General features: G+C 62.1%; 108 protein-coding genes, 1 tRNA gene and 2 pseudogenes (2 of these 111 cut by a window edge). 51 read left to right on the top strand and 60 right to left on the bottom strand.

Features of this window, described 5'->3' with window-relative positions; all coding sequences use genetic code 11:
- On the top strand, window positions 1-191 hold the end of the coding sequence (locus GQA94_RS19350; RefSeq protein ID WP_158189531.1) for a substrate-binding periplasmic protein. Its footprint begins 574 nt before the window's first position; only the last 191 of its 765 coding nucleotides appear in the window; the start codon falls outside the window, past its left edge; it ends in the stop codon at window positions 189-191.
- 74 nt (window positions 192-265) lie between these two features.
- Window positions 266-805: a hypothetical protein gene (locus GQA94_RS19355; RefSeq protein ID WP_158189532.1), complete on the top strand. Its 540-nt coding sequence runs from the start codon at window positions 266-268 to the stop codon at window positions 803-805.
- A gap of 6 nt (window positions 806-811) precedes the next feature.
- On the opposite strand, the gene GQA94_RS19360 is transcribed toward GQA94_RS19355, so the two are convergent.
- Complete coding sequence (locus tag GQA94_RS19360; RefSeq protein WP_158189533.1) at window positions 812-1,003, bottom strand: hypothetical protein; 192 nt, start codon at window positions 1,001-1,003, stop codon at window positions 812-814.
- 191 nt (window positions 1,004-1,194) lie between these two features.
- Here GQA94_RS19360 and GQA94_RS19365 point away from each other — a divergent pair, with 191 nt between their 5' ends.
- Window positions 1,195-2,070 (top strand): DUF6279 family lipoprotein, encoded by an 876-nt coding sequence (locus GQA94_RS19365; RefSeq protein WP_158189534.1) that lies wholly within the window; start codon window positions 1,195-1,197, stop codon window positions 2,068-2,070.
- A gap of 52 nt (window positions 2,071-2,122) precedes the next feature.
- Here the strand turns inward: GQA94_RS19365 and GQA94_RS19370 are convergent, their stop codons facing one another.
- The 4 genes from GQA94_RS19370 to GQA94_RS19385 form a co-directional block, all read right to left on the bottom strand.
- Entirely contained in the window at window positions 2,123-3,094 is a 972-nt protein-coding gene (locus GQA94_RS19370; protein ID WP_158189535.1) for an SDR family oxidoreductase, read from the bottom strand.
- An 84-nt stretch (window positions 3,095-3,178) separates the two neighbouring features.
- Window positions 3,179-4,003 (bottom strand): aldo/keto reductase, encoded by an 825-nt coding sequence (locus tag GQA94_RS19375; protein WP_158189536.1) that lies wholly within the window; start codon window positions 4,001-4,003, stop codon window positions 3,179-3,181.
- Complete coding sequence (locus tag GQA94_RS19380) at window positions 4,003-4,467, bottom strand: VOC family protein (RefSeq protein WP_158189537.1); 465 nt, start codon at window positions 4,465-4,467, stop codon at window positions 4,003-4,005. Before GQA94_RS19380 ends, GQA94_RS19375 begins: the two co-directional genes overlap by 1 nt.
- Window positions 4,468-4,557: 90 nt before the next feature.
- The gene (locus GQA94_RS19385) at window positions 4,558-5,193 is read right to left on the bottom strand and encodes a LysE family translocator (protein ID WP_158189538.1); all 636 of its coding nucleotides are present in this window, start codon (window positions 5,191-5,193) and stop codon (window positions 4,558-4,560) included.
- Between the two features lie 231 nt (window positions 5,194-5,424).
- On the opposite strand from GQA94_RS19385, the gene GQA94_RS19390 reads away from it, so the two are divergent.
- From GQA94_RS19390 to GQA94_RS19415, 6 genes are all read left to right on the top strand, one after another.
- Window positions 5,425-6,075: a helix-turn-helix transcriptional regulator gene (locus GQA94_RS19390; protein ID WP_158189539.1), complete on the top strand. Its 651-nt coding sequence runs from the start codon at window positions 5,425-5,427 to the stop codon at window positions 6,073-6,075.
- Window positions 6,072-6,455, top strand: coding sequence for a curli production assembly/transport protein CsgE (gene csgE, locus GQA94_RS19395; RefSeq protein ID WP_158189540.1), 384 nt, complete (start codon window positions 6,072-6,074; stop codon window positions 6,453-6,455). The genes GQA94_RS19390 and csgE overlap by 4 nt, the downstream gene beginning before the upstream one ends.
- Window positions 6,452-6,874: a curli assembly protein CsgF gene (locus GQA94_RS19400; RefSeq protein ID WP_158189541.1), complete on the top strand. Its 423-nt coding sequence runs from the start codon at window positions 6,452-6,454 to the stop codon at window positions 6,872-6,874. The genes csgE and GQA94_RS19400 overlap by 4 nt, the downstream gene beginning before the upstream one ends.
- 23 nt (window positions 6,875-6,897) lie before the next feature.
- Window positions 6,898-7,734 carry a CsgG/HfaB family protein gene (locus tag GQA94_RS19405; protein WP_158189542.1) on the top strand — a complete coding sequence of 279 codons (837 nt, stop codon included), beginning with the start codon at window positions 6,898-6,900 and terminating at the stop codon, window positions 7,732-7,734.
- Window positions 7,735-7,835: 101 nt separating this feature from the next.
- The gene (locus tag GQA94_RS19410) at window positions 7,836-8,291 is read left to right on the top strand and encodes a curli production assembly protein CsgB (protein ID WP_233270187.1); all 456 of its coding nucleotides are present in this window, start codon (window positions 7,836-7,838) and stop codon (window positions 8,289-8,291) included.
- A 47-nt stretch (window positions 8,292-8,338) separates the two neighbouring features.
- A complete protein-coding gene (locus GQA94_RS19415) occupies window positions 8,339-9,613 on the top strand; it encodes a hypothetical protein (protein WP_158189544.1) in 1,275 nt (424 codons plus the stop codon).
- 145 nt (window positions 9,614-9,758) lie between these two features.
- On the opposite strand, the gene GQA94_RS19420 is transcribed toward GQA94_RS19415, so the two are convergent.
- Both GQA94_RS19420 and GQA94_RS19425 read right to left on the bottom strand, forming a co-directional pair.
- Window positions 9,759-12,032 carry a PAS domain-containing hybrid sensor histidine kinase/response regulator gene (locus GQA94_RS19420; RefSeq protein ID WP_158189545.1) on the bottom strand — a complete coding sequence of 758 codons (2,274 nt, stop codon included), beginning with the start codon at window positions 12,030-12,032 and terminating at the stop codon, window positions 9,759-9,761.
- A gap of 239 nt (window positions 12,033-12,271) precedes the next feature.
- Window positions 12,272-13,231 (bottom strand): class I SAM-dependent methyltransferase, encoded by a 960-nt coding sequence (locus GQA94_RS19425; protein WP_158189546.1) that lies wholly within the window; start codon window positions 13,229-13,231, stop codon window positions 12,272-12,274.
- A gap of 403 nt (window positions 13,232-13,634) precedes the next feature.
- On the opposite strand from GQA94_RS19425, the gene GQA94_RS19430 reads away from it, so the two are divergent.
- From GQA94_RS19430 to GQA94_RS19440, 3 genes are all read left to right on the top strand, one after another.
- Window positions 13,635-15,158, top strand: coding sequence for an ATPase domain-containing protein (locus GQA94_RS19430; protein ID WP_158189547.1), 1,524 nt, complete (start codon window positions 13,635-13,637; stop codon window positions 15,156-15,158).
- Window positions 15,145-16,839, top strand: coding sequence for a response regulator (locus GQA94_RS19435; RefSeq protein WP_158189548.1), 1,695 nt, complete (start codon window positions 15,145-15,147; stop codon window positions 16,837-16,839). Before GQA94_RS19430 ends, GQA94_RS19435 begins: the two co-directional genes overlap by 14 nt.
- Before the next feature lie 126 nt (window positions 16,840-16,965).
- A complete protein-coding gene (locus GQA94_RS19440) occupies window positions 16,966-18,507 on the top strand; it encodes a phosphate ABC transporter substrate-binding protein (RefSeq protein WP_158189549.1) in 1,542 nt (513 codons plus the stop codon).
- Between the two features lie 27 nt (window positions 18,508-18,534).
- Here GQA94_RS19440 and GQA94_RS19445 read toward each other — a convergent pair whose 3' ends face one another.
- Window positions 18,535-19,455 (bottom strand): AraC family transcriptional regulator, encoded by a 921-nt coding sequence (locus tag GQA94_RS19445; protein WP_158189550.1) that lies wholly within the window; start codon window positions 19,453-19,455, stop codon window positions 18,535-18,537.
- 223 nt (window positions 19,456-19,678) lie between these two features.
- Between GQA94_RS19445 and GQA94_RS19450 the strand changes: the two genes are divergently transcribed.
- The gene (locus tag GQA94_RS19450; protein ID WP_158189551.1) at window positions 19,679-20,842 is read left to right on the top strand and encodes a TAXI family TRAP transporter solute-binding subunit; all 1,164 of its coding nucleotides are present in this window, start codon (window positions 19,679-19,681) and stop codon (window positions 20,840-20,842) included.
- Window positions 20,843-20,918: 76 nt separating this feature from the next.
- Window positions 20,919-22,922 carry a TRAP transporter permease gene (locus GQA94_RS19455; protein ID WP_158189552.1) on the top strand — a complete coding sequence of 668 codons (2,004 nt, stop codon included), beginning with the start codon at window positions 20,919-20,921 and terminating at the stop codon, window positions 22,920-22,922.
- Window positions 22,923-22,930: 8 nt separating this feature from the next.
- Here the strand turns inward: GQA94_RS19455 and GQA94_RS19460 are convergent, their stop codons facing one another.
- Together GQA94_RS19460 and GQA94_RS19465 are read right to left on the bottom strand one after the other, a co-directional pair.
- The gene (locus tag GQA94_RS19460) at window positions 22,931-24,526 is read right to left on the bottom strand and encodes a class I adenylate-forming enzyme family protein (RefSeq protein WP_158189553.1); all 1,596 of its coding nucleotides are present in this window, start codon (window positions 24,524-24,526) and stop codon (window positions 22,931-22,933) included.
- 409 nt (window positions 24,527-24,935) lie between these two features.
- The gene (locus GQA94_RS19465) at window positions 24,936-25,388 is read right to left on the bottom strand and encodes a PA2169 family four-helix-bundle protein (protein ID WP_158189554.1); all 453 of its coding nucleotides are present in this window, start codon (window positions 25,386-25,388) and stop codon (window positions 24,936-24,938) included.
- A 303-nt stretch (window positions 25,389-25,691) separates the two neighbouring features.
- On the opposite strand from GQA94_RS19465, the gene GQA94_RS19470 reads away from it, so the two are divergent.
- Genes GQA94_RS19470 through GQA94_RS19480 form a run of 3 tightly spaced genes read left to right on the top strand, consistent with a single transcriptional unit; the run spans window position 25,692 to window position 29,826 of the window.
- On the top strand, window positions 25,692-27,269 hold the full coding sequence (locus GQA94_RS19470; protein WP_158189555.1) for an MFS transporter: 1,578 nt from the start codon (window positions 25,692-25,694) through the stop codon (window positions 27,267-27,269).
- On the top strand, window positions 27,266-28,438 hold the full coding sequence (locus tag GQA94_RS19475; protein WP_158189556.1) for an HlyD family secretion protein: 1,173 nt from the start codon (window positions 27,266-27,268) through the stop codon (window positions 28,436-28,438). The genes GQA94_RS19470 and GQA94_RS19475 overlap by 4 nt, the downstream gene beginning before the upstream one ends.
- A complete protein-coding gene (locus GQA94_RS19480) occupies window positions 28,435-29,826 on the top strand; it encodes an efflux transporter outer membrane subunit (RefSeq protein ID WP_158189557.1) in 1,392 nt (463 codons plus the stop codon). The genes GQA94_RS19475 and GQA94_RS19480 overlap by 4 nt, the downstream gene beginning before the upstream one ends.
- Before the next feature lie 4 nt (window positions 29,827-29,830).
- Here the strand turns inward: GQA94_RS19480 and GQA94_RS19485 are convergent, their stop codons facing one another.
- From GQA94_RS19485 to GQA94_RS19505, 5 genes are all read right to left on the bottom strand, one after another.
- On the bottom strand, window positions 29,831-31,219 hold the full coding sequence (locus tag GQA94_RS19485) for a PepSY-associated TM helix domain-containing protein (RefSeq protein WP_158189558.1): 1,389 nt from the start codon (window positions 31,217-31,219) through the stop codon (window positions 29,831-29,833).
- Window positions 31,220-31,333: 114 nt separating this feature from the next.
- Window positions 31,334-31,741, bottom strand: coding sequence for a DUF2946 family protein (locus tag GQA94_RS19490; protein ID WP_158189559.1), 408 nt, complete (start codon window positions 31,739-31,741; stop codon window positions 31,334-31,336).
- Between the two features lie 199 nt (window positions 31,742-31,940).
- On the bottom strand, window positions 31,941-33,176 hold the full coding sequence (locus tag GQA94_RS19495; RefSeq protein ID WP_233270188.1) for a sensor domain-containing phosphodiesterase: 1,236 nt from the start codon (window positions 33,174-33,176) through the stop codon (window positions 31,941-31,943).
- Window positions 33,177-33,272: 96 nt separating this feature from the next.
- On the bottom strand, window positions 33,273-34,136 hold the full coding sequence (xth, locus tag GQA94_RS19500; RefSeq protein ID WP_158189561.1) for an exodeoxyribonuclease III: 864 nt from the start codon (window positions 34,134-34,136) through the stop codon (window positions 33,273-33,275).
- 92 nt (window positions 34,137-34,228) lie between these two features.
- Window positions 34,229-35,137, bottom strand: coding sequence for a LysR family transcriptional regulator (locus GQA94_RS19505; RefSeq protein WP_158189562.1), 909 nt, complete (start codon window positions 35,135-35,137; stop codon window positions 34,229-34,231).
- A gap of 115 nt (window positions 35,138-35,252) precedes the next feature.
- Between GQA94_RS19505 and gcl the strand changes: the two genes are divergently transcribed.
- The 6 genes from gcl (at window position 35,253) to GQA94_RS19535 (ending at window position 43,303) form a co-directional block, all read left to right on the top strand.
- On the top strand, window positions 35,253-37,034 hold the full coding sequence (gene gcl / locus GQA94_RS19510) for a glyoxylate carboligase (RefSeq protein ID WP_158189563.1): 1,782 nt from the start codon (window positions 35,253-35,255) through the stop codon (window positions 37,032-37,034).
- Between the two features lie 183 nt (window positions 37,035-37,217).
- Window positions 37,218-38,000, top strand: coding sequence for a hydroxypyruvate isomerase (hyi, locus tag GQA94_RS19515; protein ID WP_158189564.1), 783 nt, complete (start codon window positions 37,218-37,220; stop codon window positions 37,998-38,000).
- Window positions 38,001-38,155: 155 nt separating this feature from the next.
- On the top strand, window positions 38,156-39,046 hold the full coding sequence (locus GQA94_RS19520; protein WP_158189565.1) for a 2-hydroxy-3-oxopropionate reductase: 891 nt from the start codon (window positions 38,156-38,158) through the stop codon (window positions 39,044-39,046).
- Between the two features lie 305 nt (window positions 39,047-39,351).
- Entirely contained in the window at window positions 39,352-40,623 is a 1,272-nt protein-coding gene (locus GQA94_RS19525) for a glycerate kinase type-2 family protein (RefSeq protein WP_158189566.1), read from the top strand.
- Between the two features lie 102 nt (window positions 40,624-40,725).
- Window positions 40,726-42,141 carry a pyruvate kinase gene (gene pyk / locus GQA94_RS19530; RefSeq protein WP_158189567.1) on the top strand — a complete coding sequence of 472 codons (1,416 nt, stop codon included), beginning with the start codon at window positions 40,726-40,728 and terminating at the stop codon, window positions 42,139-42,141.
- A gap of 274 nt (window positions 42,142-42,415) precedes the next feature.
- Window positions 42,416-43,303: an urea transporter gene (locus tag GQA94_RS19535; RefSeq protein WP_158189568.1), complete on the top strand. Its 888-nt coding sequence runs from the start codon at window positions 42,416-42,418 to the stop codon at window positions 43,301-43,303.
- Window positions 43,304-43,305: 2 nt separating this feature from the next.
- On the opposite strand, the gene GQA94_RS19540 is transcribed toward GQA94_RS19535, so the two are convergent.
- Window positions 43,306-43,530: a DUF2188 domain-containing protein gene (locus GQA94_RS19540; RefSeq protein ID WP_158189569.1), complete on the bottom strand. Its 225-nt coding sequence runs from the start codon at window positions 43,528-43,530 to the stop codon at window positions 43,306-43,308.
- Window positions 43,531-43,953: 423 nt separating this feature from the next.
- On the opposite strand from GQA94_RS19540, the gene GQA94_RS19545 reads away from it, so the two are divergent.
- From GQA94_RS19545 to pncB, 3 genes are all read left to right on the top strand, one after another.
- A complete protein-coding gene (locus tag GQA94_RS19545) occupies window positions 43,954-44,130 on the top strand; it encodes a general stress protein (RefSeq protein ID WP_158189570.1) in 177 nt (58 codons plus the stop codon).
- A 200-nt stretch (window positions 44,131-44,330) separates the two neighbouring features.
- A complete protein-coding gene (locus GQA94_RS19550) occupies window positions 44,331-44,510 on the top strand; it encodes a hypothetical protein (protein ID WP_158189571.1) in 180 nt (59 codons plus the stop codon).
- A gap of 28 nt (window positions 44,511-44,538) precedes the next feature.
- The gene (gene pncB, locus GQA94_RS19555) at window positions 44,539-45,738 is read left to right on the top strand and encodes a nicotinate phosphoribosyltransferase (RefSeq protein WP_158189572.1); all 1,200 of its coding nucleotides are present in this window, start codon (window positions 44,539-44,541) and stop codon (window positions 45,736-45,738) included.
- Between the two features lie 9 nt (window positions 45,739-45,747).
- Here the strand turns inward: pncB and GQA94_RS19560 are convergent, their stop codons facing one another.
- Window positions 45,748-46,941 carry a GGDEF domain-containing protein gene (locus GQA94_RS19560; protein WP_158189573.1) on the bottom strand — a complete coding sequence of 398 codons (1,194 nt, stop codon included), beginning with the start codon at window positions 46,939-46,941 and terminating at the stop codon, window positions 45,748-45,750.
- Window positions 46,942-47,336: 395 nt separating this feature from the next.
- Between GQA94_RS19560 and GQA94_RS19565 the strand changes: the two genes are divergently transcribed.
- Window positions 47,337-49,256 carry an autotransporter outer membrane beta-barrel domain-containing protein gene (locus GQA94_RS19565; protein WP_158189574.1) on the top strand — a complete coding sequence of 640 codons (1,920 nt, stop codon included), beginning with the start codon at window positions 47,337-47,339 and terminating at the stop codon, window positions 49,254-49,256.
- Between the two features lie 72 nt (window positions 49,257-49,328).
- Here GQA94_RS19565 and GQA94_RS19570 read toward each other — a convergent pair whose 3' ends face one another.
- On the bottom strand, window positions 49,329-50,261 hold the full coding sequence (locus GQA94_RS19570) for an ATPase (RefSeq protein WP_158189575.1): 933 nt from the start codon (window positions 50,259-50,261) through the stop codon (window positions 49,329-49,331).
- A gap of 357 nt (window positions 50,262-50,618) precedes the next feature.
- Here GQA94_RS19570 and GQA94_RS19575 point away from each other — a divergent pair, with 357 nt between their 5' ends.
- The gene (locus GQA94_RS19575) at window positions 50,619-50,900 is read left to right on the top strand and encodes a hypothetical protein (RefSeq protein ID WP_158189576.1); all 282 of its coding nucleotides are present in this window, start codon (window positions 50,619-50,621) and stop codon (window positions 50,898-50,900) included.
- A 7-nt stretch (window positions 50,901-50,907) separates the two neighbouring features.
- Here the strand turns inward: GQA94_RS19575 and GQA94_RS19580 are convergent, their stop codons facing one another.
- A complete protein-coding gene (locus GQA94_RS19580; RefSeq protein WP_158189577.1) occupies window positions 50,908-51,795 on the bottom strand; it encodes a LysR family transcriptional regulator ArgP in 888 nt (295 codons plus the stop codon).
- Between the two features lie 99 nt (window positions 51,796-51,894).
- Between GQA94_RS19580 and GQA94_RS19585 the strand changes: the two genes are divergently transcribed.
- The 3 genes from GQA94_RS19585 to GQA94_RS19595 all read left to right on the top strand — a co-directional run bounded on the left by GQA94_RS19585 (window position 51,895) and on the right by GQA94_RS19595 (window position 54,289).
- Complete coding sequence (locus GQA94_RS19585) at window positions 51,895-52,497, top strand: LysE/ArgO family amino acid transporter (RefSeq protein WP_158189578.1); 603 nt, start codon at window positions 51,895-51,897, stop codon at window positions 52,495-52,497.
- A gap of 363 nt (window positions 52,498-52,860) precedes the next feature.
- Window positions 52,861-53,442, top strand: a complete 582-nt coding sequence (locus GQA94_RS19590) for a superoxide dismutase (RefSeq protein ID WP_158189579.1) — start codon at window positions 52,861-52,863, stop codon at window positions 53,440-53,442.
- A 163-nt stretch (window positions 53,443-53,605) separates the two neighbouring features.
- Complete coding sequence (locus GQA94_RS19595; protein WP_158189580.1) at window positions 53,606-54,289, top strand: SDR family oxidoreductase; 684 nt, start codon at window positions 53,606-53,608, stop codon at window positions 54,287-54,289.
- Between the two features lie 93 nt (window positions 54,290-54,382).
- On the opposite strand, the gene dcd is transcribed toward GQA94_RS19595, so the two are convergent.
- A complete protein-coding gene (gene dcd, locus GQA94_RS19600) occupies window positions 54,383-54,949 on the bottom strand; it encodes a dCTP deaminase (RefSeq protein WP_021207353.1) in 567 nt (188 codons plus the stop codon).
- Window positions 54,950-55,268: 319 nt separating this feature from the next.
- On the opposite strand from dcd, the gene GQA94_RS19605 reads away from it, so the two are divergent.
- Complete coding sequence (locus tag GQA94_RS19605; protein WP_003282211.1) at window positions 55,269-55,478, top strand: cold-shock protein; 210 nt, start codon at window positions 55,269-55,271, stop codon at window positions 55,476-55,478.
- A 106-nt stretch (window positions 55,479-55,584) separates the two neighbouring features.
- Here the strand turns inward: GQA94_RS19605 and apbC are convergent, their stop codons facing one another.
- Window positions 55,585-56,679, bottom strand: coding sequence for an iron-sulfur cluster carrier protein ApbC (apbC, locus tag GQA94_RS19610; RefSeq protein ID WP_158189581.1), 1,095 nt, complete (start codon window positions 56,677-56,679; stop codon window positions 55,585-55,587).
- Between the two features lie 193 nt (window positions 56,680-56,872).
- Between apbC and metG the strand changes: the two genes are divergently transcribed.
- From metG to GQA94_RS19630, 4 genes are all read left to right on the top strand, one after another.
- Entirely contained in the window at window positions 56,873-58,915 is a 2,043-nt protein-coding gene (gene metG, locus GQA94_RS19615) for a methionine--tRNA ligase (protein ID WP_158189582.1), read from the top strand.
- A 91-nt stretch (window positions 58,916-59,006) separates the two neighbouring features.
- Window positions 59,007-59,216, top strand: coding sequence for a cysteine-rich CWC family protein (locus GQA94_RS19620; protein ID WP_158189583.1), 210 nt, complete (start codon window positions 59,007-59,009; stop codon window positions 59,214-59,216).
- Window positions 59,216-59,908 (top strand): pseudouridine synthase, encoded by a 693-nt coding sequence (locus GQA94_RS19625; protein ID WP_158189584.1) that lies wholly within the window; start codon window positions 59,216-59,218, stop codon window positions 59,906-59,908. The genes GQA94_RS19620 and GQA94_RS19625 overlap by 1 nt, the downstream gene beginning before the upstream one ends.
- A gap of 69 nt (window positions 59,909-59,977) precedes the next feature.
- Window positions 59,978-60,051 (top strand) — tRNA-Gly (locus GQA94_RS19630).
- A gap of 125 nt (window positions 60,052-60,176) precedes the next feature.
- Here the strand turns inward: GQA94_RS19630 and GQA94_RS19635 are convergent.
- The 12 genes from GQA94_RS19635 to GQA94_RS19695 all read right to left on the bottom strand — a co-directional run bounded on the left by GQA94_RS19635 (window position 60,177) and on the right by GQA94_RS19695 (window position 69,198).
- The gene (locus GQA94_RS19635) at window positions 60,177-61,358 is read right to left on the bottom strand and encodes a Fic family protein (RefSeq protein WP_233270189.1); all 1,182 of its coding nucleotides are present in this window, start codon (window positions 61,356-61,358) and stop codon (window positions 60,177-60,179) included.
- A 90-nt stretch (window positions 61,359-61,448) separates the two neighbouring features.
- Window positions 61,449-62,441, bottom strand: coding sequence for a phage integrase (locus GQA94_RS19640; RefSeq protein ID WP_158189585.1), 993 nt, complete (start codon window positions 62,439-62,441; stop codon window positions 61,449-61,451).
- Window positions 62,441-63,718: a hypothetical protein gene (locus GQA94_RS19645; RefSeq protein ID WP_158189586.1), complete on the bottom strand. Its 1,278-nt coding sequence runs from the start codon at window positions 63,716-63,718 to the stop codon at window positions 62,441-62,443. The genes GQA94_RS19640 and GQA94_RS19645 overlap by 1 nt, the downstream gene beginning before the upstream one ends.
- A gap of 134 nt (window positions 63,719-63,852) precedes the next feature.
- Window positions 63,853-65,049 (bottom strand): zonular occludens toxin domain-containing protein, encoded by a 1,197-nt coding sequence (locus tag GQA94_RS19650; RefSeq protein WP_158189587.1) that lies wholly within the window; start codon window positions 65,047-65,049, stop codon window positions 63,853-63,855.
- Window positions 65,050-65,053: 4 nt separating this feature from the next.
- Complete coding sequence (locus GQA94_RS19655) at window positions 65,054-65,368, bottom strand: DUF2523 domain-containing protein (RefSeq protein ID WP_158189588.1); 315 nt, start codon at window positions 65,366-65,368, stop codon at window positions 65,054-65,056.
- Window positions 65,368-66,777, bottom strand: a complete 1,410-nt coding sequence (locus GQA94_RS23470; RefSeq protein ID WP_233270190.1) for a virulence factor TspB C-terminal domain-related protein — start codon at window positions 66,775-66,777, stop codon at window positions 65,368-65,370. Before GQA94_RS23470 ends, GQA94_RS19655 begins: the two co-directional genes overlap by 1 nt.
- Window positions 66,778-66,936: 159 nt before the next feature.
- Window positions 66,937-67,146: a major capsid protein gene (locus GQA94_RS19670; RefSeq protein WP_158189589.1), complete on the bottom strand. Its 210-nt coding sequence runs from the start codon at window positions 67,144-67,146 to the stop codon at window positions 66,937-66,939.
- Between the two features lie 10 nt (window positions 67,147-67,156).
- On the bottom strand, window positions 67,157-67,372 hold the full coding sequence (locus GQA94_RS19675) for a hypothetical protein (RefSeq protein WP_158189590.1): 216 nt from the start codon (window positions 67,370-67,372) through the stop codon (window positions 67,157-67,159).
- The gene (locus GQA94_RS19680; protein ID WP_158189591.1) at window positions 67,369-67,548 is read right to left on the bottom strand and encodes a hypothetical protein; all 180 of its coding nucleotides are present in this window, start codon (window positions 67,546-67,548) and stop codon (window positions 67,369-67,371) included. Before GQA94_RS19680 ends, GQA94_RS19675 begins: the two co-directional genes overlap by 4 nt.
- A gap of 15 nt (window positions 67,549-67,563) precedes the next feature.
- Complete coding sequence (locus tag GQA94_RS19685; protein ID WP_199270071.1) at window positions 67,564-67,926, bottom strand: hypothetical protein; 363 nt, start codon at window positions 67,924-67,926, stop codon at window positions 67,564-67,566.
- Between the two features lie 681 nt (window positions 67,927-68,607).
- Window positions 68,608-68,943: a lysogeny maintenance protein PflM gene (gene pflM / locus GQA94_RS19690; RefSeq protein WP_158189592.1), complete on the bottom strand. Its 336-nt coding sequence runs from the start codon at window positions 68,941-68,943 to the stop codon at window positions 68,608-68,610.
- A gap of 39 nt (window positions 68,944-68,982) precedes the next feature.
- On the bottom strand, window positions 68,983-69,198 hold the full coding sequence (locus tag GQA94_RS19695) for a DNA-binding protein (protein ID WP_102847489.1): 216 nt from the start codon (window positions 69,196-69,198) through the stop codon (window positions 68,983-68,985).
- Between the two features lie 459 nt (window positions 69,199-69,657).
- On the opposite strand from GQA94_RS19695, the gene GQA94_RS19700 reads away from it, so the two are divergent.
- The 4 genes from GQA94_RS19700 to GQA94_RS19715 are packed head-to-tail and all read left to right on the top strand — an operon-like array spanning window position 69,658 to window position 72,757.
- A complete protein-coding gene (locus GQA94_RS19700; protein WP_158189593.1) occupies window positions 69,658-70,278 on the top strand; it encodes a hypothetical protein in 621 nt (206 codons plus the stop codon).
- Window positions 70,218-70,853 (top strand): transglycosylase domain-containing protein, encoded by a 636-nt coding sequence (locus GQA94_RS19705; protein WP_158189594.1) that lies wholly within the window; start codon window positions 70,218-70,220, stop codon window positions 70,851-70,853. The genes GQA94_RS19700 and GQA94_RS19705 overlap by 61 nt, the downstream gene beginning before the upstream one ends.
- Before the next feature lie 47 nt (window positions 70,854-70,900).
- Window positions 70,901-71,611: a hypothetical protein gene (locus GQA94_RS19710; protein WP_158189595.1), complete on the top strand. Its 711-nt coding sequence runs from the start codon at window positions 70,901-70,903 to the stop codon at window positions 71,609-71,611.
- A 36-nt stretch (window positions 71,612-71,647) separates the two neighbouring features.
- On the top strand, window positions 71,648-72,757 hold the full coding sequence (locus GQA94_RS19715; RefSeq protein WP_158189596.1) for a hypothetical protein: 1,110 nt from the start codon (window positions 71,648-71,650) through the stop codon (window positions 72,755-72,757).
- A gap of 715 nt (window positions 72,758-73,472) precedes the next feature.
- Here GQA94_RS19715 and GQA94_RS19720 read toward each other — a convergent pair.
- The 5 genes and pseudogenes from GQA94_RS19720 to GQA94_RS23475 all read right to left on the bottom strand — a co-directional run.
- Window positions 73,473-74,312: an ABC transporter ATP-binding protein gene (locus GQA94_RS19720; protein WP_158189597.1), complete on the bottom strand. Its 840-nt coding sequence runs from the start codon at window positions 74,310-74,312 to the stop codon at window positions 73,473-73,475.
- Window positions 74,309-75,238 (bottom strand): FecCD family ABC transporter permease, encoded by a 930-nt coding sequence (locus tag GQA94_RS19725; protein ID WP_233270191.1) that lies wholly within the window; start codon window positions 75,236-75,238, stop codon window positions 74,309-74,311. The genes GQA94_RS19720 and GQA94_RS19725 overlap by 4 nt, the downstream gene beginning before the upstream one ends.
- Before the next feature lie 119 nt (window positions 75,239-75,357).
- The gene (locus tag GQA94_RS19730) at window positions 75,358-76,359 is read right to left on the bottom strand and encodes a FecCD family ABC transporter permease (protein WP_158189599.1); all 1,002 of its coding nucleotides are present in this window, start codon (window positions 76,357-76,359) and stop codon (window positions 75,358-75,360) included.
- Window positions 76,359-77,267, bottom strand: coding sequence for an ABC transporter substrate-binding protein (locus GQA94_RS19735; RefSeq protein ID WP_158189600.1), 909 nt, complete (start codon window positions 77,265-77,267; stop codon window positions 76,359-76,361). Before GQA94_RS19735 ends, GQA94_RS19730 begins: the two co-directional genes overlap by 1 nt.
- 178 nt (window positions 77,268-77,445) lie before the next feature.
- A pseudogene (locus GQA94_RS23475) lies at window positions 77,446-77,572 on the bottom strand (lysis protein); the annotation flags it as partial.
- 136 nt (window positions 77,573-77,708) lie between these two features.
- Between GQA94_RS23475 and GQA94_RS19740 the strand changes: the two are divergent.
- Window positions 77,709-78,761, top strand: a complete 1,053-nt coding sequence (locus GQA94_RS19740; protein ID WP_158189601.1) for an asparaginase — start codon at window positions 77,709-77,711, stop codon at window positions 78,759-78,761.
- 169 nt (window positions 78,762-78,930) lie between these two features.
- On the opposite strand, the pseudogene GQA94_RS23665 reads toward GQA94_RS19740, so the two are convergent.
- Window positions 78,931-79,074 (bottom strand): annotated as a pseudogene (locus GQA94_RS23665) (tetratricopeptide repeat protein); the annotation flags it as partial.
- A 364-nt stretch (window positions 79,075-79,438) separates the two neighbouring features.
- Window positions 79,439-80,845, bottom strand: coding sequence for an alpha/beta hydrolase (locus GQA94_RS19750; protein WP_158189603.1), 1,407 nt, complete (start codon window positions 80,843-80,845; stop codon window positions 79,439-79,441).
- Between the two features lie 368 nt (window positions 80,846-81,213).
- Here GQA94_RS19750 and GQA94_RS23295 point away from each other — a divergent pair, with 368 nt between their 5' ends.
- Entirely contained in the window at window positions 81,214-81,381 is a 168-nt protein-coding gene (locus GQA94_RS23295; protein WP_199270072.1) for a hypothetical protein, read from the top strand.
- Between the two features lie 245 nt (window positions 81,382-81,626).
- On the opposite strand, the gene GQA94_RS19755 is transcribed toward GQA94_RS23295, so the two are convergent.
- Entirely contained in the window at window positions 81,627-83,657 is a 2,031-nt protein-coding gene (locus tag GQA94_RS19755; RefSeq protein ID WP_158189604.1) for a TonB-dependent receptor, read from the bottom strand.
- A 407-nt stretch (window positions 83,658-84,064) separates the two neighbouring features.
- Between GQA94_RS19755 and GQA94_RS19760 the strand changes: the two genes are divergently transcribed.
- On the top strand, window positions 84,065-84,502 hold the full coding sequence (locus GQA94_RS19760; RefSeq protein ID WP_233270192.1) for a CatB-related O-acetyltransferase: 438 nt from the start codon (window positions 84,065-84,067) through the stop codon (window positions 84,500-84,502).
- 268 nt (window positions 84,503-84,770) lie between these two features.
- Here GQA94_RS19760 and putP (GQA94_RS19765) read toward each other — a convergent pair whose 3' ends face one another.
- On the bottom strand, window positions 84,771-86,255 hold the full coding sequence (gene putP / locus GQA94_RS19765; RefSeq protein WP_158189606.1) for a sodium/proline symporter PutP: 1,485 nt from the start codon (window positions 86,253-86,255) through the stop codon (window positions 84,771-84,773).
- 350 nt (window positions 86,256-86,605) lie between these two features.
- Here putP (GQA94_RS19765) and GQA94_RS19770 point away from each other — a divergent pair, with 350 nt between their 5' ends.
- Window positions 86,606-86,830, top strand: coding sequence for a DUF3203 family protein (locus GQA94_RS19770; protein ID WP_158189607.1), 225 nt, complete (start codon window positions 86,606-86,608; stop codon window positions 86,828-86,830).
- Between the two features lie 79 nt (window positions 86,831-86,909).
- Here GQA94_RS19770 and putP (GQA94_RS19775) read toward each other — a convergent pair whose 3' ends face one another.
- From putP (GQA94_RS19775) to GQA94_RS19785, 3 genes are all read right to left on the bottom strand, one after another.
- Window positions 86,910-88,394: a sodium/proline symporter PutP gene (gene putP / locus GQA94_RS19775; RefSeq protein ID WP_158189608.1), complete on the bottom strand. Its 1,485-nt coding sequence runs from the start codon at window positions 88,392-88,394 to the stop codon at window positions 86,910-86,912.
- 263 nt (window positions 88,395-88,657) lie between these two features.
- Window positions 88,658-91,819: a bifunctional proline dehydrogenase/L-glutamate gamma-semialdehyde dehydrogenase PutA gene (gene putA / locus GQA94_RS19780; protein ID WP_158189609.1), complete on the bottom strand. Its 3,162-nt coding sequence runs from the start codon at window positions 91,817-91,819 to the stop codon at window positions 88,658-88,660.
- A gap of 262 nt (window positions 91,820-92,081) precedes the next feature.
- Entirely contained in the window at window positions 92,082-92,837 is a 756-nt protein-coding gene (locus GQA94_RS19785) for an AraC family transcriptional regulator (RefSeq protein WP_158189610.1), read from the bottom strand.
- 140 nt (window positions 92,838-92,977) lie between these two features.
- On the opposite strand from GQA94_RS19785, the gene lon reads away from it, so the two are divergent.
- From lon to cmoB, 4 genes are all read left to right on the top strand, one after another.
- Window positions 92,978-95,362: an endopeptidase La gene (lon, locus tag GQA94_RS19790; RefSeq protein WP_158189611.1), complete on the top strand. Its 2,385-nt coding sequence runs from the start codon at window positions 92,978-92,980 to the stop codon at window positions 95,360-95,362.
- 165 nt (window positions 95,363-95,527) lie between these two features.
- Window positions 95,528-95,923, top strand: a complete 396-nt coding sequence (locus tag GQA94_RS19795) for a protease inhibitor I42 family protein (RefSeq protein ID WP_158189612.1) — start codon at window positions 95,528-95,530, stop codon at window positions 95,921-95,923.
- A 107-nt stretch (window positions 95,924-96,030) separates the two neighbouring features.
- The gene (gene cmoA, locus GQA94_RS19800; protein WP_158189613.1) at window positions 96,031-96,774 is read left to right on the top strand and encodes a carboxy-S-adenosyl-L-methionine synthase CmoA; all 744 of its coding nucleotides are present in this window, start codon (window positions 96,031-96,033) and stop codon (window positions 96,772-96,774) included.
- Window positions 96,771-97,733 (top strand): tRNA 5-methoxyuridine(34)/uridine 5-oxyacetic acid(34) synthase CmoB, encoded by a 963-nt coding sequence (cmoB, locus tag GQA94_RS19805; RefSeq protein ID WP_158189614.1) that lies wholly within the window; start codon window positions 96,771-96,773, stop codon window positions 97,731-97,733. The genes cmoA and cmoB overlap by 4 nt, the downstream gene beginning before the upstream one ends.
- Before the next feature lie 27 nt (window positions 97,734-97,760).
- Here cmoB and GQA94_RS19810 read toward each other — a convergent pair whose 3' ends face one another.
- Complete coding sequence (locus tag GQA94_RS19810; protein ID WP_199270073.1) at window positions 97,761-98,042, bottom strand: hypothetical protein; 282 nt, start codon at window positions 98,040-98,042, stop codon at window positions 97,761-97,763.
- 158 nt (window positions 98,043-98,200) lie between these two features.
- Between GQA94_RS19810 and GQA94_RS19815 the strand changes: the two genes are divergently transcribed.
- On the top strand, window positions 98,201-99,094 hold the full coding sequence (locus GQA94_RS19815) for a LysR substrate-binding domain-containing protein (protein ID WP_158190179.1): 894 nt from the start codon (window positions 98,201-98,203) through the stop codon (window positions 99,092-99,094).
- A gap of 213 nt (window positions 99,095-99,307) precedes the next feature.
- Here the strand turns inward: GQA94_RS19815 and pdxJ are convergent, their stop codons facing one another.
- The 12 genes from pdxJ to rpoE form a co-directional block, all read right to left on the bottom strand.
- Window positions 99,308-100,054, bottom strand: coding sequence for a pyridoxine 5'-phosphate synthase (gene pdxJ / locus GQA94_RS19820; protein WP_158189615.1), 747 nt, complete (start codon window positions 100,052-100,054; stop codon window positions 99,308-99,310).
- Window positions 100,047-100,739, bottom strand: coding sequence for a DNA repair protein RecO (recO, locus tag GQA94_RS19825; protein ID WP_158189616.1), 693 nt, complete (start codon window positions 100,737-100,739; stop codon window positions 100,047-100,049). Before recO ends, pdxJ begins: the two co-directional genes overlap by 8 nt.
- 108 nt (window positions 100,740-100,847) lie before the next feature.
- Window positions 100,848-101,762, bottom strand: coding sequence for a GTPase Era (gene era / locus GQA94_RS19830; protein WP_158189617.1), 915 nt, complete (start codon window positions 101,760-101,762; stop codon window positions 100,848-100,850).
- Window positions 101,755-102,444: a ribonuclease III gene (gene rnc / locus GQA94_RS19835; protein ID WP_158189618.1), complete on the bottom strand. Its 690-nt coding sequence runs from the start codon at window positions 102,442-102,444 to the stop codon at window positions 101,755-101,757. The genes era and rnc overlap by 8 nt, the downstream gene beginning before the upstream one ends.
- Window positions 102,441-102,818: a DUF4845 domain-containing protein gene (locus GQA94_RS19840; RefSeq protein WP_158189619.1), complete on the bottom strand. Its 378-nt coding sequence runs from the start codon at window positions 102,816-102,818 to the stop codon at window positions 102,441-102,443. The genes rnc and GQA94_RS19840 overlap by 4 nt, the downstream gene beginning before the upstream one ends.
- 89 nt (window positions 102,819-102,907) lie before the next feature.
- Complete coding sequence (lepB, locus tag GQA94_RS19845; RefSeq protein ID WP_158189620.1) at window positions 102,908-103,765, bottom strand: signal peptidase I; 858 nt, start codon at window positions 103,763-103,765, stop codon at window positions 102,908-102,910.
- Window position 103,766: 1 nt separating this feature from the next.
- Entirely contained in the window at window positions 103,767-105,566 is a 1,800-nt protein-coding gene (lepA, locus tag GQA94_RS19850) for a translation elongation factor 4 (protein ID WP_158189621.1), read from the bottom strand.
- A gap of 196 nt (window positions 105,567-105,762) precedes the next feature.
- Window positions 105,763-107,172, bottom strand: a complete 1,410-nt coding sequence (locus tag GQA94_RS19855) for a DegQ family serine endoprotease (protein WP_423835335.1) — start codon at window positions 107,170-107,172, stop codon at window positions 105,763-105,765.
- Window positions 107,153-107,656: a SoxR reducing system RseC family protein gene (locus GQA94_RS19860; protein ID WP_158189623.1), complete on the bottom strand. Its 504-nt coding sequence runs from the start codon at window positions 107,654-107,656 to the stop codon at window positions 107,153-107,155. Before GQA94_RS19860 ends, GQA94_RS19855 begins: the two co-directional genes overlap by 20 nt.
- Entirely contained in the window at window positions 107,653-108,597 is a 945-nt protein-coding gene (locus GQA94_RS19865) for a MucB/RseB C-terminal domain-containing protein (protein ID WP_158189624.1), read from the bottom strand. Before GQA94_RS19865 ends, GQA94_RS19860 begins: the two co-directional genes overlap by 4 nt.
- A gap of 8 nt (window positions 108,598-108,605) precedes the next feature.
- Window positions 108,606-109,205 carry a sigma-E factor negative regulatory protein gene (locus GQA94_RS19870; RefSeq protein WP_158189625.1) on the bottom strand — a complete coding sequence of 200 codons (600 nt, stop codon included), beginning with the start codon at window positions 109,203-109,205 and terminating at the stop codon, window positions 108,606-108,608.
- Between the two features lie 31 nt (window positions 109,206-109,236).
- Window positions 109,237-109,818, bottom strand: a complete 582-nt coding sequence (rpoE, locus tag GQA94_RS19875) for an RNA polymerase sigma factor RpoE (protein ID WP_019342233.1) — start codon at window positions 109,816-109,818, stop codon at window positions 109,237-109,239.
- A gap of 353 nt (window positions 109,819-110,171) precedes the next feature.
- Here rpoE and nadB point away from each other — a divergent pair, with 353 nt between their 5' ends.
- Complete coding sequence (gene nadB / locus GQA94_RS19880) at window positions 110,172-111,785, top strand: L-aspartate oxidase (RefSeq protein WP_158189626.1); 1,614 nt, start codon at window positions 110,172-110,174, stop codon at window positions 111,783-111,785.
- Here nadB and GQA94_RS19885 read toward each other — a convergent pair.
- The gene (locus tag GQA94_RS19885) at window positions 111,754-112,209 is read right to left on the bottom strand and encodes a protein YgfX (protein ID WP_158189627.1); all 456 of its coding nucleotides are present in this window, start codon (window positions 112,207-112,209) and stop codon (window positions 111,754-111,756) included. The two genes, nadB and GQA94_RS19885, sit on opposite strands and share 32 nt — an antisense overlap.
- Window positions 112,193-112,447 (bottom strand): succinate dehydrogenase assembly factor 2, encoded by a 255-nt coding sequence (locus GQA94_RS19890; RefSeq protein WP_158189628.1) that lies wholly within the window; start codon window positions 112,445-112,447, stop codon window positions 112,193-112,195. The genes GQA94_RS19885 and GQA94_RS19890 overlap by 17 nt, the downstream gene beginning before the upstream one ends.
- A gap of 154 nt (window positions 112,448-112,601) precedes the next feature.
- Between GQA94_RS19890 and GQA94_RS19895 the strand changes: the two genes are divergently transcribed.
- Window positions 112,602-112,757: the 5' portion of a YgfZ/GcvT domain-containing protein gene (locus tag GQA94_RS19895; RefSeq protein WP_158189629.1), read on the top strand. It continues 792 nt past the right edge of the window; 156 of the gene's 948 nt are visible here — the first part of the coding sequence; the start codon lies at window positions 112,602-112,604; its stop codon lies off the right edge, out of view.

Consider the following 112,757-nt stretch of genomic DNA (forward strand, 5'->3'; position numbering starts at 1 on the left):
ACCCCCTCAGCGACCTTTATGTATCGGATACCCCGCTGTACCAGTTCGCACGGCATCTGCTGGTCAATGGCCCGCTGGGCGCGCCTGTCATGGACTACCTGGACGGCTTTCTCAATGGCTTGCAGAGCAACCCGCGGTGGCAGATCCTGTTGTTCCAGTACGGACTCAAGCCCATCGCCAGCGAGCCATGACGCTGAACAGAAACGAAACTCGCGGGTCAGAACACGCGCTGACCCACCTAACCCATCATGAGAACAAGGCCGCGATGAAGAACGCACTGGTGATCGGACTGCTCATGATCCTGGGCGGCTGCGCCTCTCCGCGATGCGATCAGTCCAGCAGCGACAGCACGTGCCGCACGGAGCGGCTGCTCTATCAGAACGATCTCCTGCAGGCCAAGATCCTGATCTCCATCGGTGACGAAGAGGGCTATGAGCTTGCCGATGCCTTGCTCGAGCGCAGCGCCCGGCTCGACGAGCGGGGCGAGATCGAGTTCTATCAGGCGCTGCTGATGATTCGACAGGGCCCGCAGCAGGCAGACGTTCTGCGCCTGCTCGACCAGGCCGCCGCCAAAGGCCATCCGCATGCGGTCGCGCTGCTCTACAAGATCTACCAGGAGCCCTATCTGGTCAGCGAAACCGACCCGAAGAAGGCCGAACAGTATCGGCAGGCCTACGCCGAGCTGGACGTCGCGCAGAGCGGCTATCCGTCCTTCGACAAGGCCCTTGAACTGGTGTCCCGCCTCGTCGAGCCGCCGGCGCCGTTGCCCGAGCGGATCGATCCCTGCGCTAACCGATGCCTTTGAGCATCCTTATCGGGGCGTAGGCGTCTGCGAAATCTTCGGCTCCTGCTCACCGTCCATCACCGCTTGCGCCTCGTCGCGCGTGGCGTAGGGCCCGGCGATGGTCTTGCCGTCCAGTTCCACCACCCAGCACGTCACCCACGTCGGGCGCCAGCCTTGTGGCACGTCGTCTCCGGTCAGGTGCCTGATCGCTTTTTGCATGGCTCTCTCCCCTTCGATTGCGTTCGGTCTGCAGGCTTGGTCGCCGCGTCTCCTAATAGGGACCACGGATGCAGCGTTTTTCTCGCTGAAACAAGCCGTTGCTGTTTGTGCCCGAACTGCCGCTGCGTCGCGCGGCTCTACTGAGAAGATGCGGCACTGTATCGGCCGATAACACAGACGCGGGGGCTGCGATGCGGGTTCGTCAGGCGCTTGGCTGCAAGACAGTACTGTTACTGGTGGTGCTCAGCCTCGTTACGGTCGGCTGCAGCCGCATGAATCTGGCCTACCGCAATCTGCATCTGCTGATACCTTGGTCGCTCAATGATTACCTGGACATGAGTGGCGACCAGCAAAAGCGCTTCCGTGCGCAGCTGCGCGACCACCTGAGCTGGCATTGCCGCACGCAGTTGCCGGATTACCTGCGCACCCTCGAGCGTCTACAGCGACAGGTCAACCAGGGCGACGTCGACCAGGCCGCACTGCGCGCGCATTACCAGGACGCAAAACAGGCAATCCACGCCATCGCGGTGCAGATCACGCCGACCACGACGCAACTGCTGCGCGATCTCGATGACGAGCAAGTGCACGACCTCAACGCGGCGCTCGATGACGATCGTCGCGAACGCGAGCAGAAGTATCTGCAACCGCCGCTGGATCAACAGATACGCGAACGTGCCGAACGCATGCGCGAGCGGGTCGAGCAATGGATGGGCAGTACCCATGAGGCGCAACGGCAGCGCATCCTCGAATGGGCACGCGCGCTTGGCGATCAGAATCGACACTGGCTGGCCAACCGCGTTCAGTGGCAGCGGGCGCTCGGCGATGCATTGACCCGGCGCCATGAGGCGGGCTTCTCGGAACGCGTCGCGACGCTGCTGCAAGACCGCGAATCGCTGTGGACGCCAGCGTACAGAGCCGCCTTCACGCGCACCGAGCAGGCCGGGATCAGTCTGTTCAGTGACCTTTACGCCCTGTCCGACGCCGACCAACGACGCCATCTCGTCGCGCAACTGGAAGCGCTGCACAAGGACCTCGGTTCGCTGGACTGCCTGCCCGAGCCTCGCTGAAATTCAGCGCCACGCCAACGGCCATCGGCAGGCGTCGGCCTCAGCGGATCGCCTAGCGTTTACGGCGGCACAGCAACAAACCGACCACACCCGCCGCGATCCCGCCCGCCAGCAGCAGGGAGCGCTGGCGAGGCGCGTTGCTGCGCCAGCCGCCATCGATTCGGCGCTGACCCAGTGGCGGGTGGAACAGATTGCCCGAAGAGGGCGCCACCCGGTCCGCGCGGCGCAGTGCGGCGCCCGTCAGCAACCCCGACAGTTGATCGAAACCCGGGGTGATGAAATGCGCGAAGCGCAGCAGTGTCGCCATCAGGCCAACCGAGGTGGTATGACGCGGATGCAGAGCGAGACTGACCATCGCCTCGGCCACCTGACGGGGATCGCACAGCGGCGGAGGCGGCTGCAACGAGCGCCCGGCATAATTGCCACCGTCACGGAAGCCAGGGGTATCGACCACCGACGGATAGACATCGCAGATGTGGATACCGGGCCAGTGCGCCAGTTCGCCGCGCAGCGCATGGGAGAAGCCGCGCAAGCCGAATTTGCTCGCCGAGTAGGCCACGGCGAACGGCTGCGGAACCCAGCTACCGACCGACAGGGTATTGATCAGAACGCCGCCATTCTGCTGTTTGAAATAAGGCAGCACCACATGCGCACCGCGCAGGTAACCGATCAGGTCGGTCTGCACGACCTGCTCATGGGCGTCCAGAGGCGTTTCGTCGAACGCGCCGACCGCGCCGACGCCGGCATTGTTGATCCAGACATCGATGCGCCCCTGCCCGAACCCGGCGGCGGCGCTTGCCAGTTGCTCCACGGAGTCGCTGAGTGTCACGTCGGTGGGCACGACAAGCGCTTGAGCACCGAGCGCCCGGCACTCCTCGGCCGCCTCTTGCAGGGCCTCGTCGTCGCGTGCGGCCAATACCACACGGGCACCCTGGCGCGCGAACGCCTGTGCGGTGGCGCGACCGATACCACTGGACGCCCCGGTGATGACCACCACTGCGCCTTCAAGCCTGGAATCCGCCATATTCGCACCTCCGAGGTGTGCTGTCGTTCACAGCTGACAGCCTGGACAGGGCAAACATTCCCCACCGCCCGGAGGATCTGTCCATCACACCATCTGCAACGGTCGTGGGCGGGTCGGCGGCGTGAAGGCGCCGTCCAGGATGCCCAGGTCCGCAGGCGTCAGTTCAAGCGCTGCGGCCGACGCATTGGCGCGTAGATGCGATGGGTTCGACGATTTGGGTATCACCAGCACGCCGGGTTGACGCAAAGCCCAGGCCAGTGCCACTTGGGCCGGCTGTGCGCCGTGGCGACGCGCAACCTCGACCACCGCCCGATGCCGCAACAGTTCGCCGCCCTGCCCTAACGGACAATACGCCATGATCGGCATGCCCCGTGCCTGGCACCAGGGCAACAGGTCGAATTCGATCCCGCGCTCGCCAGGGTTGTAGAGCACCTGATTGGCCGCGCACGCGGGCGCACCCAGCTCGTGCATATCGTCCAGGTCGAAATTCGATACTCCCCAGCGGCGAATCTTGCCCTGCTCCCTGAGCCGTTCGAAGGCTTCGACCGTTTCCGCCAGCGGGTACTGGCCACGCCAATGCAGCAGGTACAGGTCGATACAGTCGGTGCCCAGGCGGCGCAGGCTGCGTTCACAGGCTTCGGGCACGCCTCGGCGACTGGCATTGTGCGGGTACAGCTTGCTGACCAGAAACACCCGGTCGCGGCGATTGCGGATCGCCTCGCCGACCACTTCTTCGGCGCCGCCTTCGCCGTACATCTCGGCGGTATCGATGAGCGACATGCCCAGCTCGATGCCAAGGCGCAGCGCGGCCACCTCGCGGCTACGTTCAGCCGGATTCTCGCCCATGTGCCACGTCCCCTGGCCGATCACCGGGACTTCACTGCCGTCGGCCAGCGTCAGCGTGCGCATCACCCGTCCCCCCGAGGGGCGTTCTGTTCGGCAACCGGCTCGGCCCAGGGATCATAGGTGCCGAAGTTCCACAGGTGGCCTTCGAGGTCGCGGCAGCTGAAACCGCGACCGCCGTAATCCTCGTCCTTCAGTTCGATGACGATCTTCGCGCCCGCGGCCTTGGCCTTGGTGTAAAGCGCATCGGCGCTGTTGACGATGATGTAGATGCTTTGCGTGGAGACGCCGCCGACCTCGTCGGGCTGCCTGACCTGGCGGCCATACAGCGAGTCGGTGACCGGACCGAGCATCAACATGCCGCTGCCGAAACCGAGCTCGGCATGGATGATCCCCACCTGGGGGTCTTCGACCACGCGTCGCTGCTCGAAATCGAACACGCGGCACAGCCATTCCAGCGCCGCCGGAACATCGCGGTAACGCAGGCACGGGATCAGGTTGGAGGTGGTGTTCTTGCTATACAGGGACATGAAAGCTCCTTCCGGTTACGCGGCAGCGCTCACTTGAAAAAACGCACCGCTCAGCATTCAGACCGACGCCGGGGGCGTCGTTCCCCCCGGTTATGCCCGTTCGGCGAGGCCGAGCCGAATACCGAGCGCGATCAGGACCGAGCCGAACATCCGGTCCAGCCATTGGCTCAAGCGACGATTGCCACGCAGCGCCGAACCCGCGCGCGCCGCCACCAGCACCAGGGCGCATTCGACGACGATTGCCACCAGCACCACGAGCACGCCCAGCACCAACAGTTGCAGCGCCACGGCGCCTTCGTTCGGGCGCACGAACTGCGGCAGGAACGCCATAAAGAAGATGGCCGCTTTCGGGTTGAGAAGGTCCACCAGGATGCCCTGCCGGTAGGCCTGCCATGGACGGGTCCGAGGTCCGCTGTCGGGGTCGAGCGAGGCCCCGACGCCCGCCGAGCGCAACGCCTGAATGCCCAGATACAGCAGGTACGCGGCCCCTACGTACTTGACCACCGAGAAGGCCAACGCCGAGGTCGCCAGAATCGCCGAAATGCCCAACGCTGCCGCAGCGACATGGACCAGCGCGCCACTGCACACGCCACAGGCCGAGGCCACCCCGACGCGCCGTCCGTCGGACAACGTGCGCGACAGCACGAAGAGCAGATCAGGCCCCGGCGAGAGGTTCAAGGCGAGGGCGGCCGAAAAGAAAACCAACCAGAACGCTGGGTCCGACATGGCTGACTCCCGATGCTGCAACGCAGATGAAGCGGTCAATCTACTCCAGAGCAGGGTGGGCTTCCAGTTTCGCCCACGCGTGCAGTTCGTCGGAAAACCGGCACAAGAGCACGCTTGTGACTTTTTAATGTCACCACCCTGAACTACTTTCATACCGGTAATGTCAAAGCGCCAGACCCGGTGAGGATCCCGGGCGCTACCCGTTAGCCATTCAAAGCAAAGGATATGCCCATGACCGATGAAGCCCGTATGGCGCTCGTCACCGCGCCCGCGCGTCTCGTCCTGCTGTCTAACAGTGAGTTGTTGGACAGCGCGCTCCATCAGCACCTGCTCGACAGCCCGCAGTTTCGCCTGACGCGCAGCAATACGCTGCGCCCCGGCCTCAACGATGCGGACCTGACCCTGCTCGACGTCGGCAGCTTCGCGGACGCCGATTGCCAGCGCCTGCTTCGCCAGTTGCGCGATACCCCCACCGCTCTGATCAACGCCCCGGCCGAGCAGGCCCGCCGGCTACTGGAGCTACACCCCTGGATCAAGGGCGTGTTCTACCCGAACACCAGCCGCACCAACTTCAGCCGCGGCGTCAGCGTCATCCTCGAGGGCGGCGACTGGCTACCCCGTGCACTGATGGAAAAGCTCCTCGGTCGCTACCGTCAGCTGACCCATGCCTCGCGCGCCATCGATGAGCTGTCGGTGCGTGAGAAGCAGATTCTTGCGCTGGCCGGCAAGGGGCTTTCGAACGCCGAAATCGCCGCTCGCCTGCATCTGAGCACCCATACCATCAAGAGCCACATCCATAACGCCCTGGGCAAGCTCGGCGCCTCCAACCGCGCACAGGGCGCCTCGCTGGTAATCGGACACGTCAACGAGGCCGGCATATGAAGGCTGCATGCCTGGGCCTGCTATTGCTTGCCGGTGTCCAGGCGCATGCCGGCGAGGCCGAACTCCAAGGTTTCATCATCGACCACACGGTTTCCCGATCCGGCCAGGCGTTCTATCGCAAGTTCTGCGAACGCCTGAACGACACCAGCGCGCTGGATTTCAATCTTGCGGTCAAGGAGCGGCCATCGGCGCGCTGGGGAATCCTGGTGGTGGTCGAACAGAACAATCAGCCCCTGTATCGCCGTTTCCTGCAACCGAACGTCAATGACATGGAACAGACCGCCTATGACGCAGCGGATTTCGTGCTCCAAGAGATAAACCGAAGAAAAGTCGAAGCATTGTTCGAAGACACCATAGACCTTGCGAAGGATGAGTTATGAACCGGTCACCCCATACAATCACCGGCATGCTTCTGGCCGGGCTCTTTCTCAGCACCGGCGTCACCGCGACCGAACTGGTCTACACCCCCGTCAACCCCTCGTTCGGCGGTAGCCCGCTGAATGGAGCCTGGCTGCTGGGCAACGCCCAGGCCCAGAACGACACCAAGGACCCGGACGCGATCGACCGCTCCTCGTTGACAGGCACCTCGGCACTGGATCGCTTCACCAGCCAGTTGGAATCGCGACTGCTATCGGACCTGCTCAACAAGATGGACGACCCGAACGGCGGCTCACTGATCACCGATGATTTCATCGTCAATGTGGTGAACCTCGACGGCAACCTGACCGTAGAAATCACCGATCGGCTCACCGGAGAAATTTCGGAAATCATCGTCAACGGCTACGGCGCCATCAACTGACCCTCGCAAGGAGAGCAAAGGCCATGAGAAGCCTATTCGTCGCCATCGGGATGATGGCGGCTCTACAGGGTTGCGCGGTGCGCGAGCCCATGTCTGCCGACCAGCAAACCCCAACCCTTACACCTCGGACCTCGACCTACCAGGACCTGCTCGAACTGCCCCGGCCCAGAGGGCCGCTGGTGGCGGCGGTCTATGGCTTTCGCGACCAGACCGGCCAGTACAAGCCGAGTCCCGCGAGTTCATTTTCCACAGCGGTCACCCAGGGCGCCGCCAGCATGCTGGTCGATGCGATGCAGGCCAGCGGCTGGTTCATCGTGCTGGAGCGCGAGGGGCTGCAGAACGTGCTGACCGAGCGCAAGATCATCCGCGCATCGCAGGCCAAGCCGGACGTCGCACCGAATATTCAGTCGGAGCTGCCGTCGCTGCTGGCGGCGAACATCATCATGGAAGGCGCCATCGTCGCTTACGAAACCAACGTGCGCAGCGGTGGCCAGGGCGCACGCTACCTCGGCATCGGCGTCTCGCAGGAATACCGGGTCGACCAGGTCACGGTCAATCTGCGCGCCATCGATGTGCGCAGCGGCCAGGTGCTGTCCAACGTGATGACCACCAAGACGATCTACTCGATCGGGCGCAGCGCCAACGTCTACAAGTTCATCGAGTTCAAGGAGTTGCTCGAAGCCGAAGCCGGCTATACCACCAACGAGCCGGCACAGCTCTGCGTGCTGTCGGCGATCGAGGCGGCAGTCGCTCACCTGATCGCCCAAGGCGTCGACCGACGCCTCTGGCAGACCGCCGACAACACGCCGGCCGTCGAGGCAGAACTGGCGAAATATCTCAATACGCCGGCCAAGCTTTAGAACAGGCGCAACGGTTTCAGCCATTCGATGGATTTGCCAACTCGCGGTTTAGGACAGGATGACCTACCGCGATACCACCAGGGATGAAGGATGAACGCGCAATGGATTGCCCGCCAATCGCCCGTGCCGCTGCTCCCGGCAGCGCTAACCAGCCCCGCCCTCCACGCTGCCGGACCCTCGGTCTGCATGACCTGGCCGCAAGCGAGTTCGCGTCGAGCCAGGCCCACCCTCTCGCAACGCCCGTGGCGACCGCCTCCACCGGTGACACCCTCGCGCGTCCGCCAGTCGGGAGCCGCCAGAGGAGCGATGTCGAACAGATCGGCCACGCGCTTGAGGCCTTTAGCGCCCAGAGCCGCCATGGACACGAAGCATTCATCGTGCAGCACGGCGCTTACCACCAGAGATTGATTGTCCAGTCCGGAGCCGACGACCAGGCCCGTATTGAACAGGACGGCGCGCACAACGACGCGTTGATCGAACAGACCGGCACCGGGCATAGCAGTCGCGTCACGCAGCATGGCCAGGGTCTGAGTGTACGGGTACGCCTGTACCACTGAAGCAACACCAGGAAGTACCGCTGAAAACATTCCATGGAGAGATAATAATGTTCAAGATCAACCCCCTTGTAGCTGCCCTTCTGACCGTCGCCGCCACCCAGGCATTCGCGGCGGGAAACACCTCCGAACAACGCCAGAACGGCATCGATAACCTTGCCCAGGTCGAACAGAACGCAGGCACTGGCAACATGGCCACGCAACTGCAGAGCGGCCTCGGCAACGACGCGATGCTCCAGCAGAACGGCTCGCTTTCCTCGTCGGCCTTGCAGACGCAGATCGCCAATTTCCATCAGGCGGACATCAACCAGACGCTCGCCGTGCGCAGCAGCGCGGTGCAATGGCAGAACGGCAAGGCCAACGACGCCGATGCCAACCAGACCGGCACCTGGGGCAGCCGCATCGAACAGCGCCAGCACGGTTACGCGAACACCGCCAATGCCGACCAGGCCGGCACGCATGACAGCAGTGCCTCGAGCCGGCAAGAGGGCAACCACAACCTCGCCTCCAGCTACCAGACCGCAACCCATGGCAGCCAGTCCGCGCTTTATCAGGACGGCACCCTCAACGAGGCCAGCGTCAGCCAGTCGCTCAGCGCCAGGGATCGCGCGATGATCGATCAACAAGGCAACGAGAACGACGCCGAGGTCGTTCAGAGCTGGAGCTCCGGCTCAGTCGCCGAGATCGAGCAGGTCGGCAACCTCAACGAGGCATACGTGCGCCAGACCGGCACCCAGCAGGAGGCATACAGCTATTCGGGCGGTGCCTACAACAGCCTGAACATCGACCAGCGCGGCGGCTACCAGAACGCGTTCGTCTACCAGCAGGGCGATGAGAACACTGTCGACGTCGGCCAACGCGGCCACGGCAACACCGCCCGCGCAGATCAGCACGGTTTCGGCAACGTCGCCGCGTACGATCAGGAGGGCCGCAACCAGACGGCGGCGGTGGCCCAACACGGCACCTACAACGACGCAACCGTTGACCAGCAGGGCAAGGACAACGCGCTGGACTTCACCCAATCCGGCACCTTCAACAGGCTCACGGCGGTACAGCAAGGCGAAGGCAACCGCATCAGCGGTTCCAGCAGCCTTGCCAACAATGACGTCGACATCGTCCAGGACGGCGACTTCAACCTCGCCGACGTCAACCAGTTCGGCGACAACCATGCAACCACCGTCGCCCAGTACGGTGAAACCCATCTGGCGACGGTCCTGCAGAACGGCGCTGGCCACGAGGCATTGGTGGTGCAGAGCGGCATGGGTAACAGCGCGTTGATCAGCCAGGCAGGCTTCAACAATATGGCAGTCGTCAACCAGCATTGATCGGCACCCCGCCCCTGACCGCCGGCCCCTGGGTCGGCGGTTTCGTATCCATCGTGCAAGCGGCTCATGACGACGGCCGGGCGCATGAGCCGCGTCGAGGCCGGCCTCGCCGAGTAGCCGCCGTCACCGCGGCGGCTGGCACGGCTCAACGCTCGCCGCGCAGTTCCGCGATGCGCGCTGCCAGCACATCGATCGAAAAGGGTTTGGTCACGATGCGCATACCAGGTTCCAGCTGACCGCTGCCCATCACGGCGTTCTCCGCGTAACCGGTGATGAACAGCACCTTCAGCCGGGGGTCACGTTGTCGAGCGGCATCGGCGAGCTGGCGGCCATTCATGCCGCCCGGCAGGCCAACGTCGGTGATCAACAGGGCGATCTGCGGCCGGCTTTGAAGAATCCCTAACCCGGCCTTGCCGTCCGCAGCCTGCAGCACCTGATATCCCAACTCCTGAAGTATCTCCGACACCAGCATCCGCACGGCGGGCTCGTCGTCCACCACGAGCACGGTCTCGCCAGCACCACCGCTCGCCGGGGCCGGTATGTCCCGTTCGGAACCGGTCCGTGGCGCGCAATCATCGAGTGCGACATGCGGCAGATACAGGCTGATGCGGGTGCCGCGATCCGGCTCGGATAGAATCTTCACCTGGCCGCCGGATTGCCGCGTAAAACCATAGACCATCGACAGGCCCAGCCCCGTGCCCATACCCAGCGGTTTGGTGGTGAAAAAGGGGTCGAAGGCCTGCGCCACGACATCCTCGGACATCCCGACGCCAGAATCCGTTACGTCTATGCGTATGTACGGGCCGGAAGGCACATCGAGCGCCAGGGCGGATCGGCCGTCCAGCGCTTCGTTGCGCACCTCGATGGTCAACGTGCCGCCGTCGGGCATCGCGTCGCGTGCGTTGATGGCCAGGTTGAGCAGCGCGTTTTCCAGCTGATTGCGGTCCACCAGTGTCAACCAGCGGTCGCTGCCCAGCTGTGTCTGCAAGCCGATCGAGGGGCCGACGGTGCGGCTGAGCAATTCACGCAGATCGCTGACCAGCTCACCGACATCGGTCGCCATCGGGTCGAGCGTCTGCCGGCGAGAAAAGGCCAACAGCCGGTGCGTCAGTGCCGCTGCCCGGCGCGTCGCAGTCTGCGCCACAGTCACGTAATGTTCGAGCGCGTCGAAACGCCCCTGCTCAATGCGTTTCGCCAACAGCTCCAGGCTGCCGCCGATCCCGGTCAGCAGGTTGTTGAAATCGTGCGCCAGGCCACCCGTCAATTGCCCGACGGCCTCCATCTTCTGGCTCTGCCGCAGCTGCGCTTCAGCCTGCTCCAGCGCCAGCGCCTGTTGTTTGAGCGCCGTGACGTCGCGCCCCACGGCGTTGATGACCGCATCGGCCGGTCGTGATGACCAGCTGATCCAGCGATAGCTGCCGTCACTGCAGCGATAGCGGTTTTCGAAATGCAGGATGGACTCCCCTTGCGAGGAGCGATGCATGGCCTCCAGGGTGCCGGGGATATCGTCTGGATGAATGAGATCCTTGGTGTCGGCGCCCAGCAACTGCGCTTCACTCCACCCCAGCAGCTGCTGCCAGGCCGGGTTGACGGCGATGATGATGCCGTCGAAGCGACATCGAAGCATCACATCACTGGACAGCTCCCAGAGCTGGTTGCGATCCTTGGTTCGCGTGGCGACTTCTTCACGCAACGAGTCCGTCAGTGCCTGTAGCGCCCGTTCGGCAGAACGACGCCCGGAAACATCGTTGAACAGGATCGCGACCCGGTGCTCGGCGGGGTCGCCGACCGGCATGGCCTGGACCTCGAACCAGCGTTGCAAGGCCTCGGCGTTGTTTTCGAAACGTACCGGCCGGCGGCTCAGCGCGACCTCGCCGTAGATGTCGAACCAATGCTGTTCGTGGGTCGGCGCCAGGTCGGTCATCCACCGGCCCACCGCATCGGCCAGCCCGGTCTGTCGCTCGAACGCCGGATTGGTTTCGAGGAAACGATAATCGACCGGCCGGCCATGCTCATCGAACTTCATTTCGATGACGCAGAAGCCCGCATCGATCGCATCGAACAGGGTGCGATAACGCTGATCGCTGTCGGCCAGGCGTTGCGCGACCGCATCCTGCGCCGTGCAATCGTTGAGTATCTTCAGAAAACCGGAAAGTTCGCCTTCGCAGAACACCGGCGTCAGCGTGCCCGCGCCTCGCAGGCGAGAACCGTCCGCACGGAGGTACCAGCCTTCGTGATGGGCCTTCCCGTCGCGCAACGCGCGTTGCATCTGTGCACGCAGCACTTCGGCGTTACGCTCGGCTGTACCAAGCCGCTGATCGAAAGGCTGCCCGCACATCTGCTCCGCGCTCCAGCCGAACATGCGCTCGGCACCGACGCTCCAGGCGGTGATGATGCCCTGCGGATCGGTGGCGAACATGGCGCAATCGCGAGCGGCATCGAAGATTGCCTGAACATGAGCCCTGGGTTCGAAAATGGCTGTGACTCCTACTGCTTATCAAGTCGCGGAGAACTCGTGACTATCCACTGTATCGCGCCGCTTGTTCAGGGGCACTGGCCATGTGCGCAGGGCCTCGATGGCGCCCACCGCAAGAGCCGTTGGCAACCGGATAATCTGACAGCCGGTCCCCCTCGTTGTCCCTGCTCGACCGAACGATTCTATCGCTGCTCGCCCGGCGATGAAGCGCGGCCGAACACCAATGCCTTCAGTCCGCTGTCGGGGCTGATATCGGGAAACTCCGGCGGATTTTCCAGGCGCTCGTGAAACACCAGTTCGCGCGCCTCCTCGGCCATGCCGTCGATGAGAAAGCCCGGCCCGGTATCCGGGTCGTTGATGCATGCCAGCACCGAGCCTGTGGGGGTCAGCAGCTCTGGCAGGCGCCGTAGAATCTTTCGATAGTCCCGACTCAACGCGAAGCTGCCCTTCTGGAACGACGGCGGATCGATGATCACCAGATCGTAGGGGCCGCTCCGGGTGACCTTGCCCCAGGATTTGAACAGCTCGTGACCGAGAAAACTCACCTTGGACAGGTCATGCCCGTTGAGCCGATGATTGTCACGGCCTCGGCTCAGCGCGGCTCGCGCCATGTCGAGATTGACCACGTGCTCGGCACCGCCGGCGATCGCCGCCACGGAAAACCCGCACGTGTAGGCGAAGAGATTGAGCACCCGCTTGCCTTCGGCATGTGCCTGCACCCATCGGCGGCCGTAGCGCATGTCGAGAAACAGCCCGTTGTTCTGTTTGATGCCCAGATCGAGCTTGTAGCGCAGGCCGTTCTCGGTAATCTCCCACGCCTCGACCGGCTCGCCGAGCAAGCGCTCCATATCGCTATCGGGCAGGTACCGATGCTGCAACAGCAGACGGCTCGCCCCACTCGCTTGCCAGGGCGCATCCTGCACCAGCGCTGCCAGCATCGCCTTCAACGCGGCGAGCTCCGCCTCGGCCGGAGCCCTGAACAACGACACCAACACCACGCCCTGCAACCAGTCCACCGTCAGGTGTTCAAGCCCCGGCCAGCACCGACCGCGCCCATGGAAAAGCCGACGGGTTTCGTCGGGCACTCGGGCCAGGGCAGTGCTCAGGTGGCGCTGTAGCGTCGTGAGGGCATCGGGTTGCATGGGATGGTCGTCTCGAAAATGGCTGCGGCATTCTAAACGCACGGGGCGCACGCGGCATTACCGCAGCGTGCAGGCTCCGTCTGCAATCGGACGGGCCGTTTTATGCCGTGCAACCACACGGGCGAATGGCGCCACTTGAGGTCTCTGCCCTACGAATCCTCCGCTCAGCCCAGTCGGGCGTTACCGCACAACACGGAACAGCGGGCCGAATAACGAGTCGGATACACTTAACTGCGCCCCTCGACCCGGAACAACGCGGCACGGAAATACCCGAGGGGCTTTCAGCCTGGCAGGCTACACAGTGCTTGCCGGCGTGTTCCGCCTAATCGACCGGTGTCATGCCGGAATGGCAGGAACAAGGAACGCAGCGAACGCTCGGCGAAGCCTGCGTAAGGAGTACGGTATGACCAACCCGCCCGATCATTCATCCACCCCCGACTACGAATGGCCGCGCATTTCCACCGGCAGCACCGGCCTGGACGACATTCTCGGCGGCGGCCTGGACCCCAACCGGATGTATCTGTACGAGGGCAGCCCAGGCTCCGGCAAGACCACCATCGCGCTGCAATTTCTTCTCGAAGGCGTGCGCCACGGCGAGCGCGTGCTCTACGTAACGCTGTCGGAAACCAAGCAGGAGCTGGAACTCGTCGCCAAGCGCCACGGCTGGTCACTAGAAGGCATCGATGTGTTCGAGCTGGTGACGCCCGAGGATTCGCTCGACCCCGAGCTCGAGCTGACCGTGCTGCACCCCGCGGAAATGGAGTTGAGCGAGACGACCAAACAGGTCTTCGACCGCGTCACTGAGACAAACCCGACGCGGGTCGTCTTCGACAGCCTGTCCGAGATGCGCCTGCTCGCGCAGAGCCCGCTGCGTTATCGCCGGCAGGTGCTGGCGCTCAAGCACTTTTTCACCACGCGCCGTTGCACCGTGATCCTGCTTGACGACCAGACCTCGGAAAGCGGCGACCTCCAGTTGCACTCGATCTCCCACGGTGTCGTGATGCTCGAACAACTGGCCATCGATTACGGTGCCGAGCGCAGACGGCTGCGGGTAATCAAGATGCGCGGCATCAAGTTCCGCGGTGGCTATCACGACTTCACCATCAAGACCGGCGGCCTGGCGATCTACCCCCGCCTGATCGCCGCTGAACACCACTCGCCCTTCGTCGGTGAACTCACCTCCAGCGGTACCGCTGAGCTGGACCAGATGCTGGGGGGTGGCCTGGAGCGCGGCACCAACGCGCTGCTGATCGGCGCCGCCGGGGTTGGCAAATCATCCGTGGCGCTGGGCTTTGCCGCCGCTGCCTGCAAGCGCGGGGAACATGTCGCCTTCTTCGTGTTCGACGAGGGCATCGGCACACTGCTGGCGCGCGCACGGGCGCTCGGGCTGGACCTCGACCCCTGGATCGAAGGCGGCCTGCTGCACTTGCAACAGGTCGACCCCGCGGAGCTGTCGCCCGGCGAATTCACCGCCGCGGTACGCCACAGCGTCGAGGAACAAGCCGCGCAGCTGGTCATCATGGATAGCCTCAACGGCTACCTGAACGCCATGCCCGACGGACGGTTCCTGATCTTGCAGATGCATGAACTGTTGAGTTATCTCGGACAGAAAGGCGTGATCAGCGTGATGGTACTGGCCCAGCATGGGCTGGTAGGGCCGATGGATACGCCAATCGATATCAGCTACCTCAGTGATACGGTTATCATGCTGCGCTATTTCGAGCATGCCGGCGTGGTTCGGCGTGCGCTGTCGGTGGTAAAAAAACGCAGCGGACGTCACGAAGACACCATTCGAGAGTTCCGCCTTGGCGCTTCCGGCATCAGGGTCGGACGGCCGCTCGTGAACTTCAGCGGCATATTCTCGGGCACGCCCACGTACACCGGCGATGCCAACCCCCTCATGAAAGACGAGCATGACGACACCTAAGCGAGACAGCCCACTAGTAGTCGTCTTCGCTCCCATTGGCAGGGACGGGCCCGCGACCGCCGACCTGCTACGCCGCAGCGGCATGAATGCCGACGTCTGCCACAGCGTCGGCGAGGTACTGGAGCGGGCCGAGTCCGATGCCGATGCGGTGTTCATTGCCGAAGAGGCGTTGTTCGGCCAGGACCTCCAGGACCTCGCCGCCTGGGTGGATCGTCAACCGGCATGGTCCGACTTCCCATTCGTGGTACTGACCAGCAAGCACCGTCAACCGGCTGTCAGTGCCTGGCGACAACGCCTGGTCGCAACGCTGCGCAACGTCTCGCTGCTCGAACGGCCGGTGCAAAGCATCACCCTGACCAGCGCCCTCCAGGCGGCGGTGCGCGGTCGCCTTCGCCAATATGAGGTCCGCGCGTTGATCGAGGCCCGCGAGCAGGCCTCGCATGAACTCGAGGCGCTGGTTGTCGAGCGAACCCGCGCGCTCGAACAGGCCAACGTCGAGTTGCGCACGCAGATGGCCGAGCGCGCGCACATCGAAGAAACACTGCGCCAGACACAAAAGATCGAGGCCATCGGACAACTCACCGGCGGCATCGCCCATGATTTCAATAATTTGCTGATGGTCATTGCTGGCGGCCTCGACATGATCGATCGCCGCTCCGATCCGGAACGCCGCCAGCGTTTGATGGATGGCATGCGCCAGGCCGCACAGCGAGGGGCCGCGCTGACCCGCCAGTTACTCGCCTTTTCCCGGCGGCAATCGCTGGCACCCGAGCCGGTCGACCTCGCCCATCGCATCAGCCGGATGCGCGAGCTGCTTGACCGCAGCCTGCGGGGCGACGTGCATGTCGAGGTGCAGTTCGCTTCGGACCTGTGGCCAGTGGAAGTCGATCCGGGCGAATTGGAGCTGGTGATTCTCAACCTCGCAGTCAACGCACGCGACGCGATGCCTGAAGGCGGAACGATTTTGCTGCAGGCCTCGAATGCGCCTGACGAGCACGTGCTTGGCCGACGCGGCGATTTCGTTCGCCTGGCGGTGATCGACACCGGTACCGGCATCCCCGCCGAGGTGCGCGGCCGCGTATTCGACCCCTTTTTCACCACCAAGGAAATCGGCAAGGGCTCCGGCCTCGGCCTGGCGCAGGTCTATGGGTTCGCTCGGCAATCCGGCGGTACGGTATGGATCGACACCGAATGCGGCGAGGGCACCAGCGTGATTCTCCTGCTGCCCCGCTCGGCCACCGCGCCGGACGAGCCTGGCCAGTCCGGCAAACTGCAGGTGGACATACCCGTGGGCGCGTCGGCCGGCAACGTTTTGTTGGTCGATGACGATGAAGAGGTCGCGGCGCTGGTGGGCGAAATGCTCCAGCACCTGGGCTTCACCGTGACCCATGCCGCCAGTGCCGCTGCGGCACTCGGCGCGCTGGCCAATGGACGCGCGGTGGACATCGTCTTCTCCGACGTGATGATGCCCGGCGGCATGAATGGCGTGGAACTGGCGCGTGAGATCCGCGCAAGGCGCCTCGATATTCCGGTTCTGCTGACCAGCGGCTATGCCGAGGCCGCAAAAAAGGCGGCGGCCGACGAAGGTGTCTACGTGCTCGCCAAGCCCTATCGGCTGGAAGAACTGGCCCTTGCGATCCGCGAGGCGATGACCAGCGCGGCCGCAAATCAAATGGCATGACCACGCCCGGCGCGTCGCGGCAGCGATCGGGGACCGCCGAGGCAGCAAGAGGCCGAACCAAGCGGCGCTCGCATCGTCGAAACGCAGTCGTCGAAACGCCAAACCGGCCCTAACGAAGGATTGGCCATGTCCGAACCGTCCCGAATCTGCGCACACTCATCCCGCGAAGCAGCAGCCACACCGCGCTGGACCACGGTAATACTGGGCGCGGTGCTGCTCGCCGGCCCCCTGGGCTCGTTTGCCAACGACCCGTCGCTGGCAGACCGCGATGCGCAGAACAAGCGCTTCAGCGAGCGGCTCATGGCCCAACCCGCTCAACATGCCCCGATGCCGACGGCGAAATACAACCACGTCATCACCTACGGTCAGTCTCTGGCTTCGGCTGCCGAAGGCTGGCCGGCGCTGTCGAAACAACCGCGGTACGACAATCTGATGCTGGGCGACTCGGTGCGTTCAGCGACTTACAGCGGAGCCCGCTTCGTACCGGTCGGCGGCGCGTCGTTCAAGCCGCTCAAGGCCGTGGTCCAGCTCAAGCGAGATCCGAAAATCATCCTCGATGGCAAGGCGGTGGCCCTGCTCGAAGACGCTGCGCAGGAGGAAGGCGAATCCGTCGAGGTCGGTGCGCTGAACATGGCCCGCCGCCTTTACCTGGAGGCACGAGGCACCGAAGCCGACCCCGAACACATATTCGTCGCAAGCAACGCCTCCACCTCCGGGCGCTCCATCGCGCAGTTGTCCAAGCGCGGCGGCACCGGCGAATACCGCCGCGTACTGCAAGCAGTCGACCAGGCCAGGCAGGTAGCCGAGGCCGAAGGGGCCAGCTACAGCCTCAGCGCGTTCTTCTGGCTGCAGGGGGAGTACGACTATTCGCAGGTCCAGGGCGGTGTCAACGACAAGGCCACCTACAAGAACATGTTGCGACAGTTGCGCGATGACCTGAACGCCGACACCGCGCAGGCGCTCACAGGACAGCAACGGATGCCAGCGTTCATCAGCTACCAGACCGATGCCAAGTCATCGGTGGTCAATGGCAGCCTCGATATCGGAATGGCGCAGTGGGAACTCGCTCAGGAGCAGCCGAACTGGTACCTCGCAGGTCCCGTTTACCCGTACGTGGACAAGGGCACGCACCTGTCGGCGAACGGTTACCGCTGGTTCGGACAAATGCTCGGGAAGGTGTTTCATCGGGTGATCGTGGAGCGTCGCGACTGGCAACCGCTATCACCGCGCGGCGCCACCGTCGAAGGCCGCGAAATACTGATCGACTTCCATGTGCCGCATCCGCCGCTGGTGTTCGACCAGCCCTATCTCGGCTACCAGCCGCGCACGATCGACAACCGCGGCTTCACCCTGGCCGACGAACTGGGCGAGGTGCCCATCGGGTCCGTGGACATCGCGGCCGATACGGTGGTGCGGCTGAGCGCCAGCCGCGATCTGGTCGGATCACCGCGAATCCGTTATGCCAGCCATGCGGTCGGCGGCGCTGGCGAACTGCGCGACAGCGACCCGACCCGGGCCGATGCCGCCTATCGATACCTGCCGCACGAAGGCATGCCCCGCGAGGCGAATATCGCCGCGCTGGTCGATAAGCCTTATCCCTTGCACAACTGGAGCATTGCGTTCGAAATACAGGCGCGCCGCATCGATGCCGCCCGGCCTCAGCCTTGACGCGACGGTCCCCTCAGGCGCCCTGCTTCAGGCGATGCTGCGCAAGCGAGCCATGTCCTTGACCGGCGAGGCCCCGAACAAGCGGCTGTACTCGCGGCTGAATTGCGACGGGCTCTCATAACCGACCCGGTACCCGGCCGCTGACACTTCGAGTCCTTCGGTCATCAGCAAGCGCCGCGCTTCCTGCAAACGAAGCTGTTTCTGATACTGCAACGGGCTCATGGCGGTCAGCGCCTTGAAGCGATGATGCAGGCTGGAACTGCTGAGGTTGACCCGGTTCGCCAGCTCCTCGATGCGCAGCGGCTCGACATAGTTCTGGTTGAGCCATTCAATGGCGCGGTTGACCCGGTGCGACTGACTCCCCTGCAGCGCCACGTCCCGCAGATGGCGCCCCTGCGGCCCGCAAAGCAGCCGATAGAAGATCTCGCGCACAGCGAGCGGCGCCAGCACCGGGATGTCGTGTGGGCTGCCCAGCAGACGCACCAGCCGCAGGGTCGCATCCAGCAACGGCGCATCGATGCGGTCCAGATACAAGCCTCGGCCGTTCGGCTCGGAGCTGGACATGAGCGGCGCGGCCTCGTTGACCAGCCCGGCGATCAGTGAGGGGTCGATGTCCAGCCGGATGCAGATGTACGGTTCGGCGCTGGAGGCCCGGACCACACACCCAGCCACTGGCAGCGTCACCGAAACCACCAGATAGTGCAGCGGATCGTAGCAATAGCGCTCATCGGCCAGACGCACCTCCTTGCCACCCTGGACGATGATGCACAGCGCCGGCTTGTGCAGCCCATAAGTCATCTCGCCGGGCTTTTCGCAACGAATCAGGTACAGCGGCTCGATAGCCGTCGGGTGCATGCCGTCACCGCTGACGTAATCGTCCACCAACCGCGCCAGTTCGGCGCGCTGGGCACGGGTGTCATCGGCCGGGGGAGTAATGAATGAGTTCATGGCAGCCGGCTCTCGGAAAAGACGAAGGGAAAGAGCTTAGCAGCTCGCGTGCGCAATGCATTATCCGGTCGGCTGGGCCGCGCCAGACAGCCAACCCGCAGGGCGCGTCCGTCAGTTGATGCGCCTGAGCGTTTGACAGATCGGCGAGCCGCCCTAGTATCAATTTCAAAACATGGTATCGCACTGCAAAATAAAAACAGGCTTTCAAGCCGAGGAGTGAACGATGCATCGCACTGCCCGCCCCATCCTGCTGGCCCCTTTCGCGCTGTATATGGGATTGACCGGAACCGCACTGGCCAAGGAGGTCGAGCTGCCCAGGACCATGGCCTGGTCGGCCTACGGCACCAATTCCAGCGGTTACACCCAGGCTGTCGCCATCGGCGCGATGCTGCAGAAGAACTACGGTACGGCGCTGCGCATCCTGCCCGGGGAGAACGACGTGTCGCGTATGACGCCGCTCAAAGGCGGTCGCGTCGACATCTGCGCCTGTGGCATCGCCGCTTACTTCGGCGCCGAAGGCGTGCTGATGTTCGCCACGCCGGACTGGGGCCCGCAACCGCTGCGGGTGATCACCACCTCGATCGCCTCGTTCTCGATGTCCCCCGCGGTGGCCGGCGACCTTGGCGTGAAGACCCCAGCCGACCTGAAGGGTCGCAAGATTTCCTACATTCGCGGCGACGACGCCTTGAACAAGGGCACCGAGGCCTATCTGGCCTTTGGCGGGCTGACCTGGGACGATGTCGAGCGGGTCGATTTCCCGGGCTATGGCCGCTCATTCGACGGCATCATCGCCGGCCAGTCCGACGCGGCCTTCACCAGCACGGTGACCCCGGTCGCCCAGCAACTGGCCAGCAGTCCGCGCGGGATCACTTGGCCAACGCTCGCCCCGGACGACCAGGAAGGTTGGGCGCGCATGCAGAAGGTCGCGCCCTATTTCCAACCGCACGTCATGACGTCCGGGGCAGGCGGGGTGTCTCAGGACAACCCGGTCGACAGCGCCAGCTATCCTTACCCGATCATCGTCAGCAACGCCGATTTCGAGAACGACACCGCCTACTCGCTGATCAAGGCCCTGCAGGACGGTCATGCCGACTACAAGGACGCCGCGCCCGGCGCCGCCGGCTACGCAATGGACAAGCAGAACATGACGTGGGTGATTCCGTTCCATGACGCCGTGGTCGAGTACTACAAGGAAAAAGGCGTGTGGACCGACGCCATGCAGGCCCACCAGGACCAGTTGGTCAAGCGCCAGAACCTGCTGATCGATACCTGGAAGCGGTTTACCGACAGCAACCCACCGCAAGACGAAGCGGCCTTCTCCCAGGCCTGGATGACGACCCGTGCCGACGCCCTGCGCCAGGCCGGGCTGGACCCGGTGTTCGAATAACCACACCCCGGCGGTCACGACACTCAGGCGGCCGGCATCGGCCGCACGTTCGCACCCGACAGGTCCGGAGCAGCCGATGAATGCCACCACTGATCCCGCGCCGCAGAATCTCGGCGAGCAGATATCCCGGGTCCGCGTTCTGCCGCCGTCGCTGCGCTGGCTGCCGGGCACCGTGACGGTCCTGCTGACCCTGCTGACGCTCGATTATCTGTTCAATCTGGGCCTGCTCACGGTCGTGACTGGCCTGGAGACGCAGTTCTATTACGCCGTGGTCGCGCTGCTGCTGCCGCTGGTGTTCCTGCTCTGGCCCGCGCGCGCGAGCGGGCAGGACAAGCCGGTGCCCGGGTACGACTACCTGCTGTTCATTGCCGCTGTGGTGGTGGCGGGCTATTTCGTGGTCAAGGCCGAGACCATTCTCGAACGTGGATGGGGCTTCGATGCCCCGGCGCAAGCCGTGTGGATGAGCTATGCGTTCTGGCTGCTGATTCTCGAAGCGGCGCGACGTGCCGGCGGCTGGCCGATCGCGCTGATCGCGGCGCTGTTTTCCTGTTACCCGATGTTCGCTGACGTGGTACCGGGGCCCATCCAAGGGTTCGCCTCGACGCTCGAACAGACCGCGATCTACCACACCATGAGCACCGAGAGCGTCATGGGTGTGCCGCTGCAAGCGTTCGCCGGCCTGGTGATCGGGTTTCTGATCTTCGGCGTGGTGCTGCAGAAGACCGGTGGCGGCGCGTTCTTCATCAATCTCGCCTTCGCCCTGCTCGGTCATGTGCGCGGTGGTCCGGCGAAAGTGTCGATCTTCGCCAGCGGGTTGATGGGTTCGATGAGCGGAAGCGTGATCACCAACGTACTGACCACCGGGGTGCTGTCGATTCCGGCGATGCGCAGGATCGGCATGAGCCGGTCGTTTGCCGGTGGCGTCGAGGCCTGTGCCTCCACCGGTGGCGTGCTGATGCCGCCGGTCATGGGCGCCACGGCATTCGTCATGGCAATGTTCCTCGACGTGCCCTACGGCGAGGTGGCGCTGGCGGCGGTGATCCCCTCGGTGCTGTACTTCCTCGGGCTTTTCATCCAGATCGATGCCTATGCCGCGCGCGCCAATATCAAGGGCATCCCCAGGCACGAGCTGCCGTCCGTGAAAGAGACGCTCAAGGACGGCTGGTATTTCATCTTCGTGTTTGCCCTGCTGGTGTGGATGCTGCTGGTGATGCAGCGTGAAGCAGTGGCGCCGTTCTACGCCACGGCGTTGCTGCTGGTGATCAACCAATTCTCCCGCAAGCACCGCTGGGGTTGGGCGCAGCTGCGTGACACGCTGGGCTCTGCAGCCAAGCTGTTCGCCGAACTCATCGCGATCCTCACGGCGGTGGGCATGTTGGTCGGCGCGCTGTCGATGACCGGCCTGTCCGGCACCATCGCCAACGACTTCATTCACCTGGCCGGTGGCAACGTCGTGCTGCTACTGATCATGGGCGCGCTGACCAGCTTCGCCCTGGGCATCGGCATGACCGTCACCGCCGCCTACATCTTTCTCGCCGTTGCGCTGGCACCGGCGCTGATCCAGGGCGGCGGGATGGACCCGATGGCGGTGCACATGTTCATCCTTTACTGGGGCATGCTCAGCTTCATTACCCCGCCCGTGGCGCTCGGCGCCTTCGCCGCCGCCACGCTCGCCGGCGCTCGGCCAATGGTCACCGGTTTGCAGGCCATGCGACTGGGCAGCGTTATCTATTTCATCCCCTTCCTGTTCGTACTCAATCCGGCGCTGCTCATGCGAGGGCCAGCCTGGGAAATCGCCCTGGTGTTCTGTCAGGCCGTGGTGGGCATCATCCTTTTTGCATCGGCGATGCAGGGCTATCTGATCGGCGTTGGCCGGTTGGGGCACAACCGGGCGACCGAGGCGCTGAACCGTACCCTGATCCTGTTCGCCGGCCTTTGCCTGGCATTGCCCGGTGGCGGGCCGATTCCTTTCACCCACCTGCAGTTGCTGATGGCGGGCGTCGCGGCCGCCTTGCCGGCGATCGGGCTGGCACGCTGGAGTCAACAGCGCAGCGCAGCCTCGCACTCGCCGGCGGCCTGAAGGCTGGGTCAGCGCGGCCCGGCCATGGCTTGCGCACGCTGACGCAACTGGCCCTTGAGGACCTTCCCGGTTGCGGTGGCGGGCAATGCATCGACCAGGATGAGCTGGCAGGGCCGCTTGTAAGGCGCCAGGCGCTGGGCCGCGAAGCGCAGCAACTCCTCCTCGCTCACGTTCGCGCCAGCGGCGCACTGCACGAAGGCCACGACTTCCTCGTTCCCGGGAACCTGCCGCCCCACGACGGCGCACAGGGTCACCTGGGGATGCGCATTGAGCACCGCTTCGACGTCCGGCGGATAGATATTGAAGCCTGAACGGATGATCAGCTCCTTGCTGCGTCCCACGATGAACAGCTCGCCGTGCTCATCCACGCGTGCGATATCGCCCGTGTTGAGCCAACCCTGCGCATCCAGACAGGCGCGCGTGGCCTCAGGCTGACGAAAGTAGCCCCGCATGACATTCGGCCCGCGGACCCACAGCTCACCGGTTTCCGGGGCATCCGCATCGGCACTCTCAAGCGGCTCGAGACGGTACTCGAGCAATGGCAGTACACGTCCGACGGTGGTGCTCGTGTGGTGATCGTCCATACGCGTCTGGCTGATCGTGGGACTCGCCTCGGTGAGTCCGTAGCCGTTGTGCAAGGTCAAGCCGAAGCAGGCCTCGACGCGCCGCTTGGTCTCACCGTCCAGCGGCGAGCCTCCGGCCGAGATGTATCGCAGCTCGGGTGCGGTCAGCGTCATGCCCTGCTGTTTGAGCGCCTCCAACAGCCGTGCGTACATCGCCGGCACCCCCGACAGGACGGTAATCCGTTCGCTGGCAAGCGCGTGCAGCAGCGCGGCAGGCTCGAACCGTGGCGCGGGGTACAGGCACGCACCGTTGTACAGCGAGCCCACGCACACCGACGCCAGCCCGAACACATGCGACATGGGCAGCACGCCGTAGACCCGATCACCCTCACCGAGGCTGCGCATCCCGCCGGAGATGGAGGCGATGAACAAAATGCCCCGATGGGTCAGCATCACGCCTTTCGGGGTGCCGGTCGTACCGGAGGTATAGATCAGCGCCGCGACCTGCTCTGCACCCCTGTGATGAACCGGCTCCGCCGTCGTCTCGGCCAGGGGACCGATCATCAATTCGCCCAGACCGGCATGATCGAAGCGTCCAGCGCCGTGGCGCTCGCCATGCTCGCGGGCTTCGACCGACACGCCGGTGGTGTAGAAGACCCGGCGTGGCTCGCAATTGTCGCGAATCGCATCCACTTCCGCCGCGGACAGCCGCGCATTGACGATGGCTAGCCAGGCGTCCAGCTCGCTGGCTGCCAGCAGCAGCACGACCAGCGCCCGGCAATTTTCACCTACGCTCATCAACCGATCGCCAGGACGTACGCCCAGCTCGCGCAGCCAGTCGACCGCTTCCCGGACCTGGCAGCCCAGCTCGGCATAGCTCCAGCGCACATCTCCTTCCACCAGCGCGCTGCGCTCAGGATGGGTTTCGCCGAACGCCAGCACCCGCGTGCTCAGCCGGTCTGGAAGTTCAGCGAGCAGCTCACTCGCCCAGCGGCCATTGATGAGTTCGTCCGGAGCGGTAAAGGCTTGGGAAAGTCGCATCAGCGCACCTCGCATGGCTTCAGGAGCCAATGAGGGATGCACGTCATGGCGCAGCAAGGCTCGGATTGAGGGCGACCGTTACACCGGGAATGAGGGTTACTCATGGCATTCGTCCTGACCATTTTGTCGTTTTTGTAGGGATGGCAAAGAATTCTGCGTTCAGTCGGTGCGTTTCGCTGTGCGGAACGTCATTTCGACCGAATCCCCTCGACTTTTGCACAGCCAACCGAGCGGGTCAATTCGCGAGCCATCGACAAAACAGCCGCTGCCGGCATAAGGGCCGAGCCAGTAGAACGGATGAATCGGCATTGATACGTGACGAATGCGACGTCCGCCCCCGCTCGTCACGCCTGCTGGGCGCGGTCAAGCCCGGCGGTGCGATTGCCGCCGGGCGCCACCCTGTGTCGGATCAGCCGCGCGCACGCTCGGCGTCACGCAACGCCTTGACCTGATCATGGTTGCGCTGAACGCCCTGGAGCTGGCGCTCCACGACCGCGCGGACATCGACCGGCAGGTCCTTTTCCAGCGCTTTGCGATAGCTTTTGAGCGCAACGTCTTCACCGCGCTCACACTCGTTGAGAATGGCCTCGTCGCTCTTTCCGGTGATCATCGACTTCAGGTCGACCCAACGCCGGTGCATATCGCCCGCGGTGCTGGTAGAGGTTTCCGGATCGCCGCCCAGGGACCTGACCAGTTGCTGCAACTCGGCGGCCGCCGTCGCGCAGTCCTGGGCGCGCTGGGTCATGGTGGTTTTCAACTGGGGGTTCTTGAGATCCTCGGCGCATTCGAGGAAGCCCTTCTCACCGTCCTTGCTGGTTTCGATGAGGTCGTTAAGCACGGAAATGGTGTCATTGGTGTCCATTGAACAGTCCTCCTCAGGCTCAGTCAGAGGCCGTAAGCAGCACGGCCAACCTGTTGAGTCGACTGTCGCGCTTCGGCAAAGGTTCAGCCGGCCCGGCCGTCGAGGGCCCGCCGGCAAGCAAGATCCAGCCGAACCCACCGACCGCCATGATGTGACCAATCATTTCGTGCTGGCAGGTGTCGTAATGGATGTCCGCCGGCTTGGCGGTCGTTCGCAAGCCCCTGACCCAACCGCCGAGTCCTGCACGACATGCCGGAATACCTCGCTCCCGTACCCCGCTGGGAACCCCATGAACGCCCGTCCATGCCGGGTTCGCCAGCGACCCTGCTGCACCCGACGCCGGTGCGCATCGCCTACGCCTGCGTTGCGGTGCTGGTCGGCATCACTGGCGGGCTCGGCAACGCGCTGTTCATTGCCAATCTGCCGAGCATCCAGGGCGACCTCGGCCTGACGCCGTCGCAGGCGGCATGGCTGCCGGCGGCCTATTTCATGGTCAACGTGTCGGCCAATCTGCTGATGATCAAGTTTCGCCAGCAGTACGGCCTGCGCCGCTTCGCCGAGATCGGCCTGACGCTGTACGCGCTGCTGAGCATCGCGCACGTTTTTGTCGAGGGCATGGGCATGGCCATCTTCGTGCGCGCCGCCAGCGGGCTGGCCGCCGCCACTACGTCGTCCCTGGGCCTTTTCTATATGCTGCAGGCCTTTCGCAAGGCAGACCTGCCGAAGGGCGTGATCATCGGCTTCGGCATCTCGCAATTGGGCACACCCTTGGCGTGGCTGATGTCGCCAGCGCTGCTGGAAATGGGCGAGTGGCACAGGCTGTATCTGTTCGAAAGCGGCCTGGCGCTTTGCTCGCTGGCCGCGGTGGTCGTGCTCAAGCTGCCGCTGGGCGAGCGCATCAAGGTCTTCGAACCCTTGGATTTCGTCACCTTCGCCCTGCTCGCCCCCGCCTTGGCGCTGACCGCAGCGGTGCTGGCCCAGGGCCGCATCCTCTGGTGGACCGAGCAGCCCTGGCTGGCTTATGCCTTGATCGCGGCGCTGTTGCTCACGTGCGCCGCCTTCATGATCGAGCATCACCGACGCAATCCCCTGCTGCACACGCGCTGGCTGGGCACCGCCGAAATGCTGCGTTTTGCCTTTGGCGCGCTGGCACTGCGCCTGTTGCTCTCGGAGCAGACCTACGGCGCGGTCGGCCTGCTGCAGACGCTGGGCATGGGGACCGAGCAGCTACAACCGCTGTACGCTGTCATTCTGTTGGGTCTGACGATGGGCATTGCCGGCAGTGCGCTGACATTCAGCCCAGCCACCGCGCTCGCGCAAATACTGCTGTCGATCGTGCTGATAGCCGTGGCCAGCTTCCTCGACATCGAGGCGACCAGCCTCACTCGCCCTCACGACATGTTTCTCAGCCAGGGCCTGCTGGCCTTTGCCAGCGGAATGTTCCTCGGTCCGCTGCTGATCACCGGCATCGGCAAGGCGCTGCGCAACGGCCCCAATTATCTGGTCAGCTTCATCGTGCTGTTCACCATGACCCAGAGTCTCGGCGGGCTGGCGGCGCCGGCGCTGTTCGGCACCTATCAGGTGTTGCGCGAGAAACACCATTCCAGTTACCTCACCGAACAAGTGATCCCTGGCGATCCGCGCGTCGCCCGACGCATGCAGGCGCAGGATCAGACGCTGGCACCGCGCCAGAGCGACCCGCAGTTACGCCAGGCGCAGAGCGCGGCGCAGCTGGGCCAGGCTGCCACCCGCGAGGCCAACGTGCTGGCGTTCAACGATGTGTTCCGGCTGGTTGGCCTGCTTGCCATCGGCGTATTCGGCTGGACGCTCTACCACACCCTGCGCATCGCGCGGCAGAACAGGAACGTTTCCCCTCCATGAGTGACAATCGCCAGTCCGAGGACCAGGCTCTGCAGACGACCCCGTTGCCCGAAGCATCGGCCTCGGCGACTGATGCCGGCCCGGCGCCGGATGATCCACCCAAGACGATCAGGCCCAGTCGCCGGTCGGTGCTGCTGATGGTCCTGGTGGCGCTGACCGGTGTGCTGGCAATTCTCTACGCCTGGCAGCTATGGCCGTTCAGCAATCACGTCGCGGTCACCGAGAACGCCTATGTACGAGGGCAGATCACCGTACTCGCGCCCCAGGTCAACGGCTATGTCACCGCAGTGACGGTGCAGGATTTCGAAGCGGTCAGGCAGGGTCAGCCGCTGGTCAGGATCGATGATCGCCAGTATCGCCAGTTGGTCGAACAGCGCCGCGCCGAGCTGTCGGCACGACGGTTCGAGTTGGAAAATCTCGAACAGACCCTGGCATCCAACCGCGCCACGCTGCAATCGCGACGAGCCGAGCGGTCTGCTGCCGAAGCGGAGCGGCTGCGCGCGGCGGCTGACGAAAAGCGTGTCAACGAGCTGGCCGCGCGCGGCTCGGTATCGATCCGTGAGCGTGACCAGATACGCGCCAGTGCGCGCGCCGCAGGCGCCGCCGTCGCGCAGGCCCAGGCGGCGATCGCGATCGCCGAACAGACGCTCAAGGCCAGCGAAGTCTCGCGCGGTGGGCTGCAGGCGCAGGTCGAGATCGCCGAGGCGGCACTCAAGCGCGCCCAGATCGATCTCGACAACACCGTGATCACGGCCCCGCGTGACGGTCGCGTCAGTGAAGTAACGGTTCGCCAAGGGCAATACGTGGCAGCGGGCGCGCAGTTGCTCTACCTCGTACCCGAGCAGCTGTGGGTCATCGCCAACTACAAAGAAACCCAAACCTTCGCCATGCGGCCGGGGCAACCGGTGACCATTGAGGTGGACGCGCTGGATGGCGCGCGCCTGACCGGTCGGGTGCAACGCCTGGCGCCAGCGACCGGCTCGGAATTCAGCCTGCTGCGGCCGGACAATGCCACTGGCAATTTCACCAAGGTCGTGCAACGGGTGCCGGTGCGCATCGCCATCGACCCGGACCAGCCCCTTAGCGAACGGTTGCGTCCAGGCCTGTCGGTCGTCACCTACGTCGATACGGCACGCGCCGACGAACCGGCTGCGGATGTCGCGAGATGAGCGGTCCGGTCAACGCCCTGCCGTGCGCTCTTGCACTGTTGCTGTTGGCGTTGGGCGGCTGTATGCCGCCCCATCAGCCGCCGCCTCCCGAAGCCGAACGGACGACGCCTGACAGCTGGCGAGCCGATGGCGCCGGCCAGGCGGCGCTGTCGGCGAACTGGTGGCAGGCATTCGGCGATGCACGGCTCACGGCGCTGGTCGACGCCGCGCTGGCGCACAACACGGACATACTGAGCGCCGCTGCCCGGGTCGATCAGGCACGTGAGCAGATCCGCCTGTCGCGCGCCTCGCTGCTACCCAGTCTCGATGCGACCGTCGGCGCACAACGTGCGCGGGAGCTCAGCGTGCTCGGCCTCACCCATACCACCGCGGTTCAGCCTGCGCTTCAGGTGTCCTACGAGCTGGATGTCTGGGGCCGACTGCGGCGCCTGCGGGCGGCGGCCGAGTTGCAGTATCGGGCCACTGAGGCCGAGCGCGATGCCGTGCGCCTGGCGGTTGCCAGCACCACGGCACGCGCCTATGTCTCACTGCTTTCGCTGGACCGTCAGTTGTCGGTGACGCGTGAAACGGTGGACTCGCGCCAGCAGGCACTGCGCGTTGCCGAGGACCGCGCCAGCCTCGGCTACACCTCGCAACTGGAACTGAGCCAGGCGCAGTCCGAATTCGAAGCCACGGCGCAGCTTCTGCCCCAGCTGCAACAGGCGATCAACGAGCAGGAACAGGTGCTGCGCCTGCTGATCGGCGAGTTGCCCGGTACGGTGCAACGCGGCGAGGGTCTGCTATCGCTGAGGCTGCCGCCCGTACCCGACGTACTGCCCTCGGAACTGCTGAGGCGGCGACCGGACATCCATCAGGCCGAGCTGTTGCTGGCCGCGAGCGATATCAACCTGCAGGCCCAGCGCGACCTTTTCCTGCCGCAAGTGCAGCTATCGGCCAGCCTGGGCCAGCTTTTCGTCGATTCGCATGACTTCGACCCGGTCCGCATCTGGGATATCGGCGCCAGCGTTCTCGCGCCGATCTTCGCCGCGGGGCGCCTGGAAGCCGGGGTGAACATCGCGGTTGCGCAGCGCGATCAGGCGGCCATCGCCTATCGCGCCACCACGCTGGAGGCGTTCGCGGACGTGGAGGACAGCCTGTCCGCGGTGGGCAATCTGCAACGGCAGATCGAGCGCGTCGAGGCGCGCCGCGCGGTGCTCGCACGTTCACTGACCTACGCGCGAGATCGCTATCGCGCCGGGTATTCGTCGTACCTCGAAACCCTCGACGCCCAGCGCAACCTGTTCGATACCGAGCTCACCGTCGTGCAACTGCGCGAGCGCCAGTTCAACGCGCTCATCCGCCTCTATCAGGTCCTCGGCGGTGGCTGGCAGGCCAGCGCCGGGCGATGACGGCTTAACCGGCCTGCCGACGGCGCGCGTGATCGGTTCGTCGCCACCCGGCCACTGCCCACTCGGCAAAAAGAAACAGCAGCAGGCTGCCGCCAAGCACCGGCAGGCAGTAACCGAACAGCGCCGCCACCGCTACCGTGGTCAGGCGAGTCGCTGGAGAAAGACCGCGAAACGCCTGCAGCAGCCCGGTGCCGCGCACAGACGAACGACGGCGCCACGCCATCAGGTAACCCCAGATCACCAGCGTCGCCAGACCGAGCGCAGTGACCGCGAGCAATAGCTGGTTGGCCAGGCCGAACAACGACCCCATATGCGCGTCGATGCCCCAGCGCGTCAGCTTCGCGGCCAGCGGAAAGGTCGCGAAATCGATGCGATCGGTAACCGCCAAGGTGCGCGGGTCGACAGCGACCGCGTCAACCTGAGTCGGCCAATTGCGGTCGATCTCAGTCACCGTCCAGGCTCGATCAGGCCCGGCGGCGGGCACGATTTCCAGCTTGGCGGCATCGATCCCGCTGCGTCGCGCGACTGCCAGCACGGCATCGAACAACGCGGGGGCGACGGCCTCGCCCGACGCCATCGGCATTCCGTGGTGGTGGGCATGTTCAGCGGCGGGAGCCGTAGCCTCGCCAGCCAGTACCGTCGATACGCTTGGCGTGGACATACCGAACGCGGCCCTTGCCACGCCGATGTTGCCTCCCGCCCAGCGCGACCAGGTGAGCCCCGTGGCGGAAAAGAACAGCAACCCCACCAGCAGCCACACCCCCAGCGTGGCATGCCAGCGCCGTAGAGCTTGCGTGCTGGCCGAGCGCCCAGCACGGCGGCGGATCGTCCAGAGCACCAGCCCGCCCAGTGCCGCCACCCACAGCCAGGACGCTGCCAGCTCACTGTAGAGCCGGCCCGGCTCGCCCAGTAGCAGGCTGCGATGGAGCTGATCGAGCCAGGTCCGCAGCGGCAGCACCCCAGTGGTGCCGTATACCGGCAGATCGCCGCGAATCTCAGCCGTCACCGGGTCGATGAACACGGCGTGGCTCTGTGAAGCCGTCAGGCCCGGTGCGTTGAACATGACCCGCGTGGTGGTGCCGGGTCGCGGTGCCGGACGCACCGCCGCCAGCGTTGCCGCCGAGCCGACATGGCGCTGGGCGGTCTCCACCTGGCGTGCCAGCGGCAACGGTTGGCCCTCGCTGTGGGTGAACAACTGCTCGGCATACAGTCGGTTCTCGAGCTGTGGCGTCAATGCATAGACCAAGCCGCTCAAGGCCGCCAGGAGGATGAACGGGCCGACGAACAGGCCCACGCAGAGATGCAAACGGACGACCAGCGCCAACAGGGGGCGCTGCGCCCGCGCGGCAAGGGGTGGCGCCTCGGGCTGGGTGCCAGGAATGGATGATGACATGAAGGCTCACTCGATCGAAAAACAACGCCCTTCCGCCACCGGGAGGGCAACGCGGATCGCCGCCAGCCGAACTCAGGCGGCAGACGGGTGGGATCCAGGTCCAGTTCGAGACGATCAGGCGTACGGAGAAGCGCGAGGGTTGAGGCTGGGCCAGCGATGACGTGGCGATAGCGGCGGCGAAAGCGCCGGCGCGACGGCGCATGAGCGCGCCAGCCGCGGTGGATTCAGCGCCGGCGCATTGCCCGGTATCGCCACCAGCAATCCCGCCGCGCAGCAACAGGGCATGTCGGAGTGGTGCGCAGGCGCGGGCGTTTCGCCGCCAGGCGCTGCGTGGCTGCCGTGGCCCGCAAGGTGCTCGTGCAGGGCGAGCGCCTGTACAGCCTGCCGGCTGGTCTCGGTCACCGGGCAGTGTCCGGCCATGCGGGGCATCGGCGCACTGCCCCCCATCAGGGGCATCATCACCAGATGCAGCAGCATCGCCAGGGCAGCGATCCAGACCGGGGCGCGACGGGGGTTGAACATGGGGAAACTGGAAACTCCAGCCGGATTGGAATGAGCCAGCGCACCGGCAGGGCGACGACCGGCACGCACGCCGACAAGACAAGACGCGGCGGACTGGATTGTAGACGGCCCCGCCCATGCGCACCACGCGCGGCTCATCGCAACGTGGCCCCGGCGACCGGTCGCACCGCCTCGATGCGGCATGCGCCCCGTGCCTGCCTCAGCGACCCGGCTCGTCCAGAGGCTGCGGCATGCCCAACAGGTAGCCCTGGGCCTTGGTCACCTTCAACCCGCGCAGAACCGCCAGCTCGGCATCCGTTTCGACGCCCTCGGCGATGATTTTGCTGCCGGTCTGCTCGGCGAACCGGATCAGCGCTGCGGCCATCGCACAGCAATCGCTGTCGCTGTCGAGATTACTAATCAGGCTCCGGTCCAGCTTGATCACATCGGGTTTGAGCTTGAGGATGTGGCGGAAACTGGCGTAACCGGCGCCCGCATCGTCCACCGCCAGGCGCAGGCCAGCCTGACGCAACGGCTCGAGGATCGTGGCGATCAGCGCATAGTCGACGATGGATCGATGCTCGGTGACTTCGAGCATCAGGCGATGCAAGGGTTGCCTGGCGAGCAGTTCGACCACCGAACCATCGAGCAGCGCGTCAGGGCAGACATTCAACGACAGGTACACGTCATCGGGTATCAGGCGCAGGCCGTCGAGCGCGGTTTCGAGCAGGACGGTTTCCAGCTCCGTGCGCAGCCCGACCTCGCCCGCCTCGTCCATCCAGCGGTCCGGCGCACGATAGGGTTCGGGGCGAAAACGCGCCAGCGCCTCGTACCCGACGACGACGTTGTGAGCCAGATGGAAGATCGGCTGATAGACCATCCAGAAGTCCCGCCGCTGGATCACCGCCCTGATGCGCTCTGATTTCTCGCTGCGTTGCTGAGCGCTGAGTGCATGCCGCTCGAGCAGCCCGCCAGCGAAGCGGGCGAACAGGCGCATGGCTCCCAGATCGGTGTCGTCGAGGCTTTGGTCCGCTTGCCGACTGAAGCAGCAGAAGGTGCCGTAGAGCGAACCATCGCTGAAGCGGATAGGTACGCTCATGTGTGCGCCGATCGGAATGCTCCGGGTTTCGGGAAGCGCCAGCGCTTCCTTGAACTCAGGCGCATCGCGGATCAATTCAGGCAGGCGACCGTCGATGATGCGCTGGCAATAGCTTTCTTCCAGCGGCCCGCCCTCGCCGACCGTCAATGCCATGCTGCGATGGCTGCCCTCGATGTGGCGAAACACCCGCAGCCCTTCGCGAAACTCGCCGATGAAGGCGACATCCATTCGCAAGTGGGCCCGCACCGCATGCAGGGCCTCGCTCAGCACCTCATCGATGGACAGCTCGCTCCGGTCGTCACCTGCCACTTTCAACGGTGATCCATTGCCGCCAACCAGATCAGAATCCCGGTTCATCATGGGTGCTCCTTTCGTTCTTCCATCGGAAGAATCCAGGCGTGCCGACGGACTCAGACACAAGACCGGAACGGGTTACCGAGCCCTGCCTTGAGCCTAGCGCTCATCACGCGGCTGCCCGGTCGCGGACGACGATCGGCGCCTGGACGGTTTTTTCGGCGGACTGGCTTCCGCATCGCCTGTGGCCAGCGTGATCCAGGTCGGTGCGTGGTCGCTGGCATGCGCCTGATCGCGCACCCAGCGGTCCACGCCGGCATCGAGCAGGCGGGGCGCCAGATCGGCACTGAGCAGCAAATGATCGATACGAAGGCCGGCGTTTTTCTGCCAGTGCTGGCGAAAGTAATCCCAGAACGTGTAGATGCGCTCGTCGGGATACCGGGCGCGCAACGCATCGGTCCAGCCCTGCTCCAGCAGACGCTCATAGCAGGCACGGCTTTCCGGCTGCAGCAGCGCATCCTTGGTCCAGGACCGCGGGTTATAGATGTCCTCATCGGTGGGCACGACGTTGTAATCGCCGGCCAGCACCACCGGATGACCGCTGTCGAACAGGCCGGCCGCATGCTCGATCAGACGCTCGAACCAGGCGAGCTTGTAGTCGAATTTCGGCCCCGGTTGCGGATTGCCGTTGGGCAGGTAGAGGCAGGCGACGATGACGCCGTGGGCCGCGGCTTCCAGATAACGGCTGTGGCTGTCGTCCGGATCGCCAGGCAGGCCGCGGCGAATCTCGAGAGGGTCATCACCGCGTGAGAGTATCGCCACGCCATTCCAGGATTTCTGCCCATGCCAGATCGCCCCGTAGCCGGCGGCGCGGATATCGTCGATGGGAAAGTCCGCGTCCTGAGCCTTGAGTTCCTGCAGGCAGACCACATCGGGCTGTTCACGCTCAAGCCAGTCGAGCAGGTTGGCCCGGCGCGCACGAATGCCGTTGATGTTGAAGGTGGCGATTTTCAGAGAATCCACGGGTAGCCTCGCACCGATAGCTGTCTGTGCTGAGACTAGCAGCCGGCCCCCGAGGTTCGACCCGGTTGGCCGCTAGCGGATTCGCCTCAGGCTCAGCGGACCTCCCAGTAGCCGGGTGCGTTGTAGATCGCCTTCAGGTAGTCGATGAAGAAACGTACCTTGGCCGGCAGATACCGCTGCTGCGGATAGACCGCCTGGATGTCGTAGGCCGACAGCGCGAACCCATCGAGCACTGTCACCAGTTCGCCGCGCTTGAGTTCGGCCTGAATCTCCCAGGTCGAGCGCCAGCCGATGCCGATGCCCTGCTTGACCCAGTCGAACAGCAGCTCGCCGTCGTTGCAGTCGAGGTTGCCCGACACGCGCACCGCCACTTGTTTACCGTCGCGCAGAAAGGTCCAGCCGCGCTGCTGCCCGCCCTGCAGGTTGAACGCCAGGCAGTTATGCCGCGAGAGGTCTTCCAGCGTGCGGGGCACGCCCTGCCGCTCGAAATACTCCGGCGCGCCGCAGACCACGCGGCGGTTTGGGAACAGCTTGATGGCGACGTAATTGGGGTCGGTCACCTCGCCGATACGGATGCCCATGTCGTAGCCGTGACGCACCAGATCGACCACGCTGTCGGTGAAATTGAACGACAGTTGCAGGTCCGGATAACGCGCCTGGAAAGCCGGCGCGTGCGGGCCGATGTGGCGGCGGCCGAACGCGGCGGGCGCCGACACCACGAGGTGCCCGCGCACCGAGGTGCGGTCGTGGCTGATGCTGGCGTCCGCTTCGTCGAAATCCTTGAGCAGCCCGCGCGCGCGTTCCAGATACTGCTCGCCCAGATCGGTCAACGCCAACCCACGGGTCGAGCGGTGCATCAACTTGACGCCCAGGTGGCGCTCCAGCGCGTCGAGGCGCCGGCCCATGACCACCGGCGTGACGCCTTCCTTGAGCGCCGCGGCGGCGAAGCTGCCGTTCTCAGCGACCAGAACGAAGCTGTGCAAGGTGGTGTAGCGATCCATTCGATACTCCTGATATCGACAGAACTGAAGTTTCGGCCAATTCCGCCTCGGGTTCCAGCGCTGCATGCTTGGGCCACGTATAAAAACTATCGAGTACACGTAGGAGGAACGATCCATGGCCCGAATGAGAGCAATCGATGCCGCGGTTGCGGTCTTGCGCAAGGAAGGTATCGACACCGCCTTCGGCATCCCCGGTGCCGCGATCAACCCGCTGTACTCTGCCCTGCGCGCCGACGGCGGTATCCGCCACATTCTCGCTCGCCACGTCGAAGGCGCCTCGCACATGGCCGAGGGTTATACCCGTACCAAGGCGGGCAACATCGGCGTCTGCATCGGCACCTCCGGCCCCGCCGGCACTGACATGATCACCGGCCTCTATTCGGCCTGGGCCGACTCCATCCCGATTCTCTGCATCACCGGCCAGGCGCCGCGCGCTCGCCTGTACAAGGAAGATTTCCAGGCGGTGGATATCGAATCGATTGCCAAGCCGGTGACCAAGTGGGCGGTTACCGTGCGCGAGCCGGCCCTGGTGCCGCGCGTGTTCCAGCAAGCCTTCCACGTGATGCGCTCGGGTCGCCCCGGTCCGGTGCTGATCGACCTGCCGTTCGACGTACAGATGGCCGAGATCGAATTCGACGTGGACACCTACGAGCCGCTGGCGGTGTACAAGCCCGCCGCGACCCGCAAGCAGATCGAAAAGGCCATCGACATGCTCTGCGCTGCCGAACGCCCGCTGATCGTGGCCGGCGGCGGCATCTACAACGCGGGCGCCGAAGCGCTGCTGGTGGAATTCGCAGAGACCGTTGGCGTCCCGGTGATCCCGACGCTGATGGGTTGGGGCTCGATCCCCGATGACCATCCCTTGATGGCCGGCATGTGCGGGCTGCAGACCAGCCATCGCTACGGCAACGCCAGCATGCTGGCCTCGGATTTCGTGCTCGGCATCGGTAACCGCTGGGCCAACCGTCACACCGGTTCGGTCGAGGTCTATACCAAGGACCGGACCTTCGTACACGTGGATATCGAGCCGACCCAGATCGGCCGGGTATTCTCGCCGGACTTCGGCATCACCTCCGACGCCGGCGCCGCGCTGAAGCTGTTCGTCGAAGTCGCCAGAGAACGCAAGGCCGCCGGCAGGTTGCCGGATCGCACGCCATGGGCTGCCGACTGCCAGGAGCGCAAGCGCACCCTGCTGCGCAAGACGCACTTCGACTCCGTGCCGATGAAGCCGCAGCGCGTGTACCAATGCATGAACAACGCATTCGGCAAGGATGCCTGCTACGTCAGCACCATTGGCTTGTCGCAGATCGCCGCCGCGCAGTTCCTGCACGTCTACAAGCCGCGCCACTGGATCAACTGCGGCCAGGCCGGCCCGCTCGGCTGGACCATTCCGGCAGCGCTCGGCGTGGTCGCGGCCGACCCGCAACGCAAGGTGGTGGCGCTTTCCGGCGACTACGACTTCCAGTTCATGATCGAGGAGTTGGCGGTGGGTGCGCAGTTCAAGCTGCCCTACATCCACATCCTGGTGAACAACGCCTACCTCGGGCTGATCCGTCAGGCACAGCGCGGATTCGAAATGGATTACTGCGTGCAGCTGGGCTTCGAGAACATCAATGCCGACCAGAGCGGTATGGAAGGCTACGGGGTCGACCACGTCGCCGTGGTGGAGGGCCTGGGCTGCAAGGCGATCCGGGTGTTCAGGCAGGAAGAGTTGCGCCCGGCCATCGAACAGGCCCAGGCCTGGATGGCCGAGCATCAGGTGCCGGTGGTGATCGAGGTGATTCTCGAGCGCGTCACCAACATCGCGATGGGTACCGAGATCGACGCCGTCAACGAATTCGAGGCGCTGGCCCAGGGCCGCCAAGACGCCCCGACCGCGGTTGGGCTGCTGGACTGATTGACCAAACGCGCGGAAGACGCTTCACGGTCTTCCGTCCTACGGGCAGGAACACGTCGGGCCCGTAGGTGTGAATGTCGCGAAGCACATCCACCGAAACCGCCACACCGAGGATGGCCGCGTGCCGCGCGACCACCACGAGCATCACCGGATTGTCCCTACAGACAAAAAAGGAGAAACACCATGCCCCGTTTTGCCGCCAACCTGTCCATGCTGTTCACCGAGATGGATTTCCTCGACCGTTTTGCCGCCGCTGCCGAAGCAGGCTTCACCGGCGTCGAGTACCTGTTCCCATACGACTACCCGGTCGAGGACATCAAGGCCCGCCTGGACGCCAACGGCCTGACCCAGGTGCTGTTCAACCTGCCAGCCGGCGACTGGGCCAAGGGTGACCGCGGCGTCGCTTGCGATCCTGAGCGGGTCGAGGAATTTCGTGCAGGCGTAGACCAGGCCATCGCCTACGCCAAGGTGCTGGGCAATACGCAGATCAACTGCCTCGCCGGTATCGCACCGAAGGGCGCAGACCTGGGTACGCTGGAAATGACCTTCATCGAGAACCTGCGCTACGCGGCCAAGAAGCTCGAAGCCGTCGGTATCCGACTGGTCATGGAAATGATCAACACCCGCGACATCCCGCGCTTCTTCCTCAACAACACCTCGCAGGCCATGGAGATTCGCGCCAAGGTCGGCAGCAGCAACCTCTTCCTGCAATACGACATCTATCACATGCAGATCATGGAAGGTGATCTGGCGCGAACCCTCGAAACCAACCTGGCGGCGATCAACCATGTACAGCTCGCCGACAACCCAGGCCGCAACGAACCGGGTACCGGCGAGATCAATTACCGCTTCCTGTTCGAGCATCTGGACCGCATCGGCTATCAGGGCTGGGTCGGTTGCGAATACAAGCCGGCCACCACTACCACGGCCGGCCTCGGCTGGCTGAAAACGCACAACGCCATCTAAACCGTTGAGAACACACCCGATGCAGGCAAGACGAGGCCCCCGGGCCACGCGGAACGGTGGATGTTGGCCCAGGCCTCCGGCCGCGGGCGGTTTCGACAGCGTCTTGCCAACCGACAGTGTTGCAGCGACCCAGACTGAATCAAGAGGAAAACATCATGGCTAAAATCGGATTTATCGGCACCGGCATCATGGGCCTGCCCATGGCTCAGAACCTTCTCAAAGCCGGGCACAGCCTCTTTCTTTCCGAACACCACGACCGGGCTCCCGCCGCGTTGATCGAAGCGGGCGCCGTCGCCCTGGCCAGCCCGAAGGAAGTGGCTCTGGAAGCTGAATTCATCATCATCATGGTGCCGGACACCCCGCAGGTCGAAGACGTATTGTTCCGCGAGAACGGCATCGCCGAGGGTGTCGGCCCCAACAAACTGGTGATCGACATGAGTTCGATCTCCCCTAGTGCCACCAAGCAATTCGCCGAAAGGATCGACGCCACCGGTGCCCGATACCTCGATGCGCCCGTGTCGGGTGGCGAAGTCGGTGCCAAGGCCGCCACGTTGTCGATCATGGTCGGCGGTAGCGAGGACAGTTTCGCTCGCGCCCTGCCGCTGTTTCAGGCCATGGGCAAGAACATCACCCTGGTAGGCGGCAACGGTGACGGCCAGACCGCCAAGGTGGCCAACCAGATCATCGTCGCGCTGAATATCCAGGCCGTCGGCGAGGCCCTGCTGTTCGCGGCGAAGAACGGCGCCGATCCGGCACGGGTACGTGAAGCGCTGATGGGCGGCTTCGCCGGTTCGAAGATTCTTGAAGTGCATGGCGAACGCATGATCAAGGGCACCTTCGATCCAGGCTTCCGCATCAGCCTGCACCAGAAGGACCTGAACCTGGCGCTGGCCGGCGCTCGCGAGCTGGGTCTGAACCTGCCCAACACCGCTAACGCCCAGCAGGTGTTCAGCACCTGCGCGGCCATTGGCGGCAGCGGCTGGGACCATTCCGCGCTGATCAAGGGGCTGGAGCACATGGCCAACTTCTCGATCCGCAAAGCATGACCTGAGTTGAGTTGAGCCGCGCCATCCTGCGTTGGACCCAGACAGCGACGCAGGATGGCGCTGCGCTCAACGCCACACAGGAAAACGGATGTCTCACGGGGCGCTTGGAATCACCGCTTCCCCACGACGCGACGCCCCGGTCGACAGCCGCTTTCCTCGCCGCCTTCGGGCGGCATCCTTTCGACCTGTCCGGCAGAAGGTGTCACGGCCCGACTGCCGGGTGGGTCGATTCCAGACCTTAATGCTTGCGTTATCGAGCCCTAAGGTCTGGAATCGGCAGCAGAATCCAATAGAAGGAGCTGTACATGAGCCTCGACCCGCAAGCCTTGCTGCGCGAGCTGTTCACCGCCGCCATCGACGCCGCCCATCCACGCCAGGTGCTGGCCGACCATCTGCCCGCCGATCGCAGCGCACGCGCCATCGTCATCGGCGCCGGCAAAGCCGCTGCAGCCATGGCCGAAGCCATCGAAGGTGTCTGGGAAGGCGAACTGTCCGGCCTGGTCGTCACGCGCTATGGCCATGGCGCCGACTGTCGCAAGATCGAGGTGGTCGAAGCCGCGCATCCCGTGCCGGACGATGCGGGCGAGCGCGTCGCCCGTCGAGTCCTGGAGCTGGTCAGCAATCTCGACGAAAGCGACCGGGTCATCTTTTTGCTGTCCGGTGGCGGTTCCTCGCTGCTGGCGCTTCCGGCCGAGGGCATCAGCCTCGCCGACAAACAGGCCATCAACAAGGCGCTGCTGCGCTCCGGCGCGCACATCGGTGAGATGAACTGCGTGCGCAAGCATCTCTCCGCGATCAAGGGCGGTCGGCTGGCCAAGGCCTGCTGGCCGGCCAGCGTCTACACCTACGCGATTTCCGACGTACCCGGCGACGAGGCGACGGTGATCGCCTCCGGTCCGACCGTGGCCGACCCGACGACGTCTGCCGAGGCGCTGGCCATCCTGGCGCGCTACGACATCGAGATCCCGCAGCATGTGCGCGCCTGGCTGGAGGACCCGCGCTCGGAAACCGTCAAACCGAACGACCCGTGCCTGTCACGCAGCCATTTCCAACTGATCGCCAAGCCACAACAATCGCTCGATGCGGCGGCGGAGAAAGCCCGCGCGGCTGGAATCACGCCGCTGATTCTCGGCGACCTGGAAGGCGAGTCGCGGGAAGTGGCCAAGGTCCATGCAGGCATCGCTCGCCAGGTGGTGCTGCATGGACAGCCGATCACCCCGCCCTGCGTCATTCTCTCCGGCGGCGAAACCACAGTGACGGTACGCGGAAACGGCCGTGGCGGCCGCAACGCCGAGTTCCTCCTGAGCCTCACGGAAAACCTGCAGGGACTGGCGAACGTCTATGCGCTCGCCGGTGATACCGACGGTATCGACGGCTCGGAAGACAACGCCGGCGCGCTGATGACGCCGGACAGCTTCGCCCGCGCCGAAGCGCTCGGCCTGAACGCGGCCGACGAACTGGCCAACAACAATGGCTACGGTTATTTCCAGGCACTCGATGCCCTGCTGATGACCGGCCCGACCCGCACCAACGTCAATGACTTTCGCGCCATCCTGGTCCTGCCGCCATCGCCGTGAGGGCGGTGGCAACGCGCGTTCGCCTCAAGCGTCCGTCTGTACGCGCGTCTGCTACACGCGTCTGTTACACGCGTCATCAACCACTGCCGATAGAGCCCTGCCATGACACCCGACAAGAAGGTCAAGATTCTCGCCACCCTCGGACCGGCCACCCGCAGCATTGCCGATGTGCGCGAGCTGGTGGAGAACGGCGTCAACCTGTTCCGCCTCAACTTCAGCCACGGCGAGCACGCCGACCACGCCGAACGCTTCGCCTGGATACGCGAGGTGGAGCGCGAGCTGAATCAGCCGATCGGTATCCTCATGGATTTGCAGGGTCCCAAACTGCGGGTTGGGCGTTTCGCTGAAGGAAAGGTCCAGCTGGTGCGCGGCCAGACCCTGCGCCTCGATCTCGACCCGACACCGGGAGACAGTAGCCGCGTGAATCTGCCCCATCCGGAAGTCATCGACGCGCTGCAGCCTGGCATGAGCCTGCTGGTGGACGATGGCCGCCTGCGCCTGACCGTCATCGCCAAACATGACAACGCGATCGACACACGCGTGGTCGCGGGCGGTGAGCTGTCGGACCGCAAAGGAGTCAACGTGCCCGAAGCGGTGCTGGAGCTGAGCCCGCTGACTGACAAGGATCGCCGCGATCTGGCCTTCGGCCTGGAGCTGGGTGTCGACTGGGTGGCGCTTTCCTTCGTGCAGCGCCCCCAGGACATCCATGAAGCACGCGGGCTGATCGACGGCCGCGCCTTTCTCATGGCCAAGATCGAGAAGCCTTCGGCGGTGCAGCATCTGCGCGAGATCGCCCGGCTGAGCGACGCGATCATGGTGGCGCGAGGTGATCTGGGAGTAGAAGTACCGGCCGAAAACGTGCCGCGTATCCAGAAGAATATCGTTCGCACCTGCCGCCAGCTCGGGCGTCCGGTGGTCGTGGCCACGCAGATGCTCGAGTCGATGCGCTTCTCTCCTGCACCGACGCGCGCCGAGGTCACTGACGTGGCCAACGCTGTGGCCGAAGGCGCCGATGCGGTGATGCTTTCGGCCGAAACCGCGTCGGGCGACTACCCGCACGAAGCAGTAAGCATGATGAGCAAGATCATTCGGCAAGTGGAAAGCGGCCCCGACTTCCAGGCTCAGCTCGACGTGCATCGGCCAAACGCCGAAGCCACGCTGCCAGACGCCATCAGTTGCGCGATCCGCCGAATCAGCTCGATTCTGCCGGTCGCGGTGCTGGTGAACTACACCGAGTCCGGCCGTTCCAGCCTGCGCGCCTCTCGCGAGCGGCCAAGTACGCCGATCCTCAGCCTGACGCCCAACGTCGCGACTGCCCGCAAGCTGACCGTGGCCTGGGGCGTCTACTCGGTCATCGATGCGCCGATGCATGACATGGAGCACGTTTGCCTGAACGCCCTCGAACTCGCCCGAGCACAGGGCATGGCCGGTACCGGCGATACCGTGGTGATTACCGCTGGCGTGCCGCTGGGCCAGCCCGGCACGACCAACTCCCTGCGGATCGAGACGCTCAATTAGATGATTCTCAGCGGACGAGACGGGCAAGTGAACGCAGTGCTCGTCCGTCCGCCAGCGGGCATCAAGGCCAAACACTCATGGGTCGAGAATCCGGACTCACAGACACGATGAACACCCCGCGCTGGTTCGTGATCGAGCCCGTTCACGGCCATGCCTCGGCCTTGTTGCTGGTCGTCGGCAGCGCCTGTTTTCACCCGCGCGGCCCCGCACCTGCCGGAGCGCAGGCCCGCTTTGGCCGGTGGGCCGGGCTGCCGCTCGCTCGTCGCGGCTAACCATGTGGCGCCGCCCTTTTCCGCACGCCGCCCATGCGGTACTCAACGGCCTCAGCCAGATTTTCCTTCAGGCGAACCCGGCATGCGGGTTACTGATCCTGGTCGCAATCATCCTCCATGCGCCTACGCTGCTGGCCGGCTGCCTGCTCGGTTTGCTCAGCGGTACGCTGACCGCCTGGTGGCTGGGCTATGCGCGCCAGGACATCGAGACCGGGCTGTACGGCTACAACTCCGCTCTGCTGGGCCTGCTGATCAGCCTCGCACTGGGCCCTTCTGCATGGGCGCTGCTCCTGGCAACACTCGGCGGGGCGCTTTCGAGCGTGTTGCAAAGGCGCCTGTTGAACGTCATGCGCGAGCGTGGCGGGCCGGCGGTGTTCACGCTGGCGTTCGTGCTCTTGGGCTGGGTGACGCTGGCGGTCGCCGGCATGCTCGCCCCGGCCACGGCCACCACCTTAGCCGAGTCCGCACCGGACGCCCTGGGGGCGCTGAGTGCCATGGCAAGCGGCATTGGCCAGGTCATGTTCCTCGGTGGCCCGCAGGCAGGGCTTTGCCTGCTGCTGGCCGTTCTGGTCGCCGACATTCGATCAGGGCTATGGGCACTTTGCGGCTCGGCGCTCGGTGTGTACTGCGCGCTACTGACCGGGGTGACCGAGGCGCAGGCGCTCGCCGGGCTGGCCGGCTATAACCCCGCCCTGGCGGCGCTGGCGCTGAGCCAGGTGCACCGCTCGGCGTGGGTACCCGCGCTGGGCATCGCACTGGCCATAGGTTGCAAGCTGGTGTTCGATCAGTTGAGTCTGCCCGCCCTGACGATGCCATTCATCCTTGCCTGCTGGACGGTCGCACGGGTCACGCGGCCCGCCCGGCGGCGCGTCGACCCACGGCCCGCCTGACTTCAGCCTTTGGTCGCACGGGGGTCCTGGTCACGTGGGTAGGTCCGTTCCTCCTCGATCTTGCCATCCTGGGTATGAATCTTCACTGAAGCGGTACGCAGCTTCATGTAGTCACGGGTTTCGTTGATGATGTCTTCCTTGGTCGCGGCTTCGAGCAGCGCCCGCTTGTCTCCTTCCTCGCGCAGTACCCAACGGTCGCCGTCTTGCGTGATGTGATAGTTTTCCATGCTGCCTCCACAGGCTCGCCAATAGACAAAGCTATAGAGCCCGGCGGCGCGTAGCGGTTCGATTGGCAACGCGACCGGGAGCGGTCGCTTTCACCACGAACGGTTCACGAAACCCTGCCAGTGGTGACATTTGTACGGCGCTCGCGCCACGGCCCTTGAGTCCGGTCAATTGGGCAGCGGAACGGCCAGCGGGTACTGGCTGTATGCAATCAACGTGGCGGCGTTAGTTCAAACGAAACTGCAACTAAGCGGGTTCCGTTTCGCTTGTTTCATAACAACCGTAGTTCGAATTAGCCACGACAACCATTCGTCTGCCGTTTGTTACGCGTGGAAACTCCTGAGGCGTAACCGGGCTCTGAAATCATGAAGGCTGATGAGTATTGTCAGCCCTGTAGAGTCTGTATCCATTGAGGAGAAAAAGACATGCCAAACAAGAATCCCGGCAACTTTGCCAATGATCGCGAAAAAGCGTCGGAAGCAGGCAAGAAAGGCGGCCACAACAGTGGCGGCAACTTCGCCAACGACCGCGAAAAGGCCTCGGAAGCAGGCCGCAAAGGCGGGCAAAACAGCCACGGTGGTGGACGCAGCAGCAATAGCTGATTTGTCCCGCTACAAAAAGGGCAAGGGTTAAACCTTGCCCTTTTTGTTTTTCTACTGCTTACCGCCAATTAGCGTTAAGTTAAAGTAGCGCGATCAGGGCGACAATAAACCGACACATGAAAAACGTTGATCGTCTTTAACGTTTTTTATCGATGTATCCGTGACCGATATGACAAACCAGCCCAACGGAAGCTATCGACATGACCGACTCTAATAACGCGAATCCATTAACCAATCCCGGAGATGAAGCGGTGCCGGGAACACCTGGCACCGGCGAAAATATCTGTCCGGTGTGCAACGGCAGTGGTCGAAGCGAATCGGGGCAGTGCCAAAATTGCGGCGGCACCGGTAAGGTGATCGAAGGTATCGGAGGAGCCTGATACCCGCCCGCACCTTCAGGAGCCGCCGATGAGCGAGAAGATCTTTTCGAACCGTATCGTTCAAAGCCTGCTGGATACCGACTACTACAAGTTGACGATGATGCAGGCTGTGCTGCATCACTACCCCAACGCCGAAGTCGAATGGGCGTTTCGCAGCCGCTCCGGCGAGGACCTGGCGCCCTACCTGGATGCGATCCGCCAGCAGATCGAGGCGCTCGCCGAGCTCAAGATCAGCCAGGACGAACTCGCCTTCCTCGACCAGATCCCTTACATGCAGCCGGACTTCATTCGCTTTCTGGGGCTCTTTCGCTTCGATCTGCGCTACGTTCGGGTCGAGGTCGAAGCCGGCGAACTGGTGGTCTACCTGAAAGGTCCGTGGCTCCATGTGATCCTTTTCGAGGTGCCGCTGCTGGCCATCATCAGCGAGGTGCGCAATCGCGCGCGCTATCCGGACGTGACGCTCGAGCAAGCCGAGGCACGGCTCGACGAAAAGCTCGAATGGCTGCGCGGCGAAGCCACCGCGGAAGAGCTCACAGGATTCAATCTTGCCGATTTCGGTACGCGCCGGCGCTTTTCCTATGCGGTTCAGGCCATGGTCGTGGACCGCCTAAAGGATGGGTTCCCGGGGCGTTTCGTTGGCACCAGCAACGTGCACCTGGCCAGGACGCGCCGGCTCAGGCCCATGGGCACCATGGCGCATGAATGGATCATGGCGCACCAGCAGCTGGGGCCCAGGCTGATCGACAGCCAGAGCGCCGCGCTCGATTGCTGGGCCCGCGAATATCGCGGGGCACTGGGCATCGCCATCACCGACTGCATCACCATGGATGCGTTCACGGCCGATTTCGATCTGTACCTGGCAAAACTGTTCGACGGCCTGCGCCATGACTCCGGGGACCCGGTCGAGTGGGCTGAAAAAGCCATCGCCCACTACCGCCACCTCGGCATCGATCCGATGACCCGGCAACTGGTGTTCTCCGATGGCCTCGACTTTCCAAAGGCACTTGGCATCTATCGCGCGCTGGCCGGCCGCAGCAATACCAGCTTCGGTATCGGCACCCAGCTGACCTGTGACATACCGGGCGTCGAGCCGACCAACATGGTGATCAAGATGACCAGTTGCAACGGCCAACCGGTTGCGAAAATCTCCGACTCCCCCGGCAAGACCATGTGTCGGGACGAAGCCTTCGTCGCGTACCTTAAGCATGTGTTCTCGGTTGATGCCTGAGGGACGCCGTCATTTCGAGGCGGCGGCCGACGGCGTGCCGACCACGCCATCGGTATCGAAGCAGAGCCTGTTGCGCCCGGTCGTTTTTGCCACGTACATGCGCTTGTCTGCCAGTTCGAGCAGGCCGCGCGCGCTCTCGGCGAAGTCCGCGCAGCGTTCGGCCACCCCGATGCTGGCCGTCAGGCGATTGCCGTCAGGACGCGCTCCCAGGCCATTGCGCACCATGCGCGTCAGCGCCAGTCGAGCCTGATCGAGATCAGTGTCAGGCATGATCACGACGAACTCCTCGCCCCCCCAACGCAACAAGGTGTCCGTGCTGCGCAGACTGGACAGCATGTGCTGGGTGCATTCACGCAACATGAGGTCTCCGGCCTCATGGCCGAAGGTGTCGTTGATTGATTTGAAATGGTCGAGATCGATGAATGCGACGGCCAGGCCAGTGTCGTGGCGTCGCGCGGTATCCCACTGCAATTGCAGGATTTCCTGACCGCTGCCGCGCGAGAAGACGCCGGTGAGCGGGTCGCGAATGGCCTGGCGCACCAGAGCGATCATGAACGCCAATTGGCTGAGGCTCGCGAGCGTGGTGACCCCTGCGATCAGGATCAGCAACCAGAAGCCGCCAGCGAACGACGGCCAGTTCAGCGTCGCCCACGACAGATATCCGGCCAACGCCTGCGCCAGCAGCAAGACACAAGCCATCACGACGTTTTCCACAAGCGTGAGCGGAAATATGGCCAGGCCAGCCATCAGCACGAAGGGTAGAAAGGCATAGCCCGTCGCCACGACAGCCGACAGTTGCGTGAGCTGAAAGCCGCCGAGCAGCGTATGCGAGGCGATATAGAACAGGGTAGGAATGGCAAACAGCAGCGCAACGGCGCGATAGGCATCGAACAGGTTGCCGCTGGGCCGATAGAACAGTAGGAGGCATGCGAAGGCCGCGCAGGCCAGCAACCGGAAGGTGGCGAGGCCAAGCCACAGCGGGTAGCTGAAAACCATCAGGTCGATGATGCCCCAGACCGGGGTGAGCACGGCAAAGAGGAAGGCGAACAGCCTGACCCGGTTGACGATCAAGGTCGCCCGGCGCTGGCTGAGCAACAGCGAATGGCGGTGCGGAACGATCAGCTTCATGAACTCGTCCGGTTTGAGTTCACTGGGCAGCAAGGTGGCCAGGCGGCTCGACAACACGTCGATCAAGGACGTCATGTTTCGTATCACTCGAGAGAAGACTTGGTAACGGCTATCCACACCCTTGTGTCAGCCGCAGCGAATGGTAGCACCTCGACATTCGATCCTGACCGAGCCGCGCTTGCCGTTGCGCCTGGACGGTGATCAGACAGTCAATCGCTTGCCCCTACACTCCATGCGGCTTTAACGGATTCGCAGGCCAGCGCCCGGCGCCATCGCACCACGAACGAGCGCTCTTGAATTTGTAACAAATAGATTCAGACGGCCGTCGCGTCAGTAATCCGTTAGAGCGACAGCGGCGCGGGCTGAAAAATGACGCTTTCGAGGGCTTATGTCGGTTACGCGGGGCGACTAGCGTTGAGAGGTCGGCGCCGAACGCGCCTGACGCCAATAACAATAAGGAGATACCTCAAGTGCAGAGCGTGCTCAAACCCCTTGCTCTCGCCGTGCTGCTGGCGGGGACGTCCGTTGCGGCCCACGCGCAAACCGGCCCATACAGCCAATTCGTCACCTTCGGTGACTCGCTGAGCGATGCCGGCAATTTTCCGGACACCGCAAGCCCGCTGGCAGGCGGAAACCCAACGGGCGGCCTGCGCTTCACCAACCGCACCGGTCCGACCTATGCCGCTGACAACAGCGAGTATGCGGGCCAGGTTGTTACCCAGGTACTCGCCAATCGCCTGGGCTTGCAGTCACTGCCCTCTACCCCCCTGCTGCCGGAGCTGCTGACGGGCAATCCAGACGGTACCAACTATGCGGTGGGAGGTTACCGTTCGGATCAGATTCTGGATTCGCTGATCGGTACTTCGACCGTTGCCGCCGGTGGACTGTCGCGCAGCCGTCCGGGTTATCTGGTGGAAAATCCGCAGGTCGATCCAAACGGCCTGTACTACCTCAACGGCGGCGCCAACGACATTTTCCAGCTCGTCCAGAACGGCTATCCGGTCACGATGGCGCAGGCCGCCGCGAACATGGTCGCAGCCGTCGGCTCGCTGCAAGCGGCCGGGGCCCGCTACATCGTCATTTCAGACCTGCCCGATGTGGGCAGCACACCCCTGGGCAACAGCCTGCCGGGCTTCGAATCGTTCCTCAACGGTCTCAGCGACACCTTCAACGAAGAGATGGCGGCCGGCCTGCAGGCACAAGGCGGCAACTATGTGCTGCTCAACAACCGCCTGCTGCTCTCGGAGGTTCACGCCGATCTCGCCCGCTTCGGTTTCGACCCGACGATCAACCAGAACGCCGTCTGTTTCGAAGGTGCCGGTTGCCAGCTCGATCCAACCTACGGCCTGGGTACCGCCAACGCAGACCCCAATCGCCTGCTGTTCAACGACGCCGTGCATCCGACCACCGCCGTCCACCAGATCAGCGCCGACTATGTCTATTCGATTCTCTCGGCGCCGGCAGAAATCTCGCTGCTGCCCGAGATGGGCCGCTCGGCGTTGCGCAATCACCTGCAGATGCTCGACAACGAGCTGGCCGTGCAGCGTGGCAACTGGCAGGCGATCGGTACCTGGCGAACCTTCGTCCAGGGCGGCTACAACCGACCGGAGTACGACGGTTTTGGCGGCGGTGACGGCGACAGCCCTGCGCTGGCCATCGGACTGAGCAACAGGATCAGCGAAAACTGGCTGGCCGGCCTCAGCCTGGGCCTGGCGCAGAATTCACTGAGCCTGGGCGCCGCGGATTCGGATTACGACATGCGCAGCTACCTGGCGAGTGCGTTCGCCAGCTACCAGCAGGACCGCTTCTTTGCCGATCTGAGCCTCAGTGCCGGCTATCTGGACTACGACGACTTGAAGCGCACCTTCGCCCTGGGCATAACCGAACGCTCCGAACAGGGCAGCACTGAAGGGCTGCTCTGGGGCGTAGCGGCCAAGACCGGCTTCAATCTGATGCAGATCGGCGATCCGCTGCAGTTCGGTCCGTTCATCGGCGCGAGTTACCAGAAGATCGAGGTGGACGGCTACCGCGAGAAAGGCACCAGTGCGACGGCCTTGAGCTATGAAGACCAGGAACTCGACTCGCTGCGTCTATCGGTCGGCCTGTTCGGCAACTACGCCCTCACGCAGCGCACCCGCTTGTTTGCCGAGGTCGCCCGCGAAGTGGAACGCGAGGATGACGAACGTGACGACTTGCGCATGTCGCTGAACAGTGTCGAGAACAACACCTTCACCCTACCCGGCGCCGTCCCGACCGGCGACCAGACCCGTTTCAGCGTGGGCGTCGCCCATCAGCTGGCCGCGGGCCTCAGCCTTCGCGCCAACTACAACTACCAGGGCAACGACAACCGCAACCAGGGCATCGCGCTGTCCCTGGCCCTGGACCTGTAAACCGCTGCTCCTCGTTTGGCTGATTCGCCTACCCGCTGCGCGCGATGCTCAGCGGGTTTTTTCCGTTCGACGCTAGCGCTGGTCGATCTGCCGCTGCAGGTTGGCGACCTGGCCCTGCAACCCATTGATGGTGCGGGTCACCTGAGCGCGGAACGAATCGAACTCCGACGTATCGACGCCAGGCCTGGCTGCCGGCCGGTTGTCCAGTTCGCTGCGCAGGATCAAGAGGTCCTGTTCGAGCCGGGTTATCGCCGGGCTGGAATCGCCCCGCTGCTTCAACGCGGCGATATCCTTGTTCAGCCCGTCGATCCGGGCGGGCAGCTTGTCCAGACCGTCAATGCGAGTCGACAGCGTGGCCAGTTCTCCCACCGACTGTTCCAATTGCGAGACCGACGATCTGAGTTCGGCCTGTTCGCCGGCAACACCCTGGACGGTCTCGCCCAACGTCGTGGTCGCCGACCGGTGATCGCGTACTTCGGCGACGATGCGGCCGATTCGAATGCCCTGCTCATCCAGGCGTTGATCTTGATTACCCTGCTTGCCGGTCAGGCTCTCCTGCTGGGTCGTGATCGCACGCTGCTGCTCGGCCAGTTCCAGCGTCTGCTGCTCCAGCTGCTTGATACGCAGCTTCAGGGCCTCGCCTTCGGTAGTGACACTGGACTCCGTCGCCACCACCTTCCCGGAAATATCCTGCAGGCGCCCTGCCGCATCTTCGCTGATGCGCGCAAAGCTTTCCTGGGTGGCGACCAGTTGCGTCTCGAGCCTGGACACCTGCTGCATGCTCCACCAGCCCAACGCGACCAGCGAGGCGAACAGCGCCACGATCATGATCCACAGCGGCGCAGTGCTGAAGGCACGGCGCTTCTGACGCGGCCGTGCATCGTCCGGATCACCACCCATGGGCTTGCTGATCGGCTCGAGCTCAGGCGCAGGATAGGGGTCGCGGCCACGGCCGGCGGTCAGGCTGGGTACGTGGTCCAGTTCGTCGTGAGCATCGTTGCGCATGGGGTACCTTCAATGGCGCGAAGCGAGAAACAACGCGCAGTATAACGATTCGGCGGCACCACTTCAGCGAGATCGACCGGCTGGGGTGCACCCTCGGCAGGCGTTTGTCGCCACCGCGGCTCAAGATCGGGCATCCAGGCGCCGCCGACTATTCGCAAGCACGGTGCCCGGCGCATCCTGCGGCCATGCTCAACGCCGGCCACGCCTGGCCTTGGCAGGTTTCAAAGGCGATCACGGCTGCGACGGCGCGAACTGGTACGCCTGTTGCTACATCAATCCTGCCAGTGGATAGCGCTTTCCGACACGGATGTCGGGCCAAGAATCGGATGACGGCATGATCAGGAGAAACTCATCATCATGGAGTTCAACAAGGCTGTGCTCGATTGCATGCAGCGTTTGCGGCGCCGGTTACGGGACGAGCAGCAACTGGACATCCGCCTGAGCCAACCCGACGCCATCCAGGCCATGCTGACCGCCTGCCTCTGCTCCGGCGATGAAACGACGCGCGAGCTGGGTAAGCAGCTGGCGACCTACAGCGACATGCCCGCCCCCATCGTGACGAAACCGCCACGCCCACAGGCCAGTGCCAGACCCGACCTTTCGGTGCGCATCTATCGCGGCCAGCGTGTCGTGAACTGACGCGAGGTCATTCGACCAGCCACTGCCTCGCGGAGCGCGCCAGCTGACGGGTCAGTTCGGCGAGCAAATCGCCGCCATTGCGCCAGTGATGCCAGTAAAGCGGGACGTCGATGGGCATGCCCTGGAACACATCGACCAGTGCTCCGCTGGCGAGTTCCGAACTCACCTGAAGTTCAGGCACGAGCCCCCAACCGAGATCGCTCTGCAGCAGACGCACGAAACCTTCCGACGATGGGCACAGGTGATGGCTGAAGGCACCGCTCAAGCCCAGCGATGCGAGATAGCGATGCTGCAGCTGGTCGTCAGGGCCGAACACGATCGCCGGTGCCCTCAAGAGTGCTTCGGCCGACGCCCCGCCCCCCAGATGCCGCGCAACGAACCTCGGACTGGCGAGGGCGCGATAACGCATGGCGCCTAAGAACTGACTCCGCGCGCCTGCCAGGGGCCGCTCCACCGCACATACGCAAGCGGCCACTTCGCCGGCCCGCATGCGCTTGAGGCCGACGTCCTGATCTTCCAGGACATGATCGAGCACCACACCGTGGGCGGTACAGAACGGGGCCACGGCCTCAGCCCACCAGGTCGAGAGGCTGTCGGCGTTGAGGGCGATGCGCAACCGCTCGGGCAGCCGGCCTTCATCCAGCTCCGGCACTTCCCCCTGGAGATCACGCTCCAGCAGCCGTACCTGCTGCACGTGGTTGAGCAGGCGACGACCGACCTCCGTCGGCCGGGGCGGCGCGGCACGCAACAGCACCGGCTGCCCAAGCCGGGCTTCCAGCAATTTGATGCGTTGGGAGACGGCCGATTGCGACAGCCCCAGCGCCTGCGCGGCACGTTCGAAACCGCCCTGCTCCACCACGGACGCTAACGCGGCGAGCAGCTTGTAATCGAGCATCGATTTTCCTTATGTAACATTATCGTTTTTCGTTTTTCTTATACTGCGCTTCCGCTGAGACTGCGAGCAATCCAGTTAATGCAGAACAGGCAGAGCGTCATGTGGCAGAGCTATTTCAACGGGTTGTTGGTCACCGCGGGCCTGATCATCGCTATCGGCGCGCAGAACGCCTTTGTGCTCGCGCAGAGCCTGCGCCGAGAACATCACCTTCCGGTCGCCGCCCTCTGCATCCTGTGCGACATCGCACTGGTCAGTGTCGGTGTCTTCGGCCTCGCCGCCGTACTGGCCGAAAGCCCGCTGCTGCTACACATCACGCGTTGGGGCGGGGTGATGTTCCTGGTGTCGTACGGTGTCATTGCCTTGCGTCGAGCGGCACGACCTCAGGCACTCAGGGAAGACGCTCGGCGTGGCCCGCGCTCGCTGCAGAGCGTCCTGCTTGCCGCGCTGGCTGTCACGCTGCTCAACCCGCACGTCTATCTCGACACCGTACTGCTGATCGGCTCTCTCGGTGCCCAGCAACCCGAGCCAGGTGCCTATACGCTGGGCGCTGCCAGCGCGTCGACCTTATGGTTCATGATGCTCGCGCTTGGCGGAGCGTGGCTTGCGCCCTGGCTCGCACGCCCGCTCACCTGGCGCCTGATCGATCTAGGCGTGGCGGGAATGATGTTCGCCATCGCCGCGCAGTTGGTTGTTCTCGCCTGAGGAACACCATCTGCGATCGGAGGTCCACGCAGAGGGCTCGAAGCACCCACACACCCGTACGGGCCTGGAGCGAGCGGCTCTGGGCTCGGCTTTCCCACACAGTTGGCGCGTGGTTTTGCCGCAGGCTGGGTGCTATGATCCCTGATTCGCGGGCATGGAGCGGAACGCTTCAGCCCGCTGTTACGGCCGCCCGTGATCGGCCAAAGAATGCGCACGCATGTAGCGAGCGAAGGGAAAGACAGGCGTCAACGGACGAACATCAGTGCAGTAGTTTTCTCCGTTCCGCGAGGCGCTGGTAGCCAGCGCAGACTGCCTCCTTCCGAGCCGCATCTATCCTCGACACCTGAGCAGGAGATACACACCATGGCTTTCGAATTGCCGCCGCTTCCGTTTGAAAAGAACGCCCTCGAGCCGCACATTTCCGCCGAGACCTTCGAGTATCACCACGGCAAGCATCACCAGGCCTACGTGACCAACCTGAACAACCTGATCCCGGGCACCGAGTTCGAAGGCAAGGATCTGGAAACCATCATCAAGACGTCGTCCGGCGGTATCTTCAACAACGCCGCTCAGGTCTGGAACCACACGTTCTTCTGGAACTGCATGGCGCCGAACGCTGGCGGCCAACCGACCGGCGCCCTGGCTGATGCCATCAACGCCTCCTTCGGCTCCTTCGACACGTTCAAGGAAGAGTTCACCAAAACCGCCATCGGTACGTTCGGCTCCGGCTGGGCCTGGCTGGTCAAGAAGTCCGACGGCAGCCTCGGCCTGGCCAGCACCATCGGTGCCGGCAACCCGATGACCGCAGGCGACAAGCCATTGCTGACCTGCGATGTCTGGGAACACGCCTACTACATCGATTACCGCAACGCGCGCCCGAAGTTCGTCGAAGCGTTCTGGAACATCGTCAACTGGGACTTCGTCGCGAAGAACTTCGCCGGCTGAGTCGCCTGGCTTGCGGCATGGGGGCTTGCCACCCATGCCCTGGCTACCAAAATGCCCGCATCCTCCGATGCGGGCATTTTCGTTTCAGCGGCACGCCGTTGTGCGACGTTGCCCCGACGGCATCGGCTATGCTTGCCAGCCCGTCCATTTCGGAGCGCCATCCATGTCCAACACAGTCCTGATCATCGGTGCATCACGCGGCCTCGGCCTGGGCCTGGCGAAGCAGTTCGCCCAAGCGGGCTGGCAGGTGATCGCGACCGTCCGCGACCCGCAGCGCGCGGATGCGCTGACGGCCGTCGCGAATATCCGTGTCGAAACGCTGGATATCGAAGATACCACAGGCCTCGATGCCCTGGCCGAGCGGTTGTCCGGCATCACCTTGAATGTGCTGTACATCAATGCCGGCATCTCCGGCGCCCGGTCGATTTCGGCCGACACCGCCACCCCTGGTGAAGTCGGTCAATTGTTTTCGACCAATGCCGTCGCGCCGGTACGTCTGGCCAAGCGCCTGCTGCCGCTTGTCGAGCCGAAAGCCGGCGTCATTACATTCATGAGTTCGATCATGGGCAGCGTCGAAACGGGCCCCGGAATGGGCATGCCGCTTTATGGGGCAAGCAAAGCGGCGCTGAACCATCTGACACGCACCTTCGTCGCCGAGCTTGGCGACGACACGGCCATTACCGTGCTTTCGATGCACCCAGGCTGGGTGAAGACCGATATGGGCGGAGCGGAGGCGCCGCTGGACATCGAAACCAGTTGCCGCGGCATGGTCGAGCAGGTCGCGCGTGCCGCCGGACAGGGCGGCCATCGATTCATCGATTATCAGGGTGAACCGCTGCCCTGGTAAGGCACGCGCCGAGCGGCCCTCTTGGGCGACGAGGCGGGCGGCAGCGGCCCTTGACCGCCCGCCTCGAGGACATTCAACGATCCACCTGGCGGCTTACGCTTTAGGCAACGTCACGCCGCGCTGGCCCTGGTATTTGCCACCGCGGTCGCGGTAGGACGTCTCGCACTCTTCATCGGACTCCAGGAACAGCATCTGCGCCACACCCTCGTTGGCGTAGATCTTCGCCGGCAGCGTAGTGGTGTTGGAAAATTCCAGCGTGACGTGCCCTTCCCACTCCGGTTCGAGCGGCGTCACGTTGACGATGATGCCGCAGCGGGCGTAGGTGCTTTTGCCCAGACAGATGGTCAGCACGTTGCGCGGAATACGGAAGTATTCGACGGTGCGGGCCAGCGCGAACGAGTTCGGCGGAATGATGCAGACATCGCTCTTGATGTCGACGAAGCTCTTCTCATCGAAGTTCTTCGGGTCGACCGTCGCCGAATTGATGTTGGTGAACACCTTGAATTCGTCGGCACAGCGCACGTCATAGCCATAACTGGACACGCCGTAGGAAATCAGGCGCTCGTTGCCCTCGGTGCGCACCTGGCGCTCCACATAGGGCTCGATCATGCCGTGCTCCTGGGCCATCCGGCGTATCCACTTGTCCGATTTGATGCTCATGGCGGGCGTCCTGATTTGGCTGGTGGTTGTCAGATAAAGGCGTGCATCTTACCGAGCCCACGGGGCGGGTTCAAAGCCCGGCGCCTGGGACCGTGCGCCGCGCCCGTCGCGCGCAGGGAAGAAACTGAAAATAATCCTCGCATTGCTACGGAAATGCGGTATCTTTCGTTGGCTGCTGCTGCATGTGTCACCGTGAATCGCTACATGTTTAGATTTCGATCCGATCATTGCTACGACTCCTTTAACTCCTTGCACACAGTCACCGTTCGGGGTATTTGCCCGTTCAAATCATCTCTACATCGTTCAAGGAGACATTCAAATGTCCAATCGCCAAACCGGTACCGTCAAGTGGTTCAATGATGAAAAAGGCTTCGGCTTCATCACTCCGCAATCCGGTGACGACCTCTTCGTACACTTCCGCGCCATCCAGGGCGACGGTTTCAAGAGCCTGAAAGAAGGCCAGCAGGTTTCCTTCGTCGCTACTCGCGGCCAGAAGGGCATGCAAGCTGAGGAAGTTCAGGTTATCTAACCTGAGTCTTCTCTGAAAAAAGCCCCGCTTCGGCGGGGCTTTTTTATGCCTGCGATTGCTGAGGCGAACCTCGGTGCGGGTGACGCAAGGCGTCACCCGCTGCCGCTCAGTCGTCGGAAACCGTGATGTTCGGCATCGACTGGGCAATGATTTGCCCGCTTTGAGAAATCCGCGCACCGACACTACGGGCCATCTGCTGATAGATCATGGCGATCTGGCTTTCCGGATCGGCGATCGCGGTCGGCTTGCCCGCATCGGCCTGGGTGCGAATCGCCATCGACAGCGGCAGCGATGCCAGCAGTTCGACGTTGTACTGCGCGGCCAGCTTCTCACCGCCGCCCTCACCGAACAGATGCTCGGCGTGCCCGCAATTCGAGCAAATGTGGATGGCCATATTTTCCACCACACCAAGCACCGGAATGTTCACCTTACGGAACATCTCGACGCCCTTCTTGGCGTCAAGCAGCGCCAGGTCCTGAGGCGTCGTGACGATGACCGCACCGACCACCGGCACCTTCTGCGCCAGCGTCAACTGGATATCGCCCGTGCCCGGCGGCATGTCCACCACGAGATAGTCCAGATCATTCCACGCCGTCTGGGTGATCAATTGCAGCAACGCACCCGACACCATCGGCCCGCGCCAGACCATGGGCGTCTTGTCGTCGGCGAGGAAGGCCATCGACATGATCTGCACGCCATGAGCCTCCAGCGGGATAAAGGCCTTGCCGTCCCGGATCTGTGGGCGCGTGCCCTCGGCAATGCCGAACATGATGCCCTGGCTCGGCCCGTAGATATCTGCATCCAGCACCCCGACACGCGCGCCTTCGCGTGCCAGTGCCAAGGCAAGGTTGGCCGCCGTGGTGGACTTGCCCACCCCGCCCTTGCCCGAGGCCACGGCGATGATGTTCTTAACATTGCCCAGCGATTCGAGCTGATCCTGCGCCTTGTGCGACTGGATCACGCAGTCGACCTGCACATCGGCGCGCGTCACACCGTCGAGCTGTTCGATCGCCATCGCCAGCATCTGCGACCAGCCGCTACGGAACAGGCCAGCCGCGTAACCGAGTTCGAGTCTTACACTGACGCGGTCTCCCTGGATATCGATCGAACGCAGGCAGCCGGCAGCGACCGGGTCCTGGTTCAAGTGCGGGTCGGTGTACTGACGCAGTACGGCTTGCACAGCTTCGCGTGTGACGGACATGACTACTCCCAAGAAAAACCAAGCAAAACAGGCAGGCATCTTACCCCCTGGCGCCGCTTCCGGCCCATCAGGCAAATACGTCGGCCAGCGCAGGTCATTTGACCCGACTCGGGCGCGGCCGTGCGGATGAAAAAAAAACGCCGCACCTTTATAGTGACCGACTCACTTCGCAATCCCGACTGCAGATTTCCCAATGCCCGAAGCTCGCCAGATCCTCGTTACCAGTGCCCTGCCCTACGCCAACGGTTCGATCCACCTTGGCCACATGCTCGAGTACATCCAGACGGACATGTGGGTGCGGTTTCAGAAATTGCGCGGCAACCAGTGCATCTACGTTTGCGCCGACGATGCTCACGGCTCGGCCATCATGCTGCGTGCCGAGAAGGAAGGCATCACCCCCGAACAGCTGATCGCCAATGTCCAGGCCGAGCACAGTGCCGACTTCGCCGATTTCCTGGTCGACTTCGACAACTTCCACTCGACCCACTCCGAGGAGAACCGCGAGCTGTCCGAGATGATCTACGCGCGACTGCGCGACGCCGGACACATTGCCACGCGCTCGGTAACCCAGTATTTCGATCCGGAGAAAGGCATGTTTCTCGCGGACCGCTTCATCAAGGGCACCTGCCCGAAATGTGCCGCCGAGGACCAGTACGGCGACAATTGCGAGAAGTGCGGGGCAACCTACGAGCCCACCGAGCTGAAGGACCCGCGCTCGGCCATCTCCGGAGCAACGCCCGTACTGCGTGACTCGACGCATTTCTTCTTCAAGTTGCCGGACTTCGAGGCCATGCTCAAGCAGTGGACGCGCAGCGGCACACTGCAGGACTCCGTGGCCAACAAGATCGCCGAGTGGCTCGACGCCGGCCTGCATGAATGGGACATCTCCCGCGACGCGCCCTATTTCGGTTTCGAGATCCCTGACGAGCCCGGCAAATACTTCTATGTCTGGCTGGATGCACCGATCGGCTATATGGCGAGCTTCAAGAACCTCTGCGCCCGCCGCCCGGAGCTGGATTTCGATTCGTTCTGGAACCAGGACTCCACGACCGAGCTGTATCACTTCATCGGCAAGGACATCATCAATTTCCACACCCTGTTCTGGCCGGCGATGCTCGAAGGTGCCGGCCTGCGCAAGCCCACCGCGGTGGCCGTTCACGGCTACCTGACGGTCAATGGCCAGAAGATGTCCAAGTCGCGCGGCACCTTCATCAAGGCGCGCACCTACCTGGAACACCTGAACCCCGAATACCTGCGCTACTACTATGCCGCCAAGCTCGGTCGCGGCGTCGACGACCTCGACCTCAACCTCGACGACTTCGTGCAGAAGGTCAATTCCGACCTGGTCGGCAAGGTGGTCAACATCGCCAGCCGTTGCGCCGGCTTCATCCACAAGGGCAACGCGGGGCTGATGGTGACTGAGAATGCCGCACCCGAGCTGACCAATGCTTTCCAGGCCGCTGCGCCGTCGATTGCCGAAGCCTACGAAAGCCGCGACTTCGCCCGCGCCATGCGCGAAATCATGGGGCTGGCCGACCGCGCGAATGCCTGGATCGCCGACAAAGCGCCCTGGGCGCTGAACAAGCAGGAAGGCATGCAGGCCGAGGTCCAGGCCATCTGCGCCACCGGCATCAACCTGTTCCGCCAACTGGTGATTTTCCTCAAGCCCGTCCTGCCGAACCTGGCAGCCGACGCGGAGCGCTTCCTGAATATCGGGCCGCTGACCTGGAGCGACCACGAGGCGCTGCTGGGCAACCATCAGTTGAATGCTTTCACACCCCTGCTGACCCGTATCGAACCCGCGAAAATCGAAGCCATGATCGAATCCTCCAAAGAAGACCTCGCCTCCACCGAAGCCGCCGCGCAACCGGCAGGCAACGGCGAGCTGGCCAAGGAACCCCTGGCACCGGAAATCGCCTTTGACGCCTTCGCAGCCGTCGATCTGCGCATCGCCCTCATCGAGAAATGCGAGTTCGTCGAAGGCGCCGACAAGCTGCTGCGCCTGACGCTCGACATCGGCGATGCCAAACGCAATGTGTTTTCCGGCATCAAGAGCGCCTACCCCGACCCGAGCAAGCTCGAAGGCCGCCTGACGCTCTACGTCGCCAACCTCGCCGCGCGCAAGATGAAGTTCGGTGTCTCCGAAGGCATGGTGCTGGCGGCGGGCCCCGGCGGTGACGATATCTACCTGCTCAGCCCGGACAGCGGCGCCAAGCCTGGGCAACGCGTGAAGTGACCACGACTCGACCGTGCAGCGCTACACGTAGAGCTGCACGGTCGACTGGCCTCGCCACGCGCCCCTAAACAGCCGACCAGCGGACCCCGCCATGACCGACGCAGTCGACGCCACCCGTTGCCCGCTATGCGGACAACCCAATCAGTGCGGCCAGTGCGATCCGCAGGCCACGCAGCACCCGTGCTGGTGCTTCACCACCGAGATTACCGCCGAAACCCGGGAACGGATTCCTGCCGCAGCCAGAGGCAAAGCCTGCGTGTGCGCTCGCTGCGCCCGCGGCGAGCGCCCCGTCGTATCCTGATGCGCCTCGATCGTTTCCTCGCCAACCTCCCACGATTCAGCCATCAACAGGCGCGCCATCTGCTGGCAACAGGACGGATCGAGGTCAATGGCCAAACGGTACGCGACGGCACCTGCGATATTCGCCCGTTCGACCGCGTCGAACTGGACGACCTCGTATTGCAAAAGGGCAAACCCGCGCGCTTCTTCATGCTGCATAAACCGGCCGGGTGCGTCAGCGCCACGACCGACCCGCAACATCTGACCGTCCTCGACCTGCTCGACGAACCGGACAAGGCCGAACTGCATATCGCCGGACGGCTCGACTACAACACCACGGGCCTGTTGATCATCACCAATGACGGGCTCTGGTCACGCCGCCTCACCCAACCGGACAACCGCCAGGGCAAGACCTACCTGGTCGAGACCGAAGCCCCCATCGACCCGGCCTGCGTCGATCGTTTCGCAGCGGGCATCCATTTTCGCTTCGAAAACCTCACCACCTTACCCGCCGAGCTGGAGCTGCTCGACACGCACCGGGCTCGCCTGACCCTGCACGAAGGCCGCTACCATCAGGTCAAGCGGATGTTCGGCCACTTCGATAACAAGGTCATCCGCCTGCACCGCGAACGCATGGGCCCCTTGTCGCTGGACAGCACCCTCGCGCCCGGCGATTACCGCGTGCTGACGCCAAGCGAAATCGCCCCGATCTGAGCCGCTCACCGAAAAGGCTGAGCGCGCGCTTCAATTCCACACGCCCTTCTGGTACAAAGGCACCCCTGAGCGGGCGTCGTATAATGGCATTACCTGAGCTTCCCAAGCTCATGACGAGGGTTCGATTCCCTTCGCCCGCTCCAGATACCACACGCTAAGGCCCTGTTTTACAGGGCTTTTTTGTTTATGGTATTTGGTGGTGTCGAAGAAGTGTCGAAGCTGATCACATTGGCGTGGACTCCGCACAGAGGCCCAGCCCAACCGCCGATTACCATAGGTGCGGAAATAGCAGCTCAATGGAGCTGGGAGACAAGCTCAAAGAAACTGGCTTTCTTGCGTCGGAGCTAATTAGCCGCTCATCAGCCATCTGTCCGAGTATTGTCCTGGTTGTCCTCTCGCTAACTCCGAGCATCGCTTGAATGTCCGCTCGCTGCTGATTGCCGTGATAAAGCAAAGTTTTATATATTTCTTTCGCCTCAATTCTGAGCGGAGCCAAAAGCTGGCCTTTACTATCCGTAAGCACACCGCGCCTTCGCATCTCAAAATACACATCTATGCGTTGATTGAGCTTGTGCGGCTCCAATAACGAACTAAAGTACTTCACTTGATCGAGAGCCGTCTCAATGAAATACTTAGTGAAAGCCAATAAGCCCGAGTCAGATAGCGCGCCGCGACCATCTAGGTCACCTTTTCGAGGTTGATCAGCTTTTGATAGCGCATCGTAATACGCTTCAACGTTCCGCCCAAACCCTCTGCTCATCGACCACAAGCCATACCCTCCTAGACCAGCTGCACGTAGATACTGATCAGTAAAGAGCCTACCAGCACGACCATTTCCGTCTAAAAAAGGATGAATCCACATTAATCGATGATGAGATCCGGCCGCTGCGAATATCGGCGTCAACCCAAATAAGCGATCAAGCCTGTACGCACTCTCAAACCACCGAATATATGCTTCAACATCAGCGGCTGCCGGCGGTAAGTGCTTTCCAACTTTTACATCAGTTTCCCGCAGAGCCCCAGGGACAAGCTTTATCTCACCACCGTCGTTTTTTCTTATATTTAAGAACTTATCAGGAACCCCATCATAGAACTCGCGATGAATTCTAAGAAGGTATTCCTTCCCACATATTTCTAATTTATCAACTGGCGAAAGCGCTAAGTTTTTCTGAACCTCAATATGTCGCTTTACCTCCAGCAGTTCATCACTAAGCGCCCTTTCTTCCGCCTCTTCTTGAGCGTGAAGAATATCGGCCGGATGAGTAGGATTACCCTCAATCCGATTGCTGTAAAAAGAGTTCACCGCCCTGAGTAGGACAGTCATCGGTCGTCTTAACGGATCAGGAATATTTGCATGCAACGCAGCATCCAAGCGACAGAGCTCGACAACCGCGTCCTGAAGCTCGCCAGGAGCACTATCTTGACTAAGAAACGGAACAACGTTAATCATTTGCCGGCCTCATAATTCCTTTCAAGCCTTTATTCTAGAGGCTTTTGATCTTTTTTTCGTCTTGATTTTGCCGGAAAAATTGCCGGCCGTCTAAATCCTTGAGTCAGCCAACGGTCCCAACCTGATCGCATCGTGCAAATGCTCAGGCGCAAGGTGTGCATAGCGCATCGTCATGTTCAGCGAGGCATGGCCCAGGATTTCTTTCAGCGTCACGATGTGCCCACCGCCCATGATGAAGTGAGCGGCGAAGGTATGGCGCAGGATGTGGCTTGATTGCCCACGTGGTGGCTTGATCGTGGTCGAGAGAAGGACCAGCCGAAACACGCCGATGCAGTTGGTGAACGGCCCGTAGGTTTGCCAGTGCTTCTTGATCGCCGCCACCAGCTCGGGCGTTACCGGGACCACCCGCACCCGCTTCGATTTCGTATTGGCGAACACCAGGGCGTTGCCTCTAATCCGCTCCGGTCGCAGCGCTTGAGCCTCACCCCATCGAGCACCGGTCGCCAAACATATCCGCGCAACAAGGGCCGGATGCGGCGACGTGGTGCGAGCTTGGAGCGCATCGAGCAGTTCGGTTATCTGCGGCTTGGTCAGGTAGGCCAAGGGGCGTTCCTGCAACCGAACGGGACGAATACGGGTAAAAGGACAGGGATAGTCGATCACGTCGAGTTTGTGCAGCTCGTTGTAAACGGCTTTCAGGTAACCGAGCCGATTGTTCGCCGTCTTGCCGGTTACGCCTGCAGCCATCCAACGCGCGCGCGTGGCGGCGATCTTCGCGCCGTCGACCATGCGAGCTATCGGGTCGCCCATCGCCTTCGCACACGCCCGCAGGATCGCCACACGACGAACGCCATCGGACAGCGAGACGCCGTGAAGATCGAACCATAGCTCGACCAGCTCTGACAGCCTGCGCTTGTCCTTTGGCCGTGGCGCCCAATCGTTAGATTCGCTGCACTTGGCCCGACAGGTCGCCTCGAAGCGCATCGCCTCAGCCTTGGTCTTCAGCGTCTTGCGAAACCGCTTGCCTTTGACCGGCTCAACATCGACCAGCCAGCGACCATCCGAGCGCTGATGAATCGCCATCAGACCGCCCTACCCCACCGCACATGCCGCTCTTGGAGCAGGTTCTTGATGTGCTTGTACAGATCACGCTCGCTCATATCCTTGGCGGCGTAGTGGTCACGGATTACGGGCCAGCATTCCCAGTCCTTCAGTCGATCAAATGCGGTTTTAGCGCCCACCCGCTCCCTTGCTATTAGGCTTACGAAGTTTCCCAGGAACAGTTCCACGTTCTTTCCACTGAAGCCACGGCTGGTCTTGTAGTAGCGCTTGTACTCGGTCTCATCGACCAAGGAATCAACCGCCACATCGACCCGCACGTCATCACGCATCAGCGTCCAGATCGGCTCATATTGCCCTGGACGATGCAGCAACTTGAACTGGCAAAGCCCGTAGCTCCAAAGGCCGTCCAGGTGAGCCGAGAATGCAGCGAAGGAATCCGTCTCGATAGCCTCACCGGTCTTTGCGCTGATCGATCCACTGGCGAACTGCTGGATGACCGAATGGTGGTAGCGTAGCTCGACACGCCAAACGTCCGCTTTCGGGTCGTAGTTGTCCGGGTCGCCAGCATCGAACGAGTCCCGACGACGCCAGACGCTTTCCCAGAAGTCGAGCTTATCGGTAGCGCGGGCCTGTTCGGTCTTGTTGTAGATACAGAGCTGCACGCCACCAGCCGAGCCAAACATTGATGTTTCGCCACGACCGTAGACGCTGGACTTGGTCGCCCAATTGATCTCGTTGATGCCCGAGATATCGCGGTGCGTCCTGGCGCGACAGTGCAGACGTGCCACCAGATCCACCGGAGGCTTCCAGCCCTGGATATCCAACGCCAGATGGACAGCGCACTGGTTGCGTTCGCGGTGTGTCATCACGGCTGCGGCGTAATAGTCCATCCGCTCTTGCAGGCGCTCAGGCGACAGCGCGTCGATGGCATGCGGTGACACCTCGATTTTCAGGTGTGGGCCGATGTTCTCAAGCTTGGCGTTGAAGTTCTTGATGAGCAGGATGAACCCGAGATCGGCGTTCTGGAGCTTGTACTGGTAGCCCGAGTCCCGGCCAACACGACCGGCGTGCCAGAACTCTCCGGCAAACTCGACCATAGCGCCCGGTTTCTCAAACAGCGCCATGATTTCCGGGCGGATCAGTCCGCGATAAAGCTGACGGACCGTGTCGACACCGCAACGTAGCAGGCGAACGCCTGTCAGGTCGGTTAGCTTTGCCGAATGGCTGTCGAAGAACAGGCGTCCGTCAGGCGTTTCTTCGAATTGGCGATTAACTCTGATCTGGTCTTTAACGCTCATTTTCTAGTGCTCCAAATAGCAACGAATCGACACTGTTCAAACTGGTTTATCTGACGTGTTACAGGGACGTCAGCGCGCGCGCTTGCACGCCGGCTCGTGCCTCGCCGTGCGTGCAAAGGACGCGCTGACGGTCTTCACCACAGGAATTGCCCCTTCTCATACGGCACGCGCGTGATGCGGGTGCCGTGGCTTTCGTTCTGGTCCAGGCGAGGCTGTGCAACCGGCTGCGGTGCCGGTAGCTGGCTGTTTCGGTTCTGGTCCTGCATCGAGCCTCTGTCGGGCTTGGTGTCATCGAAATAGCCGTTCTGCACGACCGACAGGCAGAACTCGAACGACGCTTCCAGCAACGTGCCCTGCTGTGTGTTGCAGCGGCACCCGGTCAGCCCGTCATCGGTGTCACCAATGCTCATGCGTCGTCGGTTGCGGCTGATCAGCTCTCGGTCGGTGGTGGCGATGCACACCGGCTTGGGAAAGGATTGCGGCGTATTCAGCTGGTCATAAATCGGCGCGGAGCCGGGAACATCCTGAATCCGGGGCACACGTGAGCCGAGGTACTGCTCAAGCGTTTGTGGCTGCTCTGCGCCTTGGGTGCCGATGGGGTTGATGAACGAGCCGACCACACTTTTGGCTTGATCGACCATGCTTTCGGATTCGACCTGCGCGCCGATCTGGGCTGTTGATTCGTGCGCGGTCTTCTCCTGTTCATATCGGGCATAGGCGCGGTACACGAGGAAGCCCGCCCCGATGATCACCGCCGCGGCCAATAGGAACTTGGTCGGCACCTTGGTCTGGAAGTGGTGCTTGGCGTTGGTGCTGGTATAGGCACCGAAGTACTTCTTATCCAGCCGGAGCGACTTCTTGTCGGCATCCTTGAAGCTGGATTTCACCTCGACCTTTTCCACCACCACTTCCGACTCGAAGCGCAGCAGCTGGGACGATTTGAAGACGCGCCAGTAGTGAATATGCGAGTTGCACAGGCGGCGCAGATGAACATCGAGGTAGCGCGGGTCCTGGGTGACCAGATGCACTTCGTGGCCCTGGTGGCGCATGGTCTCGAAGCGGGTGATGTGCTCCGGTGGCCGTGCTCGTGGATCGCGTGAACCAAACCAGCCTTGCGCCTCATCGACCACGATGATCGCGTCGGCCGGTAGCTCGTACCACTTCTCGGGATCTTCAAACACGAACCAGCTCGCCTTGAGCTGTTCGGGTTTAAGACCATTGATGTTGTGGTAGTAAACGACGCGCCCTTGGGCGTGGGCGCTTTGGTCGACTTCGCGGATGGTGTTTAGGGTCTTGCCGTGCCCCGGCTTACCCGTGCGGATGATGAGCATGGGATCAGGCCGTGAAGGTGGTGACGTTGCCGAGCTTGGTGCGGCGATCGGCAAGTTTGTCGATGCCGGTCAGCACCAGACGCGTAGTGATCGCAGCGAAGTACATGTTCAGCGCCACATCGATCTTCGCCAGCCCCAGGATCATCTGGATCGACTGAGCGACGTTGCCCATGTTGGCAAGCATGTAATCCTTCGCTTCCCCGATCACGAAGTTGATGCCGAGGTAGCTGACCATTCCAATCCCAAGCACCCTCAGCACCATCATGACCAGGGGTTTGACAATCATTACGGCGAGCATGGCGAGGTAGTAAAAGTGCATCAGGCACCTCCAAACGCGCGGCCGACGTAAACGGCGCAGAACATTGCGGTAAAGGCGACGATCAGCCAGGACATGTCCGTAGCCGCTTGGCAGAGAGGTTTGTAATCAAGTTGCAGGGTGCGTCCACCGCTTGAGCGAAGGTTCATGCTCTCGGGTGACGGGCAGCCGGACGGCAGGAAGCGCCCGGCACCGCTGATGAAACTAGGGGCGTTAACCTCAGCTTCTTTCAGCTCGAACTCTTCGCCCTGGAACAGCCCTTCGATATCGGATTTCTTGTTTTCAAAATTGGCCTGCTCTTCGGCGTTGCAGCGCATCTGCTTCTGCTGCTTGAGGATGGCGCACTGGACTGCATCGCCTTTGCAGCTGATCTCGGCATCGCACTCCTCACCGGTTACGCCGGGCTCAACGCATTTGTTCGGATCGGTGGCCGGGTCGCATTTGTCGTCTCCCTTGCCGTCACCTTCGCCTTCGCTTTCGCCATCGCCATCGCCATCGCCATCGCCATCGCCATCGCCATCGCCCTCACCGTCGCCTTCTCCATCCCCTGTGCCATCCCCTTCACCCCCTCCGTCTCCGTCTCCTTCGCCAGAGTCGTCACCCTCTCCGTCTCCCTCGCCGTCACCCGGATCATCCGGATCGGTCGGGTTCTCCGGGTCGGGGTTCTCAGCGTCATCGCAGCCACCCACCTCAACGTCGGGGTCACAGACCTTCGGTGGTTCCTCGCTGCAGAACGTACCGTTCCACACATGGCCGTCAGGACAGCCGTTGTCCGGGTCAGGCGCCGGGGTGTCGTCGGGATTGGTGGTGTCGCTTGGTCCTGCGGGCGCGGTGCGAGTCGGTTCGCCACCTGTGCATTCAAGCCCCGCGCTTTTGTATTCAAAAGAGCCGAAGACGCCGGGAGGATTGCCGCTGGTGTAGGCGTACACGTTGGTCGGCGCAGTGAAGCCCCAGGTGTATTGGCAGCTATTGGCGCAGACGCTGCCTGGAGGCTCGGTCGAGGGCTCGCCGACGGCAGCTTTGATCAGGTGCTGGTGAAGGATGGTTTGGCCGTTGGTTGTCTCACACTGACTATCACAAGCACCTGTCGTGGTGTTGTAAACGCTTCCTGCAGGGCAGGAAGCGCCAAAACGGCGAACGGTATAAGTGTTGTTATAAGGGGTATAGGTGGGCGAGCCGGACTTGATTACATAGCAATACGCGACAGATTCGCTACCAGGCATCATTTTCGAGTAGGCATAAGGAAGCGTCTCCTGAACAGCAATATATGCTCGACATGCGGCATCATGGTTTATGTATTTCGTTGACGTGGCAGCGGAGCCAGCTGTAGCGGCTACGGACCAAAAATAATCCGCCGCATATGCCCTCATCGAACCAGCAATAAAGAGGATTAGCAGCAAAACCTTTGCCATGCCCTTCATCCCTACACCCGCCCAAAAAACACGAGATAGAACGCCAGGGTGGTCAGGATCAGGACGTACAGTTGGTAACTCATTGGCGTTCCCTCGGAAGTGAAAACCCCGCCGGAGCGGGGTTTGTTTGCTTCGGCACGTGCGGTGCGCAACCCCGGCTTACAGGGCGCGGCGCATGTACTTGAACGCCATGGCGGCGATGATCACGGCGAACACCGCCCAGCCGATGGTGCCGACGTCGGTGCCCGCCTCATCCAGGGCGCCAGTGGCTTCGGCAGGCACAGCCGCATAGACGGTGCCGGCCAGGGTGGAAAGCGCGGCAGCAGCGCCAACGCCGATTTTCTTGATGAAGTGCTTGTTCAGTTGCATGGGTGATACCTCACTGTTTCAGGACTTTTTTGAGGACCAGGAAGCCGAACACGGTGGCGAACAGAACAATCGCTTCGCCCTGTAGCTCGGTGACTTGGTCCCAGGACAGTGCAGCGCCGTAGAGGCTCTGCATTTCCTCGACCGTGAGGGCAACCAGCGACCCGGAGCAGACAGGCGAGCCGTCAGCGCCTTGCAGCCAGTCACCCTCACAGGCGAGAAAATTCATGCACCGGCCTCAATGAGGTCGGCGGCTTGTTCGAGGGGTTCGCAGTCAGGGCAGACGGCAAAATGGGGCGGCAACCGCAGATCGAGCAACAGATCGCTCTGCGCTGCGGGCAGGCGCATGAGCTTGCCCATGTCGTTGCCGCAGCAGTCACAGATAACGCGGTCACCGATCAGCATGGTGGGCCCCTCCCCTTAGTTAGCTTTTGCCGGTTCGCCGGCTTTGGCTTGCGGTTGTGGGGTCGGGGTGCGCGGGGTTTCGGTGCCGTTGCGTGGCTTCACGGCTTCCAGTTGCAGGGCTAGGTTCTTGCCCTTGTTCTGGCCGCCACGGGCAATCTCGAAGTGGATGCGCACCAGTTGCAGCGGCTCGAAGTGGGCACCGGCTGCGAAGATTTCGTCGGCTACTTCGTCCGCTGCTGCCATGCCGATGATGGAAAGACCGTGTTCGGTCTTGCCGTCTGGTTCGTCGCCGTAGAAGACCTTGATGTATTTCTGGCCGGCTTCACCGTCGAAGCGTTGAGTGCCGAGAAATGCAACTTCCATAGTCGAACGTGCCATCTGTGTTTCCTCTCTCTAGTTGCGCCTGATTGCGCTGCTTTGCTTTCGGCAGGCCGAGCGATTCCGAACGAGTGAAAAGCAATTTCACTGCGACCGGCTTGTTACTTGGCTTGCGGGATATCTATAGCTGTATTTTTACGCTCTTGAAACAACTATTTATGACGTATTAAAATAATCAATATTTAATTTTCACAATGAAACAAATAGTGCTGAATTGACACTTCCCATTTGATCAACCATTAAATTTGTTAATTATCCGCAACGCTGTTTAACACCAAGGGCTTTGCCCTTGTCATCCCACTCTTGCCGCCGAGGGCTCGGGAGCGCGGGAGGGAAAAGCTCTCCCACACTCCCGAGCGGAGGCTGTTTCGGTTCGTGCCGGGTCAAGGGTGCGCTCTGCCCGTGCTTCCGTTTGTCCGAACGGTGAAGCGTGTTCGGACAAGCCGGGAGCGCGGCCCTGGACCTGTTCGGCTTCGTGTTGAGCCTGATAACGATCAGCAACATAGCGACGCAGTTCGACAAGGGTCCGGTGCTTCGTTGGCTCGCTGCCATCCAACGGGATGAATAGCGGAACATCGCGGCGATAGGTGACGTGCCCGTACAGCTCCCCGCCAACGGTCAGCTCTCGACCGATTTCATCCCATGTAGGCGCCGCGATACGGACCTGCAGGCGCTTACGTCCTACTCCACCAGATCGAACGGTTCGTGAATCGGCACGTAGGGCGTGGGCTTGCCGGTGTCGAGCACAACGCTCCAGTACTTCGGCGGTCGGTCGGGTGGCGCGTGTTTCTCGCAGGTAGAGGCCGGTATCACCGCCCATTCCGAGGCCAGGACTGTCCAGACACCAGCGATTTTGCCCATGCGTGTGGCGCGAATCGGCTGAACAGATGCGGGGCGGCATTGGGCGCAGGGTGTGGACCGGGAGCGAGCGGGTTTCGCCACTTCGCGTCGGGACCAGCAGACAGAGCAGTCGCAGTGCTCGGGGTGCGGCAGCCGCATATAGGTCGACAGGCTCATACGTCATCCCCTCCCCTGGCTTTCCGTAGGCGGCGCGGATCATGCCGTCCACTCCTGTTCCAACAGCCAGCTACGCAGCAGCGCACTGTTAATCATGCGGCGCTTGCCGAGCTTTACGGTGGGGAGTACGCCCCGGTAGACCCAGGCGCGGGCCATGGAGCACGTCAGGCCGTTGCGTTCCGCCCAGGATTCGACGGTTTCCACGTCCTGCTGTGGGCCAATCAGCTTTGAAGGTTCTAGCTCTTCCAGTTCCATGCTCGTTCCGTCACTATTCGTGTCAATACATACGGATTGACCCTATCCGTTTTGACTAGAGTCGAAACGAATCATATTCAGATAGAGTCAAATTGGATAGAGCTTACTTAGATCAATTTGGAATGATAAAAGACAGAGTTATAACAGTCCTCAAGCACAGCGGACTAAAGCTGCCGCAACTCGAGCAGCTGACCGGAATCAGTCGCTATACATGGAGCAACTTGAAAAACCCTGCCAAATCTCGAGAAATCAAAGCTGATGAAATCGAGGCAGTCGTCAAGCTGTATCCACAATTTGCACTTTGGATAGTCAGCGGCAACATCCATCCTGAATGCGGGCAAACGAGCCCTGAATACGAGTCCGCCCATTCAAACTTGTCCAATCGAAGCGCGGGATAGCGATTACCACTGAAGTAGCTGTGCGCTGGTACGCTCGAATAAGGAAATAAGGGCATTTAATATGAATGAATCAGCCGACTTTGATTTTTATTTTATCTGGAATTTCTTAAAAACTTTCCTTAATACACTCCATAGCTTCGGAACAAATTCATCCAACTATGGTTCATTGGTGGCGGCTGTCCTCGCAGCAATGATTACCGCCTTGGTGATTTTCCTCATCAAAGAGAGCCGGATTCCAGCATCTAGATTCTGCGGAGTCTTCTATCTTGAAACAATAACTATAGAAACCGCTTACAACCCCTTCAAAGATATGCGAACCTTCAGAACAATAATAATGTTTACTGACGGCCACTTCATTCAAGGTACATCAGAACGAACTGGCGAGATAAGTAGAGAAGGATCAGCCGAGCACATTGGAGATAAAAGATGCCGCGGCATTGTCAATGGCCGCATAGAGAAAAACTATACCCGGGGGAGCGTATTGCATTTGCAAATAGTCGAACAAGGCAGAAAACGGGACTCTTCAATTTACCTGAAAATCCCGATCAGTACATTTGAAAGAAAAGGAGCGCTGACGGGGAGATTCTACACCACGGCTGCCAACTCATCTGGAGACGTGTTGTGGCAACGACAATCATTCGAAGATCATCCTTCTATATCTCTACTCTCCCAATCTTCATAGTCGCCGCGATAACCAGACTATTACGTTACAATTCTTTAATTATTGATTACGAGAAATGCGCCAAACTAATAAATAGCATAGATTTAGATATTGAAATTATCAATCAAAACCTGATTCAGACACTTGTGGCAGCGGAAGACCATAGAAACGACATGCATTATGGCATCGATCAGCTTTCAGTCATTCGAGTGATCATACTCAGATTTCTAACTGGAAAAGTGCAGGGCGCAAGCACCATTGAACAGCAATTTGTACGTACTGTTAGCGGGAGATATGAGCGGACAATTCGGAGAAAGCTTAGAGAACAGGTGCTTTCAGTGATGATTGGCCGTGACTTTAGCAAAAAAGAAATATGCACCTCTTATATGTCATGTGCTTTTTTTGGCAGCGGCCTCATCGGTGCAGAAGGTATCCGGTCCATCAAACAAAAACCAGAATACCTAGGCGATGAGTCGGTTATAGCGTGCTTAAAATATCCCATGCCTCTAAACCCCACGAAAGAATACCTTGAAATTTACTTTCAACGAGTTATTCATATTCAACGTCTGAAGGCGTCCTATGATAAAACGCCATAAAGGGAACAGATTTATTAACGGGCCCGATCACTAAGCAAGGAGGCGATATGAAATCGGAATGGGACGATGCACCGGAATACCTGCGCAGCAGGAAGAAGCAAGGGCCATGGCGATTCCTCGCGATACTTGGAATTGGTTCAGCTGTCATTACGGCACTGGCATTGACGTTCGGAAAGCCGATCGTGCTGGACCTGAACCAGATCAAACAGGGCATTCATGTCGGCGGCAAGCCTCTATTTAGGCCAGAGCCAGCACAGCCCATGCAGCCGATTAGCCAGCCGTCCGTTGCAAACCACGAAGCCTCAGCATTAGAACCGACACCTGCGCCCCAGCAGCATCAGCTGAGCCAGGAAGAAATCGAGTCGTTCGCGGAGCGTTCGGCGGAGGCAACGCAGTCTCGCCAAACATCATTCAATGACGAAAACTACACCCCCCGCCCCGCCGCCAACACGATGCAGCCACCACCGGCCCGCTATTACGCTTCCAATTCGTCCAACAACACTCGGAAGCGCTCAGTAAGCCGTGAGACTCATCTCAGCAACTGGAGCTGGGAGATTGGCCACAATAAGCAGCGCGTCGGAGGTCAGTTCCAGTGGACGGTCGTAAACGACCAGATCGACTTCAGTAGCGTGTGCCAAAACTACAAACGCGGCTCGCTGATCTATCGCGACTGCCGTAAAGGTGCAAAGGTTGCGTTCAAGAAAATGTGCAGCCGATACGAACCTGCTTGCGCCGCAACAAACAATTTTCTGCCTTGACCAGCATTAACATTCTTTTATTTATACGGCCGCCTTATGTTGACAGATAAAGAAGCAATCACATCATTTGCAAGATCTGTGGAAGATCTCTTAAAGAAGGTCGAAAACTCACCAAACTTACGCCACTCCCAACTAGCTGACACGCTGAGGGAAACAATAGCTTTCTTCAGAAACAACTCATACAACGACCTAAAACACACGGAATGGCTACAAGAACTAGACATCTATTCTAGTTTATTAATTGGGCACCTCGAACAGCTTAGCGAAGCGAAACTAAGAGGTGAAATTATCGCTTCGAGATCTCGCCTTCTCAAAGAAATCAGACTTAGTCTTAAACCGTTTATTCACAGCCATTTTGACCTCGAAAACCAAGACGAAGGCTATGCAAGCAAAAAAGAGCTTGAAATACTGGCGGGACGCGCAAGAGAATTAATCAGGCAAATGTCCTCACGCCTATCTGAAGTCGACAGAATCAAGCAAACAACGAGTGAAATAATTGGGCGCTCGGATGCGGATATCAAAGCCTTAGCGCACCGCATAGATGAAATAGAAATAGCAGCAGAAGAAAAGCTGGCCAAAGTTGAGAGACTTCTAGATATTACAATTGACAGCACCATAGACAAAGAAAAACAAATAAATAAAGTTTTGGGCCATGTTTCAGGTAGAGTCATATCGGGAGACTTTGAGAAAAACGCAAGCGAAGAGCGTGACATTGCAAACATCCTTCGCTACGGCTCCATATTTTGCATGGTTTTAATTATTGGAATCGCTGGATATTCCTTTTTAGAAACAACTACATCTGATTTCGACTGGACGGAGCAACTAAGCAGATTTGTTCTTATGATATTACTTTCGATACCAGCAGCCTATCTAGCTCGCGAGTCAGAAAAACATCGCCAACAGCAATATAGTCATTTACAGAAGTCGCTTGACCTCAATACTGCAACTCCATTCCTGTCATCCCTACCTGAAGATGAACAGCATAAGCTCAAAATGCAGATTGCCGCAAAATTATTCCTGACCAATAATATTTCTGACACCAAGGACAGCTTTCCAATAAATACTCATGAACTGCTAATGGAATTATTAAGCAAGATTGATATTCAAAGGTCTGATCAGCCTGAAAGCCACGCTAAAAAGTCCTAAGGAGATAATATTCCGGTGGAGGTATAGGTGTCGAAAAACTGTCGAAATCACTGTGACGCATTGCGACGAAACGAGCAGTTGGATCAGCCGGAAACCCCCGTAACGACACGCTTTGAGACGGAACGACACACCAAGCAAAAGGGTTCGATTCCCTTCGCCCGCTCCAGACAACACGAGGCCTCTAGCGAGGCCTCTTTTTTTTTGGTGATAGTTACGGCAACAGTTTTGGCCTTTCAAATCCGCCGCAGTGATACCAACTCCGTAGTAACAAGCCATACCAAACCAGCGGCGGCTGGAAAGCCCGGCAAAAATATCGGCAGCGATACAACGCCACATGATTTCGCTGCCGCGCCGGTGTTTCATGACCAATCTCGTACCAACGGGACGCCTACACGAGGGCGAAACCTCTTCCGTTAGCTGTACGACGTCGAGCGTAGTCTTGGCTGCTACGTAGGCTGCCGTTGCTTGGAGCAGAGGCAGCCGACCAGGGATGGCGGTTGCGTGAATGATGACGGCCTCGCGTCGCGCCAGCATGTTTTTGGAGCAGGGCGCAATCCAGGCGCAGCCGGAAACAGATTGAGTCATGACCGAGCGAGTCCGGAGTCAGCTCTGCCGATGCTCGCCCCCTAAATCACGAAATGGCGATGGCCAACTTCATCTAGCCCTGCAGCCACTTCAATATCTCCAGGCAGGCTGACCAGTGAGCAGGAGGGTGTTACGCATCTGGCTGATCTTTTGATCGTGTGATCGCCGAGATTACGGGAGTGCCGTGCAAGGGATCGCGTAGCAAAATGCATTGGATACCATAGAGGGACTCGACCAGGCTCGGCGTCACGACCACGTCCGGGGCACCTTCCGCAATGACGCGCCCCCCCTCCATGGCCACCAGATGATCGGCGTAGCGGCAGGCACTCGTCAGGTCGTGCACGACCATGACGATGGTTTTTCCCGCTGCCGCTAGCTGGCGAATGAGCTCGAACACCTCAATCTGATGCCCGAGGTCTAGCGCTGAAGTAGGCTCATCGAGCAGTAGCAACGGCGTGTCCTGCGCGATGGCCATGGCGATCCAGGCGCGCTGGCGTTGGCCCCCAGACATTGATTGCAACGGGCGATCTGCCAACTCCGTCAAATCGGCGACGTGCAGGGCGGCGTCGACAACAGCCTGATCGTGTTCACTCCATTGCTGCAGCAGCCTTTGGTGCGGTTGACGACCAAAGCGGATCAGTTCGGCAACGGTAAGACCATCTGGTGCACTGGCTTCCTGGGGGAGCAGTGCCAACTGTTGCGCCACTTCGCGAGTCGGCAGTTGGGTAATGGCCTTGCCATTAAGCAGCACGGCGCCGCTGTTGGGTTTATGCAGGCGTGCGAGGCCGGCTAGCAGCGTGGACTTGCCGCAACCGTTGGGCCCGACGATGGCCGTCACCTTGCCCTTGGGCAATAGCAGGTCCAGCCCTTCGATGATCGGTGAGCCACCGTAGCCCATGCAGAGGGCGCTGGCCTCCAGCCGAACGTCAATGGCGCTTCGCTCTGTGAGAATGCTGGGAAGTTTGCTCATGAGAGGGTCCGAGAAGGTTGGCGTAGCAAGATCCAGATCAGATACGGCCCGCCTACGATGGCCATGATGATGCCGACCGGGATCTCGATTGGCGCGAACAAGGTGCGACCCACCCAATCGGCGATGATCATTAACAGCGCACCGCTAAGCGCAGCGTTGATTACCGGTACTCCGTATTGTCGGCACAAGTAACGAGCCATCTCCGGTGCGACCAGTGCGATCAACCCGACCGGGCCGACTACTGCAACTGCAAGCGCAGTCAGCCACACGGTCAACATGAGCGTCAGTAGTCGCATCAACTGCAGGCGCGTACCAAGGCCGATTGCGACGTTGTCAGAGAACCGCATCAGCGCCAGGGAACGGCTCAGCAGCTTGGCCGCTGGGAGGCCGACCGCCAAGCCTATACCTAACAGGAGCACCGATTGAGCGGGGCGTGCATTTAGGCTCCCGACCGTCCACGGGTAAGCGGCGTTGGCGGCATCGATGTCAGTACGCGCCAGCATCAGGTTCGTCAGTGCACCGAAGAGCACGCCGATGGCGATGCCCACGACGATGAAGCGATAACCCCGCGCGCCGGAGCCCATTGCTAGAGCGAACGTCAGCGCTGCGGCCGTGGCTGCACCGGACAAGGCCAGCATCGACGGGGCGATGCTGGTCGGAATCGCTACGATAGACGCGACGGCAAAAGCGGTCGCACCGTCGTCTATGCCGATAACACCCGGTGTTGCCAACCGGTTGCGTGCCAACGTCTGTAACAGGCAGCCCGCAGCACCAAGGGCCGCTCCGCTCAGCAAGCCAGCAATTAGCCGGGGCAGGCGCAACTCGCGGACGAGCAGAAGGTGCACCGGTTCGCCGTCGCCCAAGACCGCACGCAATGCTTGCCAGTGGCTCAGCCCCGGCGAGCCCACGGCAAGCAACCAGGCCACCGTAAATATCAGAGCCAGACACAGGCAAACGCCAACCAGCATGCTGCGCCGGTGGATGAGGAAGGACAGCGAGGCAATCCGCAGCAGGGTATGGCCTTCTGAGAATGTGGATGCTTGAGTCATAAGGTCGGCAGTCTATGGCTGCGCACTACGGCAATTAGGATCGGCGCGCCGATGAAAGCTGTGATAACGCCTACCGGCAGCTCATACGGCCGTACTAGCAAACGGGATAAGACGTCGGCAAATAGCACAATGCATGGCCCTATCAACATCGAAAGAGCAAAGGTTCGGCGAATGTCGGTACCGACCAGACGCCTTGCAATGAAGGGTACGACCAGGCCCACGAATCCAATCGGCCCAGCCGCAGCAGTGGCCGTGCCGACCAATAGGGCCACTGACAGAAGCGTGATCAAGCGCGTCACCTGGGGGTGATGACCCAGCCCGCTCGCGACGCGCTCACCTAAAGACAGTGCGGCCAATGCTGGAATGAGGGGCAGAGCCAGCAACAGCCCGGCAATAAGCCCAGGTAGGCTCCAGCTGAAGGTATCCAATGGGCGTCCGGCCAGCGCGCCGATCACCCAGAAGCGCATCTCGTCCGCGGTCCGCTGATCCTGGAGCAACAGCATGTTGCTAAGCGCCATGAGCAATCCCGAGAACGCTGCCCCCGCGAGCACCAAGCGTACAGAGTCCTCGCCCACGCCGCGCATCTGCGTCACCAACAACACCAGGACGCAACCTACGAGCGCTCCCCCAACGGCAACCATCAGGTTGATTGAGGCTGCGCTGGCGCCCAGGGCAATGGCCAGCACCACCGCGAACGAGGCGCCTGCGCTCACACCCATGAGACCAGGCTCGGCAAGAGGATTTCGCGTTACTGATTGCAGCAATACGCCAGCCGCGCCAAGTGCGGCGCCGACCAGTAGCGCCAGTTCTGTACGGGCCCAACGTAATTGATATAGGACGAACTGCGCCTGCTCATCATCTGCGCCAGAAAGCGTAAGGAGACTCCGCGACACACTGACGTCGCCAGCCCCGAACACCAGGCTGGCGAGGCACAGCAGTAAAAGGCAAAGGCCTGTAACTGCCAAAGCGCGCGATAAAGGAAGCCGGACGCTGTGCATCAGTCAAGTAATGCCTTTTCTACATCATCGAGAATGCGGTGTGCTGCGAGATAGCCCGCGCTGCTGCTCCATATCTGGCCATCGACCGACACGACATGATCATTTTTCACCGCACCCAAACGATTGAAGGCTGGCTGCTTGCGGGCTTCTTCCAGTGCCTTCTGACCATCGCTGTTAAGTGTCGCGAGGAAGATCCAGTCGGCGTCGGCCTTGCTGAGATTCTCCAGGCTGAGGATGTCCGTATGTGGCTTTTTCGTTTGGGTCGAAAGTTCGTTGGGCTTGAATCCCACGGCATCCAATAGCTGGCCAACAAACAGTTGGCTAGACATTATGAAAGGACCCTGAGGATTCCAGCGAATTACGCTGACCTTGGGGCTACCGGACAGGCCTTCACGTAAAGCGACTAACCGGGCATCAATTTCATCTCTGAGCGCCGCGCCTTCGTCCTGCTTGTCCAGAGCCAGGGCGTAGACATCATTGACCGTACGCCAGTCTTGAAACGAACCGCCTTTCGGCACGATGGTTGGAGCGATCAGGCTGAGTCTGTCGTATAGCGTCTTAGGCAACTCAGAGGACGCCAGGATGAGGTCTGGCTGCAAATTCAGTATCGCTTCCAGATTCGGCTCGCGGACACTACCGACCAGCGCGATATTGCCGGCTTTATCCTTGAGGTAATCAGGCACATCGGTGCCCCCACGGCTCGCCAAGGCACCCACTGGCTGAACGCCAAGCGCAAGTGCCACATCCAACGCATTTTCATCAAGCGCAACCACACGCTGGGGTACACCGTTGAGCTTCACCGGGCCGTATACACTGGCGACGAAGCGTTCGGCAGCCTGCAACTGTGCGCAAGACAATAGTGTGCAAACTATTATTCCAGCTAACGCTCGGAACGAGAAATGACGCATAGGATGTACTCCTTGTGAACCCGTACTAGTAACTGCTGAAGCGAACCACTCAGAACCTCCGTCGAAGTTTAATGGAAATCAATCGCGTTTACGAGCATTTACGTTCATGACTGAATGTTTTAAATCTTCGTAGCCGTAGACGTTCATTCGTTATCAATGGTGATGGTGACCCGCCTCGCTATGCCTGGCATGCCGCCAGCGCGATCAGTCCGGCGTCACCGTCGCTGGTGATTCTGATAGTTCGTTGAGCATGCGCTGGGTCAAGTTGGGCTCGCGCGCCTTCCATGAACCACGCCTCCGGAGCTGGCGGGGGCCGACACTCCGCATGGCTGACCTGCAAATCCAGCCGGCGCGCTTTCTGCTTGCGCGCGGAGCAACAGAACATTGGGTCGGCAGTCAGTGTCATTACCCGTACAGCGAACAAAACAACAAGGAACTGACATGAAGAAGCGCTCTTTTTTATTAGCCGGGCTTTGCGCGACCTTGATTGGCAGCGCCTATGCGCAAGAAAAGCCTACCGTTCAGTTCATTGCCACCGGTGGCACGATTGCCATGAAAATCGATCCGGTCAAGAACGCGCCTGTACCCGCGATATCCGGTGATGACTTGCTGGCCACCGTGCCTGAGGTGGCTGAGCTTGCAAAGATCGAAGTCACCAACCTGTCGAATGTGCCGTCTGACTACATGGACCCGCCGCGCTGGGTCGAGCTGTCGAAAGCAGTCGATGCTGCACTGACGCGTCCGGAGGTATCGGGTGTGATTGTTTCCCACGGCACCGATACGTTGGAGGAAACCGCATTCTGGCTGGACCTGACCGTTAACTCGGACAAACCCGTCGTGGTCATCGGCGCGCAGCGCAACGCTTCTTCCTCCGACTTCGACGGCCCCCGCAACCTGCTCAATGCCGTGCGCATTGCGGTTGATGAGCAGGCGAAGGGTATGGGCACGGTGCTGGCCATGAACAACCAGATCAATGCCGCACGCCATGTAACGAAAACCCATACGGCTAACGTAGAGACCTTTCAATCCGGCGATTACGGATTCCTGGGGGAGGTTTATCCCGACCGTGTGATCTTTGCCAGGGAGCCGCTGCGGCGCCAGCACATCGAAATCCGCACCGACACCATGCCCAAAGTGGAAATCGTCGCCATGTACGGAGGCGCTGATGGCAGCCTGCTGCGCAGCGCCGTCGACCAGGGTGCAAAGGGAATCGTCGTCCAGGCGCTGGGCATGGGAAATATGAATCAGCCCATGTTCGAGGCCGTCAAATACGCGCTGGGCAAGCAGATTCCGGTGGTGATCTCGACGCGCGTGTACAACGGACGCGTCATGGCCAACTATGGTTTTGAAGGCGGTGGGAAAACGACTGCCGATGCAGGTGCCGTCATGGCAGGGAATCTGAGCCCGCAGAAAGCACGCATTTTGCTGATGCTGCTCTTGCAAAGTGGAAAGTCGGGGCAGCAGGAACTACAGGCTGCATTCGACGCGATGTAGGGCTGGAACCCGCGCGACGGACCGAGCCAATTGAGCTGAGCGACTCGACGCCGCGCTACGGCACGCTAAGCAAAAGGGCTGATCCCTTCGGTCGCTATCGATAGAAAAAAGCCCTGCATACGCGGGGCTTTTTTGTGTTCGTCTGGCGCTGCAATGCCACGCAAACGGGTCAGCCGCGGATCAGCGTCGCCCCGTAGGGGACGTGGCGGCGGAGTTCGCGGCAATTGCCGGGCGGGGGCTGTTGGCCGGGCGCGCGGTCGGGATACCAGATGCGGCACTCGCCGGGAGGCGGCAGGTGTCCTTTCGGCACCTCATAGCCATGATCGCGATGCGAATGGCGGTCACGCTCGTATGGGCCTTCAGCGTAGGCAACGCAGCCCGCCAACGTCGTCGCAGTCATCGCGCCAAGCAAAATGCCGATCAGGGAAAGATGGGGCATGGTCGAACCTTCTCGTGAGTGAGCGTGAATGATAGCCCTGCCCGTCCGTGAAATCTGCCGAGGCTGGCAAGTCAGCGGTCAATGCTCGACGCGGCGGCGCGCGGCGCAGCCCCCATAGCCGGAGGCGAGGCCAGACACCGTAGGACGTCGCGACGACCGACCCGGAGACGCCGATGTAACCCGGCGAAAGCCCCGCCTAAGCGGGGCTTTCGCGTCGCAACCGTGGCCGGTCAGCTCATCAGCTTTCCGGACAGGCCGGGAGCAGCGCACGCGTCGGGATGCCTTCGTTGCGGGTGAACGAGCAGCCATACGCGGGATCAGCGACCACGCGCGGATTGAGGACGTCGTCGCCCGCAGGCTTGATACCCTGCTGTTCCCATTGCAGCATCGCGGCCATCGCTTCCACCTGCTCCTGGTAGCTGAAATCACAGTGGCTGGGCGCCCGGATTGCGCGTTGTACCAGCAGCTCGCCGTTGCCGTTTGCTTCGGCATTGCGGCGGTAGATCTGCTGGTGCTTGAACGGCACGTAGAGGTCGCCCAGGGTGTGGATGCTCACCACCGGCACATCGAACTGGCCGTTGACCACGGGAATCCAGCGCAGACCGTCCGGGCGAATGCTGTTGGCGGGCGGGTGCCCGATCACACGGATGATCGAATCATTGAATTCACGCTCCTCGGCAGACATGGCCTTGCGCGTATCGAACTGGTAGCGCGTGCCGAGGTTGCCGGTCAACGAGTCAGCCAGGATGCCGACGACGGAGCCGTCTCGCCCGCCGGTATCCAGCACGACGCTCTGCAGGCTGGTGCGGAACCCTTCGGCAAAGATCGGACGGTCGCCGCCGCTCAGTTCGCGCACGATGCCTTCGAGCTTGAGCCCCTGGGCAGAAGGTTCGGTTGGGTAGGTGTTCCAGAGCGCACCGATGATCTGTGGAAGCTTCGCCTGGAAATCGGTCGCCGGAAACGTGGTCGGGCCCAGGCCCGCCAGATGCTGCGCGGCCAGGGTGAAGTTCATCAGGTACTCGAATTCATACACGTCGCCGGTGACACCGCACATCGGCACCGAGCCGTCATACCGGACTCGATTGTTGGCGGTGGCATAGGTTTCCGCCTCCACCGCAGCCGCCGCCACATGGCCGCCCATCGAATGGCCGGTGATGTAGGTCTTGGACGGCTGGGACTTGCCAGTCAGGCTGCTAAAAGCCAGCGCCAGTGCATTGGTGTCTTCGATTCCGGCGCGTACATCGTAGTAGTTTTTGCTGTAACTGGACGCTGCCCAGGCATAGCCCTGTTGCAGGAGCCACGGGCGGATCGACGGCGGAGCGACGGTGAGTTCCGGGCCTGTTCCGCGGTAACCGTGGGCATACATCACCAGCATACCGTTCCAGTTCGGCGGCACTTCGATCTGGTAGGACGAGCCTTGGTAAATGCCGGTCCAGCGCTCGCTTGGCAGGCCCGGAAGAGCCGCCAGGGGGGATTCGATGGGAACGAAGGTACGCGAATCCTGTTCGCGCGATTCACTGTGGGACAGCGGTGGTTTGATCGGCCTTTCGCGCGCCTGGAGGTCGGCGGCGACCCCGAGGGTACCGACCAGCATCAGGCCGGCAGCGGCGCGCGTGCAGGCGGAAGCCAACTTACTTGCAAGCATATGAATGTCCTCATTTATTGTTGTTCTATCGATGCGAGCTTTACCGCGATACCGCGCGCAAGCACAACGCGCACGTCGACTAACCGTGGCAGAAAGGTTCGACCTGTCAAACCCGACGGATGCTCAGCAGACGACCGGTGGGGTTCGTCTCGGAAATGGTGCGGGTGCCGCCATGCTTATAGTGACGATGGAGCCGACGTCGACGTTGCGAACATCTGTGCTGCCTGACGCAAAATGCGGCGTAGCAAGTCTGCAGACACATCGCCTCGATGCGATCAAATCACCTGTCACGGCAACTCATAGACGTGGATACTGCACGGGGAACCGGAACGGCCGGCGCCTCTCATGCGTAAATCCAGGAGTATTCCATGAAAGCACAACCCGTTATGACTCGTGCAATGGCTGTCGTGCTGGCGGCCCTGTTGATGACCGGCTGCAGCCTGCGCTTGCCGGGTATCGGCATCGACATCGGTGATGGAGGCGGCCACGGCGGCAATCACTGTCCGCCGGGCCAGGCGAAGAAAGGCAACTGCTGACGGCGCAGGACACCGGACCGAGTCGCGCTGCCTATCGGTCCGCATCGTTCGCCTGGCGACCGCCGTTCACACCTGGATCTGCCCTGACGCAACGTCAGGCCGTGCGGGCCAGCGTCCTCATGCAGCGCGCAGCCGGCCCGCATGACCCGAGCGCAAGGTCGGTCTTTGCCAGGCCTGGCCGACCTGCAACGCGGCAGGTGCAAGCTGCCGCGCTCGCCGCAGGGCCCGCCAGGCTCGGCGCGCGCTCAGAAGGCCAGGCGCATGCCAACCGTCAGGTTGCGCCCCGGTAGCAGCACCTCGTCCTTGATGAAGGACGTATGTTGGCGTGCCTTTTCGTCGAGCAGGTTGTTGGCCTTCAGATAGAGGAGGTAATCGGTCTGGCTCAACGAGCCGCCGTAGCTGAGGCCGGCGCCGAGCATGTTATAGCCGCCGGTTCCGGTCTCGTAATCGGCCAGATCATCCTGGCGTTGCACACGGTAGAACTCCAGCTGGCCATTCAGCGCCGTGGTAAACGCCTGGTCCATCCGCACACCGAGCCGATCCGCCGGAATGCGCGGCAGATCGCCCTCGCCGTCTCGCAGTTTGCCGCGGACGTGATCGCCGAACAGCGTAAACGCGGTGCTATCGGTAGCCTGGAAACGGACCTCCGCCTCGGCCCCGGTGAGGACCGCGTCGTGCTGGCGGTATTCGATCTCGCGGTAGCCGCCGCCAATGTCGTGGCCCGTGTCGGCGGCGTAAATGAAGTCATCCACCTCGTTGCGGAAGAGGCTGACGCTGAAAGTGGTACGACCGGCGAACTTGCGCAGCGTGAGTTCGGAGTTGTGCGAGGTTTCTTCTTCGAGATCGGCGTTGCCCAGTTCGACCGTGCGAGTGGCCGCGTGCGGGCCGTTGGCATAGAGTTCCTCAGCCGTCGGCAGGCGTTGCGAGCGAGACAGGGACAGACCCAGCGAATAGGCGGGTGCGAACGTCCAGACCGCGCCAGCCGATACGGACGTACCGCTATGGTCGCTGTCGCGCTGGCCATCGGCCTCGATATCCTGCCATTCATGCCGCAGCCCCACCTCATAGCGCCAGGCCCCGACGCTGTACTCCTCAAGCACGAACAGCCCGTGGTTGCGGGTCAGCGTTGGCGGTACGTAAGCCTCCTCCCCCAGAGCCTCGAAGTCGCGGCGCAGCGTTTGCGCGCCGACCACGCCGCGCCAGCCGAACAGCGGTTGATGGGTCAGCTCCAGGCGCGCATCGGTGGCGTCATTGTTGAAGCGGGTCCCCACTTCTCCACCTTCGATCTCCTCATGTTGATAGTTGCTGTGGCCCACTCGCACACGCGCCAGCTCGAAGCCTGGCAGCGGGTCGCTCAGCTCACCGCGCAGGTCCCAGCGCTTCTGCCGCATGTCGATGTAAGGGACGCTGCCGTGCTCATGGTGGTCATGGTGGTCATGATCGTCATGCCCATCGTGATCGCCGTGACCACCGCAATGCCAATCGCTGCCGTGCGTGTGGCAGTCCGCATGTTCATGGGCGAGCAGGCCGTAGCGATTGTTCTGCTCGCCATAGGCCATCCCGATGTAGCCCCGCTCGCCAATGAAACTTGCGCCCAGGGTGAAGCTATCGGTGTCGTTGTAGGAGCCCGCCTGCTTATCCGGCGAACCCGGAATCTCGTACGCGTCGGCCTGGCGCTTGGCGCCCTCCGCGCGCACGGCAAAGTTGCCACTCCCTGCAGTGATCCCGAACACGCCAGCGCCTTCGTTCGCGGCACTATTGGCACGCAATTCCAGTTCACCCTCGTAGCCCTTTGTCGGGACATGCGTAGGGATCTTCTTGTCGATGACGTTGACCACCCCGCCGATCGCGCCGCCACCGTAGAGCAAGGTTGCCGGGCCTTTCAGGACCTCGATGCGCTCGGCCAGCAACGGCTCGCTGGTGACCGCGTGATCCGGGCTGATGGTCGACGCATCGAGCAACTCGATGCCATCGCTCAGCACTTTCACACGTGCGCCGTCCAGACCACGGATCACTGGCCGAGCCGCGCCGGCACCGAAGCTGCTGGAGCGCACGCCTGGCAGGCTTTCAAGCGTTTCGCCCAGGGTAGCCTCACGCCGCAGCACCAGCTCATCGCCCTCCATGACCGCTACCGGCGTGGTCATTTCATGACTCTGCTTGGCCAGGCCGCTGGCGCTGACCACGACAGGATCGAGTTGGACCGGTTCGGCGGCCCAGGCGGCGGGCACAAAGGCCAGGCCGACGGCCCAGGCCAGCGGGTGATGTTGCGGCTTCATACGACACTCCAGAGGAAAAAAATGCCTTCCGAGGCAGCTGTGCGGCACGGCGCACGGAAGCTCGCAAGGAGGTTATGACGGCCGCAAAACATAACATGTTATATCATAACGATTAAAGTATTTCAGGCCGACTCGCTCGCTTCGCGCCGTAGGGACGAACCACACGAATAGGCGAGGAAAAGGGCACAGTTTTCTTGCGCGGCCAGCGGGTTCAGGATGTACCGGCACGGGGTTGAGACGGTCGACAGCCGCTGCTATCGCATGTCCGGCATGGCATCTGTGGATTCATGCGAAAGCGCGCTGCGGGACCGCCAGTGACCGGGTGCGCAACGCTACACGTACGAAGCGGATCAGAGTTGGGCTGCGTTTCTTCGGTGGGCAGGTTCTGCTCGATAGGAAATGGCGTCATGATCGGTCTGGAGCGGTATACGCACCCTGCCGACTGGTTGAGCTCCAACCCGTTCATGTACAGCGCCGATAGCGCGGAACACTACACCCCCAACAGCACGAGCGCAGTGATCGGCCATGACGTCTGGATAGGCCTGGACGCCATTGTCATGGACGGTGTTCGAATCGGCACTGGCGCCATCATCGCCACTCGTTCGGTGGTCACGAAAGACGTCCCCCCATACGCCATTGTCGCGGGCACTCCCGCCAAGATTATCGGCTATCGATTTGACGAAGCGCTAAGGGAGAGACTGCTTGAAAGCCGCTGGTGGGATCTGGCTCCGGAAAAACTGAAGCTGTTACCGGCGAGCAACCCGCAAAGGTGCCTGGACATGTTGACGGCGTCTCGTGAGCCCTATGACTACAGATCGATCCGCATAGCGCACACAGACCTGTAATCGCGCGGTAAATCGCTCAGCGTACCGGCATGCCCGTTGAGTGACCAATCGAGGTTTTGAGCATTCAGCTATGCAGCTACTGGCGTTCAATAAGTTTAAACAACCGCGTCATTTCGATGCAGGGGCGATGAGGAACACGGGTAGTTTCACATCGCCCCGCTCGCCGGCCTGCTTCCGCAAGGCGCTGCGTACAGCCGGCACCGCATGCCGGCAAGGCCCCACCCGGAGGCGGGAGCCGCCTAACCTGAGCTAGACGCCCACGAAATGATCAACCGGCACGGTACTCCGCGTCCGCCGCCTCGAAACGCTGCTGGATGGAGGCCGCTGGTTCCCTACCCATCAGGCTGACGATATAGATCGCCAGGCTGGCGAGAATGAAGCCCGGAATGATTTCGTACAGACCGAGGCCGATGAATTGTTTCCAGACCACCACGGTCACGGCGCCGACCAGCATGCCGGCCAGCGCGCCGTTGCGTGTCATGCGCTTCCATACCAGCGAGATCAGCACCACCGGGCCGAATGCCGCGCCGAAACCGGCCCATGCGTAAGACACCAGCCCCAGCACCTTGCTGTCGGGATTCGAAGCAATGCCGATGGCGATCAGCGCGATCAACAGCACCATGGCGCGGCCGACCCAGACCAGTTCGGTCTGTGACGCGCCCTTGCGCAGAAACGCCTTGTAGAAGTCCTGCGTCAGCGCGCTGGAGCTGACCAGCAATTGCGCGCTGAGGGTGCTCATGACCGCGGCCAGTACGCCGGACAGGATGATGCCGGCGATCCAGGGATTGAACATCAGCTTCACCAGCTCCATGAATACACGCTCGCCGTTCTGGGTGACGGCGCCGGCCAGCGCCGGGTTGTCGGCGAAATAGGCGATGCCGAGAAAGCCCACGGTGACCGCGCCTGCCAGCGTCAGGATCATCCAGGTCATGCCGATGCGGCGTGCGTTGGGGATGGTTTTCACCGAATCGGCCGCCATGAATCGCACCAGAATGTGCGGCTGGCCGAAATAGCCAAGGCCCCAGCCCAACAGCGAAACAATCGCGATGAAGGACAGGCCCTTGAACATGTCGAAGTTGGACGGGTCCTGCGCAGCGATGGTTTCCATCGCCGTTCCCATGTCGCCCAGGGAGAGGATGACGAACACCGGCGTGATCAGCAGCGCGAAGATCATCAGCGTCGCCTGCACGGTGTCGGTCCAGCTCACGGCGAGGAAACCGCCAATGAACACGTAAAGGATCGTCGCCGCCGCCCCTACCCACAGGGCAACGCCGTAGGGCATGCCGAAGGTGGACTCGAACAGCCGCGCGCCGGCAACCACGCCCGAAGCGCAGTAGATGGTGAAGAACACCAGGATGACCAACGCGGAGAAGATGCGCAGCAACCGGCTGGTATCTTCGAAGCGATGCGAAAAGTAGTCCGGCAGGGTCAGCGCATTGTGATTGTGCTCGGTATGCACACGTAAGCGCCCGGCCACGAAGAGCCAGTTGAGCCAGGCACCGGCGATCAGACCGATGGCGATCCAGCTCTCCGACAACCCGGCGACGAATATCGCGCCCGGCAGGCCCATCAGCAGCCAGCCGCTCATGTCCGAAGCACCCGCTGAGAGTGCCGTGACGAAACTGCCGAGGCTGCGCCCGCCGAGGATGTAATCGTCGAAATTCTTGGTGGCGCGATAGGCGGTGAAGCCGATGAGGATCATCGCCACGATGTAGATCACGAAGGTGATCAGGGTCGGAGTGCTTACATTCATTGGAATATCCTTGTGCAGCGGAGCGCGCCCCACTGCCACTGACGAAACGCAAGACACCAGCTTGCACAGGCTTGGCAACGGCTGGCGAGTAATCCACAAGGATAGCGTCTGCCCGGCGCTTTGGCTCGTGACCGGCCGGTTTTACCCCTGGCGAGGGCGGCCTCGGTTTGCCGTGGTGGCTCGGGTTCGCCAGGCGCGGGCACCCTCGGCTGTTGCCCCGTGCCATTCCCCGCCCGGCGGCACCCGCCATACGCCTCGCTGACCCGGGCAACGGATCGACGCTGAGGCGGTCTGACGATCAAGGGCGCGCACGCCTGTGCCGCTTTGCACGACACACCTGGAGGTCCGCCATGTCAGTCACGATCGATATTGCCACCGGCACCTGTTCCACCACGCTCGAAGGCACCACGTATCGCAGCGCGATCATGGATACACGTATCAGCACCGACCCGAACGCGCGGATGTCCGTCGCGCATATCGACGGTGCCAGCGCTCACATCACCGAGGACCAGGCCGAACACCTGATCGCCGCCGGCGCCAAGGATGACCGTGAGAACCTTATCGTCGACGATTGACCGTTAGCCAGGGCGCCCCTCGAACACAAAAAACCCCGCTGTCAGCGGTGCCGGCAGCGGGGTTTCGGTACCTACCTGATCAGCGACCCTGGTATTCGCTCTCAGCGTCCTCGAAACGCTTGATCATGGTCGCCGAAGCGCCCTGGCCCACCTTGCTGAACAGCACGATGGCGATGCTGGCGAGAATGAAGCCCGGAATGATTTCGTACAGTCCCATGCCGACGAACTCTTTCCAGACCACCACGGTCACGGCACCCACGACCATGCCGGCCAGCGCACCGTTGCGCGTCATGTTCTTCCACAGCAGGGAGATCAGCACCACCGGACCGAAGGCCGCGCCGAAGCCGGCCCAGGCGTAGGACACCAGGCCCAGGACTTTGCTGTCCGGATTCGAAGCGATGCCCAGGGCGATGAATGCGATCAGCAGCACCATGGCACGACCGACCCAGACCAGTTCGGTCTGCGAGGCGTTCTTGCGCAGCATGGCTTTGTAGAAATCTTGCGTCAGGGCACTGGAGCTGACCAATAACTGAGCGCTGAGGGTGCTCATCACCGCGGCCAACACGCCGGACAGAATCACGCCGGCAACCCAGGGATTGAACAGGATTTTCACCAGTTCCATAAAGACCCGCTCGCCGTTCTGGTTGACCGGGCCGGCCAGTTCGGGATGCCCGGCGAAATAGGCGATGCCGAAGAATCCGACTGCGACGGCGCCGGCGAGTGTCAGGATCATCCACGCCATGCCGATCCGGCGGGCGTTGGGAATGGTCTTCACGGAATCGGCCGCCATGAAGCGGACCAGGATGTGCGGCTGGCCGAAATAACCCAGGCCCCAGGCCAGCAGCGAGACGATGGCAACGAAGGACAACCCGTTGAACATGTCGAACGCGGCCGGATTCTGTGTGGCGATGGTGTCCATCGCAGCCCCCATGTCTCCCAGCGCCAGCACCACGAAAACGGGCGTGATCAGCAAGGCGAAGATCATCAGCGTTGCCTGCACCGTGTCGGTCCAGCTCACCGCGAGGAATCCGCCGATGAACACATAGAGGATGGTGGCGGCGGCGCCGATCCACAGCGCGATGTCGTAGGGAACGCCGAAGCTGCTTTCGAACAGACGTGCGCCGGCGACCACGCCGGAGGCGCAGTAGATGGTGAAGAACACCAGCACGACCAGCGCGGAGAAGATGCGCAGCAAACGGCTTTCGTCTTCGAAGCGGTGGGAGAAATAATCAGGCAGCGTGAGCGCATTCTTGTTGCGCTCGGTGTGTACACGCAAACGCCCGGCAACGAACAGCCAGTTCAGCCAGGCACCGGCGATCAACCCAATGGCGATCCAGCTTTCCGACAGGCCGGCAACAAAAATCGCGCCCGGCAGGCCCATCAGCAACCAGCCGCTCATGTCCGAAGCGCCCGCCGAGAGTGCCGTGACGAAACTGCCCAGGCTACGTCCCCCGAGGATGTAGTCGTCGAAATTCTTGGTGGCACGATAGGCCGCGAAGCCAATCAACAGCATGGCGCCGATATAGATCACGAACGTGATCAAAGTGGGAGTACTGATGCTCATCTTGTTCCCTCGTTAGTTGTTGTTGATGGGCGCGAGGGTATTCCCGATCCCACCTGGCAGAGGTCGATGGCGGTTCGTGCCATCACCGGCGACGGGCCCAACCGGGCCCATCAGTGGCGGAAGAGCGATCCGCCATCTGTTCGATTGTTGTTTTGCCCAGCCGCCGAGGCGGCCGGGATGAAAGCACGTCCGGACAGGCATCTAGCAAGGCTTCGGCCCGCCCTTGCGACAATGAAAATGCCAGCGCAGACCTGCCCGCTTGCTCAGTCGTCGCCCAACGACAACAGCGATGCGTTACCGCCGACAGCCGTGGTATTGGTCGAGGTGGTGCGTTCGTTGACGAAGCGCAGCAGGTAGCTCGGGCCACCGGCCTTCGGGCCGGTTCCGGACAGGCCGCAGCCGCCGAACGGCTGTACGCCGACCACGGCGCCCACCTGGTTGCGGTTGACGTAGAGGTTGCCGACCCGCGCCAGCGCCTCGATCCGCGCGGCGGTTTCTTCGTTGCGGCTGTGCACGCCAAGCGTCAGGCCGTAGCCGGTGGCGTTGATGTCCGCAACGACCTTCTCCAGGTCCGCCGCGTCAAAGCGCACCAGGTGCAGCACCGGACCGAACTGCTCTTTTTTCAGTTCATCAATGCCGGTGATCTCGAACGCCACTGGCGCGACGAAATGACCATTCAGGCTACCGGGCAGCGTCGCTTCGGCGATCAGCTTGCCTTCGGCCTTGAGCTGCTGGATGTGAGCCAGCAGCCCCTCACGGGCGTCGGCGTCGATCACCGGGCCGAGATCGTTTTCACGCAGGTGGGTCGGGCCGACCTTCAGCTCGGCCATGGCGCCCTTTATCAACTCGATGACCCGGTCGGCGATGTCCCGCTGCACGTACAGCACACGCAGGGCCGAGCAACGCTGGCCGGCGCTGGTGAAGGCCGAACCGACCGCATCCTTGACCACCTGCTCGGGCAGCGCCGTGGAGTCGACGATCATCGCGTTCTGGCCACCGGTTTCGGCGATCAGGGTGGCGATGGCGCCTTCCTTCTCGGCCAGTTGCCGATTGATGATGCGTGCGGTCTCGGTGGAGCCGGTGAAGCACACGCCGACCACACGCGGATCGCGGCAGAACACACCGCCCAGGGTCGCGCCATCGCCCGGCAAGAACGCGATCGCCTCCTTCGGCAGACCGGCTTCGAACATCAGTTCCAGTGCGCGGGCGGCGATCAGGCTGGTCTGCTCGGCAGGCTTGGCCAGCACGGTATTACCGGCAACCAGGGCAGCGGTGATCTGACCGAGGTAAATGGCCAGCGGGAAATTCCAGGGGCTGATGCAAACGAACACGCCGCGACCTTCGTGGAACAGCTCGTTGCGTTCGCCGGTCGGGCCCTTGAGTTCCTCGCGGCCGAGCTTCAGGCGAGCCTGCAACGCGTAGTAGCGGCAGAAGTCCACTGCTTCACGGACTTCGTCGATGCCATCCTGCAGGGTCTTGCCAGCTTCCAGGGTACACATGGCCATCAGTTCGGCACGGTTGGCTTCGAGCAGATCGCCAAGGCGCTCGAGGATCTGTGCCCGCTGCTCGATTGGTGTGGCATTCCAGCGCGGCCAGAAAGCAGCCAGACCGTCGATGGCCTGCCTGGCCTGCTCGGCCGTGGCGAACTGGGCGGTACCGACTTCCCGACTCAGGTCGTACGGGCAGTGAACCTTGTGCGCCGCACCGGTGAGCGTTTCCCCACGGATCACCGGGGCCGCCTGCCACTGGCGAGTCAGGAAGCTCTGGTAGGCGCTGGACAGTTCGTTCCACTGAGTCTGGATATTCATGTTGATGCCTTGCGAGTTGGTCCGGTTGCCGTACAGCGCCGGCGGAAGCGGGATGCGATGGTTGCCGAGGGTCTTGAACTGACGCAGCTGAGTCACCGGGTGGTCGATCAGCGTTTCCACCGGTACGCGCGGGTCGACCAGCTGGTGGACGAACGACGAGTTGGCGCCGTTTTCCAAGAGGCGTCGCACCAGGTACGGCAGCAGATCCTTGTGGGCACCGACCGGCGCGTAGATGCGCACGTTCTTGCGGTATTTTTCGATCACGGTGTCGTATAGCGCGTCACCCATGCCGTGCAGCCGCTGGAATTCGAACTCACGCGGGGTCTGCAGCGCGCTCGCCATCGACAGGATGCAACTGACGGTGTGTGCGTTGTGGCTGGCGAACTGCGGATAGATCACGCCACGGGTGTGTTCGGACAACAGATAGCGTGCACAGGCCAGGTAGGACGTGTCGGTCGCCTCTTTGCGGGTGTAGACCGGATAGCCGCTCAGCCCTTGAACCTGGCACTGCTTGATCTCGGTATCCCAGTAGGCGCCCTTGACCAGTCGCAGCGGGATCATTGCACCCAGTTCCTTGCCCAGCAGGGTCAACCAGACCAGGACCGGCAGGCAGCGCTTGGAATAAGCCTGGATGACCAGCCCGAACTCGCCCCAGCCAGCAATGGCCGGGTCACGCATCAGTTTTTCGTAAAGCTCCAGCGACAGCTCGAGCCGATCCGCCTCTTCAGCATCGATGGTGATGCCGACATCCAGCCGGCGCGCCAGGATCGCCAGCTCGCGCACGCTCTCGAACAGCTCGCTCAGCACTCGCTCGCGCTGAGCCACTTCGTAGCGTGGATGCAGCGCCGACAGCTTGATCGACACCGACGGACGCGGGCCGGAACCGACCTGCGGCTCGGCACCGACGGTTTCCACGGCCTGGCGGTAGTCGGCCATGTACTTGCGTGCATCCTCGGCGGTGAGGGCCGCTTCGCCGAGCATGTCGAATGAATAGGTGTAGCCCTTCTCACGCTCGGGACGGCCGTTCTTCAAAGCTTCGCTGATGCTGCGGCCGAGCACGAACTGCTTGCCCATCAGTTTCATCGCCTGGTTCATCGCGGCACGGATCACCGGCTCGCCGGAGCGCTTGATGAGCCGGCCGATGACGTTCTTCGGGCGGCCGTCGGCGTTTTCCGGATCGACGACCTTGCCGGTCATCACCAGGCCCCAGGCGGCGAAATTGACCAGCACGTTGTCGCTCTGACCGAGGTGGCGTTCCCACTCGGCAGCGTTGAGCTTGTCGCGGATCAGCGCGTCCGCGGTCGCCGAATCCGGCACGCGCAACAGCGCCTCGGCCAGGCACATCAGCATCAGCCCCTCATGCGTATCCAGGCTGTACTGGCGCAGCAGCGCATCGAGGGTATCGACGGCATTGTCCCGGCCCCGCACGGCTTCGATCAGGCTGCGGGCTTCGCCGCGGATGGCCTCGATGCCGGCTTCTCCGGGGTCGGCGAGTTGCAGCAACTCGGTGAGGTAGGCTGCCTCGTCAACGCTGTAGTTGGCGCTGATGGCGGGAAAGAATTCGGCGGCTTTCAGATGGGCGAAATCGCCCTGCAAGACTTGACCGGCTTTGAACATCGCGCCGCTCCTCTCGTGGAGTGTTTGTTGTGTTGAAACAGGGCCAGCGGGCCGCGCACGTCAGTGATAGCGCTGCGGTCGTCGCCAAACGGGTAGGGGAATCTACGGCGCGAGGGTTTTGCGTTGTTGCGCAAATCTACGGAAGTTTTACAAAAAACTACGGCGTTCCCGTGTGGCAATAACGCCGTCACGAGCGTTTGTTCGTGCACGGCGGGACAGGGCCGAGCGAAGGCGAACGCGCCAGAACCGGCTGACGATCCGATCAGCCGTCGTTGCGTCTCAAACGCTTGGGCGTCAGCCCAAGGTAGCGACGCGTGGCGGTGGTCAGCGCACTCTGGCTGGAAAAACCGCACTCTTCGGCGATGCGTACCAACGGCAGCGGGCTTTCGCGCAGCAGCCGAGCGGCGCGATCGAGGCGACTCTTGAGCAGGTATTGATGCGGGGTAAGTCCGACGCTGTCCTTGAACTGCGCATGGAAGTGGCTGGGGCTCAGGCAGGCGACCTGGGCCAGCTCCGCGACGGTGATCCGGCGCGCCAGGTTGCGCTCGATATGTGCATCCAGCCGGGAAATGTCCAGCGGGCCGGTGGGCAGGCGTGGCGCCTCGCCGAACACCCGCAAGTGCAAGGCGCGCAACAATACGCCACCGAGCGCCCGGGCCAGCAGCGGGTCGCTGCCGTAGCGGGCCAGCTCGGCCCCGGCGTAGTTGAGCAGGTTGTGAAAATCGGCGTCCAGCGCAGGGTAGCGCGGGGTTTCGAACAGTTGCGCCAGCAGGCGCGGATCATCGGCACTCAGGTCCTGCTCATCGAGATCGATGATGAGCATGCGATTGTCGCCCTTGCCGGCGAACTCATGCTCGGCATGCCCGGGCACCAGGCATGCCCGCATGCGGCAGACCTCACCGCCTGAGCCGTCCACTTCGAATTCGGCACTGCCCGACAGCGACAGAACCAGCTGGTGGTAGTCGTGCGCGTGTTCGTGGGCCTTGTCATCGAGGCGAAGCAGACGGGCGTTGAGCATGAGGGGCACCTGGGTATCGGTGCACTTTACCGGAGGCACCGTTTTTTTCCCAGCCAGGCCGACGAGGGCGAAGGGCCAGATGGATTGAAATCATTCCGGCGATACCCATCTAAGGAGCATGTACTCGAGACAGGTGCCTCATGAACGACGACAGCAATCAGGAATTCGAGCAGAGCATATCCTCCACCGGGCTGGTTCTGCCCGACCAGGATCAGCCGGACAAGCTCTACATCATCCCGGTGCACAACCGACCCTTTTTCCCGGCGCAGGTCCTGCCGGTAATCGTCAATGAGCATCCATGGGCGGAAACCCTGGAGCGGGTCTCCAAGACGCCTCATCAGCGCCTGGCTCTGTTCTTCGTGGACACGCCAGCCCAGGAGGATACCGCCAGTTTCGATCCGAATGCGCTGCCCGAGCACGGCACCATGGTCCGCGTGCACCACGCCTCCAGGGAAAGCGGGAAGCTGCAGTTCGTCGCCCAGGGTATGGCGCGAGTGCGCATCCGCGGTTGGTTGCGGCGCAAACCGCCGTATCTCGTCGAAGTGGAATACCCGCAAAGCGACGAGGACCCGCGCGACGAGGTCAAGGCCTACGGCATGGCACTGATCAACGCGATCAAGGAGCTGCTACCGCTCAATCCGTTGTACAGCGAAGAACTGAAGAATTACCTCAATCGCTTCAGCCCGAACGCGCCGTCCCCGCTGACCGATTTCGCCGCCGCCCTGACCACCGCGCCAGGGCTTGAGTTGCAGGAAGTGCTCGATACCGTGCCCGTGCTCAAGCGCATGGAAAAGGTGCTTCCGCTGCTGCGCAAGGAGGTCGAAGTCGCCAAGCTGCAGAAGGAGCTGACCGGGGAAGTCAACCGCAAGATCGGCGAGCGCCAGCGCGAATTCTTCCTCAAGGAGCAACTCAAGATCATCCAGCAGGAGCTGGGCATTACCAAGGATGACCGCAGCGCCGATGCCGACGAGTTCCGCTCACGGCTGGAGGGGAAAGTGGTCCCCGCCGCCGCCCAGAAGCGCATCGACGATGAACTGACCAAGCTGTCGGTGCTGGAGACCGGCTCGCCCGAATACGCGGTGACCCGCAATTATCTCGACTGGGCCACCGCCATGCCCTGGGGCCTGTACAGCGAGGACAAGCTGGACCTCGGTCGGGCGCGCAAGATACTCAATGAACATCACGCCGGGCTCGACGACATCAAGAGCCGCATCATCGAATTCCTCGCAGTCGGTGCGTTCCGCGGCGAGATCGCCGGGTCGATCGTGCTGCTGGTGGGACCGCCCGGCGTCGGCAAGACCAGCATCGGCAAGTCCATCGCCGAGTCTCTGGGGCGGCCTTTCTATCGCTTCAGCGTCGGCGGCATGCGCGACGAGGCGGAGATCAAGGGGCACCGCCGTACCTATATCGGCGCCCTGCCCGGCAAGTTGGTACAGGCACTGAAAGAGGTCGAGGTGATGAACCCGGTGATCATGCTCGACGAAGTCGATAAGCTGGGTAACAGCCATCAGGGCGACCCGGCGTCGGCCTTGCTGGAAACACTGGACCCGGAGCAGAACGTCGGCTTCCTGGACCACTATCTCGATCTGCGCCTCGATCTGTCCAAGGTGCTGTTTGTATGCACCGCCAATAGCCTGTATTCCATTCCCGGCCCCTTGCTGGACCGGATGGAAATCATCCGGCTGTCCGGCTACATCACCGAAGAAAAGCTGGCCATCGCCAAACGCCATCTCTGGCCGCGTCAGCTTGAGCGTGCCGGGGTTCCGAAAAATCGCCTGGCGATCAACGACAGCGCGCTGCGCAACCTCATCGAAGGCTATGCGCGCGAAGCCGGCGTGCGACAGCTGGACAAGCAGCTCGGCAAGCTGGTGCGCAAGGCGGTGGTCAAGTTGCTCGACGAGCCCGACAGCAAGATCAAGATTGGCCCCAAGGATATCGAGCGCTACCTGGGCATTCCGTTCTGGCATCCCGAGCAACTGCTCACAGGCGTCGGCGTGGTGACGGGCCTGGCCTGGAACAGCATGGGCGGCGCTACCCTGCCGATCGAGGCGACGCGCATCCATACGCTGAACCGTGGCTTCAAGCTCACCGGCAAGCTCGGAGACGTGATGAAGGAGTCGGCCGAAATCGCCTTCAGCTACGTCAATTCGCATTTGAAGGAGTTCAAGGGCGACCCGGCATTCTTCGATCAGGCCTTCGTGCACATGCACGTGCCAGAAGGCGCAACGCCCAAGGACGGGCCCAGCGCAGGCATCAGCATGGCCAGCGCATTGCTCTCGCTGGCGCGTAACCAGGCGCCGAAGAAGGGTGTCGCGATGACCGGCGAACTGACCCTGACCGGCCTCGTCCTGCCGATCGGCGGCTTGCGCGAAAAAGTGATCGCAGCGCGCCGCTTGAAGCTGTACGAGCTGATCATTCCCGAGCTGAACCGGGGTGACTTCGAAGAACTGCCGGACTATCTGAAAGAAGGCTTGACGATGCATTTCGCCAAACGCTTCCAGGATGTGGTCAAGGTGCTGTTCTGATCTGTCCGACGCCGCGGGCTACGGCCATCGCGTCGGCCCATCCATGTGGCGCCACGACAGGATGAAGGCGGCAGTCGGCAAGCCGCCTTTACGATTGGGCGTCGGCGTCTTAAGGTTCCACCCGACGCCCGAGCGTTTCCATTCATCCAATCGAGTCGGTCGCCCATGCCTTCTGCCCTGCCCCACCTCTTGTCATCTGCGGCGCTGCTTGCCCTGGCCGGTTGCGCTGGCACGCCGCCCAGCAGTGTCGCGCTAAACGACGATGCTGCCTGCCCGCTGTCGCTGCAGTCCGGCCAGACCCTGATCCTCAGCTTGCCCAGCAACCCGACCAGCGGCTATCGCTGGATGCTTCGCGACGTCTCGTCCGAGCAGCTCGAGAGCCTGGGCCCTGAAGTGTTCAGCTCCGGAAAGAACGATCTGATCGGCGCCGACGGCATCTCCACCTGGCGCTTCGAAGCCGCCGAGCGCGGCAGCGGCCGCCTTTATCTGACCTATCAACGCCCTTGGGAAAACGACGCGGAACCGGCCGGCCTGTTCGACTGCCGCATCGAGGTGCAGTGAGGCGGCGACGCTGACGGACCCGCGCCGATCGTCCATTGGACAACGGCGCCCCAGGCGGCTTTCCGGTACACTACCGCCCCTGTTTTTCAGCCTGCCCAGACGCCGCCGTGATCCACGACCCAGACCGCCTGTTCGCCAAGCCCCTCGCCCAGCCCCAGGATTTCGCTTTCAACGAAGACGTGGCGCGCGTGTTCCCCGACATGATCAAGCGCTCGGTGCCGGGCTACCCGACCATCGTCGAGAACATCGGTGTGCTGGCCGCGCAGTTCGCCCAGCCGAATACGTGCCTGTACGATCTCGGCTGCTCGCTGGGGGCGGTGACCCAGGCCCTGCGCCGGCATGTAAAGGCCGACAATTGCCAGGTCATCGCCGTGGACAACTCAACGGCGATGATCGAACGCTGCCGCGAGTACCTGCACGCTCAGGACTCGATGTTCCAGGAGCTGCTGCCGGTCGAGGTGATCGAGGCCGATGTCCTCTCGCTGCAGTATCAGCCGGCCTCACTCGTGGCGCTGAATTTCACGCTCCAGTTCATCCCCCGCGAGCAGCGGCCAGCCCTGCTTGGCAGGATTCGCCGGGCACTGGTGCCGGGCGGTGCGCTGATTCTGTCGGAGAAGCTGCGATTCGAAGACGAGCAGGAGCAGGCGCTACTGACCGACCTGCACATCGCCTTCAAGCGTGCCAATGGCTACAGCGAGCTGGAAATCGCCCAGAAGCGCAGCGCCATCGAAAACGTAATGAAGCCCGACAGCCTCGAGACTCACCGCCAACGCCTGCTCGACGCGGGTTTCTCTCAGGTCGTGCCCTGGTTCCAATGCCTGAATTTCGCCTCGCTGATTGCCCTGCCATGAACCTCGACCTGACACCCCTCGCCTGGCGGCTGGCCGGCACGCCACTGGCCGCCTGGGCCAACGGCCTGCAGCAGCAGCTCGACGCCAAACTCGCCATCGGCCATGGCGATCTGCCGCGCTGGCGCCGGTCCGTCGATGCGCTGCCCGACATCCAGCCCACCGCGGTCGAGCTGCGCGACACGTTCCGGCTGGATGCCGATTGCGACGAGGCGACACGCGCCGTCACCCACGACGCGCTGTTCGGCCTGTCGCCCTGGCGCAAAGGGCCTTTCGATGTGTTCGGCCTGCACGTGGATACCGAATGGCGTTCGGACTGGAAATGGGACAGGGTCGCGCCGCACCTCGAGCTGGCCGGCAAGCGCGTCCTCGATGTCGGCTGCGGCAATGGCTATTACATGTGGCGGATGCTCGGCGCCGGGGCCGACGCAGTGGTCGGCATCGACCCGAACTGGCTGTTTTTCTGCCAGTTCCACGCGATGAAACGCTACCTTGCCGAATGCCCCGTCTGGCACCTGCCGATGGCCCTGGAAGAACTCCCCGCCAAGCTCGAGGGCTTTGACACGGTGTTCTCCATGGGCGTGCTCTATCATCGGCGCTCACCGATCGATCACCTTCTGGACCTCAGGGATTGCCTGCTCAAAGGGGGCGAACTGGTGCTCGAAACCCTTGTGGTCGAGGGCGACGAACACACCGCGCTGGTGCCTGAGGACCGTTACGCCCAGATGCGTAACGTCTGGTTCCTGCCGTCGGTGGCAGCACTGGAGTGCTGGCTGCGACGCGCCGGGTTCATCGACGTACGCTGCGTCGATGTCAGCATCACCGGTGTCGACGAGCAGCGCAGTACCGACTGGATGCGCTACCAGTCGCTGCCCGACTTCCTCGATCCGCAGGATCACCGCAAGACCATCGAAGGCCTCCCGGCACCGATGCGAGCCGTACTGATCGCACGCAAGCCCTAGGGGCCGGCCCCGTCCACGGAATAGCCGCTAACGCTCCCGTGAGCCGCGCTGCTCCGCCACCAGCTGCCGTAGCGGCATTTGCACCTTCTCGATCAGCTGGGGCCGGCTCAGGTCGCGCATGCGCAGTTGGCGATCACTGAGGCCGAGCAGGTGCCGGTAGAGTCGTCGCTTGCGCCAGGCGATGAACCAATCCACCAGCGCCTGCTGGAGTTCGACCGGCCACATCGCCGGCATATAGAGGTCCGGCATCGGTGGCCGGTCCTGATCGTTGCCCCCACTGCGTTGCTGCTGTCGTTCAGAATGACGCATTGCATCCTCCTGCCTTCTGCCAGGGCGCCAGGCGCACCCGATGCCAGTCGACCACCCCTGTGATCGACGGAATCAGATTGATCGCCCTTGACGATTCAGACAAACGACTACAATACAACTCTCGGTTCAGAAAAATTGAAGGCCAACCCATGCCCGGTATGCCCGAAGCGCTCCCTCAATCCGCTACGCCTCTGCTCGAGATCGACGTGTTGCGGACCTTCGTCTCCATTGCCGAGAGCGGCAGCTTCACCCGCGCCGCCGGTCAGATCTTTCGCACCACATCGGCCGTCAGCATGCAGATCAAACGGCTCGAGACCATGCTCGGCTGTACGCTGTTCATCCGTGAAGCGCGGCGCATCGCGTTGACCACCGAAGGCGAGCGACTGCTGGGATACGCACGCCGGCTGCTCAAGCTCAACGAAGAAACGGTCAACGCGTTCATCGCGCCCCGGCTGAATGGCCAGGTGCGCTTCGGCACCCCGTCGGACATCGGCACGCACATCCTGCCGGGGCTGCTGTCGCTGTTCGCCCGTACGCATCCGGGTATCGAGGTCAATGTCTCGGTGGGCCGCAGCCTGGACATGATCCAGCGCATCGATGCCGGTGAACTGGACGTTGCGCTCGTCAGCGTCGGCAATCTCGGCCAGGACGACTCCCGCGGTGAAGTCATCCACAGCGAACCACTGATCTGGGCGGGTCGAGCCGGTGGCGTCGCGGTCGAACGCAACCCGTTGCCCTTGGCCCTGTCGAGCCCCGACTGCGCGTGGCGACGCCAGGCGCTGGACGCACTGGACCGCGCGGGGCGCCCCTATCGCATCGCCTACTCGAGCGAGCAGTGCGCCGGCCAGGAGGCGGCCATGATCGCCGACCTGGCGGTGGCGCCGTACCCGCTGAGCCTGGTGAGGCCGCCTTTGAAGCGCCTCGAGGAAAGCGCCAGCCTGCCAGCCCTTGGCGTCTACCAGATCAAGCTGCTGCGCGCCGCAGGCCGCAGCGAGCCGGTCGAGGTGCTGTCACGGCATGTCATCGCCGCATTCGCCGCGTATCACCGATAGCTGGCGCGACGCGCAATCAAACGAGCAAGCAGCATGGCGAAATGTTGATGGCAGTGGGTTTGCTCGTGCCGGGCGTGGCCCTCACGATGAATCGCAGCGCAGCCGGACCTCAGTCCCACCACCTCGATGATCGTTCTCAGCGTCCTGCTGACCATTCTGCTGAACCCGTTCAAGCGCTAGAGCGATCCACCCGTGGCCGGATCGCCTGAGGCTTCATCCGCGCGCCGCAGCGGTGAGGATCAGATGCTTCATTTCCTTGACCGCCTGCTTGAAGCCGACGAACAGCGCATGTGCGACGATCGCATGGCCGATGTTCAGTTCGTTGATGCCGGCGATGGCGGCGATCGCCTCGGCGTTGTGATAGTGCAGGCCGTGGCCCGCGTTGACGATCAATCCGTGGCCAAGCCCGGCTTCAACCCCGTCACGGACCCTCGCCAGCTCGCAGGCACGCTCGGCAACGCCGTGGGCATCGGCGTAGCGGCCGGTATGCAGCTCGATGGCGGGAGCGCCGATCCGCGCCGCCGCTTCGATCTGCCGCGGATCGGCATCGATGAACAGCGATACCTGCGCGCCGCACGCGGCCAGGCGGTCGACTGCATCGCGAATGCGCGACTCCTGGCCAGCAACGTCGAGCCCCCCTTCGGTGGTCAGCTCCTGGCGGGTCTCCGGCACCAGGCAGACATGCTCCGGGCGCAACCGCTCGGCAAAGGCCAGCATCGCATCGGTCACACCCATTTCGAAATTCATTCGCGTCTGCAGCGCATCCTTCATCATCAGCACGTCGCGCTCTTGGATGTGCCGACGGTCTTCGCGCAGGTGCACGGTGATCCCATCGGCCCCTGCCTCTTCGGCATCCAGCGCGGCCTTGACCGGGTCCGGATAGCGCGTTCCGCGCGCCTGGCGCAGGGTAGCGACATGATCGACATTGACGCCGAGCAGGATTCGATTGGCTTCAGTCACGCGGAACCTCCTTCAAGTTCATGAACAATTCACGGCTGACCAGCGGTCGCCCCCCAAGATGCGGCGCCAAGGCCTGTCGCATCAACCGTTTCGCGGCGGCCAAAGCACCCGGAACCTCCCAATCGGCTTGCGCCATGGCCAGCAGTTCCGCGCCGTTGAACAGACCAGGCTGAAACTGCCCGACAGGCTCGAGGCCCGTATCTGGAAGCAATCGATAAAGCGTAGTCGCGACCACCGGCTGTCCCGCAGTGTCCTGGTCCAGAGCAAACCCGTAACCCAGCTCGGTCAGCAGCCGCCATTCGAATGCGCGCAGGATCGGCTCCAACGGACGCTTGGCCGCCAGCGCAGGCAAGGTTGCGACATAGTGGTCGAACAAGGCGGGGTGAGCATCCTCTGCCGGAAGCAGACGGATCAGCAATTCGTTGAGGTACATGCCGCTGAACAGCGCATTGCCATCCAGCCAGTACGCGAGCCCAACCCCCTCCAGGCGCGCCACGGTCTTCAGCTCGCCACGACCGCGAAACTCGACCTCAAGCGGCACGAAGGCCCTGGCCAGCGTGCCCGCCTTGCCGCGAGCGCCGCGAAGGACTGCCCGCAGCCGTCCTTCAGGCGTGAAGAAATCCACCAGCGCGCTGCTTTCGCGATAGGGTCGACTGTGCAGAACGAAGGCGGATTGAACGTTCATGGGTTCGAACCGAGCAGGCCACCAGATGGCGGGTCAACCATGCCGCTTGCCGCGGCCCGGCGCAACTGCAAGCGGTTATCGGAGATCAGGCAAGGTCGCTGCAATGGCTCAGCTGTAACCCAGCGAGTGCAGCGCTCGCTCATCATCGGACCAGCCGCTCTTCACCTTCACCCACAGGTTGAGCATGACCTTGGAATCGAACAGCACTTCCATGTCCTTGCGCGCTTCCTGGCCGATGCGTTTGATACGCTCGCCCTTGTCGCCGATGATGATTTTCTTCTGCCCGTCGCGCTCGACCAGAATCAGCGCATGGATATGCAGAACCCGGCCTTGCTGCTTGAAGTCCTCGATCTCGACCGTGATCTGATACGGAACCTCGGCACCCAACTGGCGCATGATCTTTTCGCGCACCAGCTCGGCCGCCAGGAAACGGCTGCTCCGATCGGTAATCTGGTCTTCTGGAAAGAAGTGATCACCTTCAGGCAGATGCGAAGCCACCAGTTTCTCGAAGACATCCAGGTTCTGGCCATGCTGTGCGGAAATCGGCACGATCTCGGCTTTCGGCAACTGCTGCGCCAGCCATTCGAAATGCGGCAGCAACTCGCCTTTGTCCTCGACGCGGTCGGTCTTGTTCACCGCGACGATAACCGGACCTTCTACATACTGGACGCGCTCGAGCACCAGTTGGTCTTCTTCGGTCCAGCGCGTACGGTCAACGACGAACACGACGACATCGACGTCCTTCAGGGCCGACGAGGCGGTGCGATTCATGTAACGGTTGAGCGCGGTCTCGCCGTTCTTGTGCAGCCCCGGCGTGTCGACATATACGGCCTGGACAGCCCCTTCGGTCTTGATCCCGAGCATGTTGTGGCGCGTGGTCTGCGGCTTGCGCGAGGTGATTGCGAGCTTTTGCCCGAGCACATGGTTGAGCAGCGTCGACTTGCCGACGTTGGGGCGCCCGACGATTGCAACGTAACCGCAACGGCTTACCGCATCATCATCCTGCAGGTGTTCATCAGTCATGACCATTCTCCACGCCCAGGGCGATCAATGCCGAGGCAGCGGCAACCTGTTCGGCAATACGCCGGCTCGCACCCTGCCCTTGGGTCTTTTCGTTGAGCAGCGACACCTGGCACTCGACGAAGAAGGTGCGGCAATGCGGCTCGCCCTGAATGGCTACCACCTCGTACTTGGGCAGCTCACAGGCCCGTGACTGCAGAAATTCCTGCAAACGGGTTTTCGGGTCCTTGTTGGTGTCGACCAGCGTCAGCCCTTCCAGTTCGTTGGCTAGCCAGGCGAGCACACGGTCGCGCGCCGCCTCCATTCCGGCGTCCAGGTAGATAGCGCCGATCAGCGCTTCGAGTGTGTCGGCCAGGATGGATTCACGGCGGAACCCACCGCTTTTCAGCTCTCCCGAACCAAGGCGCAGGTATTCGCCGAGCTCGAAGCCGCGCGCCAGCACCGCAAGGGTTTCCCCCTTGACCAGACGCGCGCGCAAACGCGACAGCTGACCTTCCTTGGCTTGGGGAAAGTGGCTGAACAGCGCCTCTCCGGCTATGAAGTTGAGAATGGCATCGCCGAGAAACTCCAGACGCTCATTGTTACGTCCGGCATAGCTGCGATGCGTCAGAGCCAGGAGCATCAGCTCCTGGTCCTTGAATTGATAACCGAGCTTGCGCTCGAGTCGGGCTAACGAAGTGCTCACGGCATCCTTAGGCGATATTCTTTATCGAAGTTCGCCACCAGATCGAGGTTACGGATCAGGGGCTCGCGTTTTTCGTAATCCAGATGGACCTTGAATTCATTGTTCTCGATGACGACTTTCAGCGCCTCCTCGAGATCGAGGTCGCGAATACCGTTTACATCCATCCCCTTTCGAACATGGCTGTAGAAGTCGCGGACGGTGCGGATGTCCATCGTCTTGTCACTTTCCACTCCGTTGATGATCTTGTCCATGGACATATAGTCGAAGTAATGCGGCATCATCTTGAATGCGGTGCTGGCGAAGAACGCCACCAGCGCAAGCATCATGATCCAGCTCAGCATGGACAGTCCTTTCTGGGAACGGGCAAAACTCATGTCGACCTCTGTGTCGTACGTCACCCACCGATCGGGGCTGCTCAAATATAGCGGGCCGGCCCGGAGGAACCGGGCCCTGATTCACAGACTCAGTGAATCAGCCCGACTCGAGAGAAATGCGGCAGGTTGCTGAACTTCGGATCCGGCCAACTCATCCATACGGCAAACGCCTTGCCGACGATATTGCGGTCTGGAACCATGCCAGCCAACTCGGAGGGAATTGCCGCGTCCTGCCAGTAGCGGCTGTCGTTGGAGTTGTCGCGATTGTCGCCCATCATGAAGTAGTGGCCTGTGGGGACGCGCCACTCGCGGTCGGGCTCGACGCGATAACGACCCATCTCCTTGCGAATCGTATGCTCGACCTCGCCCAGCTTTTCGCGGTACAGCTTGGCGCTGCCCAGACTGCCCGGTTCTTCACCGATCAGCATCTCGGGAACCGGCTTGCCGTTGATGCTCAAGCGTTTGTCGCTGCTGTAGCGAACCACATCGCCCGGCAACCCGATAACACGCTTGATGTAGTTGATATTCGGATCGCTCGGATAGCGGAAGACCATGACGTCACCGCGTTTCGGGTCACTGACTTCGATGATCTTGGTGTCGACCACCGGCAGCCGGATGCCATAGGCAAACTTGTTGACCAGGATGAAATCGCCCACTTCGAGCGTCGGAATCATCGAACCGGATGGAATCTGGAACGGCTCGATGAGAAAGGAGCGCAACACCAGGACGATGGCCAATACCGGAAAGAAGGATTTTCCGTATTCGATCAGGACCGGCTCCTTGTTCAGGGCCTCCAGCGTCGTCTGATCGGGCTCGCCACCGGTACGCCCCTGGTAGTTCGCTATCGCAGCCCGCCGACGCGGCGCGAAGAACACCAGGTCGATAAGCGTCAGGAAACCGCATACCGCAACGGCAATCACCAGTAACAGCGGAAAATTGATCGACATATCAGCTATCTACCTTCAGCACCGCCAGGAAAGCTTCTTGCGGGATTTCAACGTTGCCGACCTGCTTCATGCGCTTCTTGCCGGCCTTCTGCTTTTCGAGAAGCTTGCGCTTGCGGCTGACGTCACCGCCGTAGCACTTGGCCAGGACGTTCTTGCGCAGCGCCTTGACGGTGCTTCGCGCCACGATCTGGCCGCCGATAGCCGCCTGGATCGCCACGTCGAACATCTGCCGAGGGATGAGTTCCTTCATCTTCTCGACCAGCATGCGACCTTTGTAATGAGCGTTGTCACGATGCACGATGAGCGCCAGCGCATCGACCTTGTCACCGTTGATCAGGATATCCAGACGGGTCAGGTTCGCGGACTGGAAGCACTCGAAACTGTAGTCCAGCGAGGCATAACCCCGGCTGACCGACTTCAGGCGATCGAAGAAGTCCAGTACCACTTCGCTCATCGGCAGGTCGTAACGGACCTGCACCTGCGAGCCGAGGAACTGCAGATCGCGCTGTACACCGCGCTTCTCGATACACAGGGTAATGACGCTGCCCAGATGTTCCTGAGGGACCAGGATATTGGCCCTGACGATGGGTTCGCGCATGTCTTCGATCGAAGACAGGTCCGGCAGCTTGGACGGACTGTCGACGTAGAGGGTCTCGCCGTTCTTGAGCGCCAGCTCGTAGACCACGGTCGGTGCGGTGGTAATCAGGTCCAGGTCGTATTCACGCTCGAGTCGCTCCTGGATGATCTCCATGTGCAGCATGCCGAGAAAGCCGATGCGAAAGCCAAAGCCCAGCGCGTCGGAACTTTCCGGCTCGTATTGCAGCGCGGCATCGTTCAGCGTGAGCTTCTGCAGCGCTTCGCGGAAGTCCTCGAAGTCATCCGAGCTGACCGGGAACAGACCGGCATAGACCTGCGGCTTGACCCGCTTGAAGCCGGGCAGCATTTCCACGTCGGGGGTGTTGGACAGGGTCAGCGTGTCGCCTACCGGCGCGCCGTGGATGTCCTTGATACCCGCAATGATGAAGCCCACTTCACCAGCCTTCAGGTCAGCGGTGCTGGTGTGCTTCGGATTGAACACGCCGACGCTGTCGACTTGATGCACCTTGCCGGTGGACTTGACCAGGACCTTGTCGCCCTTCTTGATCCGGCCATGGCGCACTCGCACGAGCGAGACGACACCCAGGTAGTTGTCGAACCAGGAGTCGATGATCAGCGCCTGCAGCGGGGCGTCGATATCCCCGGTCGGCGGCGGGATCACCTGAACCAGGCGTTCCAGCACATCGTCAACGCCCATGCCGCTCTTGGCGCTGCACGCGACGGCATCGGTCGCATCGATACCGATGATGTGCTCGATTTCGTCCTTGACCTTGTCCGGGTCCGCCTGGGGCAGGTCCATCTTGTTCAGGACCGGCATGACCTCGAGCCCCTGCTCGATGGCCGTATAGCAGTTGGCAACCGATTGCGCTTCAACGCCCTGGCCCGCATCGACGACCAGCAGCGCACCTTCGCACGCGGCCAGCGAACGGCTCACCTCGTAGGTGAAGTCGACGTGTCCGGGCGTGTCGATGAAGTTCAGCTGGTAGGTCTTGCCATCTCGCGCTTTGTAATACAGCGTCACGCTGTGCGCCTTGATGGTGATCCCCCGCTCGCGCTCGAGGTCCATCGAGTCGAGCACCTGGGCGTTCATCTCGCGCTCGGTCAAACCGCCGCACATCTGGATGAAACGGTCGGCCAAGGTGGACTTGCCATGATCGATGTGCGCGATGATGGAGAAATTACGGATATGACTCAGGTCACTCACAGCTGAACACTCGAATATGCGCGGGACGATTGCCCGCTGAAAATAGCCGCAAAGTGTACCTGATCGGTCTATTCAGCGCCACGCCGGCCCCCGACCGATCATTGCTCCGATGGCGGCTGTCGTCTTGACGGCGCCCGCCCCAGCCGCTTGCGCATGAAAAAAGCGGCCCTCAGGCCGCTTTTCTTTACCGGCTCGCTTACTCGGCAAGCTTGAATGTAATGAAGCTCGCTCGTCCCTGGCGCAGCACGCGCATGGAAACCGACCGGTTCTTCGGCAATTGCTCGGCGACGCGGCCGAACGTCGAGGCAGAATCGATGGCCTGGTTGTTCAGGTGCGTAATCACGTCGCCGGGGCGCAAACCGATCATTGCCGCCGGCCCGTTCAACACCTCGGTAATCACCACCCCACCAGGAAGATCCAGGCTGCGGCGCTGCTCGGCGGTCAATTCCGACACCTTGACGCCAAGCCTGTTGCTGCTTTTCTCGCTACGCCCACTGGTGGCCGCCACTTCTTCGCCTTCTTCGGGCAGCGCACCGATCTGCATGGTGAGCGTCTGACGCTTGCCGTCGCGGACAATGCCCAGCTTCGCCCTGGTGTCCGGTTTGATCGCGCCAATCAGGTGAGGCAGGTCCGCTGACATGTCGATGGCACTGTCGTTGACGCTGAGGATCACGTCGCCGACGCGCAAACCGCCCTTGGCCGCCGGCCCGCCATCCATCACTTGCGCAACCAGCGCACCGGCAGGCCGATCAAGACCGAAGGATTCGGCCAGGTCCCGATTGACCTCCTGTATGACTACGCCAAGCCAACCGCGGCTGACCCTGCCTTCGGTGCGCAATTGATCGGCGACGTCCATGGCCACGTCGATGGGGATGGCGAACGACAACCCCATGAATCCACCCGAGCGCGTGAATATCTGGGAGTTGATGCCCACGACCTCACCCTGCAGGTTGAACAGCGGGCCGCCGGAGTTGCCGGGATTGATCGCAACATCGGTCTGAATGAACGGTACGTAGCTTTCGTTGGGCAGGTTGCGGCCCGTCGCACTGACAATGCCCGCCGTTACGGTGTGATCGAAGCCAAACGGAGAGCCGATCGCAAGCACCCACTCTCCCGCTTTCAGTGAGCTGGATTTACCCAGCTTGACCGTAGGCAGCCCCGTGGACTCGATTTTCAGCAACGCCACATCGGTCCGCGGATCCGCACCGACGAGCTTGGCCTCCAGCTCGCTGCGATCCGGCAGGCGAACGATGATCTCGTCGGCATCGGCAATCACGTGATTGTTCGTCAGTACGTAGCCGTCCGCGGAAATAATGAAGCCAGATCCCAGCGACTGCGCCTCGCGCTGTTGGCCACCCTCCGGGAGTCCAGGAATACTGTGCTCGAAAAACTCTCGAAAAATAGGCGGCAGCCCTTCGAGATCCGGCATATGCGGGTTCGCACCCCGAGCCGGGGCGTTCTGTTTGGTGCTTATGTTGACGATCGCGGGTGAGGCACTTTCCACCAAGGGGGTGAAATCAGGGAGCTGTGCATGGGCTACGGCGATCTGTCCCAGGCAAACCAACGCGGCGAGAAAAGCGAAGCAACTATTGCGTGGACCCTTCAAACTCATTCTCCCTTACGAACAAATCGTTCCGAGCGCTTGTTGCCGCACTCGCCAGCACCGCGCGCAACACCACCGGCTGCAACTCGGGATCGCCAGACGTCTGCTGGCTGCGCTTGCGCACTATCAGCCAGGCAACCACGAACCCCGCGACGGCGGCGAGCATCACGTACGGCTCGGCCGCCGACAACGCTGAAGCGATGAGCGCCGACGCGAGCAGCGCAAGCAGTGGAAACAGATAGACGAGGACGGCTCCGCGCAGCAGTACGCGCTCGCCAATGCCGACCACGACTGAATCACCCACGTTCAAATGAAGATCGGACAAGGCCCGTATCAGGCCCGCTCGCTCACGCACGCCGAGACGGTCCATCAAGCCTTGCCCGCACCCGTTCCTGGCCGAGCAGCCGGAACAGGTGCTGCGGCGTTGCGTCTCGACCCAGACAGCGCCGGTCTCCACAGCGATCACACGCCCTGGCTCTTCGATCATCGCGACGCCTGATCGGCTCCGGCGCGCATCGATAGAGCGACGCGCTCGGCCGTACCCAGCGGAATCTCACCGACCACCGTCACCATCACGTCGCCACCTGCGGTGGAAATACGTTTGGAGACCGCTACCGTCGGCCCCATCTGGCTGCGTGCGTCTTCGACCACCGCCCCTTTCAATGGCTCCAGGAATACCGAAAAGCGCGCAAGCCCGTCGCCATAAGCGAGCCAGGTCACCGGCTCATCGGAGGCGGGACTGGGGCGAACGTTCGAATCGAGCAGCTGGAAGCCCTCCGGAAGCCAGTCAGAGCGCCACTTCGGCGGCGTCGACTGCTGCGCCGCGGCAAGCGCGACAGGCTTGCACGCTGACCCGGCCTCCATATCCGCAGGCTCGATCGAGTCAGGCGAGAATTGTGTGAACTGAAACCGCTCGAGCAACTGTCCGCTTTCATCGAGCAGCAACGATTTGAGCGGCAGCGCCGTCTCGCGGTCGAGGTGCAGTTCGAAACCGTAACGGTGCTGATCCTGAGGCCGGATGGCCAACGCCACCGTAGGACGCCCCGCTACCCGGGACTCACCGATGACCTGGAAATCGTACCACTTGGACAGCGTGTTCGGCTCCAGAGGCTGCTGCCGCCAGGGCTTGGCATCGCGCACCTGCGCCGCCAGATCTTCGCTCGCGCAACGGACCTTGCCGTCCACCAGCGACACTTCGGCCGCCGGCCCATCGAGCTGCAAAAGGCGCTCGCGAAGCTGCTGGCCTTCCACGAGCTGCCAGACCGCGTGACTGGAAAAGCTACCGTTGCGTTCATAAACGAACGTGCCCTGGTAGCTCTGCTTCTTTTCGGCCGCTGCCAGCCGTTGCATCCAGGTGTTGGCATCAGCAGCAAAGGCCGGCATCGATAGCCAGCCTCCGAGTACCACACACAGCGGTATTACACGCATGTTGCTCCTTAACGATCTTCCATGCTGGCAGCACGCGCATAAGGCAATGCACTTTCGGATCCGCTACCGAAAGCGGCCTGCTGAGCGTGCTGGCGAACATATGCCGGCAGCCGCTTTTCATGCCAGCCTTCAGCCGATGCCTGCGCGCCTGCCGTCTCAGCTTCCGGCGCACCCGCGCCTTCACTGTAACCGGCCAGTACGGCTGGCCCCTGATTGGCCTGCGGCACCGCGATGCTAGGCTGCGGCGCCTGCTGCGCGATCTGCGGACCGGCCACTTCGGCCTGATTGTACAGGCGCACACCTGCCAGTACAGCAACGGTAACCGATGCCGCAACGGCCAGTCGACCTACGTTGCGCCAGGCGGAACGTTGCGGCTTGGCCGCAGTAATGGCCGGCTCGTCGGCCAGGGCTGCGGACACCGCCGAAGCGATATCCAGACGAGGCTCGATCAACTCCTCGTGCATCGCGGCACGAGCAATCTGATAACGCGACCAGGTCGATCGCATTTCGGTATCGCCGTCTGCGGCGAGCACTCGACGTAATTCCAACTCGTCCGCTTCGTTATCCATCACCGCGGACAGCGATTCATGCAGGGCTTCACGACTCATGGCGGTTCCTCTCTTGGCTGTCGCCGCTGTCTCAGGATTCATGCAACAAGGGTTGCAACGCTTTATCGATGGCTTCCCGCGCCCGGAATATCCGTGAGCGGACTGTACCCACCGGACACTGCATGACGTTTGCAATGTCTTCATAACTAAGACCATCAAATTCGCGCAGTGTTAGAGCCGTACGCAAATCTTCTGGAAGTTGTTGAATGGTTCTATGAACGGTGTCCTCTATTTCATCCCTGAGAAGTGCTCGCTCCGGCGACTCGATGTCCTTGAGTGCGTGATCGCCCTCATAGAACTCGGCATCTTCGGAACTGACATCACTGTCGGGCGGCCTTCTCCCTCGGGCCACCAGATGATTCTTTGCCGTATTGATGGCAATGCGATACAACCAGGTATAAAAGGCGCTGTCGCCGCGAAAGTTCGCAAGCGCGCGGTAGGCTTTGATAAAGGCTTCCTGCGCTACATCCTGAGCTTCGTGAGAATCATGTACGAAGCGCACGATCAACCCAAGAATCTTATGTTGATACTTCAGTACCAACAGATCAAAAGCCCGCTTGTCTCCCCGTTGCACTCGCTCGACCAGTTGTTGGTCCTGCTCCTGGGTTAGCATAAACACTCCTCCATGACCTGGAAGGGGTGCTGCGCTCGCCTGCGAGCTGACCTGCCAGAATAGACACGGGCTTTACACAAAAGTTCTCCCCCTTCAAGCAAGCTGTCCTGCAACACACCTGACGGCATTGGCGAGCAACGCCTCGAAACGATCCGTTCCGATGACGCTCTCCTGGTATCCACAGCAAAGCCCAGCCGCCCACCGAACGATGGCCAGCCGGCTTGCATCCACAACTGTCTATAGAGACAGGCTTGCAAGAAAAGTTCCAAAGCTTCAACCAGATAAACGCGGGGCCGCTATTTTGCCGGGGGATGCGCCTATATACTAGGGCCCGCCTCAACGTGAGATCCGAAATGAGCCGACATCACCAGTACGACGTTCTTGTCATAGGCAGCGGCGCCGCCGGCTTGACGCTGGCGCTGAATCTGCCCGCCGCGCTTCGCGTCGCGGTGTTGAGCAAGGGCGACCTGGCCAATGGCTCGACGTATTGGGCGCAGGGCGGCGTCGCGGCGGTGCTGGACACCGCCGACACGGTCGAATCCCACGTTGCCGATACCCTCGTCGCAGGTGGCGGACTGTGCAAGGAGCAAGCTGTACGCTTCACGGTCGAACGCAGCCGAGAAGCGATTCACTGGCTGATCGAGCAAGGCGTGCCCTTTACCCGGGATGAAGCCGATCGCGAGGATGGCAGCTTCGAGTACCACCTGACGCGCGAAGGCGGACACAGCCATCGGCGCATCATCCACGCCGCCGACGCGACCGGCGCTGCGATCTTCAATACCCTGCTCGCACGCGCCCAGGACCGCGACAACATCGACCTGCTTCAGCAGCGCGTCGCCGTCGACCTGATCACCGAACGCAAGCTGGGCCTGACCGGCAAGCGCTGCCTTGGCGCCTACGTACTGGATCGGACCAGCGGCGAAGTGGATACCTTCCAGGCGAAGTTCGTCGTGCTCGCGACCGGCGGTGCAGCGAAGGTATACCTTTATACAAGCAACCCGGACGGCGCATGCGGTGACGGTATCGCAATGGCCTGGCGCGCGGGATGCCGTGTCGGCAACCTGGAGTTCAACCAGTTTCACCCGACCTGCCTGTACCACCCCAAAGCCAAGAGCTTCCTGATCACCGAGGCCTTGCGCGGCGAAGGCGCACTGCTCAAGCTGCCCAACGGCGAGCGCTTCATGCCGCGCTTCGACAGCCGCGCCGAACTGGCCCCGCGCGATATCGTCGCCCGCGCGATCGACCACGAGATGAAGCGACTGGGCGTCGACTGCGTCTATCTGGACATCAGTCACAAGCCCACCGAATTCATCAAGGCACATTTCCCGACCGTCTACGAGCGCTGCCTGGAATTCGGTATCGACATCACCCGCGAGCCGATTCCGGTGGTTCCGGCGGCGCACTATACCTGTGGCGGCGTGGTGGTCGACCAGGCAGGCAGGACCGATGTTCCCGGCCTCTATGCCATTGGCGAAACCAGCTTCACCGGGCTGCACGGCGCCAATCGCATGGCGAGCAACTCGCTGCTCGAGTGCTTCGTCTATGCCCAGGCGGCCGCCCAGGACATGCTTCGCGAGCTGCCGACCATCGAGACGCCGCGCATCCTGCCTTCGTGGGACGCGAGCCAGGTGACCGATTCGGATGAAGACGTCATCATCGCCCACAACTGGGACGAATTGCGGCGCTTCATGTGGGACTATGTGGGCATCGTCCGTACCACCAAGCGCCTCGTGCGGGCCCAGCACCGGGTGCGCCTGCTGTTGGGCGAAATCGACGAGTTCTACAGCAATTACAAGGTCTCGCGGGACCTGATCGAGCTGCGGAACCTGGCCATGGTGGCGGACTTGATGATTCGCTCGGCGATGCAGCGCAAGGAAAGCCGAGGCCTGCACTTCACCCTGGATTACCCCGACCTGCTCCCGCATGCGCAGGACACTATTCTGGTGCCGCCCACCTTCGACGACTGAATTTCAATCTGAGCCGCAGGCGGCGATGCTGCTCGACGGACATCGCGCCACGCGGAATGCAGAGCCCTTTTGCGAACCGCTCGCCCGGCACCTTGAAACGCAGCACGACAACCAGCGGCAGCGCAAGGCTGTCGGGCAGTAACTGGATGGGTTGCCAGCCTAGACGTCGGCTCCAGAGCGACCACCCGTGCCGGTCGTGCCGCATGCCGCGCCAGGACGAATCGCGCCAAAGCAGGATGCGCGACGGTATGACCCAGGCGGCATGCAGCAGGCACAGCAGCAAGCCTGTCGCCTGAAGCCAGAGCGGAACCGGCAGCACCAGCAGCGTGACAATGGCCAGCAGGAGCACGCTAAGGTAAAGCGCCAGCAACGGCGCAGAGCCGCGCCAGCGGCACTCGAAGGTTCGACTACTTGGGTTGGACACGGTCGAGGATCATGCGAACCATGAGCCGCAAATCCTCATCGTCCGGCTCGGCGCGCTCCATGAACCAGCCAAACATGTCCTGGTCCTCGCAACTCAACAGCTTGCGGTAGCGGCGCTGGTCCTCTTCGTTCAACTGCGGGTAAACCTCCTTGACGAAAGGCACCAGCAGCACGTCCAGTTCGAGCATGCCGCGGCGGCTCTGCCAGAACAGGCGATTGAGTTCGGATTGTTCGACCATGCAAATGCTCCTGAGTTGAAGCCGGGCATTATAGCGACTGGCGCAACGGGGCGGCACAACCATCGGACCCGATGCGAACCGGCAACTGGCGCACGCTGTGTTTTACGGCCGTCCTGCTATGATGCCGGTCCGGATTTCTTCACGGCGACCCGTCATGACCGACACTGCTTTTTTCTGCGTCCTGTCGCACGAAGGCATCCTGGCCGTACGCGGCCCGGATGCGAGCAAATTCCTGCAGGGACAGCTGACCTGCAACCTGAATTATCTGGATGCCGAGCACTCCAGTCTCGGCGCGCGTTGCACGCCCAAG

The organism is Stutzerimonas stutzeri (genome assembly GCF_009789555.1).
GTDB lineage: Bacteria > Pseudomonadota > Gammaproteobacteria > Pseudomonadales > Pseudomonadaceae > Stutzerimonas > Stutzerimonas stutzeri_R.

Excerpts from the sequence above, each read along its gene's own strand:
- GQA94_RS19355 (WP_158189532.1), top strand. The coding sequence starts at position 266 with ATGAAGAACGCACTGGTGATCGGACTGCTCATGATCCTGGGCGGCTGC.
- GQA94_RS19360 (WP_158189533.1), bottom strand. The coding sequence starts at position 1,003 with ATGCAAAAAGCGATCAGGCACCTGACCGGAGACGACGTGCCACAAGGC.
- GQA94_RS19365 (WP_158189534.1), top strand. The coding sequence starts at position 1,195 with ATGCGGGTTCGTCAGGCGCTTGGCTGCAAGACAGTACTGTTACTGGTG.
- GQA94_RS19370 (WP_158189535.1), bottom strand. The coding sequence starts at position 3,094 with ATGGCGGATTCCAGGCTTGAAGGCGCAGTGGTGGTCATCACCGGGGCG.
- GQA94_RS19375 (WP_158189536.1), bottom strand. The coding sequence starts at position 4,003 with ATGCGCACGCTGACGCTGGCCGACGGCAGTGAAGTCCCGGTGATCGGC.
- GQA94_RS19380 (WP_158189537.1), bottom strand. The coding sequence starts at position 4,467 with ATGTCCCTGTATAGCAAGAACACCACCTCCAACCTGATCCCGTGCCTG.
- GQA94_RS19385 (WP_158189538.1), bottom strand. The coding sequence starts at position 5,193 with ATGTCGGACCCAGCGTTCTGGTTGGTTTTCTTTTCGGCCGCCCTCGCC.
- GQA94_RS19390 (WP_158189539.1), top strand. The coding sequence starts at position 5,425 with ATGACCGATGAAGCCCGTATGGCGCTCGTCACCGCGCCCGCGCGTCTC.
- csgE (WP_158189540.1), top strand. The coding sequence starts at position 6,072 with ATGAAGGCTGCATGCCTGGGCCTGCTATTGCTTGCCGGTGTCCAGGCG.
- GQA94_RS19400 (WP_158189541.1), top strand. The coding sequence starts at position 6,452 with ATGAACCGGTCACCCCATACAATCACCGGCATGCTTCTGGCCGGGCTC.
- GQA94_RS19405 (WP_158189542.1), top strand. The coding sequence starts at position 6,898 with ATGAGAAGCCTATTCGTCGCCATCGGGATGATGGCGGCTCTACAGGGT.
- GQA94_RS19410 (WP_233270187.1), top strand. The coding sequence starts at position 7,836 with ATGGATTGCCCGCCAATCGCCCGTGCCGCTGCTCCCGGCAGCGCTAAC.
- GQA94_RS19415 (WP_158189544.1), top strand. The coding sequence starts at position 8,339 with ATGTTCAAGATCAACCCCCTTGTAGCTGCCCTTCTGACCGTCGCCGCC.
- GQA94_RS19420 (WP_158189545.1), bottom strand. The coding sequence starts at position 12,032 with ATGTTCGCCACCGATCCGCAGGGCATCATCACCGCCTGGAGCGTCGGT.
- GQA94_RS19425 (WP_158189546.1), bottom strand. The coding sequence starts at position 13,231 with ATGCAACCCGATGCCCTCACGACGCTACAGCGCCACCTGAGCACTGCC.
- GQA94_RS19430 (WP_158189547.1), top strand. The coding sequence starts at position 13,635 with ATGACCAACCCGCCCGATCATTCATCCACCCCCGACTACGAATGGCCG.
- GQA94_RS19435 (WP_158189548.1), top strand. The coding sequence starts at position 15,145 with ATGACGACACCTAAGCGAGACAGCCCACTAGTAGTCGTCTTCGCTCCC.
- GQA94_RS19440 (WP_158189549.1), top strand. The coding sequence starts at position 16,966 with ATGTCCGAACCGTCCCGAATCTGCGCACACTCATCCCGCGAAGCAGCA.
- GQA94_RS19445 (WP_158189550.1), bottom strand. The coding sequence starts at position 19,455 with ATGAACTCATTCATTACTCCCCCGGCCGATGACACCCGTGCCCAGCGC.
- GQA94_RS19450 (WP_158189551.1), top strand. The coding sequence starts at position 19,679 with ATGCATCGCACTGCCCGCCCCATCCTGCTGGCCCCTTTCGCGCTGTAT.
- GQA94_RS19455 (WP_158189552.1), top strand. The coding sequence starts at position 20,919 with ATGAATGCCACCACTGATCCCGCGCCGCAGAATCTCGGCGAGCAGATA.
- GQA94_RS19460 (WP_158189553.1), bottom strand. The coding sequence starts at position 24,526 with ATGCGACTTTCCCAAGCCTTTACCGCTCCGGACGAACTCATCAATGGC.
- GQA94_RS19465 (WP_158189554.1), bottom strand. The coding sequence starts at position 25,388 with ATGGACACCAATGACACCATTTCCGTGCTTAACGACCTCATCGAAACC.
- GQA94_RS19470 (WP_158189555.1), top strand. The coding sequence starts at position 25,692 with ATGCCGGGTTCGCCAGCGACCCTGCTGCACCCGACGCCGGTGCGCATC.
- GQA94_RS19475 (WP_158189556.1), top strand. The coding sequence starts at position 27,266 with ATGAGTGACAATCGCCAGTCCGAGGACCAGGCTCTGCAGACGACCCCG.
- GQA94_RS19480 (WP_158189557.1), top strand. The coding sequence starts at position 28,435 with ATGAGCGGTCCGGTCAACGCCCTGCCGTGCGCTCTTGCACTGTTGCTG.
- GQA94_RS19485 (WP_158189558.1), bottom strand. The coding sequence starts at position 31,219 with ATGTCATCATCCATTCCTGGCACCCAGCCCGAGGCGCCACCCCTTGCC.
- GQA94_RS19490 (WP_158189559.1), bottom strand. The coding sequence starts at position 31,741 with ATGTTCAACCCCCGTCGCGCCCCGGTCTGGATCGCTGCCCTGGCGATG.
- GQA94_RS19495 (WP_233270188.1), bottom strand. The coding sequence starts at position 33,176 with ATGAACCGGGATTCTGATCTGGTTGGCGGCAATGGATCACCGTTGAAA.
- GQA94_RS19505 (WP_158189562.1), bottom strand. The coding sequence starts at position 35,137 with ATGGATCGCTACACCACCTTGCACAGCTTCGTTCTGGTCGCTGAGAAC.
- gcl (WP_158189563.1), top strand. The coding sequence starts at position 35,253 with ATGGCCCGAATGAGAGCAATCGATGCCGCGGTTGCGGTCTTGCGCAAG.
- hyi (WP_158189564.1), top strand. The coding sequence starts at position 37,218 with ATGCCCCGTTTTGCCGCCAACCTGTCCATGCTGTTCACCGAGATGGAT.
- GQA94_RS19520 (WP_158189565.1), top strand. The coding sequence starts at position 38,156 with ATGGCTAAAATCGGATTTATCGGCACCGGCATCATGGGCCTGCCCATG.
- GQA94_RS19525 (WP_158189566.1), top strand. The coding sequence starts at position 39,352 with ATGAGCCTCGACCCGCAAGCCTTGCTGCGCGAGCTGTTCACCGCCGCC.
- pyk (WP_158189567.1), top strand. The coding sequence starts at position 40,726 with ATGACACCCGACAAGAAGGTCAAGATTCTCGCCACCCTCGGACCGGCC.
- GQA94_RS19535 (WP_158189568.1), top strand. The coding sequence starts at position 42,416 with ATGTGGCGCCGCCCTTTTCCGCACGCCGCCCATGCGGTACTCAACGGC.
- GQA94_RS19540 (WP_158189569.1), bottom strand. The coding sequence starts at position 43,530 with ATGGAAAACTATCACATCACGCAAGACGGCGACCGTTGGGTACTGCGC.
- GQA94_RS19545 (WP_158189570.1), top strand. The coding sequence starts at position 43,954 with ATGCCAAACAAGAATCCCGGCAACTTTGCCAATGATCGCGAAAAAGCG.
- GQA94_RS19550 (WP_158189571.1), top strand. The coding sequence starts at position 44,331 with ATGACCGACTCTAATAACGCGAATCCATTAACCAATCCCGGAGATGAA.
- pncB (WP_158189572.1), top strand. The coding sequence starts at position 44,539 with ATGAGCGAGAAGATCTTTTCGAACCGTATCGTTCAAAGCCTGCTGGAT.
- GQA94_RS19560 (WP_158189573.1), bottom strand. The coding sequence starts at position 46,941 with ATGACGTCCTTGATCGACGTGTTGTCGAGCCGCCTGGCCACCTTGCTG.
- GQA94_RS19570 (WP_158189575.1), bottom strand. The coding sequence starts at position 50,261 with ATGCGCAACGATGCTCACGACGAACTGGACCACGTACCCAGCCTGACC.
- GQA94_RS19575 (WP_158189576.1), top strand. The coding sequence starts at position 50,619 with ATGGAGTTCAACAAGGCTGTGCTCGATTGCATGCAGCGTTTGCGGCGC.
- GQA94_RS19580 (WP_158189577.1), bottom strand. The coding sequence starts at position 51,795 with ATGCTCGATTACAAGCTGCTCGCCGCGTTAGCGTCCGTGGTGGAGCAG.
- GQA94_RS19585 (WP_158189578.1), top strand. The coding sequence starts at position 51,895 with ATGTGGCAGAGCTATTTCAACGGGTTGTTGGTCACCGCGGGCCTGATC.
- GQA94_RS19590 (WP_158189579.1), top strand. The coding sequence starts at position 52,861 with ATGGCTTTCGAATTGCCGCCGCTTCCGTTTGAAAAGAACGCCCTCGAG.
- GQA94_RS19595 (WP_158189580.1), top strand. The coding sequence starts at position 53,606 with ATGTCCAACACAGTCCTGATCATCGGTGCATCACGCGGCCTCGGCCTG.
- dcd (WP_021207353.1), bottom strand. The coding sequence starts at position 54,949 with ATGAGCATCAAATCGGACAAGTGGATACGCCGGATGGCCCAGGAGCAC.
- GQA94_RS19605 (WP_003282211.1), top strand. The coding sequence starts at position 55,269 with ATGTCCAATCGCCAAACCGGTACCGTCAAGTGGTTCAATGATGAAAAA.
- apbC (WP_158189581.1), bottom strand. The coding sequence starts at position 56,679 with ATGTCCGTCACACGCGAAGCTGTGCAAGCCGTACTGCGTCAGTACACC.
- metG (WP_158189582.1), top strand. The coding sequence starts at position 56,873 with ATGCCCGAAGCTCGCCAGATCCTCGTTACCAGTGCCCTGCCCTACGCC.
- GQA94_RS19620 (WP_158189583.1), top strand. The coding sequence starts at position 59,007 with ATGACCGACGCAGTCGACGCCACCCGTTGCCCGCTATGCGGACAACCC.
- GQA94_RS19625 (WP_158189584.1), top strand. The coding sequence starts at position 59,216 with ATGCGCCTCGATCGTTTCCTCGCCAACCTCCCACGATTCAGCCATCAA.
- GQA94_RS19635 (WP_233270189.1), bottom strand. The coding sequence starts at position 61,358 with ATGATTAACGTTGTTCCGTTTCTTAGTCAAGATAGTGCTCCTGGCGAG.
- GQA94_RS19640 (WP_158189585.1), bottom strand. The coding sequence starts at position 62,441 with ATGGCGATTCATCAGCGCTCGGATGGTCGCTGGCTGGTCGATGTTGAG.
- GQA94_RS19645 (WP_158189586.1), bottom strand. The coding sequence starts at position 63,718 with ATGAGCGTTAAAGACCAGATCAGAGTTAATCGCCAATTCGAAGAAACG.
- GQA94_RS19650 (WP_158189587.1), bottom strand. The coding sequence starts at position 65,049 with ATGCTCATCATCCGCACGGGTAAGCCGGGGCACGGCAAGACCCTAAAC.
- GQA94_RS19655 (WP_158189588.1), bottom strand. The coding sequence starts at position 65,368 with ATGCACTTTTACTACCTCGCCATGCTCGCCGTAATGATTGTCAAACCC.
- GQA94_RS23470 (WP_233270190.1), bottom strand. The coding sequence starts at position 66,777 with ATGGCAAAGGTTTTGCTGCTAATCCTCTTTATTGCTGGTTCGATGAGG.
- GQA94_RS19670 (WP_158189589.1), bottom strand. The coding sequence starts at position 67,146 with ATGCAACTGAACAAGCACTTCATCAAGAAAATCGGCGTTGGCGCTGCT.
- GQA94_RS19675 (WP_158189590.1), bottom strand. The coding sequence starts at position 67,372 with ATGAATTTTCTCGCCTGTGAGGGTGACTGGCTGCAAGGCGCTGACGGC.
- GQA94_RS19680 (WP_158189591.1), bottom strand. The coding sequence starts at position 67,548 with ATGCTGATCGGTGACCGCGTTATCTGTGACTGCTGCGGCAACGACATG.
- GQA94_RS19685 (WP_199270071.1), bottom strand. The coding sequence starts at position 67,926 with ATGGCACGTTCGACTATGGAAGTTGCATTTCTCGGCACTCAACGCTTC.
- pflM (WP_158189592.1), bottom strand. The coding sequence starts at position 68,943 with ATGAGCCTGTCGACCTATATGCGGCTGCCGCACCCCGAGCACTGCGAC.
- GQA94_RS19695 (WP_102847489.1), bottom strand. The coding sequence starts at position 69,198 with ATGGAACTGGAAGAGCTAGAACCTTCAAAGCTGATTGGCCCACAGCAG.
- GQA94_RS19700 (WP_158189593.1), top strand. The coding sequence starts at position 69,658 with ATGAATGAATCAGCCGACTTTGATTTTTATTTTATCTGGAATTTCTTA.
- GQA94_RS19710 (WP_158189595.1), top strand. The coding sequence starts at position 70,901 with ATGAAATCGGAATGGGACGATGCACCGGAATACCTGCGCAGCAGGAAG.
- GQA94_RS19715 (WP_158189596.1), top strand. The coding sequence starts at position 71,648 with ATGTTGACAGATAAAGAAGCAATCACATCATTTGCAAGATCTGTGGAA.
- GQA94_RS19720 (WP_158189597.1), bottom strand. The coding sequence starts at position 74,312 with ATGAGCAAACTTCCCAGCATTCTCACAGAGCGAAGCGCCATTGACGTT.
- GQA94_RS19730 (WP_158189599.1), bottom strand. The coding sequence starts at position 76,359 with ATGCACAGCGTCCGGCTTCCTTTATCGCGCGCTTTGGCAGTTACAGGC.
- GQA94_RS19735 (WP_158189600.1), bottom strand. The coding sequence starts at position 77,267 with ATGCGTCATTTCTCGTTCCGAGCGTTAGCTGGAATAATAGTTTGCACA.
- GQA94_RS19740 (WP_158189601.1), top strand. The coding sequence starts at position 77,709 with ATGAAGAAGCGCTCTTTTTTATTAGCCGGGCTTTGCGCGACCTTGATT.
- GQA94_RS19750 (WP_158189603.1), bottom strand. The coding sequence starts at position 80,845 with ATGCTTGCAAGTAAGTTGGCTTCCGCCTGCACGCGCGCCGCTGCCGGC.
- GQA94_RS23295 (WP_199270072.1), top strand. The coding sequence starts at position 81,214 with ATGAAAGCACAACCCGTTATGACTCGTGCAATGGCTGTCGTGCTGGCG.
- GQA94_RS19755 (WP_158189604.1), bottom strand. The coding sequence starts at position 83,657 with ATGAAGCCGCAACATCACCCGCTGGCCTGGGCCGTCGGCCTGGCCTTT.
- GQA94_RS19760 (WP_233270192.1), top strand. The coding sequence starts at position 84,065 with ATGATCGGTCTGGAGCGGTATACGCACCCTGCCGACTGGTTGAGCTCC.
- putP (WP_158189606.1), bottom strand. The coding sequence starts at position 86,255 with ATGAATGTAAGCACTCCGACCCTGATCACCTTCGTGATCTACATCGTG.
- GQA94_RS19770 (WP_158189607.1), top strand. The coding sequence starts at position 86,606 with ATGTCAGTCACGATCGATATTGCCACCGGCACCTGTTCCACCACGCTC.
- putP (WP_158189608.1), bottom strand. The coding sequence starts at position 88,394 with ATGAGCATCAGTACTCCCACTTTGATCACGTTCGTGATCTATATCGGC.
- putA (WP_158189609.1), bottom strand. The coding sequence starts at position 91,819 with ATGTTCAAAGCCGGTCAAGTCTTGCAGGGCGATTTCGCCCATCTGAAA.
- GQA94_RS19785 (WP_158189610.1), bottom strand. The coding sequence starts at position 92,837 with ATGCTCAACGCCCGTCTGCTTCGCCTCGATGACAAGGCCCACGAACAC.
- lon (WP_158189611.1), top strand. The coding sequence starts at position 92,978 with ATGAACGACGACAGCAATCAGGAATTCGAGCAGAGCATATCCTCCACC.
- GQA94_RS19795 (WP_158189612.1), top strand. The coding sequence starts at position 95,528 with ATGCCTTCTGCCCTGCCCCACCTCTTGTCATCTGCGGCGCTGCTTGCC.
- cmoB (WP_158189614.1), top strand. The coding sequence starts at position 96,771 with ATGAACCTCGACCTGACACCCCTCGCCTGGCGGCTGGCCGGCACGCCA.
- GQA94_RS19810 (WP_199270073.1), bottom strand. The coding sequence starts at position 98,042 with ATGCGTCATTCTGAACGACAGCAGCAACGCAGTGGGGGCAACGATCAG.
- GQA94_RS19815 (WP_158190179.1), top strand. The coding sequence starts at position 98,201 with ATGCCCGAAGCGCTCCCTCAATCCGCTACGCCTCTGCTCGAGATCGAC.
- recO (WP_158189616.1), bottom strand. The coding sequence starts at position 100,739 with ATGAACGTTCAATCCGCCTTCGTTCTGCACAGTCGACCCTATCGCGAA.
- era (WP_158189617.1), bottom strand. The coding sequence starts at position 101,762 with ATGACTGATGAACACCTGCAGGATGATGATGCGGTAAGCCGTTGCGGT.
- GQA94_RS19840 (WP_158189619.1), bottom strand. The coding sequence starts at position 102,818 with ATGAGTTTTGCCCGTTCCCAGAAAGGACTGTCCATGCTGAGCTGGATC.
- lepB (WP_158189620.1), bottom strand. The coding sequence starts at position 103,765 with ATGTCGATCAATTTTCCGCTGTTACTGGTGATTGCCGTTGCGGTATGC.
- GQA94_RS19860 (WP_158189623.1), bottom strand. The coding sequence starts at position 107,656 with ATGATCGAAGAGCCAGGGCGTGTGATCGCTGTGGAGACCGGCGCTGTC.
- GQA94_RS19865 (WP_158189624.1), bottom strand. The coding sequence starts at position 108,597 with ATGCGTGTAATACCGCTGTGTGTGGTACTCGGAGGCTGGCTATCGATG.
- GQA94_RS19870 (WP_158189625.1), bottom strand. The coding sequence starts at position 109,205 with ATGAGTCGTGAAGCCCTGCATGAATCGCTGTCCGCGGTGATGGATAAC.
- rpoE (WP_019342233.1), bottom strand. The coding sequence starts at position 109,818 with ATGCTAACCCAGGAGCAGGACCAACAACTGGTCGAGCGAGTGCAACGG.
- nadB (WP_158189626.1), top strand. The coding sequence starts at position 110,172 with ATGAGCCGACATCACCAGTACGACGTTCTTGTCATAGGCAGCGGCGCC.
- GQA94_RS19890 (WP_158189628.1), bottom strand. The coding sequence starts at position 112,447 with ATGGTCGAACAATCCGAACTCAATCGCCTGTTCTGGCAGAGCCGCCGC.